This window comes from Roseovarius tolerans, assembly GCF_900109855.1.
GTDB classification, from domain to species: domain Bacteria; phylum Pseudomonadota; class Alphaproteobacteria; order Rhodobacterales; family Rhodobacteraceae; genus Roseovarius; species Roseovarius tolerans.
Genome location: NZ_FOBO01000002.1, coordinates 167,311 through 282,653 on the forward strand (window position 1 = coordinate 167,311; position 115,343 = coordinate 282,653).

A 115,343-nucleotide genomic window follows, 5' to 3' on the forward strand; every position below is an offset into this window, starting at 1 on the left:
CCGACAGGAAGGTCGTCGGCAGGATGATCCACAGGTAGCCATAGGCCATCTCCGCCGCGGCTCCGGAGGCCCCGAGGAGCGCCAGAAGCACATCGAGAAACGGCAGCATCATAAGCGGCAGAAAAAGCCCCGTCGCCACCGCGATCACCGCCGTGCTGGTGGCGTATTCGCGGGCATCTGTGCGATTGCGCTCACCCTCGGCCCGCGCCACGAGCGCGCCCGCCGCAATCGAGAGCCCGATATTGACGGCGCTGGCAAAGAACATCAGCGCGCTGGCATAGCCCGCCGCCGCTGCCAGCTCCTCGCGTCCCAGCATGGAAATGAACACGATATCAATGAGATCGACGGCGAAGATCGCCATCAAGCCGATGCTCGAGGTGAAGGACATCACCGACACATGCCGGAAAAGATTGCCTTGGGTGAAACTGCCGCCGCTCTCGGTCAGGGCCATTGTCATATTCCTTTTACACAACGTGTAAGGCACATAACCGGCTTTGCCGCCCGCTCAATGCCCGGCCCCTCAACACTCTGTGTGCGAATTTGCTCAGCCGCGCGCGGCGATCAGGTGCATCATCCGTGCGCCGGTCTCGTAATAGAGGGTGCGCAGTCCCGCGAAAGCCTCGCGATGGGCGTCAATCACCGGCACCGGCAGATCGTCCTCTTGCCCGCTCAGGAGCGCCCGCGCGGCGGCTCGGCCAAACACCGTGCCCGGCGCGATGCCCCGTCCGGAATAGCCATAGATCGCATAGCCGCCCTGCCCGATGCGCTGAATGCGTGGCAGGTGATTGCCGGTCATCGCGATGCGCCCCGCCCAGGCATGGCTGATTTCGGTGCCGCGCAGGTGGGGGAAAAGCTGCGTGAGCTTGCGTTCCGCCCAGTTGGCATGTGCGCTCGCGTCGCCGCCCATGCCGCCGAGGATGATCCGCCCCGCCGCATCGCGCCGCAGTGAGGTCATCACCAGACCGGTATCCCAGCACCCCTCGCCGCCCGCCAGGATATCGCGTGCGAGGTTGTCGCCGAGGGGTTCGGTTGCCAGTTGGTAGAACTGCACCACCGGCATCTCGGGCAGGCGCACGGGGGGCGCGGGGATATGATAGGCGTTGGTCGCCATCAGCAGATGTTTCGCGCGCAGCTTGCCGCCGGGCGTGTGGATCACCCATTGCCCGCCGTGGCGCGTGGCCGCCGTGACCGGGCTTTGCTCATGCAGGCGCGCGCCCTGCCCTGCGGCCGCGCGCGCCAACCCACGCGCATAGGCCAGCGGCTGAATGGTGCCCGCGCGCGGATCATGCAGCGCGCCGTGAAACCGCTCAGTTCCGGTGCGTGTGGCGACCTCCGTGGCCTCCAGCAGCCGCACCGGTGCGCCGCGCGCCTGCATCTGCGCCAGCCGTCCGCGCAGTTGCGCCATGCCCTTGGGCGCATGGGCCAGATGCAGCGTGCCGTGACGCACGGGTTCGCAGGCGATGTTGTGAGTTTCGATCAGGTCAAAGACGATATCTGGCGCACCGGCCAGCACGGTGTTGAGGTGCTCGCCCGCCGCCTGACCGAGCGTCTTGCAGACCGCATCGGGGGGCAGCCAGAGCCCGGCATTGACCAGCCCGACATTGCGGCCCGAACCGCCATGCCCGACGGTCTCGGCCTCGAGCAGGGTGGCGTCGGCGCCCTGCCCCGCAGCCTCGAGCGCCGCCGAGAGGCCGGTGTACCCGCCGCCGACGATGGCGAGGTCGACGCTGCGTTCGCCCTGCAAGGGCGGTGCTGCGAAATCCTCCGCTGCGCTCGCCTGCCAGAGTGAGGTGAGCGGGCCGCTCATACGCGGCGGCCCTTGGAGTGGTTACGTATTGATATCAGAGACCTGCGCCCCATTCCTCACCTTAGAAAAACGCCTGCAACCCGGTCTGCGCGCGGCCCAAAATCAACGCATGCACGTCATGCGTCCCCTCGTAGGTGTTGACCGTCTCCAGATTGACCATATGGCGAATGACCTGAAATTCCTCGGAAATCCCGTTGCCACCATGCATGTCGCGGGCGTGGCGTGCAATCTCCAATGCCTTGCCGCAATTGTTACGCTTGATCAGGCTGATCATCTCGGGCGCGGCATTGGCCTCGTCCATCAGCCGCCCGACGCGCAGCGCCGCCTGCAGGCCAAGCGCGATCTCGGTCTGCATGTTGGCCAGCTTGAGCTGAAAGAGCTGCGTCTGCGCCAGAGGGCGGTTGAACTGCTTGCGGTCGAGACCGTATTGCCGCGAGGCGTGCCAGCAGAACTCCGCCGCGCCCATGACGCCCCAGGCGATGCCGTAGCGGGCCCGGTTCAAACATCCAAAAGGCCCTTTAAGCCCCTGAACATTGGGCAAAAGCGCCGATTCCGGAACTTCGACGCCGTCCATCACGATCTCGCCGGTGACCGAGGCGCGAAGGCTCAGCTTGCCACCCACCTTGGGCGCGCTCAGGCCTGTCATGCCTTTTTCCAGCACGAAGCCGCGGATCTTGCCGTCATGCGCTTCGGACTTCGCCCAGATGACGAAGACATCGGCAATCGGGCTGTTGGAAATCCACATCTTGGAGCCGGTCAGGCAATAGCCCGTGTCGGTGCGCACCGCGCGTGTCTTCATGCCCGCCGGGTCGCTGCCCGCATCGGGCTCGGTCAGGCCGAAACAGCCGATCAACTCGCCGCTCGCCAGCCCCGGAAGGTACTTGCGGCGCTGCTCTTCGCTGCCGTAGGCGTAGATCGGGTACATCACCAAAGAGCTTTGCACGCTCATCATCGAGCGATAGCCCGAATCGACCCGCTCGATCTCGCGCGCAACGAGACCATAGCTCACATAGCTCGATCCCAGCCCGCCATATTCCTCGGGGATGGTGGTGCCCAAGAGGCCCATCTGCCCCATTTCCCTGAAGACTTCCGGCTCCACCCGCTCTTCGCGATAGGCGTCGATGACGCGGGGTTGCAGGCTCTCCTGCGCGAAAGTGCGGGCGCTTTCGGCGATCATCCGCTCCTCTTCCGAAAGTTGATCGCTCAGGCGGAACGGGTCGCTCCACTCGAAAGAATTAAGATCCGGTGCATCCTTGGCACGCAGCGTGGGGGTATTGGCATTCATGGCGCAATCCTCATGCAATTCTTGGGTTAGAGGCACTTTACACTGGCCAAACCGGCCTGAATAACGATAAATCCACATGAACCTATGAGTTTTTCGCAAGCATGACCCTGCCCCGCCGCTTCCTGCCTTCGATCTCCTCGCTGCGTGCGCTCGAGGCGCTCGACCGTCTCGGGAGCGCCACTGCCGCCGCCGAGGAGCTGTCACAAACGCAAAGTGCGGTCAGCAGGCAGTTGAAAACACTTGAAAATCAGCTTGGCGTGACGCTCTTCCTGCGGCAGGGGCGAAGCATGCGTCTGACGCCCGACGCGGCGGTTTATGCCGACAAGGTGCGCGGGGCCCTGCAGCAGATCGCGCAAGCCTCGGTCAACATGACGGTAAACCCGGTCGGCGGCAGCCTGAGCCTTGCGATCCTGCCAACCTTCGGCATGCGCTGGCTGGTGCCGCGCCTTGCCGATTTCGCGCGCCGTCACCCCGAGGTGACGATCAACCTCTCGACTCGTCTCAAGCCGTTCAACTTCGCCTCCGAACCCTTTGACGCAGCGATACATTTCGGGAATGCGGACTGGCCTGGAACGGATGCGCTGCGGCTGAAAACCGAGGCAGTTCTGCCGGTTGCAGCCCCCGACCTTCTGTCGGCCCATCCCCCGGTCACCTCTGCGCGGGACCTACTGCGTCTGCCGCTCTTGCATATCGAGACGCGCCCCAATGCCTGGGACGATTGGTTTGGCGCGCATGGCATCAAGGATCCGCGCATCACCGGCACGGTCTATGATCAATTCTCAACCATCACGCAGGCGGCGCTGCACGGGTTGGGCGTGGCGCTGCTGCCCGATTACCTCGCGGAGCAGGATTTGGCGACCGGGCGGCTGGCCCGCGTCTGGGGCGCGCGCACGGAGATGTCGGGCGCCTATTACCTCGTCTGGCCGGAAAGCCGCGCGCGCGATCCCGCGCTGCTGACGTTCCGCGACTGGCTGGCGGGACAGACCGAGGATGAGGACACGCTGCCGCGCTAGGCGTTATCCTGCCGCGCGCGTTGCCTCGTCATCTTCATCATCGCGCCCGCCCTTGGCATTGGTCACCACGCCGAGCGATTTCAGCTTGCGGTGCAAGGCGCTGCGCTCCATCCCGACGAATTCCGCCGTGCGGCTTATATTGCCGCCGAACCGGTTGATTTGCGTCATCAGGTATTCGCGTTCGAACGCCTCGCGGGCGTCGCGCAGGGGCATGGTCGCGACGGCCCCCGACAGCACGACGCGCCCCTCTTCCACCGGGCCGCTGCTCTCGCCCGGCAGTTCGGCGACGCCGATCGGCCCGCCCCCTTCGCCAAGGATCAGCACCCGCTCGATCACGTTGCGCAGCTGGCGCACGTTGCCGGGCCAGTGCATGGTCTGCAACAGGGCCGCGGCCTCCTCGGACATCTCGCGCAGCGGCAACCCTTGCGTTTTGTGCAGCATGTCGATGAAATGCGCGGCCAGCGCCGGGATATCCTCGCGCCGCTCTTCCAGACTTGGCACGCTGATCGGCACCACGTTGAGCCGGTGAAAGAGTTCACGTCGAAACCGGTCGGCGGCGATTTCGGCCTCGAGATCGCGGCTGGTCGAGGAAATCACCCGCAGATCGACCTTGATCTTGTCGCTGCCACCGACGCGCAGAAAGGTCTGATCGACCAGAACCCGCAGAATCTTGGACTGCGTGCCGGGCGGCATGTCGGCCACCTCGTCGAAATAGATCACCCCGCCATTGGCCTCTTCCAGCAGGCCCGGTGTCACGCCGGTCTCGGTGTTTTCACGGCCAAAGAGCACCTCTTCCATCCGGTCGGCCGCGATCGAGGCGCAGCCCACGGTCACGAACGGGCCGGTGGCCCGGTGCGAATTTGCATGGATATAACGCGCGGCGAGTTCCTTGCCCGAACCGGCCGGGCCGCTGAGCATCACCCGCCCGTTCGATTTTGTGACCTTGTCCAACTGCCCGGTCAGCGCACGAAACGCGGGCGCATCGCCGAGCATTTCCGACGGGGCCGTCTCGCGCCGCTTCAGCGCCTGATTCTCTCGCCGCAAGCGGCTGGTTTCCATGCCGCGCCGGATCACCACCATCAACTGGTCGATGTTGAATGGTTTCTCGATGAAGTCATAGGCGCCTTGCTTGATCGCCGCGACCGCGATTTCGATATTGCCATGTCCCGAGATGATCACCACCGGCACATCCGGGTAATCGCGTTTCACGGTCTTGAGGATGTCGATGCCGTCCATCTGGCTGTCCTTGAGCCAGATATCGAGGATCAGAAGGCCGGGCTGTTCAGCGGCGATTGCTGTCATCGCCTCGTCGGAATTGCCCGCCCGCCGGGTGGTATAGCCCTCATCCTCGAGAATATCGGAGATCAGTTCGCGGATATCGCGTTCGTCATCGACAATCAGAATGTCACTCATTGGTCCCTCACATGGCCGCCCTGGCCTCTACAATCTCGTTTTGTGCCGTCAAAAGCGGCAGGCGCACCACCGCACAGGCACCGGCATGCGCGCCCGGCGCAAACGGCACGGCGTCCTCCAGCGTGAGCGTGCCGCCATGCTCTTCGATGATCTTCTTGACGATGGGCAGGCCGAGGCCGGTGCCCTTGTCGCGTGTCGTCACGTAAGGCTCGAAGAGGCGCGCGCGATCCTCGGGCAGGCCGATGCCGTTGTCGGAAATGCGGATCACCGCGCTGTCGCCGTCTTCGGCGCTTTCGATGCGGATCATCGGCTGATGCCCCTCGGGCGCGCCTTTTTCGGTCAGGCTCTCGATGGCCTCGCCCGCGTTCTTGATCAGGTTGGTCAGCGCCTGTCCGATCATCGACGGGTCGATTTCGGCGCGCAGGGGCGCGTCAGTCATATCGAGATCGAACCGCACGTCCGGCTGGCCGCTCTCTTGCAGGAGTGCCGCCTCGCGGAGCACCTGGCTCAGGCTCAGCGGCTCGGTCTGCGGCTCGGGCATGCGGGCGAATTTCGAAAATTCATCGACGATCCGGCGCAGGTCATTGGTCTGGCGCACCACCACGTCGGTCAATTGCTCCAGGCTCTCGGCCTGATCCGGCTCCAGCTGCCGGGCGAACTTGCGCTTGATGCGCTCGGCGCTCAGTTGGATGGGCGTCAGCGGGTTCTTGATCTCATGCGCGATGCGCCGCGCCACGTCGCCCCAGGCGGCCATGCGCTGCGCCGTCACAAGATCTGTCACGTCGTCGAACGCCACCACATAGCCCTCGCGCCGTCCGCCCTCGCCCATCCGGGTGGACATGCGCACCAGCAGGTTTTCCTGCCGCGTGCCGCGGCTGACCTTGATCTCTTCCTGCACAAAGCCGCTCGGAACCACGCGCAGCCGGTCAAAGAGCGGGCCGAATTCGGGCACCGCCACCGACAGCGCCATGGATTGTTGATCCTCCTGCCAGTCGAGCAGGCGTTCGGCGGCGCGGTTCACGAAGGTCACACGCCCCTTGGCATCGAGCCCGACCACCCCCGACGAGACCGACCCCAGCACCGAATCAAAGAGGCGGCGGCGGCGCTCGATCTGTTGGGTATTGGCCAGCAGGCGTTCGCGCTGACCCTTCAGCTGCCGGGTCATCTGGTTGAAATAGGTGCTGAGTTGCGCGATCTCGTCGTCGCCCTCTTCCTCGCGCACCTGCGTATCGAGATCGCCCTCGCCGACCCGCTGCGCGGCAGAGGTGAGCCGTCCGACGGGCCGCGACAGACGCTCGGCGAACCACATGCCAAGCCAGATCGCGGCGAGGATCAGAATGACCGCGAAGCCCAGGTAGAGCAGCCCGAACTCGAATAGAAGCCGCCCGCGCTCGCTCTCGCGTTGCTTGTAGAAACGTGCGGTTTCCTGGGTGTCGTCGAGCAGGTTGAGGATCGCGCCATCGACATTGCGGCTGATGTAGAGCAGCCGGTCGGAAAATGCATCGAGCGGCATCAGCGCGCGAAACTCGTTATTGTCCCAATCGCGGATCACCGTGACGCCCTGCTCTCGGGCCTCGGCGATTTGCTCGGGCGTCGGCTCTTCGTAGTCGAAGAGATAGGAGCGCTCGCCGCGGGCCCGCAGCTCGCCGGTGCCGTCGATCACGAAGGCCTCGCGCAGCCCGCGCTGAATCTCGCGCTGCCCAGATGAGAGGACCTGCCGGATGTCGCCATCGCTCATGAAGACCGTCGCGCGCTTGGTGGTATTGATCACCTGCGCCAGCACCCGTGCATCGGTTACCAGATCGCGGCGGTGCTCGTCCTCATAGGCTTGCGCGGCGGCCACGGAACTGTCGACCACGCGCCCGACGCGGTCGGAAAACCATGCCTCCAGCCCCATGTTGACCGATAAAGTGGCAAAGACCGCCACCGTGATTGTCGGCAAGAGCGCCATCAGCGCGAATACGCCGGTCAGCCGCAAGTGCAGCCGCGAGCCCGCCGAGCGCGACCGACGCGCCGCGATCATCCGGGCCACCCGTTGCAGCACCAGCCCCGCGACCATGAGCACATAGATCATGTCCGCCAAAAGCACGAGCCGAAGACCGTTGGAGGATGTGCCCTGATCGAGAGGGCCGAGCAGCAGGTAAGTGGCGAAGGCTAGAACAGGGCCAAGGATAACAAGGCCCAGCGTGGCGTAGCTCCGCAACTGACGCAGCCGTCTCAGGCGGGTGATCCCCTCCCATGACAGGCGCCTGCCGCGCATTTTGCGTGTCCGCGTTGCCACGCATGCCCCCCATCGGTTAGTGGGGCGGCCGCGCCTGCCCCGCAACATCTGGCCCTGCGGCGCGCGAAACGCCGGTCAGGTCACAGTCCTGTTGCAGTTTTACATCAACTTGCGGCGGCGTGTCACGTGAATATCAAGATCGGTGATTTTCTTGCGCAGCGTATTGCGGTTGATCCCGAGCAGTTCGGCGCACTTCATCTGGTTGCCGCCGGTGGCATCGAGCGCGATCTCGATCAGCGGTGTTTCGACCTCGCGCAGGATTCGCCCATAGAGCCCCGCAGGCGGCAGGTCCGCACCGTGGAGATCGAAATAGCGTTGCAGATGCCCCGCCACCGAGGCCGACAGGCTCTCGCCGCGCACCTGCCCCATCACCGGCTCGGCGCGCGGCTGATTTCCCAGCACCGCCTCGACCTCGGAGCGGGTGATTTCCTGCGCCAATGCGGTGAGGCCGATCCGGCGCACTGCGTTCTCCAGCTGTCGCACGTTGCCGGGCCAGCTATAGGCGCGCATCAGCTCCACCGCGCCGTCCGACAGGTGACGCGCGGGCTGTCCCTCGCGTTCGTCCCGGGCGAGGAAATGTGCCGCCAGCAGCGGGATATCCTCGATCCGTTCGCGCAGGGACGGCACGTCGATCACGGCCCCGCTCAGCCGGTAATAGAGATCCTCGCGCAGCGTGCCGTCCTCCAGCGCCTGTGCCGGCGGCACCCGGCTGGTGGCCATGAAGCGCGGCACGTGATCGCCCGGCGCGTCCATCATCCGCACCACGCGGCCCTGCGCCTCGAGCGGCAGATCGCTCGCCTCGTCCAGCACCAGCGTGCCGCCCTTGACCCGCGCCATCACCCGCGACGGGCCGTCAAGTTCGCTCAGATCGCTTGCCGTCACCGTCACGAAGGGCAGCGTGCGCCGGTCCGAGAAATCGTGCAGCGCCTTGGCGATGAGCGACTTGCCGGTGCCCGATTCGCCGCAGATCATCACCGGCAGATCGCTGTGCATGACCCGCGCTACCACGCGGTAGAGGGTCTGCATTGCGGGCGTGCGCCCGATCAGCGGCAATTCCTCGGGTCGGTCCTCTTCGGGGGCCACCACGCTGCGCCGGGCGCGGGCCTCGAGCGCGCGCGCGGTGCGTTTCATCAGGTCGGGCAGATCGAAGGGCTTGGGCAGGTAGTCATAGGCCTCGGCCTCGGCGGCCTTGATCGCCGTCATGATCGTGTTCTGCGCCGAGATCACGATCACCGGCAGGCCGGGCCGGTCCTGCGCGATCTTGGGCAGCATCTCCAACCCATTGCCATCGGGCATCATCACGTCCGAGATCACCACGTCGCCCTTGCCTTCGCCGACCCACCGCATAAGCGTGGTCAGGCTCGACGTGGCATGCACCCGGCACCCCGCCCGTGTCAGCGCCTGTGTTAGAACCGTCCTGATCGTGCGGTCATCATCGGCGACCAATACCGTGCCGTCCATGTTCTAGCCTCCCTGGCCTGTCGTCGTCTGTGCGCGTTGCAATGAAATGCGGAACACCGTGCGCCCGGGCACCGAACTTACCGAGATCCAGCCGTCGTGATCCGAAATGATCTTGGCCGCGAGCGCGAGGCCAAGCCCCGTGCCATTTTCGCGGCCCGACACGAAGGGATCGAACACCTCTTCGGCGATCTCGGGCGGCAGGCCCGGCCCGTCGTCGATGATCTCGATTTGAAGCGGCAGCGCCTTGCCCTTGCCCTCGCCACGCCGCACCCGCAGCGATTGCTCGTAATAGCTGTGCAGGCGGATCGTGCCGGGCCGTCCCTTTGCTGCTTCCGCTGCGTTCTTCAGCAGGTTCAGCACCACCTGCAACAACTGATCCGCATCGCCAAGCGCCAGTGGCAGCGACGGGTCGTAATCCTCGATCATCGTCATATGCGCGGCAAAGCCCAGCATCGCCGAGCGGCGCGCGCGATCCAGCACATCATGCAGGTTCACGGGCTTCAGATCCGGGGCGCTGATATTGCCGAACTGCTCCACCCGCTCGAGCAGGCCCACGATGCGGCGGCTTTCGCTGACGATCAGATCGGTCAGTTCGAGATCGTCCTGCCCCAGCGTCATCGACAGAAGCTGCGCCGCGCCCGTAATGCCCGCGAGCGGATTTTTGATCTCATGCGCCAGCATCTCGGCCATGCCGATGGCCGATTTCGCCGCCGATTTCACGTTGCTGTTCTGCACCATGCGGCCGGCCAGCTCTCGCGGGCTGATCAGCATGATCATATGACCGGGGCTGCCCGCCAATGGGGCCACCTGAAGATTGCACTGCATCGGCGCACGCTCTCCGGTGCCGACGTCCACATCATTGACGAAAAGCGGGGCGTCGTTCTCGCGGGCCCGTTCGAACGCCTCTTCCAATGGCGCATTCACCGCCAGCTTGTCCCAGAGCGGCTGACCGGTCAGCGCGCGCTCGGAACTCATCATGAAGCCCTCGGCGGCGGGGTTGATCCGCGTGATGCGATCCTCGGCGTCGATCACCAGCGCGGGCACTGGCAATGACGTCCAGATCCCCTCCTCGGTGCTCATGCCGCGTGCCTTTCGCAGACGGTGTCCTGCATGGCATCCGGCAAGAGGTGCAGCACCGTGTCCGGCGCCGCCGTCAGCACCCGGCGGCGCAGATCGGCCCCGGTGCCCGCGTGATCCATGTACCAGCCCAGATGCTTGCGCGCGGCGCGCCCGCCGAGATCGCGCCCGTAAAAGCCCAGCATCGCCTCGTAATGCCCGGCCACCAGATCGGCCAGTTCCGCACCTTGCGGGATTACGGGCGCGGGTGTGCCGTAAATCTCTGCCGCCACCTGCGCCAGCAGCCAGGGGCGGCCTTGCGCGCCCCGTCCGATCATCACGCCGTCGGCACCGGATTGTTCCAGCGCGCGGCGTGCGCTCGGCCCGTCCACGATGTCGCCATTGGCCAGCACCGGCACGCGCACGGCGTCCTTGACCGCGCGAATGGCCGCCCAATCGGCGCGCCCCTTGTAGAATTGACAGCGCGTGCGCCCGTGGATGGTGATCATCTGCACGCCTGCCGCCTCGGCACGGCGCGCGATCTCGGGGGCGTTGAGGCAATCGTCATCCCAACCCAGCCGGGTCTTGAGCGTGACCGGCACACGGACCGCGCCGACCACCGCCTCGATCAGCCGCAGCGCATGATCCGGCGTGCGCATCAAGGCCGAGCCAGACGCCCCTGCCCCGCTCGCGCTCGTCACCTTCTTGGCGGGGCAGCCCATGTTGATGTCGATGGCCTTCGCGCCGCGATCCTCGACCATGCGCGCGGCCTCGGCGATCCAGCGGGTGTCACAGCCGGCAAGCTGCACGACCGTGTTCGCAATCCCCAGCCCAAGTTCGGCCTTTTCGCGCACGCCGGGTTTGGCCTGCACCATTTCCTGGCTCGCGACCATTTCGCTCACCACCAGCCCCGCGCCAAAACGCGACACCAGGGACCGAAACGGCAGGTCGGTGATTCCCGCCATCGGGGCGAGCGCCACGGGCGGATTGAACCACCTATCGGCAAGTGAGAGCATGTGTGTGCCTAATCCTTGTGCAACATCGCCTTTGTAGCCCTGACGCGGGCGAGAAACAACGCTGCAAGGTATAATTCACAGCGCCCTCACTAGCACTCGCCTATTTATTAAGCACATGCTCAGCCATTGCGCTCGCCCCGGACGCGCCGTAATCAGGACCACATGACGAACGCCGCTCTCATCGTCGCCGCAGGTCGCGGCACCCGTGCTGGCGGGGACTTGCCAAAGCAATGGCAGCCCCTCGCCGGTCGTCGCGTGATCGACTGGACGGTCGATGCGTTTCTCGCGGTGCCGGGGATCACCTCGATCACCGTTGTCCTGCATGCCGACGATATTGACCGTCTTGTTCCGCACCCGCGGATTCGCGTGGCCGAGGGTGGTGCCACACGGGCGATCTCGGTGCGCAACGGGCTGGACTCGATGGCAGGCGACCCGCCTGATCATGTTCTGATCCACGATGTCGCGCGCTGCTGCATCACCCCCGAACAGATCAGCGCCGTGCTCGATATGTTGCACGCGGGGGCTGTTGCCGCCGCCCCCGCCCTGCCCGTCACCGATGCGCTCTGGACCGGCGCGGGTGGCCATGTCACCGGCACCCGCGACCGCGCGGACCTTTACCGTGCGCAGACGCCGCAGGGGTTTGAATTTGCCACGATCCTCGCCGCGCACCGGGCCCATGCGGGGGATGCGGCGGACGATGTCGCCGTCGCGCGCGCCGCCGGACTCTCCGTGGCCATCGTCGAGGGCGATGAGGATAACCTCAAGATCACCCACCCACAGGACTTTGGCCGCGCTTCTAAGCTATTGGAACATAAGATGGATATACGTATCGGCACCGGGTTCGACGTGCACCGTTTCGGCCCCGGCGATCACTGCATGCTCTGTGGCGTCGCGGTGCCGCATGATCGCGGGTTGCAGGGCCATTCCGATGCCGATGTGGGCATGCACGCGCTGACCGATGCGATTTACGGAGCCATGGCCGAGGGCGATATTGGTCGGCATTTTCCGCCCTCCGATCCGCAGTGGAAAGGGGCCGAAAGCCATGTCTTCCTGCGCCACGCGGTCGATCTGGCATCGCAAAAAGGGTTCACGATCAATAATATGGACGTCACTCTTGTCTGCGAGCGCCCGAAGATCGGGCCGCATGCGCAGGCCATGCAGGAGGCGCTGAGCAGGGTCACCGGTCTCGCCCCTGACCGGATCTCGGTCAAGGCCACCACGTCCGAACGGCTCGGCTTTACCGGGCGAGAGGAAGGCATCGCAGCGCAAGCCGCCGTGACACTGGTGAAGACATGCGCGTAACTCATTTGATAGCCACGTTTTTCCATGTCGGCCACTTGCGCCCGGCCCCCGGCACATGGGGGTCGCTTGCGGCGTTGCCCTGCGCCTGGGCGCTGCATGTGGCGGGCGGTCCGCTCCTGCTGAGCCTTGGCGTGGTCGTGGCGTTCACATTAGGTATGTGGGCCACAGGACGGGAAACGAAAGGAAAAGACGATCACGATCCGTCCGAGATCGTGATCGACGAGGTCGCCGGTCAGTGGCTTGCCTTTTTACCGGTGTCCATCGGCGCGACGCATGCCGGGGTGGCGCTGACCGCGCTCTGGCCCGGCTGGATCACGGCATTCCTTGCCTTTCGCCTGTTCGACATCTGGAAGCCCGGCCCGATCGGCTGGGCGGACCGGCGCGGCGATGCGCTTGGTGTGATGCTGGATGACATCCTCGCGGGACTGGCCGCCGCGCTCTGCGTCATGGCGGGGGCGGCGATTTCGCACGGGGTGCTGGGCCTGTGAGCGTCGCCGATATCCTCGACAGCGCCCGTGCGCAGGGCGTGATGATCGCGACCGCCGAAAGCTGCACGGGGGGCATGGTTGCCGTTGCGCTGACTGATGTTTCCGGCTCCAGCGCGGTGGTTGAACGTGGCTTCGTAACCTATTCGAATCAGGCGAAAATCGAGATGCTTGGCGTGTCGCCCGAGACGCTTGCCGCGTTTGGTGCCGTTTCCGAGGAGACCGCGCGCGAGATGGCCGACGGGGCGTTGCGTCACAGCCGTGCCAATCTTGCCGTGTCGATCACCGGCATCGCCGGTCCCGGCGGGTCAGAGCACAAGCCCGAGGGGCGTGTCTGTTTCGGCCTCGCCCATACCGGCCATCCTACTGTCAGCGAAACGCAAGACTTTGGCGCGCAGGGCCGGGACGCGGTGCGCCGTCTTTCGCGGGATCACGCGCTCGAACTGCTGCAAGCTGCGGTGTCACGCGGTCCCGTATAGGGCCTCCGCGCGCTCCTCGAAGGCACGCACCACCCGCTTCATCGCCTCGTAAAAGAAGAACTCCGCCGCCGATTGCAGCAATCGGTTCTTGAACGCGAAATCGACGTCGAACGCCACCTCACAACCGCCCTCTACATCGCGAAACGCCCAATTGGAGCGCATATGCTTGAACGGCCCGTCAAGGTATTCGGTCGCGATGCGCCGCTCTTGCGGGAAGAGTTCCACGCGGCTGCCGAAGCGTTCGCGGAACACCTTGAAACTGATCACGAGATCCGCCTCCATCAGTTCTGAACCATCCTCGCGCGGGGTGACCTTGCGCACCCGGGCCGCCGCCGTCCAGGGCAGGAACTCGGGGTAGCGCGCCACATCCGCGACCAGCGCATACATCTGATCCGCCGTGTAGCGCAGCGTTCGCGTTTCTGAATGTGATGGCATGGTAGCCCCGGTTTGCACGTGACAGAGGCGCGCTTTTTCATAGACTGGGGCGGAAAGTTCAAGGGGGTCACATGCCGCAACGCGCCTATGTCATCGACAAATTGATTTCCGCCAAGAGCATCGCCGCCCGTATCGAGACCCTCTCGCATGAAATCGAGGCCGAATTTGCGGGCACCAGCAAGCTGGTTGTCGTGGGGCTGCTGCGCGGCTCTTTCATCTTCATCGCCGATCTGGTGCGCGAGTTGGACCTGCCCGTCGAGGTCGATTTCGTCGAAACCTCGTCTTACGGTAACGCGATGGAGAGTAGCCGGGAAGTGCGTATTCTCAAGGACTTGCGCGGCGATATTGAAGGGCGCGACGTGCTGGTGGTCGAGGATATCGTCGATACTGGCCACACCCTCGCGCATGTGCTGCACCTGCTGAATAGCCGCCGCCCCGCGCGCCTGCGCACCATCGCGCTGCTCGACAAGCCGTCGCGCCGCGAGACAGATATCAGCGCCGACTGGATCGGCTTTGAAATCCCCGATGAATTCGTCGTCGGCTACGGCATCGACTACGCGCAACGCAACCGCAACCTGCCCTATATCGGCACGGTCCGGTTCATTGATCCCGCGTGATCGGCGCGGTGGCGGACGCAGCGGGAGTTGGTGCTGAGACCTCCGCCGTTTGAATGCGGCGGCGCAGCAAAAGAAAAAGAGGGGGCACAAGGCCCCCTCAGGTTCGCGGATCGGGATGTTTATTTACCGCCCGATTATGGTTGTTGCCTGTCTCCGATCCGCGTCCAGGGCGAGCGCACCCGCCCCTGAACTCTTCAGCTACACCCGCTCGTCCCGCCGCAGGTGTTGCACTTCATGCAGGTGCCGTTGCGCACCAGCGTGTAGTTGCCGCATTCGCCGCAGGCCTCGCCTTCGTAGCCCTGCATCCGGGCCTTGGTGCGGGCGTCCATCGACATCGTGGTCGACGTGGCCGACACCGATGTCACGTTGGCCTGCACCGTCTCGGGCACGAGGGTTTGCAGCGCTACCTCGGCGTCGCTGCCGCGAAAGCCGGTGGTGCCGGTGCCCTGCCCGCCCTGGAACACCACGAGTTCCTGTGGCAGGCGCTTGCGCAGGTAGCCGGTGGAGCTGATCTGCTTGAGCACCTCCAGCGAGCGTGACGCAGCTTCGCCCGACATCTCCTTGATATTGCTGACACCTTCCTCTTCACCGCGGCCCAGATCATCGAAGGACGCGCCGGAGGGTTTGACATGCGCCAGATCGGTGCGGTCGAGATAGCTGACCGCCAGTTCGCGGAAGATATAGTCGAGGATCGAGGTGGCGTTCTTGATGCTGTCATTGCCCTGCACCATGCCCGAGGGCTCGAACTTGGTGAAGGTGAAGGCATCGACGAATTCCTCAAGCGGCACGCCGTATTGCAAGCCCACCGAGACGGCGATGGCGAAATTGTTCATCATCGCGCGGAACCCGGCACCTTCCTTGTGCATGTCGATGAAGATCTCGCCAAGCTGGCCGTCCTCGTATTCGCCGGTGCGCAAGTACACCTTGTGCCCGCCGACGATGGCCTTTTGGGTATAGCCTTTGCGACGCTCGGGCATCTTCTCGCGGTTGGAGCGGACGATTTCCTTGATCACCACCTTCTCGACGATCTTCTCTGCCAGAACGGCGGCCTTTTCCTGCGCGCTGCCTGATTCGAGGATCTCGGCGGCCTCGTCGTCATCCTCGACCAGCGCCGATGCCAGCGGCTGGCTGAGCTTGGAGCCGTCGCGGTAGAGCGCGTTGGCCTTGACGCCGAGGGACCACGAGAGCTCATACGCCTTCTGGCAATCCTCGATGGTGGCGTCGTTGGGCATGTTGATCGTCTTTGAGATCGCCCCCGAGATGAAGGACTGCGCCGCTGCCATCATGGTGATGTGGCTCTCCACGCCGAGATACCGCTTGCCGGTCTTGCCGCAGGGATTGGCGCAATCGAAGATGTGGTAGTGCTCTTGCTTCAGATGCGGCGCGCCTTCCAGCGTCATGGTCCCGCAGACGTGATCGTTCGCGGCGTCGATATCGCGCTTGGAATAGCCCAGATGCGCGAGCAGGTCGAAGGTCGGATCGTTCAGCTTTTCGGTGGGAATGCCCAGCACCTGCGTGCAGAACTCCGCGCCGAGTGTCCACTGGTTGAAGACGAAACGGATATCAAAAGCTGAGCCAAGTGCGGCATCGACCTTGGCCAGTTCGTTCTCGCCAAAGCCGTGACCGATGAGCGAGGTGTGGTTGATGCCGGGCGCATTGCCGATGGTGCCGTGGCCCACGGCATAGCCGATGATTTCCTCGATTTGCGCGGGGCCATAGCCCAGCTTTTCAAGGGCGGCTGGCACCGACTGGTTGATGATCTTGAAATAGCCGCCTCCGGCCAGTTTCTTGAACTTCACCAGCGCGAAATCGGGCTCGATCCCGGTGGTGTCGCAATCCATCACCAGCCCGATCGTGCCGGTGGGCGCGATCACCGATGTCTGCGCGTTGCGGTAGCCGTGCTTTTCGCCGAGTTTGAGCGCCTCGTCCCAGCTGGCCATCGCGAGGTCGATCAATCGCGCATCGGGGCAGCTCTTGTGGTCGAGCGGTACCGGTTTGACGGCGAGCGCCTCGTAACCCTCGGTCGCGCCATAGGCGGCGTTGCGATGGTTGCGGATCACGCGCAGCATGTGCTTGGAGTTGGATTTGTAGCCTGCGAAGGCGCCCAGTTCGCCCGCCATTTCGGCGGAGGTCGCGTAGGAGACACCGGTCATGATCGCGGTCAGCGCCCCGCAAAGTGCGCGGCCCTCGTCGCTGTCATAGCCGTAGCCCATGTTCATCAAGAGGCCGCCGATATTGGCATAGCCAAGGCCAAGCGTGCGGAAGTCATAGCTGCGCTGCGCGATCTCTTTCGACGGGAACTGCGCCATGGTCACCGAGATTTCCAGCGTCACCGTCCAGAGCCGGGTGGCGTGCATGTAGGCATCGGCGTCGAACTGCCCGTCGACATAGAACTTGAGCAGGTTCATCGAGGCGAGGTTGCAGGCGGTGTCGTCGAGGAACATGTATTCCGAGCACGGGTTGGAGCCGCGGATTTCGCCATCTTCGGGGCAGGTATGCCACGCGTTGACGGTGTCGTGATACTGAATGCCCGGATCGGCGCAGGCCCAGGCCGCGTGGCCCACATCCTCCCAAAGATCGCGCGCCTTGATGGTCTTGGAGACCGAGCCGTCGGTGCGGTTGATCAGCGCCCAATCTTCGTCATTTTCGACGGCCTTGAGAAAGGCGTCGGTGACGCGGATCGAGTTGTTGGAGTTCTGGCCGGAGACGGATGCATAGGCCTCGGAATCCCAGTCGGTGTCATAGGTCGGGAATTCGATGCTGTCATAGCCCTGCTTGGCATAATCGAGCACGCGCTTGACGTAGGTTTCGGGGATCTGCACCTGCTTGGCACCGCGAATGGCGGCTTTCAGCTGCGGGTTGGTCTTGGGGTCGACCGCATCCTCGGTGCTACCGTCCCAGGCGCGGATCGCGGCAAAGATCTCGTTCAGTTTCAGCTCGTGCATCTTCGATCCGGCGACGATGCTGGCGACCTTTTGCTCTTCCTTGACCTTCCAGTTGATGAATTCCTGGATGTCGGGGTGATCGGCGTCGCAGATCACCATCTTGGCGGCGCGGCGCGTGGTGCCGCCCGACTTGATGGCACCCGCCGCGCGGTCGCCGATCTTGAGAAAGCCCATGAGGCCCGAGGACTTGCCACCGCCCGAGAGCGGCTCGTTGGCGGCGCGCAGGCTGCTGAAATTGGTGCCGGTGCCGGAGCCGTACTTGAAGAGCCGCGCCTCGCGCACCCAGAGATCCATGATGCCGCCATCGCCAACCAGATCGTCCTTGACCGACTGGATGAAGCAGGCATGCGGCTGCGGATGCTCGTAGGCGGAGGCGGATTTGGTCAGCTCACCAGTCTCGAAATCGACGTAGTAATGGCCCTGGCCGGGGCCGTCGATGCCGTAAGCCCAATGCAGGCCGGTGTTGAACCACTGCGGCGAGTTCGGGGCAGCCATCTGGCGGGCCAACATGTAGCGCATTTCGTCGAAATAGGCGCGGGCGTCGGCCTCCTTGGTGAAGTAGCCGCCCTTCCAGCCCCAATAGCACCACGCACCCGCCAACCGGTCGAAGACCTGCTTGGCGGAAATCTCACCGCCGAACCCGTCATTGTCCGCCGCGGGGCGGCCGCGCCACAGGAATTCCGGCACGCCGTCCTCGGCAATCTTCTCGAGTTTGTTGGGCACGCCCGCCTTGCGGAAATATTTCTGGGCGATCACGTCGCTGGCGACCTGGCTCCAGCCTGCGGGGACCTCGATCTCATCGAGTTTGAAGACCGTCGTGCCATCGGGATTGCGGATCTCGGAACTCGTGGTCACGAACTCCAGCGCGGCGTATGCGTCCTGTCCGGCGGTGGTGAATTTACGTTCGATCTTCATGTGGCTGCCCCATAGCAAATTGGTTCGTGGACCGCTGTGGCCCGGTGTGAGTGACCGTCGCCCGACCGAAGGCAAAGCTGTCCTGTGTGCCGCGTGACTGATCAGCGGCGCAAGCTGTACCCGGTGGTGATCCGGCTATGTCGAAGTTTGGGTCGTATGTCCCTGCCCGGGCCGATCACTATATCTTGTGGTCTTGCCGCCCGTTCACACAAACTGACGTATGTTGCCCTATCTGGTCAACGAAAAATTTAGCGATTTTTCGACAAAAAGGATTTGACTATTCGGCGGTGTGGCATTGCCGTTCACGGAACAGTGATTCATCCACAGGCCGTCATGCAGGTGCAGCGAAAACGGCTAGCGGCAAAGAAGCCCTGCGATCATCGGGCATTAGCGCGTAAAGCTGTCAAATGGGTTGAACTCGGGGGCTGCGCGATGCCAGCGCGACGGGCAGAGCGATGCTGCATCCGCAACATCTAGCAGACCGATGCGCCATGTCTACATCTTGTGCAGGAAAGTGGTCGGGGCGGCGAGATTCGAACTCACGACCCCCTGTACCCAAAACAGGTGCGCTACCAGACTGCGCCACGCCCCGGACCACGGGGCCGTGTCTAGCGCCGAAGCGTGCGGTTGAAAAGCGTAAAACGCCGGATGGCGCCGTCTTATTGACCTTCGCCACAGGGCCAGGCCGCCGCGTCCTGATCAATCGCCGGATGGCGAAGTTGCCAGCCCTCCGCGATGCCGATCTTGCGCGACAGGCCGCCATTGATTTCGAGCACGCTCTGAATCTCGTTGCCGCCGAAGATCGGCGTCTCGTCCAGCGGCGTGGCCTCGTGATGCACCTTTTGCACGGTGCCGCTGGCATCGAGAAAGATCATGTCGAGCGGAATGAGGGTGTTCTTCATCCAGAACGCCACGCGCTTGGGCTTCGGGTAAACGAACAGCATGCCCGCGCTCGAGGAGAGGGTTTCACGGTCCATCAGGCCCTGCGCGCGCTCGGCCTCATCATCGGCCAGTTCGACGCGAAACCTGACCATTCCGGCGTCGCTGCGCAGGATGACCGCGTCCTCGCGACAGGGTTCCGCCACCGCCGTTCCCGCCCACAGGGCGAGCACGGCAATTTTCATAAGCCCGAAGACTTGGCTGCCGCTTCCCATCCACACACCTCAGTTGCCATTCGCCCTCTTTTACCATCAATCACGCGAATAGCCAGCGCTTCTCCGGGCTGGACATCCGCCAGACCCGAACGGCGCAACACCTCTATGTGAACGAACACGTCCTCCTCGGAGCCGAAGGTATTGGCAAAGCCGAATCCCTTGCCCTTGTCGAACCATTTGACGCGCGCAGGCTGTAGCGGGGCCGAGCGTATCTCGTCGAGGTCGATCTCTTGCAGGTCGCTCAGACCGGTCAGTTCCAGATGGTCCGGTGCCTCGATTGCATGCACCTCGACGGCCTGATGGCCGCGTTCCGTCTGTTGCACGTCCAACTCAACCCCTGCGCGATCAGCTACAGAGCTTTGGCCAAAGTTGCGAAGCACGTTGGCATGGAGCAGAATGTCAGGACCACCCTCATCAGCAACCACAAACCCGAATCCCTTTACGGGATCAAACCATTTAACACGTCCTTTTACTCGGCGAATATCGTCATCGTTTCTTGTCACAGTGTCCTACCTAACAGCCTTCATCCCCAAGACCGTACCTAGACTTGCGCTATACTCACCCCCGCATGCAAGTCCAAAATATCACTTATATTCAATTGCTTGCATTTCACGTGACGTGAAATTCATGGGTTCAGGCGTTGAATATTCCAGCTTTCATCGTCAATTTCGCGGCGCCAGACGAAACGGTCATGCAGACGGAATGCCCCGTCTGCCCAGAACTCAATCTCAACGGGGGCGATTCTGAAACCTCCCCAAAAGGGGGGGCGCGGCGGATTGGGCCCCTTGCGCGCGGTCACTTTCGCGACTTCGGCCATCAGCGTCGCGCGCGAGTCGAGCGGCCTGGACTGCTCGGACGCCCATGCGCCAAGACGACTTTTGAGCGAGCGCGACGCGTAATACGCATCCGCCTTCGGCCCTTCCTCGCGGGTGACATTCCCGCGCAGCCGGATTTGTCGTCGCAGCGATTTCCAGTGCAGGACCATCGCCGCCTGCGGGTTCGCGTCGAGTTCCTGTCCCTTGGCCGACCCGTAGTTCGTATAGAAAACAAAGCCATTCTCGGCGATTTCCTTGAGCAGGACCATTCGCACGTTTGGCAGGCCGTCGGCGTCCGCCGTGGCGAGCGCAACCGCGTTGGGATCATTGATTTCGCTGGCTTCGGCCTCGGTCAGCCATTGCCGCGCGATCTCGAACGGATCGTCGCCTGCGAATATTCCGTCTCGTTCCATGTAGGGGCCGTCCTGTCTGTCAAATAGCATGAACCGAGCAGTTTAGCTCATTTCACGAATTTTGACAGGCCTGACGTGATGGCGACCAGCCCTTGATGCAATCCCCCCGATCGCCTAAAGGTCAAAAAAATCGTTGTGGCGGGGGCTGGGAATGTCGAACACTTTGATGGCGGGAAAACGCGGGCTGATCATGGGCCTCGCCAATGACAAGTCGATTGCATGGGGCATAGCGCGGGCCTGTGCGGAGGCCGGTGCAGAGCTGGCGTTCAGCTATCAAGGCGATGCGCTCAAGAAACGGGTGGCCCCACTGGCGGCGCAGCTTGGATCAGACATCGTGCTGCCCTGTGACGTGGCCGACATGAATTCCATCGATCAGCTGTTCACCGGCCTGGGCGAGCATTGGGACGGGCTCGATTTCGTGGTCCATGCCATCGGCTTTTCCGACAAGAGCGAATTGCGCGGCCGCTACGTCGATACCAGCCGCGACAATTTCCTGATGACCATGGACATCTCGGTCTATTCGTTCACTGCCGTGATGCAGCGCGCCGAGAAGATGATGGGTCCAGACAGCGCGGCCCTGACGCTCACCTATTACGGGGCTGAGCAGGTGATGCCGCATTACAACGTGATGGGCGTGGCCAAGGCGGCGCTGGAGGCGTCGGTGAAATACATGGCCGAGGATCTGGGCAAGGACGGTATTCGCGTCAACGCGATCAGCGCCGGCCCGATCCGGACACTGGCAGCCAGCGGCATCGGCGATTTCCGTTATATCCTGAAATGGAACGAGCTGAATTCGCCGCTGCGCCGCAATGTGACGATCGACGATGTGGGCCGCTCGGCGCTCTACCTGCTGAGCGATCTCGGCTCTGGCGTCACCGGCGAGACGCTGCATGTCGATGCGGGCTATCACGTTGTGGGCATGAAAGCCGTCGACGCCCCCGACATCGACGCGACCTGAGCGCGCGGACCGATGACCGCGCTGGACCTTGTCGCCTTCAACGCGGTGCTGGCCGCCGCGATTCTGAGCCCCGGCCCGGCGCTATTGTTTGCGCTGCGCACGGCGCTGGCGGATGGGCGCGGGGCGGGCATTGCGGCGGGTCTGGGCCTTGGTCTGGTCGCCGCCCTCTGGACGCTGGCGGCACTTCTGGGGCTGGAGGCGCTGTTCACGTTCTTCCCTTGGGCCTACACCACGCTCAAGGTCGGCGGCGCGCTCTATCTGCTTTATATCGCATGGGGCACATGGCGTGCGGCGCGCGCGCCGGTGTCCGATGCCCCGCAAAAGCCGCGCGGGCGCGCATTTCTCGACGGGGCGCTGATCAACCTCGGCAATCCCAAATCGGTGCTTTTCGCCGCCTCGGTGCTGGTGGTGATCTTTCCCAAGGGGCTCACGGCCACGGAAATCGCGCTGATCACGCTCAACCACATGGTTGTGGAATGGCTGTTTTACGCGGGCTTTGCCACGTTGCTGAGCGGGGCCCCTGCCCGCCGCGCCTATCTGGGCGCGAAACCATGGATCGACCGGGCGGCGGCGCTGATGCTGGGCGCGCTCGGGCTCAAACTCTTGACTGACAGGTGATCGCCATGACCGACCGTCTTCCGCATGAAAAAGGCTTTCACGTCAGCTGGGACCAGTTGCACCGCGATGCGCGGGCCTTGGCGTGGCGGTTGCAGGGCGAGGCCCCCGAGGGCGGCTGGCGCGCGGTGGTGGCGATCACAAGGGGTGGCATGGCGCCCGCGATGATCGTCGCGCGTGAACTGGATATCCGGACGGTCGATACGATCAGCGTCAAATCCTACAATCACCAGACCCAAAACGAGCCGGTGGTGATCAAATCGCCGGACATGGAGATCATGGGCGACGGCGCGGGCGTGCTGATCGTCGATGATCTGGTTGATACCGGCCGCACGCTCGAGGTGGTGCGGCGGCACCTGCCCCACGCGCATGTCGCGACGGTCTATGCCAAGCCGATGGGTCGCGCGCAGGTCGAGACCTTCATCACCGAGGTGAGCCAGGATACATGGATATTCTTTCCCTGGGACATGGCGCTGCAATATGTGGAGCCGTACCGGGGCGTGTGACGGCGGTGCCTGGGCCGGGGCCTTGCCCCGTCCCGGTTCAACGCGTAGACAACCGCAACGAAAAGCGTTTCAACACGGGCTGACAGGGGGCCGAGATGGCAGGCAAGGGCATATCCAAGGGTGCGATGTGGGTGCTGATGGGGCTTCTCATCGTCGGGCTGGGGGGCTTTGGCGTCACCAACCTTTCGGGCAATGTGCGCAGCGTCGGTTCGGTCGGTGATGCGGAGATTGACGTCAACACATACGCCCGCGCGCTGCAGAACGAGATCCGGGCGCTGGAGGCGCAGCGCGGCGAGAGCGTCAGCTTTGCGCAGGCGCGCGCCGCCGGGGTCGATCAGCAGGTGTTGGGGCAGCTGGTGTCGCGCGCGGCGCTTGAACATGAAACCGCCCGGCTGGGGATTTCGGTGGGTGACGCCACCCTGCGCGACGAGATCCTGGCCATGTCCGCCTTCAGCGGCCTCGATGGCAGCTTTGACCGCGAATCCTATGCCTTCGCCTTGCAACAGGCCGGGCTGAACGAGGCGGAGTTCGAGGAAAACATCCGCGCCGAGACAGCCGCGACCCTGCTTCAGGCGGCTGCCGTGGCCGGTATGCAGGTGCCGCCGGCCTATATGGACGCGATGATGACTTATCTGGGCGAGCGCCGCAGCCTGGCCTTTGCCACGCTCGACCGCAGCGACCTGCAATCCGGTCTGCCGGTGCCGTCCGAGGAGGACCTGCGCAGCTATCATCAGAGCCACCTGCCCGATTTCACCACGCCCGAGACCAAATCGATCACCTATGCCTGGGTCACGCCCGAAATGATCGTCGACACAGTCGAGGTGCCCGAAGACGCCCTGCGCCGCGCCTATGACGAACGCTCTGCGGAGTTTAATCAGCCGGAACGTCGTCTGGTGGAGCGGCTGGTTTATTCCGATCCCGAGCGCGCCAAGCGCGCCATGACGCGGCTGGACGATGGTGTGCTCTTCGAGATGCTGGTCGCCGAACGCGGGCTGGAGATGGCGGATGTCGACATGGGCGACGTCAGCGCCGATGATCTTGGCCCGGCGGCAGAGGCGGTCTTTGCCGCTGATTCCGGTGAGATCGTGGGCCCGATCGAGACCAGCCTGGGCCCTGCCCTCTTTCGGATCAACGGTGTGCTTGCAGCGCAGGTCACCTCGTTTGAAGAGGCCAAGGCGCAACTGCGCGAGACCTTGGCCCGTGATCGTGCCGGGCGCGTGATCGACACGATGAGCGAGCGGGTCGATGATTTGCTGGCCGGTGGGGCCACGCTTGAAGATGTGGTGCGCGAAACCGAACTGGAACTCGGTGAAATCGACTGGCATCCCGATCTTGCCGAGGGGATCGCGGGCTATGCGGCCTTTCGCAGCGCCGCGGAGGCGGTGCAGGACGGCGATTACCCGGCAGTCGAGCGCACCGAGGATGACGGCATCTTTGCCCTGCGGCTCGACGGGATAGAGGAGCCGCGCATTCAGCCACTCGAAGATGTGCGCGAGGCGGTGCGACAGGGCTGGCGGGAAGAGGCCACGGTCGAGGCGCTCACCGAACAGGTCGCGCCGCAACTGACGGAATTGCGCGACGGGGCCAGCTTTGACGATCTTGGCCTCGAGGCCAGCGAGATCACCGACATGACGCGCCGCGATTACCGCGCCGATGCGCCGCCCGAATTCATAGAGCAGGTCTTTGCGATGGAGGAAGGCGAGGTGCAGGTGATCGAGGGTGTTGGCCGTATTTTCGTGTTGCGGCTGAACGCGGTCGCCCCGCCCGCCGAAGATGACGAGGATATGACTCGCCTGCGCACCGCGCTGCGCGATCAGGTGGCCGGTGATTTCGGCCAGGACATTTTCCAGATCCTCGCCAATGACATCCGCGAGCGGGCCGGGGTCGAGCTGGATCAATCGGCGCTCAACGCCGTGCATGCCAATTTCAACTGAGGACGGCACAGCGTGGACCTGACCCCATCGTTCGACGACTTCGCCCGCGCCTATGAGGCGGGACAGAACCAGGTGGTGCATACCCGCCTTGCCGCTGATCTGGATACGCCGGTGTCCTTGATGCTCAAGCTGACGGGGGCCGCGCGCGATGCCTTCATGCTCGAATCGGTCACCGGGGGCGAGGTGCGCGGGCGCTATTCGATCATCGGCATGAAGCCCGATCTGATCTGGCAGTGTCACGGGCATACGAGCCGCATCAACCGCGCGGCACGGTTCGACAGCGATGCCTATGAGGATCAGGACGGCGATCCGCTGAGCAACCTGCGCGCGCTTATCGCCGAGAGCCGCATCGACCTGCCCGAGGATCTGCCGGCGGCGAGCGCGGGGCTGTTCGGATATCTCGGCTATGACATGATCCGGCTGGTCGAGCATCTGCCCGATGTGCCGACCGACACGCTGAACCTGCCCGATGCCGTGATGCAGCGCCCCTCGGTGGTGGCGGTGCTCGACGGGGTCAAGGGCGAGGTTATCGTGGTCGCCCCCGCCTGGGTCAGCAGCGGCCAATCGGCACGCGCCGCCTATGCGCAGGCCGCTGAGCGGGTGATGGATGCGGTGCGCGATCTCGAACGCGCGCTGCCGCAGGCGAGCCGCAATCTGGGCGAGGCGCATGAAGATGCAGCCCCGGTGTCGAACTTTACCCGCGATGGCTACAAGTCGGCGGTGGAAAAGGCCAAGGAATACATCCGCGCGGGAGATATCTTTCAGGTGGTGCCGTCGCAGCGCTGGTCGCAGCCGTTCCGGCAGCCGCCATTCGCGCTATACCGCTCGTTGCGCCGCACAAACCCGTCGCCATTCATGTTCTACTTTAACTTCGGCAACTTTCAGGTGGTCGGAGCCTCGCCCGAGATATTGGTGCGGGTATTCGGCAACGAGGTCACGATCCGCCCGATTGCGGGCACCCGGCCGCGCGGCGCCACGCCCGAGGAAGACCGCGCACTGGAGGCCGATCTGCTGGGCGATCAGAAGGAACTGGCCGAACATCTCATGCTGCTCGATCTGGGCCGTAACGACGCGGGCCGCGTGAGCCGCATCGGCACCGTGCGCCCGACCGAGGAATTCATCATCGAGCGCTACAGCCACGTGATGCATATCGTGTCGAACGTGGTGGGAGAACTGGCCGAGGATCAGGATGCGCTGTCGGCGCTGCTGGCGGGGCTGCCTGCGGGCACGGTCTCGGGCGCGCCCAAGGTGCGCGCGATGGAAATCATCGACGAATTGGAGCCCGAGAAGCGCGGCGTCTATGGCGGCGGTGTCGGCTATTTCAGCGCCGGTGGCGACATGGATGTCTGCATCGCCCTGCGCACGGCGGTGGTCAAGGACGAGACGCTCTATATTCAGGCCGGGGGTGGTGTCGTGCATGACAGTGACCCCGAGGCGGAATACATGGAGACGGTGCATAAATCCAACGCCATCCGGCGGGCGGCGGCGGATGCGGCACGGTTCGGCGGCGACGGAAACCTCTGAGCCACGTTTGATTCAAGTCAATGCGGACAAGGCATTGCAGGCGTAACCCTCGATTATCATATTCCGGCTTTGGAATATATCAATCAGGAGGAACCGCAATGCGCTATTTTACCCGCCTCACCGCCCCGGCCCTTTTGGCATTGAGCCTCGCGCTCGCCCCGCACTCGGGTGTGGCCGAAACGCTCGACCTGCAAGATCCGGTCGCCGTCGAGACCCTGAGCAAGAGCAAGCAGACCGAAGCGGGTCTTTACATCACCGCCGCCGAGGCGGGGCGTGTGCTGGCCGAAAAGGACAATGTTGCACTCATCGACGTGCGCACCCCCTCGGAGACCATGCTGATCGGCTATCCGGTGCCCGCCGCCGCCAATATCCCGTCGAAACTGGTCGATCCGGATCTTGCCTTCGATGCCAAGAACGGCGTCTACAAGATGGTGGATAACCCGACATACGTGGAGGAAATGCAGGCCTGGCTGGCCAGCGATGCCGCCGAAGGCGTGGATACATTGATGATCATGTGCCGGTCGGGCTCGCGCAGTGCGGCGGCCATTGGAAAGCTGGTCGAGGCCGGTGTCGATGTGACGCTCTACAACGTCGTGGACGGGTTCGAGGGCGACAAGAACGAGGATGGCGTGCGCGCCGTGAATGGCTGGCGCAACGCGGGCCTGCCCTGGACCTACAAGCTGCGCGAGGGTCTGTGGCCGGGCCATAACTGAGGCTTGCGGCGGGGCTGCCTCTTGGGGCATCAGGGGCCATGGCGCGCCTGATCCTCTTCAACAAACCTTGCGGGGTGCTGTCGCAATTCACCGACAAGGGCACTGGTGACAGCCCCCGTGCGACGTTGTCGGATCATGTCGCTGTGCCCGGCGTCTACCCCGCCGGGCGGCTGGATCGTGACAGCGAAGGGCTGCTCTTGCTGACCGATGACGGCAAGCTGCAGGCGCGCATTGCCTCGCCCCGGTTCAAGACCGAGAAGACCTATCTCGTGCAGGTGGAGGGCGCGCCCGAGGACGCCGCGCTCGAGGCGCTGCGAGAGGGCATCACGCTCAAGGACGGGCCGACGCGGCCCGCGCGGGTGCGCCGCATCGACCCGCCCGAATTGTGGCCGCGCACCCCGCCGGTACGCTATCGCAAATCGGTGCCCGATTGCTGGCTGGAAATCACCATATCGGAGGGGCGCAATCGTCAGGTGCGGCGCATGACCGCCCATGTCGGGCACCCTACCCTACGCCTCGTGCGCTGGCGCATCGGCGAGTGGACGCTCGACGGCCTCGAACCCGGCGCATGGCGTGATGCGTGAGCACAAGAGATCGCCGGGTCAGTATTTGCCGATGTCGACCGTCTTGACCTCTGCGAGCACCTTGCCGGCCTTGTCTATCGCCCGCAGATCCACCGTGTAGCGATTTCCGCGCCCGCCCGAACAGGGCGGCAGGTATCCCGGGCTGGCGTAATCACCGCGAGAGCGGGCCGGGTGGATCACCCGCGCCCCCCCGGCAGGCTGGCCGTCATGCCGGGCACTGCAGGCAGGCGCGCCGTGCTGCCCTTAACTGGAAATCCGATGGTGCCATGGCCTCCGTTGCGCGACAGCGGCGTGTAGGACTTGTCATTGAAATAGGCGATGACCCAGACCGCGCCCGACGGGATGCCTGACACCGTCACTGGCGGCGTCGCGCCCTTTCCACCATGCAGCGCGCATTGCTGTCCTGCGGGCACCTTTTGACCATCCCAACCTCCACCGAGTTGAACCTGCATCTCGGCAGAGGCGGCCGCGCCTGCCAGTATCAAAGCCGCTGTCAGTGAAAGTGTCTTAAGCATGGTCTAATCCTGGAAATGCGATTTTCGTATTCGACGCTAGCCCGCTAAAGGTGACACGTCAATTTCAATGCTTGCGGTCGCGTGCTGCGCCAGGTCGTCGGATCGGCATTGTTTCATTGAAGGCGTCCTCATGCAGAAAGTGCCCCGGCTATGTCCGCCTGCGCCAGGATAGGATGCCGTAGAATAGTGGCTCCTGTCGTCTCAAGATGCGCGGCAAGTGCGCCGTCAAGGCCGCCGATCCGGTCAGTCCAACGGCTTACAGGTATCGCATTCAGGGTTTCGGTCAGTTCGCCCAATGCGGGCAATGATTCCGTTCACACCTGCAGCTCTGCAAACGACTTCCGTTTGATGAAAGGCTTTCGCCAGTTGCGCGACTAGAAACTTTTTCGAAACGATCCAGAACTTCCATGTCAGTTCAAGCCGGGCAGCGAATGCTCGGCCTTGTCGAGTTCCCGCAAAAGCTGATCCGGGTTCGAACCAGCCAAAGGCACCGTCAATCGCAATGTTCTTTGCGGGTCGATAGCCGATTACGACATCGACTCCCTGTCCCAAGGCTCCGCCAGAAACTGGATCCGCGCGCAGAGCTGCGCCGCGCAATCCGTGCTCGCTATTGTCTAGCCTGTAGTCGCGCCAATAGACATCCGCCGAAAGTTTTTCATCGAACGTCATGCCCGCCCCGATGGTTAGAACCGTCAAATTGGCCAATTCCGGGCGCAGGACCTCGCCATAGTAGAACGTTTCTATATCTTGGCCGAGCGAACCTTCGTTACTGTGCAGGTCGGGCTGGCGGAAATTGCCGCTGCCCTGTACCAAGCCGAGGGTCAGGCGCGGTTTTAGCGGGTGATCGAATTGCCATTTCCCGCCCAGGTCGACCCCGCGCCCGCGCTGCTTGCGGCCGTTCCGCGCTGTTTCGGTCCAAGAGACATCCGCCCAGTAGCTCAGTTGATCCAGCGCCTCACCCTGCGCGCGCGCCCCAAGCAGGCGCAGGCGATCACGGTTTCCGTCGGTTTCCTGCTGCCAGATGGCATGCGCGCCCAATTCGATCTGCGTGTTGATCTCGTATCTGAACAACCCGGCGATGTAGTCCGTGTCACCATCGCGGGACTCCCGGTCAAGAAGATCCTCGCGAAACTGGTTTTCGCGCGCGGCCAGGATATCAGCCTCAATCCGCTCGCCGCGATAGCGCATCCAGATCCCGTCAAGTCGGGCATCTATCAGCCAGCGGCGTGTGTCTTCGTAGTCCCAACGCCCGATGCGCAGGTCAAGGTTCGGGGCGAGAACATCCTCTAACTCAAGGTAGGCCTCTCGCAGACGCAATTCTGTCCCGGTCTCACGAGGTCTAGCCTGACGGTCGTCAATGTCGCGGCGCAGCTCGAACTCGACAAAGCCGGTCAACGGTCCGTCAGGGTCGAATTCGGCCGAAAACCGAAGCTTTGCGGCGATCCTGTCCTGACGATCGCGCGGGCGGGTGTCTGCGCTCGGGCGCAAGCTCATGTTTTTCTCATGCAGAACATCGAGGTGCAGACTGTGCTCGAATGTCAAAATCTCCCCTGACGCTGCCGTCTTGGGCGCTATCAGGCTGGCCGCGACAAACAGGCAGAAGGTGATGCGGGCGGACCGGGTCATTGTATCAGGTTCCGCCCAGGTATTTGCGATCAACCGCTCTCTGCGTGACCGGCCTTGCCTTTTTCATGGTCTGTCCTCCTGAGATGAAACCGGGATTTCAGGCCCTGCGCGCCGGGCTCAGCAGGTCGAGCCGCCGCAATGCGGGCAAAAAGTGATTGCGCCGGGTCACCTGTTCGGTCGCGGCCATGCCGATGCAGTATTTCGAACAACGCTTCGTGGGATGCATATGCATTGATCGCAGGATCTTGTCGGCAATGCCGTTGCCGCGCGCTGACTTGGTCTCAACGATGAACATGTCGGGCCGCACGATGCGGGTGATATTCGCAGCCTCGAACCGCAGGGCGGTGTCGATTGTCATGCGCTCTCCGCCCGCCTTGGCGACAAGCGTGATGCGCTCATACTGCATGCCGATCATAGCAGAGAGAGGCTTGGCAAAGGGTCTGGCGTAAAGGCTTCTGTGGCAGTCTTCCACGAAATTCAGAGCGCCACGATCCAATCCGACACTAGGGGCCGTCAGCTTCAGTCACTTCTTGATGGTAACCTGGCGCTTGTCCTTGAGCTTGACTTCCAGATAGCTCAGACCGGCGTCGAGATAGTTGCGCATCCGCACCTTGCACCGCTTGCGCCGCCCTTGATGATGATCAAAATAGCCGCGCAGGTCCGGATCGTCGAAATAGGTCGTGGCATAGCCAAACGCGCGCTTGCCGCCGATTTCCAAGACATCGAAATGCGTGGCAAAGACCTCCAGTGCGGGGCGCAAGCTGTGAGCAGGCAAGATGTATTTGTTGTCCAGCCGCTCCAGCATCGCTGCCTTGGCATTCAGCTCGTCCAGTGAGATGGGCACAAAGCCATGCAGTGTGTTGTTGATGATCGGGTCCATGACTTGGGCTCCTTATGCGCGGGGCTTGAGAAAAAACACATTGAGCCGCGCCATGTCGTTGATGTAGTCAAGCGCCGTGATCTGGTAGGACATGACGTCGACACCAAGTCGGGCGGACAGGTCCGCGCGCATTTTGACCGGGTTCGACAGGGCATCATGGTCGATCTTGTCCAGCGTGATCTTGACGCCATCGCTGGAGGCCAGGATTGCCGGGTGGTCGAAGACCCAAGCTCCGATCAGAACCAGCGCGGCAACCGCGCTCGCCAGCACGAGGTCGGTGCCTGGTATGGCGCAGATGACCGCGATAGAGACTGACCCGAAGAAATAGGTAATTTCGACCTTGCTGATCTGCTCTGATCGCAGGGTGAAGAGGGCAAGGATTGCAAAAAGGCCGAACCCCGCCGCCAACGAGAATTCCACCGCCGACAGTATGGACAAAACACCAAATGCGAAGATGTTGAACAGGGACGCGGCTGTTACCAGTTCCTTGTCACGGTAGCGGCGGTAATAGAGACCAAATACCAAAGCCACCATCGCCGACACATTGATACCAAAGCGCAAGGGGGTTTCGCTCAGAAGCAACATTTCAATCATGTTTCACCTGTTTTTGAAAGGCAGCCATCAGTGTGACTGACACAGGTAAAACGCGGGCGTTTGGTGTTTATTCCCAGAAATGTAAAATTTTTCTAAATTATTTGTGACGGTCCTCTCGGAGGCCACGCCGCGCGCGAGATTGAGTTTCCGAAACGCTGCAAGGTTACGTTCCCGAAAGCCGAAAAACGAAGAAAGAGGGATGGTGCAGGCCAGAAGAGATATTTGGAGGACGGTAAAAGTTCGAATTAGAGACTTTCAGCGCGCCAGTTCGGCTAGGCTCATCGTTCCTCTTCCGGTCGGTGATCCGTTGTCATGCAACCGCAGCGCGCCGGGTGCTATTCCGCCGAGGCCGGTGTGAAAACGGCCTGGCCCGGGCAGTTGCCGCCAAGGTTGAGAACCCCGTGCCCGTATATCTCGTCGAGCCCGTTCGGGCCCAAGTCACCCGCCGAGGCGGTCAGCCGCGCGCGGATCTCCTCGGGCGTCATCAGAGGGTCGTGTTGCAGCCAGAGCGCCACCGCCGCCGTGACGTAGGGCGCGGCGAAGGAGGTGCCGGTCTTCCAGCGCGCTCCCTTGACCGAAGCCGCTGTCCAGACCTCAACGCCGGGGGCGGCAAGCTCGACATGCGCGCCGCGAATGGCGCGGCGATAGATGGTGCCGCTGCGATCCACCGCTGTCACGGCGATCACGCTGTCATAGGCCGCCGGATAGGCAGGTTCGGCGCGGGGGCCGTCATTGCCCGCCGCCGCGATCACCGGGATCCTGCGTTGCTCGGTCAGTTGCAAAAGCGTGTCTTCGAGCACCGTATTGGGCGGCCCGGCGAGGCTGAGATTGATCACCTGCACGCCGCGCTCCGAGAGATGATCAAGCGCGCGCACCAGCGTGAAGGCGTCGGTCCGCTCGTCGCCCGAGGCCCGGTGAAACGCATCCACCGCCACCAGCGGCAGGCCCGGAAGCAGGCCGGGCACGCGGGTCACGGGGTCGCCGACGAGAATGGCAGCGACCGCCGTGCCGTGGATCGCGGCGGAGGCGGAATACTCCTCTGGGGCGATGCGCGTGAGGTCGATATCGGCCCCGGCCAGCGCCTCGTGATCAGCGTTCAGCCCGGTATCGACCATGCCGATCGTCACCGGCGCACCGCATCCTTCGGGACCAAGCGCCTGCGGCCAGCCGATCAGGGCGCGGGCCGGACAGTGCAGGCCGTCACAGGCGGGCGCGGTTGCGGCGATCGGGATCACCGCCGCGCTGTCCTGTCCGGCGCGGTAGTAATGATTGAAATCCGCCGCCTCGGCCCCCGGCAGGGCGCGAATGGTGTCGCGTGCTGCGTCGAGCGTTGTGCCCTCGGGCACCTGAAAGCGGCGCACGGTGGTGGCGAGGCTGACGAGATCGGCGCGTTCGAGAACCACGTAGCCCTGTGTCACGAGGGCCGTCGTCTGGTCGTCGGTCAGGCCGCGCGCGACGATCTCGGCGGGCGCACGCTCGGGCCGGGGGACCGGTTGCGGGACGGGCCGACGGCGGGCGCGTTGCGGCTCCACGGGCTGTCCGCGAAAGAGACGGCGCAGACCGCGGATGATCTCCCGGGGATCATCGACTTCTCCCGAGTTGATGCCGCCGCGCGACGCGCCGCCGCCTGTGCTGGAGGAGCTACCGCTGCCGCCATCATCATCACCGTCATCTCCGTCGCCACCATCGCCGTCGCCGCCATCGCCATCGTCGGCCCAGGCGGGCGCGGCGATCATGCTGGCGGTCAGGGTCGAAACCGCGCCAAGCGCGCAGAGCCAGGCCGTCAAGACCAACACAGTCCCTCCGAATACGCGCATCCCGGAAATCTCCTTTTGCTTATTGGGAAAATGATGCCATCTAATGCTCAACGTTAGAAGCCGGGATTTATTCCAAGGCGAAGTTTTGAAATTGGTAAGCGTGGGTCATGCAGGATTCTTTTGTCGAGGAAGTCGTGGCCCTCCTGCCCAACCTCAAGCGTTTCGCGCTGTCGCTGTGCCGCAGGCCGGATGTGGCCGACGACCTTGTGCAGATCACCGCCGAGCGCGCCTTTCGCGCGCGCCATCAGTTCGATCCTGCGACACGGCTGGAGGCGTGGCTGTTCCGCATCCTGCGCAACGCCTGGATTGATATGCTCCGGCGCGACAGGACGCGGGGCGAGACGGTGGACATTCATGACAGCCCGCAGGCCGATCCGGTGGACAGCGCCGCGCAGACCGATGATCGGATTATGCTGCAATCGGTGCAGGCGGCGATGGCAACCCTGCCCGAGGATCAGCGCGCGGTGCTGCATCTGGTCTGCGTCGAGGGGCTGAGCTATGCCGAGACGGCGCAGACGCTGGACATCCCCCAGGGCACGGTGATGAGCCGGTTGAGCCGGGCCCGGCGCGCCCTTGGCGAAAAAGTGGGAATAAAGGGCGGGACGGGCCGTTGACGCCGTGCAACGCAAAGGATCGTGACGATGGATATCGACGATGACACATTGATGGCGCTCGCTGATGGCGAGATCGACGGCGACGAGGCCGCGCGGCTGCACGCGCAGATTGCCGCCGATCCGGCGCTGGCGGATCGCTACGCGCTCTTCACGCAGAGCGCGGACTGGGTGAAGGCGGCGGCGCTGGCCAATCCGGAGGCCACGGTGTCGCCCGATCTGGAGGCGCGCATTCGCGAGATGGCGGCGACCACGTCTCCCGAGGCGGAGAACGTGGTGCCACTGCATCGTCCTGCCCCCCGGTGGCAGCCGATGGCGATGGCCGCCTCGCTGGCGCTGGCGGTCGGCCTGTCGGCGGGGCTGTTGCTTGCGCCCGGCGCTCCGGAGACGGGTGCGACACTGCTAAGCTCAGCCGTGCAGGAGCGGCTGGGCACCCTGCCCTCGGGCGCGGAAGACCGGTTGCCGGACGGGCGGCGCATGAGCGTCGTTGCGTCCTTTACCGATAGCGCGGGCGCGTTCTGCCGTGAATACGAGACGGACGCAGAGGGCGGGACCGGCCACGTCGGCGTCGCGTGTCGGAACGGAGCGGAGTGGTCCCTGCGCATTGCCATCGCGACGCATTCGGCAGGCGATGGCTATGCCCCCGCCTCGTCCCTTGAAACGCTTGACGCATTTTACGCGGCAAGCGGCGCCTCGCAGCCGCTGTCCGCAGAGGCCGAGCGCGAACGACTGGAATAGATCATGCCACTGAATGATCGCCAGGTAGTGCCTGCGCCGTTGGGATGCGGGCTTGTCCGGTATTCGAGCAACAGGAAGGTCGGCGCGGCTCTTATGGACGACAATCAAGCGGACCAAACACCGCCGTCAGCGCGGAAACGCCGAATTCGACGCTACTGTCAGGTCGTTACGAGATAGCGGTTTTTAGGAAAATGGCGGAGACGAAGGGATTCGAACCCTCGAGACCCTTCCGGGCCTACTCCCTTAGCAGGGGAGCGCCTTCGACCACTCGGCCACGTCTCCGCCGACGCGTATAGCCGTGGCGCGTGACGGGTTACAAGACCAAATTTGAAACTTTGCGGCAAAAGCCTCGGACCTCAGGGTGCGGGTGTTCGGAGCGGGGCATCCGCCACCGCCAGATCTCGGGACCATGGGTTGACACAAAACAAGAACATGCGTAGAACAAAACAAACGCCAAGCGCAGGGAACATGGCCGATGCTTACCAAAAAACAGCTCGATCTGCTTGAATTCATCCACAAACGCGTGCAGCGCGACGGTGTGCCACCCAGCTTTGACGAGATGAAGGAGGCGCTGGATTTGCGCTCCAAATCGGGCATCCACCGCCTGATCACGGCGCTCGAGGAACGCGGGTTCATCCGGCGGCTTGCTCACCGGGCGCGCGCGCTTGAAATCGTCAAGTTGCCGCAAAGCCTTGGCGGCGAGGCGACGCATGGCTTTACCCCGCGCGTCATCGAGGGTGACCGCCCCACCGCCGCGCAACCTGCCAACGCGCAACCGGTCGACACGGCATTGGCGTTCGAGGTGCCGTTGATGGGGCGGATCGCCGCCGGTGTGCCGATCGAGGCGATCGCACATGCCAGCCGCAACGTGTCGGTGCCGGGCGGCATGATTTCGGGCAAGGGCGAGCATTATGCGCTGGAAGTCAAGGGTGACTCGATGATCGAGGCGGGGATCAACGACGGGGACGTCGTGATCATCCGCGAGACCCGGACTGCCGATAATGGCGATATCGTCGTGGCGCTGATCGAGGATGAAGAGGCCACGCTCAAGCGGTTTTTCCGCAAGGGCAACGCCATTGCGCTGGAAGCCGCCAACCCGGCCTATGAAACCCGCGTTTTTCCAGATGACCAGGTCAAGGTGCAGGGGCGGCTTGTGGGCCTTATCCGCACTTACTGAGCAGACCACAGGCGGGTGCCGGTCACCGATCGCGCGGTGACGACGCGCAGACCGGATGTCTCGTCGAAGATGGCAAGCGAGCCGGTTCTGCTCAGGGTCTTGGGCGTGATGCTCTGACAAGTGTCGGTGTCCGGAAAGGTGTCGGGTTCGGCGCTGAAGACAACGAGAGAGGCGCCACCGCAATCGACCGTTTCGCGGGCCGCACGTGCACCGATCACCACCTGCAACGGCATCGGCAGGCTTGAGTTCTCGGGCCAGCGCAGATGCGCGTCTTCCTGAGTTGCGGCATCGCCATCATTCTCCAGCCAGTTGAGGGCGACGAAGCCACCGCCGCGCGGTTTGCTGAGGGCACGGCCCTCGGAGGTGAGCACACCGACAAGCGCGCCATTGTCCGAAACCAGAATGGCGGGCCGGTCGGCTTCGGACCAGAGCCAAAATCCAAGCATCGCGGGCGCCAGCCCAATGACGCGCGCCCGCCCTTGCCACAGCACGAGAACAAGCGCACCGAAGGCGATGAGCGGCAGAACCTCGGGCCCCGGAGAGACGACGAGGCCGCGCGCGCCCTCCCACGTCGACACGCGCGTCGCCACGCCGAGGATCCAATCGAGCCCCTGCCCCATCACCCAGAGCGGCACCCAGTCGAGACCGAACGGCAAGAGGAGCGCCGCGACCACGGCTGCGGGCATCACCAGGACGCCCATCAAGGGCACGCTCATCAGGTTTGCGAGCAGGCCATATTGCGCGATCTGGTTGAAATGCGCCGCGGCGACGGGTGCCGTTGCCGCCCCCGCTACCGCCGAGGAGATCACCACCGCCAGTACGGGACGCAGCCAGCGCGGCCCGAGCGGCACCTGCGCGTCGCGCAACCAGCCAAAGACGGCGACCAGCGCCACCGTGGCGGAAAATGACATCTGGAACCCGGGACCGAGCAGCGCCTCGGGTTGCAGGCAAAGCACGATGACCGCCGCCACCGCCACCGCCCGCAGGCTGAGCGCGCGCCGGTCGAGCATCACAGCAAACAGCATCACCGCCACCATGACAAAGGCGCGTTCGGTCGCGACATTGCCGCCCGAGAGGCCGAGATACCCCGCCCCTGCGAGGATTGCGACACCCGCCGCGATCTTCTTGATCGGCCAGCGCAGCCCGATCCCCGGAAGGGCCGCGAGGCCTAGGCGGCAGGCGGCGAAGACGAACCCGGCCAAGAGCCCCATATGCAACCCCGATATGGCCAGAAGATGCGCAAGATTGGAGATACGCATGGCCTGCAACGTCTCTTGCGACAGGCCCGAGCGGTCGCCGGTCATGATGGCGGCGGCAAAGGCCCCGCCCTGCCCCGGCAGCCGGTCCTGAACATGGCCCGAAAGCGCCATGCGCGCCCGGAAGAGGGCCTGCGCGCCGTGTGCCTCGCCCGCCGTCAGGACGGGCGTGCGTGTGTAGCCAACCGCACCGATCCCCAGGAACCAGGCGTGACGCTGAAAGTCGAAGCCGCCGGGCTCGACCGGTCCGGAGGGCGGGCCGAGATGCGCGGTCATCATCACCCGCAATCCGGGGCGCGGGGTGGTGAAGCCCTGATCGCCGTGCAGCGAGACGCGCACACGGTCGGGCACCTTGTCAGGGCGCATGCGCTCCAGCACCACGCGGTCGAGCGTCAGGCGCAGCGCGTCCGAGGCCGAGCGGTCGATCACGACAATCCGCCCCTCGACGGGGCCGTAATAGCGCCAGCCGAGAACCGGCCCGGCGACCAGATGCGCCCGCGCACCCGCGATCGCCACGCCCGCCAGCACCAAAGCGCAAAGCAGCAAGAACGGCCCGGCCCATTCGCGCCCGCGCAGGGCCAGCAGCCCGAGCAAAAGAGCCCCCGCGCAGCACGCCCAGAGCGCGGCCGCCGGCGGTTCGACCCGCAGCGCGAAATAGAGGCCGACGCCGCAGCCGAACCAAACCGGGACCCACGGGAACAGCGATCCGCGCTGCGACAGCCATCCGTGTTCGATCAGATGCCAGACGCGCGCCACTTGTGTCCCTCCCGGCGGACCGATAGACAGTGGCAGATCCTAGCCCCTGCATCGTTACCGAAAGGTTAATCCGCTCCATGGCAAGCCCAGTCGTGACCCGTTTTGCCCCCTCGCCCACCGGCTTTCTGCATATCGGCGGGGCGCGGACGGCGCTGTTCAACTGGCTTTATGCCCGGGGCCGGGGCGGCAAGTTCCTGTTGCGGATCGAGGATACGGATCGGGCGCGCTCCACCCCAGAGGCCACGCAGGCGATTCTCGACGGGATGGCCTGGCTGGGGCTCGATCATGACGGCGAGGCCGTGAGCCAGTTTGCGCGCGCCGAGCGGCACCGCGAGGTCGCGCATCAGCTGCTCGCCGAGGGCCATGCCTACAAGTGCTTTTCCACCCAGGACGAGATCGAGACCTTTCGCGATACCGCCCGCTCCGAGGGGCGCTCCACGCTGTTTCGAAGCCCTTGGCGCGAGGCCACGCCCGACCAGCACCCCGGCGACAGCGCCTATGTGATCCGCATCAAGGCCCCGCGCGAAGGTGTGACGGTGATCCGTGACGTGGTGCAAGGCGACATCACCATCCGCAACGACCAGCTCGATGATATGGTGCTGTTACGCGGCGATGGCACACCGGTCTACATGCTGGCGGTTGCGGTGGATGACCATGACATGGGCGTGACGCATGTGGTCCGGGGCGACGATCACCTCAACAACGCGGCGCGCCAGATGCTGATCTATCAGGCCATGGGCTGGCCCCTGCCCACGTACGCCCATATCCCGCTTATCCACGGCCCCGATGGCAAGAAGCTGTCGAAACGCCATGGCGCGCTTGGCGTCGAGGAATACCACAAGATGGGCTATCCGGCGGCGGGCATGCGCAATTACCTCGCGCGTCTGGGCTGGAGCCATGGCGATGACGAGTTCTTCTCGGACGCGCAGGCGGTGGAGTGGTTCGACATCACCGGCATCGGCAAATCGCCCGCGCGGCTCGATTTCAAGAAGCTGGAGAATCTCTGCGGTCAGCATATCGCGGCGATGGACGATGCTGCACTGCTGCATGAATTGCAGGGATTCTTGGCTGTGACCGGTCAGGCCCCGCTATCTGACGCAAAGGTGACGCTGATGGAACGGGGTATTTACTGCCTCAAGGAACGCGCGAAGACATTCCCGGAACTACTTGATAAGGCAGAGTTTATAATTACCGAACGGCCTATCGTTCCGGAGGAGAAGGCGGCTGCGCAGCTGGATAATGTATCCCGTGGTATACTGAGTGAATTGACGCCGCAGTTGCAAAATGCTACGTGGACGCGAGACGGTATCGAGGCTCTCGCGACCCAATTCGCCGAAACCCACGGCATGAAATTCGGCAAGCTGGCCGGTCCATTGCGGGCCGCGCTTGCAGGCCGCAGCGCAACACCGAGCGTGTTCGACATGATGCTGGTTCTCGGGCGTGATGAAAGCATCGCCCGACTGACCGACGCCGCCCGCGGCGGGGCCTGACGCCTTGCCCGGGTTTACGTTTATCCAGCCCGGGGCGCTATGGCCATGCGGGCGTTGAGAGGGAGGACCCCTGATGTCAGAGAACAAAAGAGCCGCCAAGCTGGAAATCGACGGCAAGACCTATGATCTGCCGATCTTTTCGCCCACGGTGGGCCCCGATGTGGTGGACATCCGCAAGCTCTATGGCACGGCGGGCGTGTTCACCTATGATCCCGGCTTTACCTCGACGGCAAGCTGCGACAGCACCATCACCTTCATCGACGGTGACAAGGGTGAGTTGCTACACCGGGGGTATCCGATCGACCAACTGGCCGAGAAATCCCATTTTCTCGAGGTTTGCTACCTGCTGCTCTATGGCGAGTTGCCCTCGCCCGCCGAGTTGGAGGATTTCGAGAGCCGGGTGACCAACCACACCATGCTGCACGAGCAGATGGTCTATTTCTTCCGTGGCTTCCGGCGTGACGCGCATCCGATGGCGATCATGGTCGGTGTTGTCGGAGCGATGTCGGCATTCTATCACGACAGCACCGATATCAGCGACGAGTGGCAGCGCGAAGTGGCCTCGATCCGGCTGATCGCCAAGATGCCGACGATTGCCGCCTGGGCGTACAAGTATTCGATCGGGCAGCCCTTCGTCTATCCGCGCAACGATCTTGATTACGCGTCGAACTTCTTGCGCATGTGCTTTGCCGTTCCGGCCGAGGATTACGAGGTCAACCCGATCCTGAGCCGCGCGATGGACCGGATTTTCACGCTGCATGCGGATCATGAACAGAACGCCTCAACCTCGACCGTGCGTCTGGCGTCGTCGTCGGGGGCCAATCCGTTTGCCTGTATCGCGGCGGGCATTGCCTGTCTCTGGGGGCCTGCGCATGGCGGGGCCAACCAGGCCTGCCTCGAGATGCTGCGCGAGATTGGTACGCCCGACCGCATCCCCGAATTCATCGCACGGGCCAAGGACAAGGACGACCCGTTCCGCCTGATGGGCTTTGGTCACCGGGTCTACAAGAACTTCGATCCGCGCGCCAAGGTGATGAAGCAATCCGCCGACGAGGTGCTGGAACTACTGGGGGTCGAGAACAACCCGACCCTGCAGGTCGCCAAGGAGCTGGAGAAGCAAGCGCTTGCGGATGACTATTTCACCGACAAGAAACTCTTCCCGAACGTGGATTTCTATTCGGGCATCATCCTCGAGGCGATGGGCTTGCCGACCTCGATGTTCACGCCGGTGTTCGCGGTCTCGCGCACCATCGGCTGGATCTCGCAGTGGAAAGAGATGATCAGCGATCCGCAGATGAAGATCGGACGTCCCCGGCAGCTCTATCAGGGCGAGACACTGCGCGATTACGTCGATATCGAAAAGCGCTGACTGCGCGACGCGGAGCCCGGCCAATGGCCGGGCTTTTCGTATCTGCAACGGCCCGGCGGATTGTAGCGGGTTCAGAGACAATCGCTGATCAACTTAGCCGTTGTCCCGACAAGACAAACCTTCGAACACAAATTTGACTTTATTTATAATTGCATAGCGCACGAAAGTGCGTAAGGCTAACGTATGTTGCGGTGTGTCTGCCACGCCAAACAAAGTGTTGTACCAGTATCCGGGGGATTTCAAATGGGTGCGTTCTTGTTTCTGGGGCTTTTGGCCAGTGCCGGGCTTGCTGCGTTCGTGATCGACGAGCTTGATGATGATGACAACGATGACGATGTCGCTTCCGGTGATGACGGAATGACCGGCGATGATCTTCTGAACGGCGGAGACGATACGCCGGGGGATGACGATCTGCTGGGGGATGACCTCAACGTGATCGACGGGACCGACCTGGCCGACAGCATCGACGGGTCGCTGGTGGGCGATCAGATCACCGGGCGAGAGGGGGATGACACGATCTCTGCCTCTGGCGGGCGCGACGAGGTGTTCGCGCAGGACGGCAATGACCTTCTGCTGGGGGGAAATTCCTCGGATGTGCTCTGGGGCGGTGCCGGTGACGACACGGTGATCGGCGGCGCGGGTGATGATCTCATTCAGGGTAATGCGGGTGACGATGTGCTCTTCGGGGTCGATATCGACCTCAACAGTCAGAGCGCGACGGAACTTGCCGCTGCTGCTACCGAGGGCGGCACGGCCGCGCTGCCGGGCGCGGGCGACGATCAGCATGGCGCGGATACGCTGCTGGGTGGCAGCGGTGATGACGACCTGTTAGCGGGGAGCGGCGATACCGCGACCGGCGGGCTGGGCATTGACAGCTTTGTCCTCGGGGACTGGATCGAGCCCGGCACGGTCGCCACGATCACCGATTTCCACGCCGCCACCGAGGCGCTGAGCTTTGTTTATACCGATTTGGGCGGTGTCACCCCGGAGGTGACCGTCGCGCCAGATGCAGATGGCAACGCGGTGGTGAGCGTGGGCGGAGAGCCAGTTGCGCTGGTCGAAGGTGCCGGAGCGACGCTGACCGCAGCCGATGTGCAATTGTTGCCGCGCAGCGGCGGTGACGACAGTGCGGGCGGGCCCGGCTCTTTGCTGGGTGACGATCTGAACGTCATCGAGGGCACCGACGGGGCCGATTCTATCGACGGTGCGGAAGTCGGCGATCAAATCAACGGGCGCGAGGGCGATGATGCGATCTCGGCCCTGGGTGGCCGCGACGAGGTGTTTGGCCGCGAGGGCGATGATACCATCCTTGGCGGCAATTCCAGCGACGTGCTCTGGGGCGGCACCGAGAACGACGTCGTGGTGGGCGGGTTTGGCAGCGACCTGATCCAGGGCAATTCCGGGGATGATGTTCTCTTTGGCCTTGATGTTGGCCTGAACAGCCAGAGTGCTGCGGACCTCGCTGCAATCGACCTGAGCGGTGTGACCGATCCGCTGACGGGCCCGGGCATCACCGCCCCGGCACCGGGCAGCGACACGCATGGCACTGACACGCTGCTGGGGGGCAGCGGCGACGATGTGATCCTGATGGGCGGGGCCGATATCGCCACGGGTGGCCTTGGCATCGACAGTTTCACGATCGGTGACTGGTCAGCCCCCGGCGAGGTGGCGACGATCACCGATTTCGACCCCGAGTCGGAACTGGTCGCCTATAACTACATCGCCGATGGCGGGGCGGTGCCTGCCGTGACGGTCGCCCCGGATGCGGATGGCAATGCGGTCGTCAGCGTGGACGGCGCGGCGGTTGCGTTGGTCAGTGGCGCGGGGGCGACCATGACGGTGGATGATGTCATCCTCGTCGAGCGCCCGTCGCTGGCGGTGGCAAGCTGATGACAGGGGGCATGGGCTGCCCCCTGAAGAGGCGGTTCAGCGCCCCTCGAATTGCGCGGGGCGCTTTTCGAGGAAAGCCATCACGCCCTCCTGAAAATCGCGGCTCTGGCCGCAGCTGCCTTGCAGCTTGGCCTCGAGATCCAGTTGCTGTTCCATCGTGTTATCCCAGGTGCCACGGATCGCCTGCTTGACGGCATTGTAGGTCTGCGTCGGGCCCTTGGCGAGGTGGGCGGCGCGCGCCTGCCAATGCGCCTCGAAGCCTTCGTCGCTGACGCACTCCCAGATCATCCCCCAATCGCTGGCCTGCCGGGCGCTGATCGGCTCTGCAAAGAGGGCGGCGCCCATCGCCTTGGCCATGCCCATCTGGCGCGGCAGCGCCCATGTGCCGCCTGCGTCGGGGATAAGCCCGATCCGGGTGAAAGCCTGCAGGAAATAGGCGGCCTCGGTGGCGATCACAACATCCGCCGAGAGCGCCAGATTGGCCCCTGCTCCCGCTGCGGGCCCGTTGACGGCGCTGATCGTCGGCACCGGGCAATTGGTGATGGCGCGCAGCATCGGCACGTATTCCTCGCGCAGGACCCGTTCCAGATCCAGGGTCGTCGCGTTGCCGCCATCGCTCAGATCCTGGCCCGAGCAGAACGCCTTGCCCTTGCCGGTGAGCACGATCACGCGCGCCTCGCGTGCCGCATGGGTCATCGCATCGGTGATTTCGGCGCGCATCTGCGTGTTGAGCGCGTTCATCTTGTCGGCCCGGTTGAGGCAAAGGACGGCGACGCCCTCGATCATTTCGAGCGTGATGGTCTGGTAATCTTTCACGGGAATCGGCCCTCCTGACGTGGTCTCGGGGATCAAACCCTATCGCTGTCCCCGGGCCAAGGGCAACGGCGCGTCAGTCGTCGAGAATCTCGCGCAGGCGACGTTCTTCGGCCTCGCTGAGGCGGGCGACTTCGCGCTCAGGTGTTCGCGCCCGGCCGCGCAGATAAACCCCTGCCATCACCAGCCCCGCACCGAGCATAATCGGCCCCGCCATCCACAACAGCAGGTTGGAGCCACCGCTACGCGGCTTGAGAAGCACGTATTCGCCGTAGCGGTCTACGACGAAGTCCACGACCTCTTCGTTACTGTCGCCCGCCACCAGCCGCTCGCGGACCAGAAGGCGCAGATCGCGGGCGAGTTCGGCGTTGGAATCGTCGATGCTCTCGTTGCGGCAGACCAGACAGCGCAGGCCCGCGGAGATGTCACGCGCGCGCTCTTCCAGGGCGGGATCGTCGAGGATTTCGTCAGGCTGCACCGCGAAGACGGGCGCCGCGATCACGCAGAGCGCAAGGATCAGGCGTTTCATTCTGCGGGCACCCCTTGCGGCAGTTTGCGCGCACCTGCGGCCACGCGGTAGCGACGGTCGCTGAGCGACAGTGCCCCACCGAGGGCCATAAGGATCGTGCCGCCCCAGATCCAGTTGGCCAGCGGCTTGTAATAGCTGCGCACGGCCCAGCCGCCACCTTCTTGCGGGTCACCGATGACGACGTAGATGTCACGCAGGAAGCCGTTATCGAGCGCGGCCTCGGTGGTGGGCATCTCCGCCACCGGGTAGACACGCTTCTCAGGGTGCATTTCGGAAATCTCGCGGCCGTTCTGGCTGAGGGTGAAGGTCGCCTTGGTGGCCATGTAATTCGGCCCCTGCTCCTGATGCACCTCGTCGAGGCGCAGACCGTAGCCCGCGATTTCCAGATCCTCGCCGACTTGCAGCACGCGGATATCCTCGGCCTCCCAGGCCATCATCGCGGCGATGCCGGCCATGGTCACGCCCAGACCACCATGCGCGACCGCCTTGCCCCAATCTGCACGCGGCAAACGGGTGAGGCGTGCGAGACGCCCGCTGCCACGCCCGGTGCGCGACCAGATATCGACCATCGCACCGGCCACCAGCCATGCCCCGAGGAACAGGCCCACGGGTCCGAGCGCCGAACGCCCGGATTGGATCGCCCAGGCCAGCGCGCCGATCGCTACGGCGAGGACGAAAGCGGGGATCAGTTGTCGCACCACCCGGCCCACCGTGGCACGTTTCCACGCCATCATCGCGCCGACCGGCAGGACGAGGCCAAGCAGCACCATGAAGGGGGTAAATGCTGCGTTGAAGAAAGGCGCTCCGACCGAGAGTTTGCGATCAAACGCCATCTCGGCAATGAGCGGCCACATCGTGCCGATAAAGACCACGAAACAGGCCACTGCCAGAAGGATGTTGTTGAGCACCAGCACCGATTCCCGGCTGACCATGCTGAACACGCCCCGCGCCTGCATCACATTGGCGCGCGCGGCAAAGAGCGTGAGCGCGCCCATCATGAAGGCGGCGGTGATGCCCAGCAGGAACACGCCACGCTCGGGGTCCGTCGCGAAGGCATGGACGCTCGTCAGCACGCCGGAGCGGGTGATGAAGGCACCGACCATGGAAAAGCCGAAGGCGATGATTGCCAGAAGGATGGTCCAGCTTTTCAAAGACTCACGCTTTTCCACCACGATGGCGGAATGCAGGAGTGCTGCGGCAATGAGCCAGGGCATGAAGCTGGCGTTCTCCACCGGGTCCCAGAACCAGAAGCCACCCCAACCAAGCTCGTAATAGGCCCACCAGGAGCCTAGCCCGATGCCAATGGTCAGGAAAATCCACGCCGCCAGCGTGTAGGGCCGCACCCAACGGCCCCAGGCCGCATCGACACGCCCCTCGATCAGGGCGGCCACGGCAAAAGAGAAGGTCATCGAAAGACCGACATAGCCGAGATAGAGGAAGGGCGGGTGAAACGCGAGGCCCGGATCCTGCAGGAGCGGGTTGAGGTCCTGCCCGTTGAAGGGCGGTGTCGCCATGCGCAGGAACGGGTTCGAGGTGAGCAGGATGAAGGCGAAGAACGCGGCCCCGATCATCGCTTGCACGCTCAGAACGCGGGCCTTGAGCGAGGGCGGCAGGTTCGCACCGAACCACGCCACCGCCCCACCAAAGAGCGTGACGATCAGCACCCAGAGCAGCATCGAGCCCTCGTGATTGCCCCAGACGCCGGTGATCTTGTAGAGCATCGGCTTGTCGGTATGGCTGTTGAGAGTGACCAGCCGCAGCGAGAAATCAGAGGTCACGAAGGCCCATGTAAGAGCCGCGAAGGATGCCGCCGTCAACAGGAACTGGATCGTCGCCGCCGGTTCCGCGAAGGCCATCCAGCCGGGCCAGCGTTTATGGGCGCCGACCAGTGGGATGACCGCCTGCGCGCAGGCGACGAGGAATGCCAGGATGAGGGCGAAGTGACCGAGTTCTGTAATCATGCGTCAAAGATAACGCAGGCGCGGCCCCGCGCCAATCGCAATCGGCACCGGGCGCGGTTCACATTGTCGCGGGGGTCAGGCCATTGCGCGCCATTCTGCAAGCGCCGGGTTACCCGAGGGGGTGAGCACGCGCAGCGCGGTGTCGGCATCGGGGCCGGGATCGGCGGCACCGGGGCTGTCGGCGCGCAGGGCGCGCAGTTGCGCCACGCTCTCGACCACCTGCGGCGCGCGCGCCAGCGTGGCGGCAATGGAGCGTTGAAATTCCTGCCCCTTCACCTGATAGCGCGCGCCGAAATAGAAACTGACGATCGCACCCAACAGCCACCAGAGCGGATCGGGCACAAGCGCCAGCCCCGCCATCCGCTCACCGAACCACAGCGGATCGACCATCGCCGCGACAAACAGCGCCAGCGTCCCGAGCGCCATGGCCGGGCGCGGAATGCGGTTGAGCCCGTCGATGATCCGGTCGAACAGGCCGCGCCCTTCGCCCCGAAACTCCGCCGCCATCTGATCAAGCGCAGCGCGCTGCGTCTCGACCCGGCGCTGATCGGCGGCCTCGGCATTGACGCGAAACACCTCGGCAGTCTCGCGCACCACGTTGCCGCCCGTCCCGAAAAGCGCGCGCAGGATATCGATTACCATGCCGCCACCCTCTCCTGAAAGGCCTGATCGCTCAGATGAAAGCGCGGCGCGATGAACTCTTCCGCGCGCCTGATCCAGCCGCCCTTGCCGCCCGAACGCGTCCGCGCGAATTTGCGGCTGGCGGGGCGGGCATCGGCGAGGGCCAGGTAGTAATTGCGCCGCGCGATCCCGTAGGCGTCGGCGATATGATCCGGGGCCGCCTGCGCCGCGCGCGCCGCCGCGGCTTGCGTCTGCGGGCCGATGACACCGTCCACATCCACCGCCTCGCCCATCTCGCGCAAGAGGCGCTGCAATATCTTCACCGCATTGGCCCCGGCATTGACATACATGTCAAAGACGCTGGCGCGCAGTGCCTCGGGCAAGCCCGCGATGCCGGGGCGCTGATAGTAGTGGTCGATGAAGATCGCCACCGCCTGCCCCCGACTGAGCGATCGCACATCGCCCACATCCACGTCGCCGTCACGGTCGAGATCGAGCCCCAAGCGCCGCATCGTGTGGATCGTCACCCCGAAATTCGTGGCCCCGCCGGGATCGTCGGGGTCGTTCACGAAGCCGCCTTCGCGTGCGACGATCTCTTCGGCTATCTGTTCAATGCTTTGCATCCGCCTGCCCCATCTTGCCTATGCAACATGGGCGCGAGGATGGGATCGAAAACATTAACGCGCGCCTGAACCAGCGCGCGCTCTCATCTCATCACCATGGTTTCTTTATGGCGAAAATACTCGAAACCCGACGGCAGCACCCTTAACTGCCGTCCGCCTCCTTGTAGACGCCTTGCTCTTTGAGCGCGTCGACGACTTCCTTGGGCATGTAATCCTCGTCATGCTTGGCGAGGATTTCGCTGGCTTCAAACACCCCGCCGCGATAGCTGCCGGTGCCGACCATGCCCTGATTTTCCTCGAAAAGATCGGGCAGAACCCCCTTGTAGGTCACAGGCACCACGCCGCCGCCATCGGTCACGTTGAAGTGGATCACCTCGCCCTGACCGCGTTTCAGGCTGCCTTCCTCGACCAGACCGCCGATGCGAAAAATCTCGGTCTCGCTTGGCGGTTCGGCCAGTACTTGGGTGGGCGAGCGGAAGAAATTGATCCCGTCGCGCATCCCGTAGCCGATGAGCGCGGTCGCCATTACCAACGCCACGGCGGCAATCGCGATCACCTGCACGCGGCGCTTCTTCTTCAGCGATTTCATGGGCGTCGTCCCTTTTTACGGAAAGACCGGGGCCAGCATGAGGCCCGTCGTCTCGTCCAGAGATAACATCAGATTGGCATTTTGCAACGCCTGCCCGCTGCTACCTTTTGTCAGGTTATCGAGCGCCGCAATGACGGTGCAACGCCCCGCCTGCCGGTCGGCGACAACACCGATATGGCAGAAATTGCTGCCCCGGATGTGGCGCGTGCTGGGGGCTTCGCCCAAGGGGAGAACCTCGATGAAGGGCTCGGACGCATAGGCCGCGTTCAGCGTGTCATGCACCGCCTGTGCGGAGCCCCGCAGATAGGCCGTCGCCAGAATGCCGCGATTGGCGGGGATCAGATGGGGCGTGAACTGGATCTCCACGGGCCGCCCGGCGATGGCCGAGAACTCCTGATCGAACTCGCCCAGATGCCGGTGCGTACTGCCCAGGGCATAGGCGTGATAGCCCTCGGACAATTCCGCATGCAGCAGATTTTCCTTGAGGCTGCGGCCCGCCCCAGAGACGGCGCATTTCAGGTCGAGGATGATCTCATCGAGGTCGATCACCCCGGCGGAAATCAGCGGCCGCAGGATATACTGCCCGGTCGCCGCGTTGCAGCCGGTGCCCGCCACCAGCCGCGCGCCCACGATCTCGTCGCGGTAGAACTCGGTCAACCCGTAGACCGCCTCTTTCTGCAACTCGGGTGCGGCATGGGGATTGCCATACCACTTTTCATAGGCTGCCGGGTCGCGCAGCCGGAAATCTGCGGAGAGATCGATGATCTTCAGGTCGCGCGGCAGCGCGGCGATCACCTCCTGGCTGGTCTTGTGCGGCAGGGCACAGAAACACAGATCGATATCTGCGAAGTCGATCTCTTCAATCGTAACCAGATCGGGCAGATCGAGATGGCGCAGATGCGGAAAGACGGTGCCCATCCCCTGCCCGGCCTTGGAATTGGCAGCAAGCGCCGCAATCTCAAGGTCGGGATGGGTGGCAATCAGCCGGACAAGTTCGGCGCCGGTATAGCCGGACGCGCCCAGGATGGCGATTTTATGGGTCATGGTGACCTCTCATAGCGAAATTCAAACAGGGGATAGTGCGTATCGCGGCTCAGTGCAACGCGCGCTCAGACGGGACGAAAGCTGATCTCTCGTCGCAGGAACTGCGTCGCGCGGGAAGACACGCGCTTGGGATCGCCCGTGGTCAGAAAAACCGACTCTGGGCCGGGTCCGATCTTGTCGGGGTGGCGACCGAGGTAATCGCTCAGGCTCGCCGCGACCAGCGTGGGCTGCGAATAGACCGCAACGTCGGGACCCAAAGCATCGCGAAACACGTCCTCAACCAACGGGTAATGCGTGCAGCCCAGAACGGCGGCCTCCGGGTGCGGCATCTTGCGCCTGAGCGCGTCCACATGGGAGCGCACCAGCGCCTCGGCAAGGATCATGTCACCCTCTTCGATGGCGTCCACGACACCGCCACAGGCCTGCGCCTCGACATCGACGCCGATGGCGCGAAACGCCAGTTCGCGCTGAAACGCGCGGCTTGCGACCGTCGCAGGCGTCGCGAAAAGCGCGACGTTCTTCACGGCCACCTCGCGCGGCGGAGAGTTGTCGCCCCACTCCCGTTCGGTCAGCGCCTCGATCAGCGGCACGAAGACGCCCAGCACGCGCTTGCCCTCGGGCACCCAGGCCTCCTGCATGCGGCGCAGGGCGGCGGCGGAGGCGGTGTTGCAGGCCAGAATTACCAGATCGCAGCCGGCATCGAACAGCCGTGCGACGTTGGTCGTGGTCAGATCATAGATATCATCGGGATCGCGCACACCGTAGGGCGTGTGGGCGTTGTCGCCGAGATAGACAAACGGCACCTCGGGGAGACGCTTGCTCACCGCGTCCCAAACCGTCAGGCCGCCCAGCCCGCTGTCGAAAATCCCTACCGCCATGTTCCGCGCCCAATGTCGTTACTCGTATTCGAACCCGATTTCCGAGGCGATAACCGGGCTTGGCGATAATTCATAGGTCTTTGCGCGCAGAAATGCCATCAGGGATTTCGTGTCGCCGGTATATTGCGCGAGCGTGCTGCGCGGGATCGGATCACCCACCACGACCTTGACGGGCGTGTCCACCCGTTTGCGGAATTCCTTGATCAAGAGCCCCATGCGCAGCGTGTAATGCAGGTGGCTCGCCAACTGAAAGAGGCGGCTGGTGTGACCGTCGAAATAGACGGGCACAACGGTGGCCTCGCTCTTGGCGATCATCTTGGCCGTGAATCCGCGCCAGCCCGGGTCCATCGGGCGCGAAAACGGCTTGGCCGCCGTGCTGACCGTGCCGCCGGGAAAGACGCCAATCGCCCCGCCCTGCCCCAGGTAATCGAGCGACGCCTTGCGTGTGGCGAGATTGAGCGCGACCGCCTCTTTGGTGCCGTCGAAACTGATCGGCAGGATCACCTTGTTGAGATCTTCGGCCTTGCGGAACACCTGGTGCGCCAGAATGCGAAAGTCGCCCCGGGTCTGGCTGAGGATGTGGCCCATCATCAGCCCGTCGAGGATGCCGTAAGGGTGATTGGCGATCAGCACCAAAGGCCCCTCGCGCGGGATGTTCATCAGGCTGCCGCCCACTACGTCTAGCGTCAGCCCGTAGCGCTCCACGATCACTTCCCAGAAATCGCGCCCGCGCGAGACCTCGGTCTCGTATCCCGCCGCACGTTTGATCAGGGCGATGCGCCCGGTCAGGTTCTCCATCGTGCGGATCATGGCCCGCCCGCCCTTGGTCTGGGCGGAATAGGCATAGGAAATGTCACGGGCGATCTGGCGATCAGGGCGCATGGGCGGCGGTCCTTGGCTGGCTTGCGGCCTGTTAAGATTATGCGACGCTTTTGACCAGATCACGTGACAGTTTCGTGACGCCTACTCCGCCGCCTGTGCCATTTCCGTCCCACCTGCGCGGATCACCGCCAAAAGCTCCTCGCGCCGTTTCGCAGCCTTTTGCTCGTTGGCCTGCTTGACCGGGCCAAAGCCACGGATCGAGAGCGGCAATTCGGCGAGCGCGAGGATCGCGTCGCGGGTGCGGGTGTCGAGTTTCGGCAGCGCCTCGGCCATGTCGGCCTCGTATTGCCTGATCAGCGCGCGTTCCATCTTGCGCTCTTCAGTGCGGCCAAAAGGATCGAGCGGGGTGCCGCGCAGCATCTTGAGCTTGGCCAGAAGACCGAAGCTGCGCAGGATGCCGGGGCCGAATTCACGCTTCTTCGGACGTCCGTCATAGCCCATCTTCGACAGGATCGGCGGGGCGAGGTGGAACTTCATCTTGAATTCGCCGCCGAATTCGGCGCACGCCTTTGCGGCCGTTTCCAGATGCAGCCGGGCGACCTCGTACTCATCCTTGTAAGCCAGCAGCTTGTGATAGCCCTTGGCCACCGCCTCTTTTACGCCCGCATCCTCGATGTCACTGAGCATCCGATGATACCGCTTCACCAACCGCTTGCCCTGATAGGCGCGCAGGTGATCGGCGCGGTAGTCGATCTTTTCATCGAGCGTTTTCGGCTTGGCCACCACGTTAGGGCTCAGAACCTTCTCCACCTCCGCCGGGTAGAGCGCCGCCCAACGGCCCACCTCGAAGGCGCGCAGATTGGCCTCGACCGCCGCGCCGTTGAGGGTGATGGCCTGCGTGATCGCATCATGGCTCAGCGGCAGTAGGCCGCGCTGCCAGGCCGCGCCGAAGATCATCATGTTGGAATAGATCGAATCGCCCATAACGGTTTTCGCCAGTTCCGAGGCGTCGAACAACTGCACGCCCTCGCGCAGTCGCGCCTCGAGTGCCAGTTGCAGCCGGTCGGCGGGCAGGTGAAATTCCGGATCGCGGGTGAAATCGCCGGTGATGATCTCGTGCCTGTTGACCACCGCGCCCGTGCGGCCCTGACGCGTCAGGGCAAGCGTCTTGGCCCCCGCACTGACCACGAGATCGCCGCCGATCAGGGTATGCGCCTCGCCAGTTGCGACCCGGATCGCGTTGATATCACCGGGTTTCTCGGCGATGCGGCAATGGATATGCACAGCACCACCCTTTTGCGCGAGACCGGCCATTTCCATCATGCCCGCGCCCTTGCCGTCGATTTGCGCGGCCTGCGCCATGACCGCGCCGATGGTGACGACGCCGGTGCCGCCCACGCCGGTGATCACCACGTTATGCGTGCCGTCGATTGCGGGTAGCGCGGGGTCCGGCATGTCGGGCAGTTGCAATTCCGTCGTGCTCTCCTTGCGCGGCGTCGCTCCTTCGAGCGTGACGAAGGACGGACAAAACCCCTTGAGGCAAGAGAAATCCTTGTTGCAGCTTGACTGGTCGATGGCCCGCTTGCGGCCCAGTTCCGTCTCGACCGGCACGATGGCGACGCAGTTCGATTGCACCCCGCAATCGCCGCAGCCCTCGCAGACATCGGTGTTGATGAAAACGCGGCGGTCGGGGTCTGGGAATTTACCGCGCTTGCGGCGGCGGCGCTTTTCGGCGGCGCAGGTCTGGATGTAGAGAATGACGCTTACACCCTCGACCTCAGCCAGCCGATCCTGCACCGCCATCAAATCTGATCGTTTTGAAAATTCAACGTCTTGCGGGAAGGACTTCAGGTCGATTTCTTCCTTCTCGTCATAGACCACCGACAAGTGCTTCACGCCCATCGCGCGTAGCTCGGCGGCGATCTGCGGCGCATCCAGCCCGCCGTCATTGCCCTGCCCGCCGGTCATCGCCACGGCGTCGTTGTAAAGGATCTTGTAGGTCATCGTCGTGCCAGCGGCGAGCGCCGCGCGAATGGCCTGCACGCCGGAATGGTTGTAGGTGCCGTCACCGAGGTTCTGGAACACGTGACCGCGCTTGGAAAACGGGGCCTCGCCGATCCAATTCGCGCCCTCGCCGCCCATATGGGTGAAGCCGGTCGTTTCGCGGTCCATCCACTGCACCATGTAGTGACAGCCGATCCCGGCATAGGCGCGGCTGCCTTCGGGTAGCTTGGTCGAGGAATTATGCGGGCACCCGGCGCAGAAATACGGCAGGCGCGTCGCGATTTCCTCGGCATTGTCACCGGCGCGCACCTCCGAGAGCGCGGCCAACCCCGCCTTGATGCGGTCGGTGCCGCGCCCCTCTTCGATGAGGATGTCGCCCAGTTTTTCAGCGATCCATATGGGGTCGAGCGCGCCGCGCGTCGGAAAGAGTTCGTCACGATGCATGCCGCCCGCGCCGCCCTTGTACCAGCCATAGACACGCCGCCCGCGCCGGTCGTCGAAAATGGCCTCCTTGATCTGCACCTCGATCAGCTTGCGCTTTTCCTCGACCACGACGATCAGGTCGAGCCCTTCGGCCCAGTCGTGGAACCCGTGCATGTCGAGCGGAAAGACCTGCCCGACCTTGTAGGTGGTGATGCCGAGACGCTCGGCCTCGTCGGCGTCTATGCCCAAAAGCTCCAGCGCGTGCACCAGATCGAGCCAGTTCTTGCCCGCCGCGACAAAGCCAATCTTGGCCCCCGGCTTGCCCCACATCCGCTTGTCCATGCGGTTGGCACGGGAAAACGCCTCGGCGGCAAAGCGTTTGTAGTCGATCATGCGGGTTTCCTGCGCATGCGGCGTGTCGATCAGGCGGATGTTCAGCCCGCCCTCGGGCATCGGGAAATCGGGCGTCACCAACTGCACGCGATCCGGGTTGCCATCGACCACCGCCGTTGCCTCGACGGTGTCTTTCATGGTCTTGAGGCCGACCCAGACCCCGGCAAATCGGCTGAGCGCGTAGCCGTAGATGCCGTAGTCGATGATCTCCTGCACACCTGCGGGGCTGACCACGGGCATGTAGGCATCCACGAGCGCCCATTCGCTTTGATGAAGCACGGTGGAGGATTCGCCGGTGTGATCGTCGCCCATGGCCATCAGCACACCACCATGCGCGGAGGTGCCCGCCATGTTGGCATGGCGCATCACGTCGCCCGAGCGGTCGACCCCCGGCCCCTTGCCATACCAAAGGCCGAACACGCCGTCATACTTGCCCTCGCCGCGCAGTTCCGCCTGTTGTGCACCCCAGAGCGCGGTCGCTGCCAGATCCTCGTTTAGCCCTTCCTCGAAGCGCACCTGCGCCTCGGTCAGGACCTTTTCAGCGCGGCGCATCTGCATGTCCACCGCGCCCAAGGGAGAACCGCGATACCCGGTGACATAGCCCGCAGTATTCAACCCCGCCGCCCGGTCGCGTGCCGCTTGCGTCAGCATCAGGCGCACCATGGCCTGCGTGCCGTTCAAAAGAACCGGTGATTTTTCCAGATCGAAACGGTCGTTCAGAGATACCTTCTGCGTGGTCATGTGCGTGCCTCCCTTGGTTTGAGGGCCTTGCCTCAGTATAGGGCAATATTAGGTCATAATTTATGACCTACCAAGTGGAATTTCACAAATTTATCGCGCGCTTGCTATCGCACCACGAGGATTTTCTGCTATTACGTCAGACGTGCTGAAGTTTTTCGGAAAGTTAGGGTCATGGACTGGGATAAGCTCAGAATCTTTCACGCGGTGGCGGATGCAGGCAGCCTGACCCATGCGGGCGATCAGCTCCATCTGTCGCAATCGGCGGTCTCTCGCCAAGTGCGCGCGCTTGAGGAATCGCTGAATGCCACCCTGTTTCACCGCCATGCGCGGGGGCTGATTCTCACCGAACAGGGCGAATTGCTGTTTGATGCGACGCGCGCCATGCTCAAGCGTCTCGACGCCGCCACCGCCCGCATCCGCGATAGCGAGGAAGAGGTGTTCGGCGAATTGCGCGTGACCACCACGACCGGCTTTGGCACGCTGTGGCTCGCCCCGCGCCTGCCCAAGCTCTATGCGAAATATCCCGACCTCAAGATCGATCTGATGCTCGAGGAGCGCGTGCTTGACCTGCCGATGCGCGAGGCCGATGTGGCCATCCGGATGAAGGAACCCAGCCAGGCCGACCTGATCCGCAAGCGGCTGATGAGTGTGCATATGTGCCTTTACGCCACACATTCCTACGTGGCGCTGCACGGCAATCCCGAAGCACCCGAGGATCTGCAGGCGCATCGATTGATCTGCCAGAACCCGCGCTCGGCGCAGGTCGGCGCGGCGGCGACGCTGGTGAATGAGTTGATGACGAATGACATCTCGTCTCTGCTGACGGTGAACAACTATTTCGGCGTTTTGCAGGGTGTGCTGCACGATCTCGGCGTCGGCGTTCTGCCAGATTACCTGATCCGCGACTTTCCCCAACTCGTGCGCGTCCTGCCCGACGTGTCCTCGAACGAGGTGCCGGTATTCCTCGCTTACCCTGAGGAATTGCGCCACTCCAAGCGCATCTCCGCCTTCCGCGATTTCGTGCAGGATGAGATCATCGCCTACCGGAAAACGATGAAAGAACAGGCGCTTGGCTAAGGGTTTGGACAATGCCTGAATCAGCCATGCAATAATCGCATATCGGCCATGCTGCACATGCGGCATTATTTTCCTTGAACGCGCCGAAGCGCCCCCTTATTTGCCGATTGTGACGGTGATAGCCGCAAGGCGCTCACCATCATACCTCCCTGTTGGACTTTGGCCGAGCTTAGTGCTCGGCCTTTTTTTTCGCTGCACGAAATTTGCGCAAGGCTGTCAGATCACGGGCAGGTCGGGTGTCGCAAAACGCGAGAGCCTGCGCGGCGCGGCGTCGGTGATCACGATGTTTTCCTCATGCACCATGATCCGGTTCGGGGCGAGGTTCACGCCCGGCTCCAGCGTGATGACCATCCCGGGCTGTAACACGGTCTGATCCTTGGCGGTCAGCGACAGCCCTTCGGTCAGTTGCATGCCCAGACCATGTCCCAAACGCCCGGCCCCTTCGCCGCCACCGACAATATCGGCCATCGCCTGCCATAGATCACAGGCCCGTTTGCCCGCGCGCGCCACCTCTTCGCCCGCGAGCGTGGCCTGGATCAGCCGGGCCTGCGCGTCGCGCTGAGCCGGGCTTGATCGCGCGATGGCGAAATTCCGGTCGTAATCGCAGAAATACCCATCCCAGACCGCGCCGGTGTCGAGCATCAGCACATCACCCTCGGCCAACGGCGCATCCGAGGCGGTCGAAATCACATCCGCATACCCATCCGGCCCGGCCCCGCCTGCAAGATAGGGCACCCAATCGGCCCCCTCCTCCAGCAAGAGCCGCTGAAAATCTCGAAAGACGCGGGAAAGCGGCACGCCGGGGGCGGCAATCTCGGCCACCCGGTCAATGGCGCGGCCCGAGATATCGCAGGCCTGAACGATCTTCGCGATCTCGGCCTCTGACTTCACGGTGCGCAATGCGGCCACGATGCCCTCATCGCCGCGCCAGTCCAGACCGCTTGCATGGCGCACCCGCTCGAAATCGCCGAGCGGCATGCGCAGGTGGCTCTCGGGGCCATCGGGCACACCGACAGGGCCGCCAATCTCACGCACGGTATCGGCCAGAAGCGATACCCCGTCATCGTCGGGGTCGGGGGCCGCCCATGTGCGGATATCGCTGATCCATGTCGTCCCCATCAGCGCCGCGCCAATCGAGGGGATCACCGCCACCGGATCGCCCGAGGCGGGCAGGATCAGAAACCAGGGGCGCGACGGGCTTTCCCAAAAGCGTGTCAGGAACCCGGTGAAATAGCGGATTTCAGGCTCAGTCGTGAGCAACAGCGCCCCTAGCCCCACCCGCGCCATTTCTGTCTGCGCGCGACGCACCCGCGCGCGGTATTCCGCAACCGCAAAGCCGCGCGTCACCCCTCGGCCTCTTCGCTGAGGATGCACAGCACGCGCGCATCCCCCGCCAGATCGAGCCCGCGCAGCGCCGCCACGCCGGCCGCGCCCGAGGGGGTTGAGGCAAGTCCGTTGGCCGCCAAATCCGGCAGCACCGCCTCGGCCTCGGCGTCGGAGATCGTGACAAAGGCGTCGGCATCCCGCGCCAACCCCTTGAGCGCGATCAGTGACGGCACCTTGCAATCAAGCCGCCCCATGTTCGACACCTCGCCACTCGTCTCGACCGGGCGCCCCTCACGGATGCTCTCTTGCAGGGCTGGTGCGCGTTCGGGCTCGACCACGATGATTTGCGGGCCGTCGCCCCAGACATGGCGGAACCAGGCCGCTGCCGCCCCGGCCAGCCCGCCGACCCCGGCCTGCAAAAGGATATGGCTGGGCGGCTCGACCATCTGCCGCGTCACCTCTTCGGCCATGGCGAGGTAGCCTTCCATAAGGCGATGCGGCACCTCGAAATAGGCGGGCCATGAACTGTCGGACAGAAGTGTCCAGTCATTGTCGGTCGCAGCCCGCCCGGCGGCCACCATGCTCGCCTCGTAATCGACGCCGTCGCGGATCACCTCGGCGCCCTTGGCGCGCAGCTTGTCGGCGAACCATTCTGGCACCCGTTCCGACAGGTAGATCACCGCCCGCGCGCCGAAGATATGGGCACCCGCCGCCACGGACAGGCCGTGATTTCCCGCGCTCGCCGTCACATAGGTTCGACCCGTGAGCGCGTGGCGCATGTCCTCGGCCGCGGTTTCGGCGGCGTCATGTGCGATGACGTAGGCGGCCCCAAGCGCCTTGAAACTGCCCAGCCCCATGCGCCCGCGCTCGTCCTTGATCCAGAGGTCCGCACCGAACCCTTCGACATGGCGCAACGGCGTCTCTGCCGCCGCCGGACAGCGTGCCAGAAGGTTGCGCACCGCATCTGCATCCACGCTTGGCCACGGCGCACCGGCAAGCAAGGCCTCGTCCATGCCCTTGCCGCGAAACGGATTTTCCACAGTTTTCATGATACCCCCTTGTTTCGCGTATCAGAGCGAAAGCGGTCCGTGGCGTCAATGCCTCAGCTGTGACCAGAGGAAAATTTCACCTGCGCGAAATTTATCAGGAACAAGATTGCGGCCCCTGTCGTTGTCCCACCAAGCGCGTATGAAGCGCGTTGAACTCAACCGCAGGGTGCGCCCTGCGCTAGCAGAAACGGAGGACTGTAATGACATTCCACAAACTCGCGCTCGCAACCGCATTGACCAGTGTCACCGCGATGGCAGCCTATGCCGACGAAGGCACGTACCAGAGCTCCAAGGATGCCGACGAAACGACGGCAGAAGCCACACAGAGCTCTGAAATGGAGGCGACCATGAGCGATGACGGTCAACTCACCGCGCCGAGCAGTGTCGACCTGGCGAACAAGGAGTTCACCAATTCGGACAAGACGCTGATCGAGAACGTGCTCACGCAAGCCGACGATGGCGCGACGCTGAACTCTGTCGATGACGTCATCATTGGTGAGGTCACTTCGCACGCGGGCAACCGCGACGCCGAGCATCTGGTCTATGTCGATATTCGCGATGATGCCGACCTTGCTGCGGACAAGATCGCGTTCGAGGCTGGCACGCTCAGCGCCGAGGAATCCGGTGGGTTGGAATATGCCTACTCGATGGAGCAATTGCGCACTGCAGTGGCCGCCAAGGTCGCCGCAATGAAGCAATAAGACAGGCAAATCGGATCCGCCTGTGGCCCGGCCCTTTGGCCGGGCCCTTCTTTTTTCAAGGCTCAGGATTCTGACTGTCCGGCGTGAGCGGCCCCTTTCCCCGGCCTGCGCAATGGCCTAAAGAGACGCGCAATCGGACCACCTTGGGGGATTCCAGTCAAATGCAGGAACCGGCACTCACGCCCGAACTGATCGAGGCCCATGGGCTCAAGCCCGACGAGTACGATCGCATCCTCGAAATCATCGGACGCGAACCGACATTCACCGAGCTTGGCATCTTCTCGGCGATGTGGAACGAGCACTGTTCCTACAAATCCTCCAAGAAATGGCTGCGCACCCTGCCCACCACCGGGCCACAGGTGATCTGCGGTCCGGGCGAAAACGCGGGCGTGGTCGATATCGGCGACGGGCAGGCCGTGGTCTTCAAGATGGAGAGCCACAATCACCCCTCCTATATCGAGCCCTATCAGGGCGCGGCGACCGGCGTGGGGGGTATCCTGCGCGATGTCTTTACGATGGGCGCGCGCCCGATTGCGGCGATGAATTCGCTCAGCTTCGGCGAGGTGTCGCACCCCAAGACCCGCCAGCTTGTGCATGGCGTGGTCGCGGGCGTCGGCGGCTATGGCAACTGTTTCGGCGTGCCCTGCGTGGGCGGCGAGGTGCGGTTCGATCCGGCCTATAACGGCAATTGCCTCGTCAACGCCTTCGCGGCAGGGCTGGCCGACGCTGACAAGATCTTCTACTCCGCCGCCTCGGGCGTCGGCATGCCGGTGGTTTACCTCGGGGCCAAGACAGGCCGCGACGGTGTCGGCGGGGCCACGATGGCATCGGCCGAGTTCGACGAGACCATCGAGGAAAAGCGCCCCACCGTGCAGGTCGGCGACCCGTTCACCGAAAAGCGCCTGATGGAGGCCACGCTGGAGCTGATGCAGACCGGCGCGGTGATTTCGATTCAGGACATGGGGGCAGCGGGCCTCACGTGTTCCGCCGTGGAGATGGGCGACAAGGGCGGGCTGGGCGTCAGGCTGCAACTCGATGCGGTGCCGCAGCGCGAGACGGGCATGACGGCCTATGAGATGATGCTGTCGGAGAGCCAGGAGCGCATGCTGATGGTTCTGCGCCCGGAAAAAGAGGCCGAGGCGCGGGCTGTGTTCGAGAAATGGGATCTCGATTTCGCCATCGTCGGTGAAACCATCGCCGAGGACCGCTTTCTCATCCTGCATGGCAACGACGTGAAGGCCGATCTGCCGCTGGCTACCCTGTCGGGCAGCGCGCCGGTATATGACCGGCCCTGGGTGGAGCCTACCCTGCCAGAGGCGCTTGATCCCGCCTCGGTGCCCGGTGTGGACCCCATCGACGGGCTGCGCGCGCTGATCGCCTCGCCCAATTATTGCTCGCGCCAATGGGTGTATGAGCAATACGACACCATGGTCATGGCCGACAGCGCCCGCACGCCCGGTCAGGGCGCGGGGCTGATCCGCGTGCATGGCACCGAAAAGCTGCTGGCCTTCACCTCGGACGTGACCCCGCGCTATGTGGCGGCGAACCCGGTCGAGGGCGGCAAGCAGGCGGTGGCCGAGGCCTATCGCAACCTCTCGGCGCTCGGGGCGGTGCCGCTCGCCAGCACCGACAACCTCAACTTCGGCAATCCCGAAAAACCCGAGATCATGGGCCAGTTCGTGGGGGCCATCAAGGGCATCGGCGAGGCTGTCGCGGCGCTCGACATGCCGATCGTGTCGGGCAATGTCTCGCTCTATAACGAGACCGACGGCACGGCGATCCTGCCGACACCGACCATCGGGGCGGTGGGCCTGATCCGCGACCCCGAAACGGCGATCACCGGCGAGGCGCGCGAGGGACATGTGGCGCTTGTTCTGGGTGAAACCCATGGCCATCTTGGTCAATCTGCGCTTCTGGCCGAGGTGTTCAACCGCGTCGAGGGTGACGCGCCCCCGGTCGATCTGGACGCCGAGAAGCGGCACGGCGATTTCATCCGCGCCAATCACGCGCTGATCAAGGCCTGCACCGATCTCAGCGATGGCGGTCTGGCGCTTGCGGCCTTCGAGATGGCCGAGGCGGCAGGCGTTGGGCTGTATCTGGACAGCGACGACACCGCGACGCTCTTTGGCGAGGATCAGGGCCGCTATCTGATCGCATGCAATTTCGATCAGGCCGAGGCGTTGATGATCGCCGCCGGTCAGGCCGGGGTGATGCTTGCGTCGGTGGGCCGGTTCACCGGCGATGCGGTGCGCATGGGCCGCTCTGAGGCCCCGCTCAGCGATTTGTCCGAGGTGTTCCGGGGCAGCTTCGGGGCGACATTCGGCTGAATCGAGATGTCGATTTTGGCCTGGAGCAGACGTTAGAGTGCAGCACCAATGCGCGGAATCAAGGTGCCGCAGGCACCGCCGCGCAGCGCCCGACCGCCCCCTCGGGCGGGCGCATTTGCAACGTTTCAAGCCATTGAAAACGCGGGAGTGTTGGCTGGCATAAAGTGCGATCCACATAGGTTGCTGCGCCCACCCGGCGGTCGGGCACTGCACGGCTTGTCTCTGAAACCGCCAACGGCAGTTCCAGACCACCACGCCCCGCTCACATATCTTCGAACTGCTGCTCCTGCCGGGCCGTCCAGCGGACGGTCAGATCAAAGCCGTCCTCGGTCTGACGCTCATCCTCAACCAGGTCCTTCTGAAACAACCACGCGCGCTTGCGGCCCTCGTCGAAGCCCAGGTGCACGTCGCTCAGGTGCCGCACCTCGGCGAGCGCCTGTGACACCGCCGTGACCAGATCGTCGATGCCCTGCCCCGTCACCGCAGACAGCGCCTGAACCCCGTCCTGCCGGGCTGCCTGCGTCATGGCAGCGGCGCGCGCTTCATCCTCCAACCGGTCGATCTTGTTCCATATCTCGATCTGCGGCACCGTGTCCTTGACCCCAAGACTTTCGAGGATCGTCGCCACGTCGCGCGCCTGTGCCGCGCTCTCGGGATGCGAGATGTCGCGCACGTGGCAGATAAGGTCCGCCTCCAGCACTTCTTCCAGCGTGGCGCGGAACGCGGCCACCAGTTCGGTCGGCAGGTCGCTGATGAAACCCACCGTGTCCGACAGGATCACTTCCGCTCCGCCGCCCGGCAGAACGACCCGGCGCATCGTCGGGTCGAGCGTTGCGAAGAGCATGTCCTTGGCCATGACATCTGCGCCGGTCAGGCGATTGAAAAGTGTGGATTTTCCGGCGTTTGTATAGCCGACCAGGGCGACGATCGGGAACGGCACCTTGGCGCGCGCGGCACGGTGCAGGGTGCGGGTTTTGACGACCTTTTCCAACTGCCGCCGCAAGCGCACCAGTTGCTCGTCGATGGCGCGCCGGTCGGCCTCGATCTGCGTCTCGCCGGGGCCGCCGACAAAGCCCAAACCACCACGCTGCCGCTCGAGATGGGTCCACGCCCGCACGAGGCGCGTGCGCTGATAGCTGAGTGCGGCCATCTCGACCTGCAGCACGCCCTCGCGGGTCGCCGCCCGGTCGCTGAAAATCTCCAAAATCAAACCGGTCCGGTCGAGGATCTTGATATCCCACGCCTTTTCCAGATTGCGTTGCTGCACCGGTGTCAGGGGCCCATCGACCAGCACCAGATCAGCCTCGGCGGCGGTGATCGCCTCTTTCAACTCCTCACGCTTGCCCTTGCCAAAGAGCCGCCCAGCATCGGGCTTGCGCAGCCGCACGACCTGTGCGCCAGCGACCTCCAGATCCGGCAGTGCGTGGGCGAGCGATACCGCCTCTTCGAGCGCAAGTTCAGGGTCGCGCGCCCTATCGGCGCCGACAATCTCGGGGTGGATGACCCAGGCCCGGGTGATCGGGCGAGCATGTTCCTTCAATTGGCGTCGTCACCGTCATAGAGGTTCACGGGCTGCGACGGCATGATCGTCGACACGGCATGCTTGTAGACCAGCTGCGATTGACCGTCGCGCCGCAACAGAATGCAGAAATTGTCGAACCAGGTAATCACACCTTGCAGCTTGACCCCGTTGATCAGGAATACCGTGACCGGGATCTTGGTCTTGCGCACCTGATTGAGAAACGCGTCCTGCAAATTTTGCCGATCAGAAGCCATTCAATATCCTGCCTTTTTTCTTGCGCACGCCGCGTATCGGCGCGTCTTTCATCCCTGACACGCAAGCGAGTATGTCCTGCCAGCGCGTGAGTTTCCAGCCCAAAATTGCGCGCCCGGTCAATCCCGCCAGACCGTGGGGTTGAGCAGCGCGATCAGCGCGAGCGTCTCGAGCCGACCCAGCACCATTGCCGTCGCATAGACGAGTTTCGCCCCCTCGCCCAGCTGTGCCAGCCGGATCGGCTCTTCGCTGGCGGCATGGATCAGCGGGCCGGTGGTCGACAGGCCCGACAGGGCGAGGATCAGCGCGGATTCGAAGGTCTGACCAAACAGCGCCAGCACGGCGGTCAGCGCGGTCAGCGTCAGCGCAAACAGCATGAAGAAGATCCACGCGATATAGGCACCCTGCCGCCGGATGCGCCGTCCCGGCCCCGAGGCGCGCCCGACCGAGGAGGGATGGATGAGCCGCTCCACCTCGCGTTGGCCATGCAGGTAGAGGGCATAGACCCGCAGCAGCTTTACCCCGCCCGCCGTGGTGGCCACGCCGCCGCCGACCAGCGCAAGTCCCATCAGGATGAGCCCCGGTGTCTTGAGCCCGGACCAATCGCGGGCCGCCTGCCAGTCGGCGCTCTCGAAGCCGGTGGTCGACAGGAACGACAGCACCGTGAACACCGCCCCCCAGAGCGAGCGCAGCACGCCCTGCCAATCGGCGGGGTCGGACACCTCGAAGGCACCAATCCAGTGCCGCAGAAACAGCAGCATCGGCACCCCCGCCACGATCATCAGGCCCAGCCGGAACTCAGGGTCGTAAAACAGTCCCTGCCGCACCGTCGGCACCGTGTCCGACGAGAATGTGAGCCGCGACAACGAGAAGATCAGGAACAGGAAGATCGCGAATTCCCCGGCAAAACCCGAAACCCCGTTCTGCAGACCACCGATCGAGGAAATACCGCTGGTCGACATCGTCGACATCGCGTGCACGGCGGCCACGAAGGCGCGCTCGCCACCCGCCATGAGAATGATCCAGAGCGCCGCTGTCAGCCCGATATAGACCGGTCCGAGGGTCAGCGTGATCTGCGCCAATCGTCGCGCCGGGCTTGCCCGCTGGAACCGCCCCAACAGGGCGTCATCCTGCCCTGGTTCAGCGCGTACCGTGACCTCGAAGCCCCCGAGGCTCATCGGCGCGAGCACGGCGGAGGCGGAAATCCAGATCAGCAATCCCCCCGACCAGCCGACAATGGCGCGCCACAGGTGCAGGCTGTCCATGATCCGCCCCGGCACACCAAAGAGCGTGGCCCCGGTGGTGGTGAAGCTCGACACCATCTCGAAATAGGCGTTGAGATATGTGGTCGTCTCTACCCCTTCGTAGAACGGCAGCGCCAGATAGACCGGCAGCAGCAGATAGGCCAGCAGCAACGAGGCGAGGTTTTGCGCGTCGGTCATCTCGCGCGCCGCATCGCGCCCCGACATCGCCAGCCCGATCACCACGACCAGCGCCAGCCCCAGGAGCCCCGAATTCCCAAACGCACGCGCCACGCTGCTATCGCCGCGCATCAGCGCATCGACCATCGGCAGGAACATCAACAGACCGGCGACACCGGCGAGAATGAGGATCAGGGGAAATCGCAGGAGACGCGCGGTCATCGGATCAGAAATAGTCGATTGAGACCTGCAGCAGCTTTTCGACCGCTGCCACATCCGCCGCAAGCGCGAAGATCACCACCGCGTCGCCCGCCTCGATCCGCAATCCGCCGCGCGGCTTGTGGATCTTGTCGCCCTTCTTAACGCCGCCGAGCAGCACCCCTTCGGGAAAGTCGATATCGCGCAGCGCCGCCCCGGCGATCGACGAGGTCGACATCACTTCGGCCTCGATCACCTCGGCCTCGGCATCGCCGATGGAATAGACGCCGCGCACCCGCCCGTGCCGGATATGCCTCAGGATCGAACTGACGGTTGTGGCGCGCGGGTTGATATAGGCGTCGATGCCCAGTGGATCGAGCAACGGCACCATCGTGGGATCGTTGATCAGTGAGATCGCAAAGGGGCAACCCTCGGACTTGGCGCGCACGGCGGCAAGCATGTTTGTCTTGTCGTCATCAGTCACCGCCAGCACCGCATCCGCGCGCGCAATGCCTGCCTCGGCCAGCAGCGCCGCGTTGAGCCCGTCGCCATTCAGCACGATGGTCCGTTCCAGCGCATCCGCCGCGCGTTCAGCGCAGGCGCGGTTCTTTTCGATCACCTTGGCGCGGATACGCCCGCCGGGTCGCTTTTCCAGGGCCTGCGCCACCGCAAGGCCGATATTGCCACCGCCGATGATGACCACGCGCTCTTGCTTCTTTTGCGACTTGCCGAAAACCTCAAGCGTGCGCGGAACGTCATCCACCGGCGCGAAGATATAACACTCGTCGCCCTCGAACAGCTGATCGCCGGATTCAGGCGCAAAAAGCCGCCCCTCGCGGCGCACCGCCAGCACCACGACCCGCAGCGTCGAGAACAGATCACTCAACTGCCGCAGCGGTGTGTTGAGCACCGGGCAATCCTCTTCCAGGCGGATGCCCATGAGCTGCGCGCTGTCGTCCATGAAGGTCACGGTGTCGAAGGCGGCAGGGGCTGCCAGACGCTGCAGCGCGGCCTGCGCGACCTCGCGCTCGGGGCTGATCACCACGTCGATGGGCATGTGATCACGGCGGTAGAGATCGGAATAGATCGCGTCGAGATAGGACTGGCTGCGCAACCGGGCGATCTTGCGCCGGATGTCGAACACCGAATGCGCCACCTGGCAGATCACCATGTTGACCTCATCGGAATAGGTGGCGGCGATGATCATGTCGGCATCGCGCGCGCCCGCGCGGTCCAGCACGTCCGGATAAGAGGCAAAGCCGGTGAGCCCCTGCACGTCGAGCGTGTCGGTGGCCCGGCGCACCAGATCGGGATTGTTGTCCACGACCGTGACATCGTTGCGTTCGCCCGACAGATGCCGCGCGATCTGCCAGCCCACCTGACCGGCCCCGCAGATGATGACCTTCATGTCTCTTGCCTCATCCTGTCTGACGCCGTTGCATGACAGAAGGGTCAGATGCGGTCAATTGCTTTGTCCCCGGCGCGCGGCCCGGCTATGATGCGGGCATGACCCGTATCGCTCGCCTTTCTCTCGCCTGCCTCGTGCTGCTTGGTGCCTGCGCACCGCCCGCGCTTTATCACAAGCCCGGGGCCGACCCCGCGCAGATCGAGGCCAACCTGACCGCCTGCCTTGTCTCGGCCCTGAACCAGGTGCCGCGCGACATCCGCACGCGCTACATTCCCGCGCAATACGCGCCCTACCGCTACTGCAATTCGCATGGCCGGTGCTACACGCGCCACCGGTTGATCAGCCCGGCACGCACCGAAAGCTATGATGCCAATGAGGGCCTGCGCGCCCGCGTCACCGAGCAATGCATGGCGCAGGCGGGGTATCGTCCGGTGTCGCTGCCGCAATGCGACCCGGACCGGGTGCGCGCGGCCCAGATCGTGACGGACGCCCCGCAACCGCGCCTGGACGCCACAAGCTGTACGCTGCGCCTGCCGACGGGCGAGTGGCGGATCGTGACGCCGGGCGGCGCGTAAGCGCAACCGGCGCTTTTCCGATACAATCCGTCGCTGTGCCGCAGGCGCCTTGCGCAACCATGCGGTAATCACGTAAATGTGATTTTGTCTTCGTTCCCCGGTGCGACGCTGCATACCGGGTATGCACAGACGCCGCTTGTAGAACGAAGCGCGACCGCCATATGCGGCTCACTTTAACTGTTTCCCAGTTCCGAACAATCTTCACATGAGGTGCCCCAAGGTTTGCCCACAACGTCCTCGCCGCCCCCTTCTTTCGCGCGCATTTACGATGACTTGCGCGTTGTCCTGACCGTTCAGCGTTGCGGGTCAATGACCAATGCCGCAAGCGAGATCGGCACCACCACCTCCACGGTGTCGCGCCAGATCGCGCGGCTACGCGAGACGCTTGGCATCTACCCATTCGTGAAAGCCGATGGCGATTGGCATCTCAACCCCGCACTGCGGGATTTGGTGACGGCGTTCGAACAGGCTGACGGTATGCTTGAAAGCGAACTGGCCCGCCTGCAAAGCTATCAGCCGACCGCGAAACGGGACGTCAAGATCGGTGCGCCCCCCACGGTGCTGTCGCATATGCTGAGCCAGGGCATACGGGAGTTCGTGAAGACCAGCCCCGGCATTCGGCCGGTCCTGGAAAGCCGCGTGCACGAAAGCGGGCTTGGCACCACGGATATCAGCGTGGTCTTCTACCCGCCCGAATCTGGGCGCGTACGGGTCAAGCGCTGCGGCGTGCTGGATTTCGCCCTCTTCGCGCCCAAAGGCTGGCGCAATGGCGATGGATGGGTCAGTTTGGGAGAGCGCGTGGCCGGACCTTATATCGAGGCGCGCCGGCATTTTTTCAACAGCGATCCCACCGTCCTCGTCGACAGTTTCCCACAGGCCATACGCGTCATGCGTGATATCGGTGTGGCGGGCGCATTGCCCGTCATCGTTGCCGCACAGGAACCCGATCTTGAATTGATCGGTCCTGCGGGCCTCGACGTCACGCGCGATCTCTTCGTGATCCATCATGAGACCCGAAGCACCGATCCTGACATCCGCGCAACAGTGAACTGGGTGAGCACGCAATTAATTGAAGCAAAACGAAAAACGCGCGAGTTGCGCGAAATGCAACATCGCTTTTGCGATAGCCTGGCTTGAAGCAAACACGTCTTGGTTGCACAGTTCGCTTAAAAACAAGCAATCGAGGCAGACATGATACAGGCATTCGGCACGGCTGGTCTTCTCAGCCGACTATACCTCGCGGCATTCTTCGCGTCACACGTGACCCATGCCCTGGCCCCCGGCGCGTTGAAGACGTGGACCGGGACCACGACGCAGGCTCTGCACACCGGCGATCCCTGGATGGATATCGCCGTGGCGGCACTACTGAGCCTTGTGGTGATCTGGTTGGCGCTTGGGGTCCATAGCCGGATCGTGGCACTGATCGGCTTCTTGATCTGCACCGCCACGGTTATCTTGCATGGCGACACATGGATAAATTCCGCCCGGGTCGATCTGTGGACATGGCCGCATGTCACCGCGCTGTTGGCGGTCGTGATCCTTGCCATCACCGGCGGCGGGACATGGCGGCTCTATTCCGGGGGCTGGCGGGTTCGCCATTCGATCTGATCGCCCCGACCGGTTGCGCGTCAGCCAAGCGCGTAGCCGGCCCCGCGTACGGTGCGCAAGGGATCATCGCCGCCATGCTGGCACAGCGCCTTGCGCAGCCGCCCGATATGCACGTCCACGGTGCGGGTATCGACATAGATGTCACGCCCCCAGACCCGGTCGAGCAATTGCTCGCGTGACCAGACGCGTCCGGGCTTTTCCATGAAGGTCGAGAGCAGCCGAAACTCGGTCGGGCCCAGCTTCAGCGGCTGGTCGCAGCGGGTCACGCGATGGGTCTCGGCGTCCAGAACGATATCGTCATATTCCAGCCGCTCGCCCACCGTGGCGGGCCGCGTGCGGCGCAGTTGCGCGCGCACCCGCGCCATCAGTTCGACCAATGAATAGGGCTTGATCACGTAGTCATCGGCACCGGTTTCCAGCCCGCGCACCCTGTCCACCTCCTCAGAACGCGCCGAGAGCATGATGATCGGAATAGCACGCGTCTCGGAGCGGGTCTTGAGCTGGCGACACACCTCAATGCCCGACACATTGGGCATCATCCAGTCGAGCACGATGATGTCAGGCGGCATTTCCGACACCATCAACAGCGCCTCCTCGCCATTGCTGGCGGTGACGACGCGGAACCCGTCCGCTTCAAGGTTATAGCCCAGAACCTCGCGCTGCGCGGGCTCATCCTCGACCAGCAGCACTGTGGGTTGATCGGCGGACATCGGCGGTCTCTCCTGTCTCAGACGTTGATATCAGGCGCGATGCCGGGATCGACCGAAGTCGTGTCGCCCTTGGGGCGTGGATCCTCGGGCATCTCGCCGGACACCAGATAGATCACCTGTTCCGCGATCGAGGTCACCAGATCGCCCATCCGCTCGGTGTTCTTGGCGATGAAATGCAGATGCATGCAGGGCGTGATGTTGCGTGGGTCTTCCATCATGAAGGTCAGGAATTCGCGGAAGATCGCATTATACATCTGATCGACGTCCTGATCACGGTGCATCACCTCGAGCGCCAGATCGGCATCGCGCTGAATATAGGCGTCGAGCACGTCCTTGAGCATCTCCTCGACCTCGCGCGCCATCCGGCGCAGCGCGGCGGGAGAGCCGTTGACCGGGGCCATGCTCGACAGGACCGAGGTGCGCTTGGCCATGTTCTTGGCATAGTCGCCGATCCGCTCGAGGCTGGCGGAAATCTTGATCACCGTCAGCACGAGGCGCAGGTCGCGCGCGGTTGGCGCGCGCAGTGCGATGACGCGGGCGGCCTCTTCGTTGATCTGCTCTTCGAGGGCGTCGATGGCCTTGTCGCGGCCGCGCACTTCCTCGGCCAGTTCCTCGTCGCGGGTTTCGAGCGAGCGGGCGGCGTCGGCGATGGCGCGTTCAACCATGCCGCCCATCTTCATGATCTGCGCCTGAATGGTTTCGAGATCGCGGTCGAAGGACGAGACGATATGCTGCTGGTCTGACATTGGAATGATCCTGATCCTGGCCTCAGCCGATGCGCCCGGTGATGTAGCTTTCGGTGCGCTCATCTTCGGGGTTGGTGAAAATGGTGCCGGTGTCGCCGTATTCGACAAGGTTGCCGAGATGGAAGAACGCCGTCTTCTGGCTGACGCGCGCGGCCTGCTGCATGGAGTGGGTGACGATCACCACGGAATAGTCCTGCCGCAACTCGTCAATCAACTCCTCGACCTGCGCGGTGGCAATCGGATCGAGCGCCGAACACGGTTCGTCCATCAAGAGAACCTCGGGCGCGGTGGCCACGGCGCGGGCGATGCAAAGGCGCTGCTGCTGGCCACCCGAAAGGCCCGTGCCGGGCTGATCGAGCCGGTCCTTGGCCTCATTCCACAGCGCGGCGCGGCGCAAGGATTTCTCGACGATCTCGTCGAGATCGGCCTTGGTGCGTGCGAGCCCGTGGATGCGGGGGCCATAGGCCACATTATCGTAGATCGACTTGGGGAACGGATTGGGCTTCTGGAACACCATGCCCACCTTGGCGCGCAGCTGCACCGGGTCCACCCGCTTGTCGTAGATGTCCTGGCCGTCGAGCAGGATATCGCCCTCCACCCGGCAGATGTCGATGGTGTCGTTCATCCGGTTGATGCAACGCAGGAAGGTGGATTTACCGCAGCCCGACGGGCCGATGAAGGCGGTCACGGTGTTGTCGAGGATATCCACATCCACGTCCTTGATGGCGTGGGTGTCGCCATAATAGACCTGCACCTTGCGCGCGGCGATCTTGATTTTGTCTTGGGTCACTTTGTTCTCCGCAAGATTAGGGGCGTCATACATGGTGGGATACCTTTCTTACCAGCGGCGTTCAAACCGGCGACGCAGGATGATCGCGATAATGTTCATGGTCAGCAGGAAGACGAGGAGCACGATGATGCCGCCCCAGGCCTTTTCATAAAAGCTCGGATCGGCGCGCGCGGCCCAGGTGTAGATCTGCGCGGGCATCGCCGAGTTGGGGTCCATGAAGCCCGACACCACGCCGTCCGGATAGCCGCGCGCGACAAAGCCGACCATACCGATCAGCAAAAGCGGCGCGGTTTCACCAAGCGCCTGCGCAAGCCCGATGATGGTGCCGGTCAGGATACCGGGCATGGCGAGCGGCAGCACATGGTGAAAGACCGACTGCATCTTGGACGCGCCGACCCCGAGTGCCGCATCGCGGATCGACGGCGGCACGGCGCGCAGCGAGGCGCGGGTCGAGATGATGATCGTCGGCAGGGTCATCAGCGTCAGCACGAGCCCCCCAACAAGCGGGGCCGATTGCGGCAGATGCGCGAACTGGATGAAGACCGCGAGGCCGAGGATGCCGAACACGATGGAAGGCACCGCCGCGAGGTTTGAGATATTCACCTCGATGAGGTCGGTGAACTTGTTCTGCGGTGCGAATTCCTCGAGGTAGATCGACGCCGCGACGCCGATCGGCAGCGACAGGACCAGCACCACCAGCATCATGAAGAACGACCCCACGACCGACGCCCCGATACCTGCACCGCCGGGATTGTCCACGCCGGAATCGGTCCCGGTGATGAAGGTCCAGTTGAGACTGGAGCGCACGATACCGGCCTCTTGCAAGGCATCGACCAGATCGAGATCGGCAGCCATCAGAAAGCGGCTGTCCTTGACAGAGTCGCGGGTCAGTCGCCCGTTAAGATAGCCATCAACGCGCGAGGACGCAGCCAGCTCGAAACTGACGGGCGTGCCGATCTCACCGGGATTGGCCTGGTAATATTCGCGCAGCGTGCTGCCGACCTTGCCGAGCAGTCGCTCGATCGAATCTTCGTCGAAATCCATCTCCATTCCACGCGCGTCAAGCTGCTGCTTGAGCGCGTCGATGAAGAGGGTCTGATAGGCCTTAGTCTTGAAAAGCTCGCCTTCAGCGGCATCGATTTGCGGTTGCGTGATGGTGAATTCGACCCCGACAATCGTCCGCGTGAAGGCCGGGCTACCGGAACGGATGATCGACACCGCCAGCACCACTAGAAAGAAGATGCCGATCAGGATCGCGGTGAGGCCATAGGCTTTGAACCGGGCCTCGGCGCGGTTGCGGCGCTTGGTGCGCGCATCCTGAGTTGCGAGCGAGCTGCCGGGACGGTCTCCGCCGGTGTTGAGCGTTGCGTCGGTCATTCATACTGCTCCCGGTATTTGCGAACGATGTAGAGGGCAAAAATGTTGAGCCCGAGCGTGATGACAAAGAGCGTCATGCCGAGCGCGAAAGCCACCAGCGCCTCGGGCGAGGCGAAATCGGCGTCACCGGTCAGCTGGCTCACGATCTTGGCGGTGACCGTGGTCATCGCCTCGAACGGATTGAGCGACAGCCGTGCAGCAGCCCCTGCCCCGAGCACCACGATCATGGTCTCCCCGATGGCGCGGCTGGCTGCCAGCAGGATCGCACCCACGATGCCCGGCAGTGCGGCGGGCAGCACCACCTGCCGGATGGTTTCAGACTTGGTGGCCCCCAGCCCGTAAGAGCCGTCACGCATCGCCTGCGGCACCGAGTTGATGATGTCATCGGACAAGGAGCTGACAAAGGGGATGAGCATGATGCCCATCACCAGACCAGCGGTCATCACCGCCGTGCCAGCCTGCATCCAGCCCAGACCGTCCTTGCCGAAGACCGCCATCAGCAGCGGCCCGACAGTCAGCAGCGCGAATAGACCGTAAACGATGGTCGGGATACCCGCGAGCACCTCCAACATCGGCTTGGCGAAGGACCGCACCCGCGGGGTGGCGTATTCCGACAGGTAGATCGCTGCAAATAGCCCGACCGGCACCGCAACCATAAGCGCCACGATGGAGATATAGAACGTGCCCCAGAGAAGCGGCAGAACCCCCAGTTCAGAGCTGCCCCCGCGCCCGGTAAAGGACGGCGACCACGTGGTGCCGAAGAAGAAGTCCCAGGCCGGGTAGAGGCGGAAAAACTCGATGGTGTTGAACACCAGCGACAGCACGATGCCCAGAGTGGTCAGAATCGCCACCGAGGCGGCGGCAACCAGCACGCCACGCACCACGTATTCGACCACGTTGCGGGCGCGAAATTCGGGGCGCATCTCGCGCATACCCCAAGTGGCCCCGGCAAGGGCCACGAGGATCACGAGCGCGCTCAGGATCAGGTTGCCGGTGTCATTCATGATCCGATAACGCTGCGCCGCCTGCAGGATCGGCTGCGTGACCTGCGCGGTCACGATCTGCCCGGCATCCTTTAGCCGCTGAGTGACGTCGTTGAAGTCACTGCGCGCGTTGCGGGCGAAGTCCTCGGTCATCAGCCCCTGCGCCACGGCATTGTCGAGCCCTTCGGAGGTGCGGCGTACCTCTGACATGATCAGACCGCGGCTGGAGCCATCGGGGATCGCGCTTTCGGGAATATCCGCGGCGACGGTACCGTTAACGATCATCGGCTGCGCCAGCAACCAGACCAACAGCAAAAGGAAGGACGGCAGCACAACCTTGAGAGCGACGTTATATCCGTAATAGGAGGGCAGAGAATGCAGGTCGCGGCTGTCGCCGCCAACCCGTGCCATGACACGCGCCCGTCCCAGCACATAGCCTGTGGTCGCAATGGCAAGAACGATCAAAATCAGCCAGAGAAGCGGCATGCGGGCCCCCGTATCATCAATTCATGTTGGCAAAGCAGACAAAACGGGGGGCGGCGTCAAAACCGCCCCCCGAGCATGGCAGGACGGGGCTATCAGGAGCCGCCGCCCATTACCTTTTCATTCGCGACTGCGGACTGAACTTCGGCCAGTTCGGGGTCCGAGACGAGGCCGTAGTTCGACAGCGGGCCGCCGGGGCCTGCGATTTCGTCGGCGACGAAGAACTGTGCGTATTCCTTCAGGCCGGGGATCACGCCGATATGCGCTTTCTTTACGTAGAAGTAGAGCGGACGCGACACCGGGTATTCACCCGAAGCGATAGTCTCGGTCGAGGGAGCAACGCCGCCCATGGTGGCAACCTTGAGCTTGTCGGTATTGTTCTCGTAGAATGCGAGGCCAAACACGCCGATGCCGTTGGTGTTCGCGTCGATGCGTGCCAGCGTCTCGGTGTAGTCGCCGTCGATGTCGACAGACTTGCCGTCGGTGCGCACGTCGAGGCAGGCATCCTCGGCGTCGTCCTCTGACATGCCGCCGTCCATCATCGCCTTCATCGCGCCGGTTTCTTCACAGCCGACCAGCAGAACCTTCTCTTCGAAGACTTCGCGGGTGCCGTGCTTGGTGCCGGGGATGAACATGGCGATTTCAGCGTCGGGCAGATCGCTGTTGAACTCGGCCCAGCTGTTGTGCGGGTTGGCAACGATCTCGCCGTCCTTGAGCACCTGCGCGCCAATGGCGTTGAAGATGTCGGTCGGCTGGAATTCGGTGAAGGCGGGGCCGGACTGCTGGCTGGCGAAAACGATGCCGTCATAGCCGATGCGCACTTCGATGATGTCGGTCACGCCGTTTTCGGCGCAGGCCTTGATCTCTTTTTCGCGGATTGCGCGCGAGGCGTTGGCAACGTCGATGGTGTTTTCGCCGACGCCTTCACAGAAGCGCTTGAGGCCCGAGGACGAGCCGCCCGACTCGACGACCGGTGTCGGGAAATCGGTGTTGTCGCCAAAGAGTTCGGCAACGATCGAGGCGTAGGGCAGAACGGTCGACGAGCCGGCGACCTGTACGTTGTCGCGAGCGGCAGCGCTGCCTGCGGCCAGAGCGGCCAGAGCAGCGGCGGAAACGGTGGTTTTGAGAAGAGACATGGATTGCTCCCTGAGTTCGGTTTCACAGGGCCGCCCGGCAGGGCGACCTTGGGGGCGGTGCTAAGCACTTTCAGCGACGCTTTTGTTACACTTATGTAACCGTTTTATGACAGTCGCCGATTTGCCGGAAATCGTTGGAAAAAAGGGCTCAGGCGATCCAGCGCGGCAGGATCACGGTGAATTCGCTGCCCTCGCCGGGGGTCGAGGAGATTCGCAGCCGCCCCCGGTGGCGGTTGACGATATGTTTGACGATCGCCAGCCCCAGACCGGTGCCCCCCATCTCGCGCGAGCGGTGGGTATCGACCCGGTAAAACCGTTCCGTCAGGCGCGGAATATGCAGCGGATCAATGCCCGGCCCGGTATCGCGCACCCGCGCCACGACGGCGGGCATGCGCAGGGTGGCGTCCTTGGGGTGCCGGTCGAGCGTGATGGTGATCCGATTCTCCGCCCCGCCATATTTGATCGCGTTCTCGATCAGGTTGGTGAAGACCTGCTGCAGCTGATCGGCATTGCCGGGTGCCTGCATGCCCTCGCCGCCCTCGAAGATCAGTTCCGTGCCGCTCTCGCGCGCCAGCGGGCGCAGCATGTAGACGACCGAGCCGATCACCTCGGAGAGATCCACCGCCTCGCGCGGGCGCACGCGTTCCTCGCCCTCGACCCGGCTGAGTGACAGAAGATCGCGCACCAGCCGCTCCATGCGCGCGGCCTCGGTCTGCATGATGCCAAGAAACCGGTCGATCGCCTTCTCGTCGCGGCGTGCAGGCCCCTGCAGCGTCTCGATGAACCCCATGAGCGCGGTGAGCGGCGTGCGCAATTCATGGCTGACATTGGCGACGAAATCGCGGCGCATCTGTGCGGCCTGCTCGCGCTCGGTCATGTCCTCGAACGACACCAGCACACCGCGCGTGCTGTCGGTCTCGACATAGGCCACATGCACCTCGAAACTGCTGTCGCGCCCGGCCTCGGAGATCTGGTAGCCGGTCTTGCGCCGGGCGTGGTCGCGCAGCGTGGCCTCGATCGCCTCCAGCACATCAGGCTGGCGCAGGGCGGTCAGGAAATGCCGCCCGACAATGCCCTGCCCCATCATATCGCAGGCCGCGTCATTGGCCGACGCGATGCGCTCGTCCGGGCCAATGAGCAGCGCCGCGAGCGGCATGCCCGCCAGAACCGAGGCCAGACCCTGCATGGCGCGTCAGACCTCGCTCAGCCCGGCGCGAAACCGTCGCATGTTCTGCTGGTAATGCAGCGCGCTCGCCTTCAAACCCTCGATGGCGGCCTCATCGAGGCTGCGGATCACCTTGCCCGGCGCGCCCATCACGAGGCTGCCATTGGGGATTTCCTTGCCCTCGGTAATGAGCGCCCCGGCCCCGATCAGGCAATCGCGGCCTATCCTTGCTCCATTGAGCACCGTGGCCCCCATCCCGATCAGGGAATTCTCGCCGACGGTGCAGCCATGCAGCATCGCCTTGTGGCCGATGGTGCACCCCGCGCCGATCACCAGCGGATACCACATGTCGGTATGCATCACGGTGTTTTCCTGCACATTCGTGCCAGCACCGATATGGATCACCTCGTTGTCCCCGCGCAGCGTGACGCCGAACCAGACCGAGGCCCCGTCGTCCAGAACGACCTTGCCGATCAGATTGGCATCGGGGGCGACCCAGGTATCCTCGGCGATCTGCGGGCTGTGGCCGTCAAGCGTGTAGATGGTCATAGCGTCTCCTCGAATTCAGCTTGCAAATGGCGGACATGGTCGGTCAGCCAGGGTTGCTGTCCACGGCGCAGGCGGGTGGCCTCGATGATTGTCCGCAGCCGCGCCTCGGTCGCGTCGAGATCGTCATTCACCAGCACGAAATCATAGCCATCCCAATGGCTGATCTCGTCCCAGCTTTTCTGCATGCGGCGCGCGATTACGTCGGGGCTGTCCTGTCCCCGTGTCTCCAGCCGTCGGTGCAATTCGCGGATCGAGGGCGGCAGCAGGAAGATCGACAGCGTATGCGCGCCAAGCGCCGAGTTGCGGATCTGCTGCGCGCCCTGCCAGTCGATGTCAAAGAGCACGTCACGCCCGGCATTGATCGCGGTCTCGACCGGCCCCTTGGGCGAGCCGTAGAAATTGCCGAAGACATGCGCATGCTCCAGCATCTCGCCCGCCGCCACGTCGCGCTTGAACCGCTCCTCGCTCAGGAAATGGTAATCCTGCCCGTCGACCTCGCCCTCGCGCGGGGTGCGCGTGGTGGCGGATACCGAAAAGGAAATCGTCGGGTCCCAGCCCCGCAACCGCCGCGACAAGGTGGATTTGCCCGCGCCCGACGGCGAGGAGAGAATGATCAACAACCCGCGCCGGTCCGTCATCGCGTCGCTTCCCCTGTCTTCATCTTGCCAAAAATATCCAGTCCGCCCTTTGCGGCGCGTCTCTCATTCGACATTCTGCACCTGTTCGCGCATCTGGTCGATCGCCGTCTTGAGCGCGAGGCCGATCTCGGTGAGGCCCGCATGCTGCGCCTTGGAGCACAGCGTATTGGCCTCACGGTTGAATTCCTGCGCCAGGAAATCAAGCTTGCGCCCAATTGGCCCGCCTTCGGCCAGAAGCGTGCGCGCCGCGCCCACATGGGCGCGCAGGCGGTCGATCTCCTCGGTCACGTCGAGCTTCACGGCCAGCATCGACAGTTCCTGCGCGATGCGCGCCGGGTCGGTTTCTGGCGCAGCCTCGCTCACCCGCGCGAGCGCTGCGCGATGCTGGCGGGCGATATCCTCCTGCCGGGTGGCGAGAAGATCGGCGGCAGCCTCGGTCAGCCGCGCGATCTCGTCCAGATGGCCCGCCAGCACGCTGCCAAGCGCGGTCCCCTCATCGGCCCGCATGGCGACAAAGCTTTCCAGCACCGGCTCGAAATCCGCGAGGATCGCCTGCCCGAGAGCGGCCGTATCGGGATCGGGCGGCGCAGTCTCCAGCACCCCGCGCAGCGCCAGAACATCGGCGGCATTCGCGGGCGCCAGCGTGAGGCCCTGCGCCATGGCGCGCGCCTCGACCTCGGCCATGGCCGCTAGAACCGCATCGAGCGCCGCAGAATCAAGCCCGACCGTGGCCGCCTCGACCCCGCCCTGAACCCGCAGGCTGACGGTGACATTGCCCCGGCCAAGCGCCGATGTCAGCCGCGTGCGCAGCCCCGCCTCCAGCCCTTCGATCCAGTCCGGCACCCGCAGGCGCAGGTCGAGCCCCTTGCCGTTGACGCCGCGCAGTTCCCAGGCCCAGGCGTGATCCGCATGGCGTCCCTGGCGGGTGGCGAAGGCGGTCATCGAGTGGATCATGGGCATCGGGCCTCTGGGCAGGAGCAGTGAATGATCCCCTCCTAGAGCGCCCGCGCCGGGCTGGCAAGCCGCTCTGCGGCTGAGCCGCTCTGCACGGCGAGGCCACGAGAGGTTAACCAATCCCCGCAAATTTTAGACACTTGCGAGACAATTTGTGCCAATCTCAACGCACCGCACGCAGCCGCAGAGGCGGCTTAACGCGGCGCATGAAGGCTGTCGCCGGATAGCTTAGGATGCGGCACAGGCCACAAGACACGACAAGAGGATGATGCCATGCTTGATGATGCAAGACCGATGGAGACCGCCGGGCAGGAGCCGCGCGTAGAGGCACATCTGCGGGCATTGCACGCCTATTGGAACGAGGCCCGGCGCGGGCAGGATGTGCCCAAACGCGCCGATATCGACCCGCGCCGGATCGAGCCGCTCTTGTCCAACGCCTTCATCGCCGAACGCATCGCGCCGGGTGTCACCCGGCTGCGGGTGGCGGGGATGCACCTGAGCGAGATCATGGGCATGGAGGTGCGCGGCATGCCGTTGTCGTGCCTCATCGCACCGCCGGCGCGCGACGCGTTCGCGCTGCACCTGGTCGGTCTTTTCGAAGGTTCCGCCACCTTGCGGATGGAGTTGCGCAGCCCCGGCACCCTCGGTCGTCCGGAGATGCGCGCCACGCTGTTGATGCTGCCCCTGCGCAGCGATCTCGGCGATGTATCCCGCACGCTCGTCTGCCTCGTGACGCGGGGAGCCTCGGGCCGCGCACCGCGCCGGTTCGAGATCATGAGCTGCCGAGCAACCTCGCTCGCCGGGATCGAGGATGCGGGCAGCTTTCAGGTCCTTCCCGGCGGGCTCAGCGGCACGGATCGCGGCCGCAGCAAAAAACGCGGCCGCGCATATCTCCAACTGGTGACCTAAACGGGAAGGCCCTTGCAAGGGCCTTCTACCGCGCTTTGAAAAGTGCGGGTCAAGCCGTTTGCAAACGGCTTGGCGCTGCGATCGCGGGTGGCGCGATCAGTCAGACCGCCTGCGCCTGCTTGCGGTCGTCGCGCAATACCTTGAGTTCCTCGGCCACGAGGAACGCAAGCTCCAGCGATTGTGAGGCGTTGAGGCGCGGATCGCAGGCGGTGTGATAGCGGTCGCTGAGGTTTTCGTCCGACAGGGCCCGCATACCGCCGGTGCATTCGGTGACGTCCTGCCCGGTCATCTCGAAATGAACCCCGCCCGGGATCGTGCCCTCGGCGCGGTGAATGCCGAAGAACTCCTGCACCTCGCGCAACACCGCCTCGAACGGCCGGGTCTTGTAGCCGGTGGCCGATTTGATCGTGTTGCCATGCATCGGATCGCAGACCCAGAGCACCTTCGCGCCTTCTTCCTCGACCGTGCGAATGAGGCGCGGCAGATTATCCGCGACCTTGCCCGCCCCGAACCGCGCGATCAGCGTCAGACGCCCGGCCTCGTTGCACGGATTGAGCGTCGCCAGCAGCCGCTTGAGATCGTCGGAGGTCATCGTCGGGCCGCATTTGAGGCCGATGGGGTTCTGCACGCCGCGCAGAAATTCGACATGCGCGCCGTCGGGCTGGCGGGTGCGGTCGCCGATCCACAGCATGTGGCCGGAACCGGCCAGCCATTTGCCGGATGTGGAATCAAGCCGCGTCAGCGCCTCTTCGTATTCCAGCAGGAGGCTCTCATGCGAGGTATAGAAATCCACCGTCTGCAGGGTATGCGCCTGCGCGCTGTCGATCCCCGCCGCCGTCATGAAGTCGAGCGCATCGGCGATATGATTGGCCATTTCACGATATTTCGCGGCCTTCTCGCTCTCGGTGAACCCGAGTGTCCACTGATGCACCTGATGCATGTCGGCATAGCCGCCCTTGGAAAAGGCGCGCAGCAGGTTCAGCGTCGCCGCCGCCTGAGTGTAGGCCTGCAACATCTTTTCGGGGTTCGGGATACGGGCCTCGGGGGTGAAGGCCAGTTCGTTGATGATGTCACCCCGGTAGCTGGGCAGTTCCAGCCCTTCGACCGTCTCTGTCGGCGCGCTGCGCGGCTTGGCAAATTGCCCGGCCATGCGGCCAACCTTCACCACCGGCACCTTGGCCCCGTAGGTCAGCACCATCGCCATCTGCAACATCACCTTGAACGTGTCGCGAATGGCATCAGCCGAAAACTGGTCGAACGCCTCGGCGCAATCGCCGCCCTGCAACAGGAACGCCTCGCCGCGCGAGGCCGCGCCAAGCTGCGATTTCAAACGCCGCGCCTCGCCAGCAAAGACCAGCGGCGGATACTGTGTCAGACGGGCCTCGACCGCCGCGAGGGCGGCGGCATCGGTATAGTCCGGCATCTGCACCCGCGGCTTCGCGCGCCAGCCCGATTTCTGCCAATCCGTCATGTTTCAGTCTCCGCTTTATCGAATGTCAGGCCCGGTCTATACTAAAGCCACGCCCAAGAGGCCATACAGGAGTTGCAGGAATCGCCTGCAATCGCCACCTCATGTCTTGTCAATCGCGACGGTTTCGTGACACAGGCGAATGATGGCCGGACTGTCCGGGGATTCGGAAGAGCTATGAAACCTGAGACCGCGAAAATCGATGTCGATGCGCCGAAAGCGCCCAAGCGCTTTATCTTCGTGCTGCTCGACAATTTCACCCTGCTGAGCTTTGCCTCGGCGGTGGAATGCCTGCGTATCGCCAACCGAATGGCCGAGGCGGAACTTTACAGCTGGGCGCTGACCGGAGATACCGACGACATCATCACCTGTTCCAACGGCGTTCGCTTCCACGTGGACTCCCCGCTTGCGGAACTCGGCCGCGAGGATGTGGTGATCGTCTGCGGCGGGGTCGATATCCAGAAGGCGGCCACCAAGAAAATGCTGAACTGGCTGCGCCGCGAGGCGCGCCGGGGCCTGCGCATGGGCGGGCTTTGCACCGCATCCTATGTCTTGGCCAAGGCCGGTCTGCTTGATGGCAAGCGCGCGACGATCCACTGGGAAAACCACGACGCCTTCCTCGAGGAATTCGACGAAGTGCAACTGACCAAGTCGGTTTTCGTGATTGATGGCAACCGGTTTACCACGGCGGGCGGCACCTCCTCGATCGACCTGATGCTCAACATCATCGCGGACGATCACGGCGAGAAGCTGGCCAATGCGGTGGCCGATCAGCAGATTTATTCCTCGATCCGCACCGATCAGGACACGCAGCGCCTGAGCGTGCCGACCCGGATAGGCGTGCGCCACCCCAAGCTGAGCCAGGTCATCCAGATGATGGAGGCCAATATCGAGGACCCGATCAGCCCCTCGATCCTGGCGCGCGAGGTCGGCATGTCGACCCGACAGCTGGAACGCCTGTTCCGCCGCTACCTCAGCCGGAGCCCCAAGCGATATTACATGGAACTGCGGTTGCAAAAGGCGCGTAACCTGTTGATGCAGACCGACATGACGGTGATCAACGTGGCGCTTGCCTGCGGCTTTGCTTCGCCCTCGCATTTCTCGAAATGCTACCGCGCGCATTACAACACCACGCCCTACCGCGAACGCGGGGCGCATACCTCGCGTCTGTCGGTCTGATCTCGAACAACGCGCCGCTTTCTTGAAAAGAAAGCGTCCCGAAATCTTTTCAAGATTTCGGCCTACCTCAGCGCGTGATCCGATAGGCCGCGCCTTGTCCGACACTCAGGAACCAGATCGCACCATCAGGGGCCTCGACGATATCGCGCACGCGCGATGTCTCGGCAGAGTCCAGTCTCTCCACCTCTGCCAGCGGTGTGCCCTTGAGCCGCGAGATCATGTCGAACTTGAGCGACCCCACGAAGATATCGCCGCGCCAGTCGGGAAACATGTCGCCCTGATAGATCATCATGCCCGAGGGCGCGATCGAGGGATCCCAGTAATGCGCGGGCTGCTTCATGCCCTGCTTGGCCGTGCCCTCGCCGATCTTCGCGCCCGAATAATGCCGCCCGTAGGAAATCACCGGCCAGCCATAGTTTGCGCCCTTCTCGACGCGGTTCACCTCGTCGCCACCGCGTGCGCCATGCTCGACAACCCAGAGAGTGCCCGACCCGTCTAGCGCCGCACCTTGCGAATTGCGGTGCCCGTAGGACCAGATTTCCGGCTGTGCGCCGGGCGTGTCCACGAAAGGGTTGCCGGCGGGCACCGACCCGTCGCGCGCGATGCGGATCACGGAGCCGTTCTCGCGCCCCAGATCCTGCGCCGAGGGGCGGTCGCCGCGCTCGCCTATGGTGGCGTAAAGATAGCCGTCGCGCCCTTCGACCAGACGCGAGCCGAAATGCCGCCCGCCGGACGAGCCAGGCTCCATCTCGAAAATCACCGAGAGGTCACTCAGCCGATCCGCACCCGGGTCAAGCCGCGCCCGGGCGATGGCGGTGCCCTCCCCGCCGGATTGCGGCTTGGAATAGGTGAAATAGACCTCGCGGCTCTGCGCGAAATCGCGCGGGATCAACAGGTCGAGCAAGCCGCCCTGCCCGCGCGCTGCGATGTCCGGCAGGCCGTTGATCGCGCGGCTTTGCCCGTCTGCGATATGCAAAAGCCGCCCGTCGCGCTCGGTAATGAGCATCCCGCCATCCGGCAGAAACTCCAACGCCCAGGGCGCATCAAGGCCATCGACCACCTTTGTCACATTGAGCGGCCCGGCGCTTGAGTCGAGCGCATGGGCGGGGGCTGCGGCGACACCAATAGCGAAGATGAAAGCGGTGAAACGGGTCATGGAAATCTCCTTTCCCGTCTCAAGATAAGCACGTCAGGCGCGTTTGCCACTCACCTGCGCGATATCGAGCAGATCGAGCACCCGCGCCTCGATATCCGACGCGTTGAGCCGCGCCGTGCCATACATATCCGCCGGGCTTGCCTGGTCTATGAAGATATCCGGCAGCACCATGGAACGGAACTTGAACCCGTCATCAAACACTTTAGCTTCGCTCAGAAAGTGGCTGACATGGCTTGCAAATCCACCGATAGCGCCTTCCTCGATGGTGATCATCGCCTCGTGGTTCTCGACCAGATCGAGGATCAGCGCCTCGTCCAGAGGCTTAGCAAAGCGGGCATCCGCCACGGTCGGCGTGATCCCGCGCGCGCGCAATGCCTCACTGGCCTCCATCACCTCCTTGAGCCGCGCGCCATAAGACAGGATCGCAACCCGGCTCCCCTCCTGGATGATCCGCCCCTTACCGATCTCCAGAGGCTCGCCGCGTTCCGGCATGGTCACACCCGACCCCTCGCCGCGCGGGTAGCGGAAGGCAATCGGCCCGTCGTCATGTGCCGCCGCCGTGGCCACCATATGCACAAGCTCCGCCTCATCGGCAGCGGCCATCACGACAAATCCCGGCAAGTTGGCAAGGAAGGCGACATCGAACGCGCCCGCATGGGTCGCCCCATCGGCCCCCACCAGCCCTGCGCGATCAATGGCAAAGCGCACCGGCAGGCGCTGAATGGCCACATCATGCACCACCTGATCGTAACCGCGTTGCAGGAAGGTCGAATAAAGCGCGCAAAACGGCTTCATCCCGCCCGCCGCGAGACCGGCGGAAAACGTCACCGCGTGCTGTTCCGCAATGCCCACATCAAAACAGCGCGACGGGTAGCGTTCGGAAAACAGATCGAGCCCGGTGCCATCCGGCATCGCTGCCGTGATCGCGCAGATCTTGTCGTCCCTTGCGGCCTGATCAAGCAGCGCATTGGCGAACACCTTGGTATAGCTCGGCGCGTTCGAGGGGGCCTTTTTCTGCTCGCCGGTCACCAGATCGAACTTGGCCGTCGCGTGGCCGCCATCGCGGGCGCGCTCGGCGGGTGCATAGCCCTTGCCCTTCTTGGTCAGCGCGTGAATGAGGATCGGCCCCGTGGCCCGCGCCTTGACCGTGCGCAGCACCGGCAAGAGCTGCTCCATGTCGTGCCCGTCGATCGGCCCGACATAGGAAAACCCCAACTCTTCAAACAGCGTGCCGCCAACGGTCATGCCCTTGAGCATGTCCTTCGCGCGTCGCGCACCTTCCTGAAAGGGTGGCGGCAGGAGGGAAATCGCCCCTTTGGCCGCGGCCTTGAATTCCTGAAACGGCTCGCCCGCGTAAAGCCGCGAGAGATAGGACGAGAGCGCACCCACAGGCGGCGCGATGGACATTTCGTTGTCATTCAGGATGACGATCAGCCGCTTGCCCAGATGGCCCGCGTTGTTCATCGCCTCAAACGCCATGCCCGCCGACATTGCGCCGTCGCCAATAATTGCGATGGCGTCGCCATGCCCGGTCGGACAGGCCCCGCCCAGATCACGCGCCACGGCAAAACCGAGCGCGGCACTGATCGAGGTGGAGCTATGCGCGGCTCCGAACGGGTCATAGGGCGATTCAGAGCGCTTGGTGAAGCCCGACAGCCCATCCTTTTGCCGGATGCTGCGCATACGGTCGCGCCGCCCGGTCAGGATCTTGTGCGGATAGCTTTGATGCGACACGTCCCAGATGATCTTGTCACGCGGCGCGTCAAACACGTGATGCAGCGCCACCGTGAGTTCCACCACGCCCAATCCCGCGCCCAAATGCCCGCCGGTCTCAGATACCGCCGCAATGGTCTCGGCGCGCAGTTCATGTGCGAGGGTCTCAAGCTGCCCGTCGCTGAACCGCTTGAGATCGGCCGGGCTTTGCGCCTGATCAAGGAGCGGGGTGGTCGGGCGGTCTGGCATAGGGCCCCTCCTTGGGGGAAGTGTTCAGCTCTGGCGCGAGATAACGAAGCGGGCAAGCTCCCGCAAGCCGTCGGCACGCGCCTCGTATACAGATAGCGCGTCACAGGCGATCTCAACAAGGGTCGCGGCGCGGGTTTTCGCCCCCTCCAGCCCCAGAAGGGACACGAAAGTGGCCTTGCCCGCCGCGGCATCCTTGCCCACGGCCTTGCCGACCTGAGCCGCATCGCCGGTCACGTCGATCACGTCATCCTGGATTTGAAAGGCCAGCCCGAGCGCCCGGGCATAGGCCAAGAGCGGCGCCGGATCGGCGCGGCCCATGCGCGCGCCTGCCGTGGCCGACCATTCGATCAGCGCGCCGGTCTTGCCCTCCTGCAAGGTGATGATCTCATCGAGGGTAAGCGGGGTCTCGGCGCTTTCTGCGGCAATATCGCGGGCCTGCCCCAGCACCATCCCCTGCCCACCAGCGGCCCGCGCGAGCGTGTGGGTCAGCTCGGCGCGCACATCCGCCCCGAGACCCGTCTGCGGATCGCTCACCAGCTCAAACGCCAGCGATTGCAGCGCGTCGCCCACCAGAACAGCCGTGGCCTCGTCCCAACGGACATGCACCGTGGGCTGACCCCGGCGCAGATCATCGTCATCCATCGCGGGCAGGTCGTCATGCACGAGGCTATAGGCGTGCAGCGCCTCGATGGCGCAAGCGGGCCAGAGCGCCGCCGCCGCATCCACCCCGTGCAGCCGCGCGCTCTCCATCACCAGAAACCCGCGAATGCGTTTTCCGCCGCGCGTGGCATAGCCCATGCCCTCGGTCACCGGACCGGGCGGGAACAACCCGAGCACGAGATCAAGCTGCGCCTGAATGGCACCAGCATCGGCGGCGAGCCTGCGCTTCATATGCCTCAATCGTCCGAAACGGGGCGCGTGCCGGTCGGCTGGCCGTCGCTGTCGAGGGTGATCGCGGCGACCTTTTCCTCGGCCTCCTTGAGCTTGGCCTCGCAGCGCTTCTTCAACTCCGCCCCCCGCTCATAGAGCGTGATCGACTCGTCAAGCGCCACATCGCCGCGCTCCAGCCGCCCGACCACCTGCTCAAGCTCTTTCATTGCCTGTTCAAAGCTCATCTCGCTGACGGGGGTATCGGGCATGGGAGATCCTGTTGCTGAATTTGCCAGCATCACCTTAGACGGGCCATGCGGCGGGTGCAATTCGGTTGACGCCGATAGGGGGCTGGGAAAGATTGGGCGACATGTCACAGCCTGCCTATCCCACTGCCTCTCATGTGCCCGACCCCGAGGCGCTGATGGCCGTGCAGGCGCGGCTGGCCGAGGCGCGCGCGACCGAACCGGCGCTGGAGGAGGCCTGCATCGAAGAGGTGCTGCGCATCGTGCCCGGCAAGCGCGCGGTGCTGGCGGGGCTCTGGCAAGAGCGCCCCGCGATCTTTCGCATGGTCGAGCCCACCGAGATCGAGTGGCAGGCGCGCGAATGGCGCGAGGCCAGCCGCATCTGGCCGCATATGCAGGGCGTGCGCTACCGGGTGGCAGAGCCGCTCGCGTATCTGCCCGAGGTCGGCATCATGGTGGTCGAGCGGGTGCCGGGCACGCCGCTGCTGGAGCATCTTTGGTCGGCACCCGCCGAGAGCCGCGCCGCCCTGATGCCGCGTGCCGCGGCGTGGTTGCGCCGCTACACGGATGTGACAGAGGCGTGGCGCGCGACCAACCCGGCGGGCTGGCTGGCGCGGGCCGAACGCGCGGCGGCGGCCCAGCCCTTTGCCCGGCTGCGCGGGATCGAGGCAGACATTCTCATGCAGTTGCAGCGGCTGGCAGCGATGCTTGACGGGGCGGAATGGCGAATCGCCATCTGTCACGGCGATTTCCACCCCAACAACCTCGTCCTTGACGGTGAGCGCCTGACCGGCATCGATCTCGGGGCGTCGTCGCGCATGCCGGTGACCAAGGATATCGCCCGATTTCTTGCCCATATGGGACGGCGCGGCATGCTGCCTTCGGGCCAGCGTTATCTCGGGGTGGACGCGCAGGGCATCGAGGCTTTCGTCGATACCTTTGCCCTGACCGAGATGGAGCGCACCCGTACCCTGCCCTTCTTTCTGGGCATAGAGGCGCTGATCCGCGTCGAGAACCGGCAGATGAAAAACGGGCGTGTCCGCCACGCGCAAGAGATGTATGCCGCCCTGCGTGACGATCTCGCTGCGTTGACAGCCTAGCAGTTACCGCACCATCCAGGTGCCATTCGGCCAGAAGGCGTGAAAGGCGAAGGCGAACATCACGTCATGCGGCACGTCGCGCCCCTGCCCGTCGCGCACCCGCACCGTGCCCACGTCGCGCCCCTTGGCGATGGTGCCGTGATCGAGCGCCGAGGCCTGACCCTTTTGCCATGAAATCGCAACGCCCGCCTCGCGCACACCACCTTCATTGCGGATGCGGGTCAGCGGCCACGCCCGGTCGCCCACCCGCACCACGCGTTCCAGCGGCGGAATGCCGTGCGGTGGGGCCTCTCCGTTATAGAGGAACGGCCGCGCGGAACTGTCATAGCCCTGATAGGGATTGCGCCCGTAAGAGCGGTTGAAATCGGGCTCCGCCATTACCAAACCTTGCGGATGGCGGGCGCGGAACTGATCCCAGCTTTCCATCCAGCTTGGCAATTGCCGCAACTCCGCCCCGGTCATCTGCCCCACGATCCCCTCGCCGATGGCCTGCTGCCACCAGCTCTGGGTTTCGCGGTCATACATCACCATGTCGGAATGGCGCAGCTTGCCCGAGACGCCAAAACTCAGCACCTTGCCCTGCACCCGCCGGTCAAAGGTGATGCCGGAATTGCACAAGGGACAGAAGGTCACCGCCACCGGAATACCGCCGATCTGGTCGTTGACGATCTCGTGCCATGTCAGGTAGCGGATCGGATAGGCGCGCGGGGTCTGGCCGTCGATCTCGACGGTGATCACAGGCTCATTGCCCGCGATGCCCCGCTTGTCGCCAGCGCGCAGGAATTTCGGGTCATCAATCGCCGGGATACCGTCCTTGGGCGGCCCGCCCGACATGATCTCGGACCAGTTGTCTACACTGGTCTTCTGGAAATTCGTCTCCGGCCATTCATGTCGCCACTGGCTCGGGTTTGCAGTGGCCAGACCGGCGATCAGCAGAAGCGATGTCACAAATGCAAGAAAGCGGGTCATGCGGGGCACCTCGGGCAGCGGTGAGCGATACCGCAATCATGCCGCTTACCCGGGATTCGAGCCAGCCACCCCCACGCGATTGTGAGGGGATGTCAGCCTTTGCCCGCCTGTTTCTTCTTGGCGCGGGTCAACTCGCGATCCCACATGCGGTCGCGGAGCAGGCGGCGAAAGGCGCGCTCCAGTTCCGCCACGCCATTGCGATCATAACACCGCCCATGCGCGAGGATGATGCGCTCGGGGGCCCAGCCGATCATCTCCTCGACACTGTCGGCCATGGCGCGCTTGTCGCGGAACATCCAGCGGATGCCGGGCGGCGTCTTACCGTCGCTGTCGTCGATGCCCTTGATCCAGGCGAGCGGGCGAAGATGCGCGGGCAGCTTGGCGGTCTCGATGGCGGTGATCAGATCGGTCAGGATCAGGCTGCGGCTGGCGTGGTGAAAGAACACCGCCTCGTGAAACCGCGTGCTCCCTTGCACGATGCGTTGGTCAAGTTGGCCTGCCCATGGTCCCTCGGCCTCCTCGGCCCGCAACTCGCGGTCAAAGCTGAGGCTCAGCCCATTCTTCGCCGCCCGCTCCACCACCCCCGGCGCGGCCCAGCTTTTTGCCTTGGGCCAGGCGGCCTGCCACTCGGCGATATGGGCAAAATGGAACGGGTTCGGGGCCACGAGGTGGCGTACCTCTCCGAGTCCATCCAACTCTGCACGCAGTCCTTCGGTCAACCGCGTCGGCGAATGCACCCAGAGGTTTCTATTCCTAAGCCTCACCACGGTGGCGCGCGTGGAGAACGAAAAACCATAGCTGCGGATGGCCGGGCCGTCGATCAGCCATATCCCCTCCCCCCAGGGCTTGAGGGTATCGAGCGGCTCGTATCCGGTCCCGGCCATGCGCGTTACTCGGTCACCGTGACCTTTTCCATCACGTCCGGTTGGCCGACAACGGCCCCGTTCGACCCGCGCCCGCGCTTGATCGCATCGACCACGTCCATCCCGTCAGTGACCTTGCCGACGACAGTATATTGCCCGTTCAGGAATTCGCCCGCGTCGAACATGATGAAAAACTGGCTGTTGGCCGAATCCGGGTTCTGGCTGCGTGCCATGCCCACGACCCCGCGCAGGAACCGCTCGTCAGAGAACTCGGCGGCCACATCGGGGCGGTCACTGCCGCCCATGCCCGCGCGGCTCATGTCGCCACCGTCGAGCTTGCCGAACTGCACGTCACCGGTCTGCGCCATGAAACCTTGGATCACCCGGTGAAAGACGACGCCGTCATAGGCGCCCTCTTCGGCCAATGCGGTGATCTGCTCGACGTGGTTCGGGGCGATATCCTCGAAGAGGTCGATGGTGACACTGCCGTCGGCCTCGCCAGCGACTTCGATCTGAAGGCCGGTCGCGAGCGCAGGACTGGCCAGCAGGGAAAAGACAAAGGCTAATTTATGCATCGGCAGCCACCTTGACGCTGATCATCCGGTCGGGGTTCGCAGGCGGCTCGCCCTCGGCGATCGCATCGACATGCTCCATGCCGGAAATCACCCGGCCATAGACGGTGTATTGCCCGTTGAGGAAATGGTTGTCCTTGAAATTGATGAAAAACTGGCTGTTGGCCGAATTCGGATTCTGGCTGCGCGCCGCGCCCAACGTGCCGCGATCATGCGGAATCTTGGAGAACTCGGCCTTGAGATCGGGCAGGTCGCTGCCGCCGGTCCCGGCCCCGCGCGGGTTATAGTCCTTTTCCATATTGGCGTGCTGCACGTCGCCGGTCTGCGCCATGAAACCGTCGATCACCCGGTGAAAGGCCACGTTGTCATACTGCCCGGCGCGCGCCAGTTCCTTCATCCGTTCGCAATGGCCCGGTGCGATATCGGGCAAAAGCTCGATCGTGACGGTGCCGTCCTTGAGCTCTATCAAAATGGTGTTCTCGGGGTCCTTGATCTCGGCCATCGGGCGCTCCTTCATTGAAATCTACCCGATATCTAAGACGAACGCGCGCCCTTGCCAAGCACGCAGGTTGACCTCTTGACCCTGCCGCGCCAATAGGGGCGCGACACGGGAACAACACGGAGGCCGCCGCGCCATGAGCTGGAAAACCCTCGACGACATGGACCTTGCGGGCAAGCGCGTGCTGGTGCGTGTCGATATAAACGTGCCGGTGGACAAGGGCGTGGTGACCGATGCCACACGGATCGAGCGGATCAAGCCGACGATCATCGATATCCTCGATAAGGACGGCAAACCGATGCTGATCGCCCATTTCGGACGACCCAAGGGCAAGGTGGTGCCCGACATGTCGCTGCGCGTCACTGTTCCCGCGCTGGAACAGGCCTTGGGACGCAAGGTGCGGCTGATCGAGACGCTTGAGGGCGCCGAGAACCTCACCGAGGAAGCGCGCGCCGCCGATGTGCAGCTGTTGGAAAACATCCGCTTTCATCCGGGCGAAGAGGGCAACGATCCTGAGTTGGCGCAGCGTCTGGCCGCGCTTGGCGATGTCTATTGCAACGACGCGTTCTCGGCGGCGCACCGCGCGCATGCTTCGACCACGGCGCTCGCCCATCTGCTGCCCGCCTGCGCGGGCCGCCTGATGCAGGCCGAATTGCAGGCGCTCGAGGCGGCGCTCGGAAATCCCGCCCGCCCAGTGATGGCCGTGGTCGGCGGGGCCAAGGTCTCGACCAAGCTCGATCTACTCGGCAATCTCGTGGAAAGGGTCGATTGTCTCGTGATCGGCGGCGGCATGGCCAATACGTTCCTCGCCGCCATGGGGCTCGATGTGGGCAAGTCGCTGTGCGAACACGAAATGGCCACGACCGCCCGCGAGATCATGCTCAAGGCGGGTGCGGCTGGCTGTGAGATCCTGTTGCCCGCCGATGTGGTCGTGGCGCGCGAATTTGCCGAAGGCGCGGCGCATGAAGTGACGGGCGCGCATGCCTGCCCGGCGGATGCGATGATCCTCGATGCCGGACCGCAAGCCGTGGCGCGCATCATTGCTGCGATTGACGCGGCCAAAACGCTGATCTGGAATGGGCCTCTCGGGGCGTTCGAGATCGCGCCCTTTGATACGGCAACCAATGCTGCCGCGAAACACGCCGCCGCGCGCAGCCGCGATGGCGCGCTCATTTCGGTCGCGGGCGGCGGAGATACGGTCGCAGCGCTGAACAAGGCGGGTGCGGCGGAGGACTTCACCTATATCTCCACAGCCGGCGGCGCCTTCCTCGAATGGATGGAAGGCAAGGACCTGCCGGGCGTCGCGGCGCTCAAGGGTGAGGGGTAAGGGGCTGTTGGCCTTGAGGGGACATTGCTGACCCGTAGAAGGTGCCGCGTGATCGCAGGGCCGGGGACTGGCGCTGCAACGGTTGTTGCTCGCACTTTTATGCCAGCCAAGTCATCGTAACTTCGACACGTTGAGCGCCGTATCAAATCGCCAGGCCGCGGGACGGCCCGGCGATCGCGCGGCACCTCCGGTGCGTTTCGCGCGGGTGGTGCGTATGTCCGCTTCAGCCCATAAACACCCCTTCATCGCTGTCCCGGTGTCCAAACCGCCCCGTGCACGCTCTGTTAGCGCCACCACGATTGCAGGGCGCGCGCCCCTCGCCTAAGAGGGCGCAAAACGTATCGTGATTCAGGGGGACCAGCCATGTCGCAGGCCGAGCAAAGACAGAAACTCCGCGAAGGACAGGGCTTTATCGCAGCACTCGATCAATCGGGCGGCTCCACCCCCAAGGCGCTGCGCCTCTACGGTGTCGAGGAGGGCGAATACGCCTCCGATGCCGAGATGTTCGACCTGATCCACGCCATGCGCGCCCGCATCGCACAGGCCCCGGCCTTTACTGGCGACAAAGTGCTGGGTGCGATCCTTTTCGAGATGACGATGGACCGTGAGATCGGTGGCAAACCCGCCCCCGATTTCCTCTGGCAAGAGCGCGGCGTCGTGCCCTTTCTCAAGGTCGACAAGGGACTGGCCGACAGCACCGACGGCGTCAAGCTGATGAAGCCGATGCCCGATCTCGACGCCTTGCTTGCGCGTGGGGCCAAGGCGGGCATTTTCGGCACCAAGATGCGCTCGGTCATCGACGCGGCCAATCCGGCGGGCATCGATGCCGTTGTCGCCCAGCAATTCGAGGTCGGAACCCAGATCCTCGGGCACGACCTCGTGCCGATCATCGAGCCCGAAGTCACGATCTCCATCCACGACAAGGCCGAGGCCGAAGACATCCTGCGCGCCGCGATCCTGGCACAACTCGACGCGCTGCCCGAAGATCACGAGGTGATGCTCAAACTCACCCTTCCCGAAACCGACAATCTCTACGAGGCTCTCGTCAACCACCCGCGCGTGCTGCGTGTCGTGGCGCTCTCGGGCGGTTACAGCCGGGAAGAGGCCAATGCGCGCCTCGCCCGGAACACGGGCGTGATCGCCAGCTTCAGCCGCGCCCTCACCGAAGGTCTCTCGGCACGGCAATCGGATGCCGAGTTCAACGCGACCATCGCCAAGTCGATCGACGATATTCACGCGGCATCGGTCGCAGGCTAACCGCTCGCGCGCTCAGGCATAGCCCATGTCACGCGCCAGCATCGCGGCATGGGTGCGGTTCTTTGCGCCCAGCTTGCGTGACAGCGTCTTGAGATGCAGCTTGACCGTCACCTCCTGAATGTCGAGATCACGGGCGATTTCCTTGTTCGACTTGCCTTCGGACACCCCCACCAGGACATCGCGCTCGCGCGGGGTCAGGCGCGGGCACTCACCTATCGGGGCATCCTCTTCGAGAAAGTCGAGCGGCGCGTAAATCTCGCCCACCAGCATGTGATGCACCGCCGCGATCAGCGAGTGCGGATCCAGTGTCTTGGGCAGGAATCCCGCCGCACCCGCGCGCAGCGCACGCCGCGCCACGTCAGGCGGTGCGGTGCCTGACAGGATCGCCACCGGACAGCGCGCCTGCGCCTTCATCCGTGCAAGCCCGGTCAGGCCGTCCATACCAGGCATCTGGAAATCCAGCAAGACAAGGTCAAACTGCGTCGACTTTCCGACCACCGAAATCGCGGCATCGAATTTATTCGCCACTTCGGTGACAAAGCCGCCCTGAACCCGCAGGAAATCGGCGATGGTCTCTCGCACGAGATCGTGATCATCCGCCAATAAGAGCCTGACCATGTCGTCCTTTTCCATTCAATCACTGCGCGCGGCATCTGTCGCCACCCCGGCGCTTGCATTCTTTATGCCGCACGAACATCGATGACAATCATTGGATCATATTTTGGCATCGCGTCTTTCAGAACCCCGGGTTTCGCAATCGCGCGACACGACCATGGGTTGTGCGGCCTCTCCATCGGCATAGGGGGATGGCCAAACCGGCATAATTGATCAGACTGGCGCAAATTTTTTCCGGAGACAACCATGTTCAAATCAGCTTTTCGCGCGGTGTGTGCCGCGATCTTTACCAGTCTCATAATCGCGATTCCGCCCGAAGCGACACAAGCCCAAACCGAACCGACCCTCACCATCACTGATCCGCAACTTGACGCCCCCGTCATCCTCAGCCGCGCCGACCTGATGGCCCTGCCGCGCACCGAGTATGTCACGACAACGATCTGGACAGAGGGGCCGCAGCGCTTTTCGGGTGTGTCGCTTCACGATCTCATGGATCACCTGAAGATCGAGGCGGTAATACTGGAGTTCATGGCGATAAACGACTATTCCATTACCGTGCCGGTCTCCGAGATCGGGCAGGACAACCCGATGATCGCCTATGCGCGCAACGGCGAGCCAATGAGCCTGCGGGAAAAAGGGCCCTTCTGGCTGGTCTACAACTATGATTCCGATCCGGCCTTTCGGACCGAAACGGTATATTCGCGCAGCATCTGGCAGCTGGACCGAATCACCGCCCGCTGACTCCTGCACGCGCGGCCTGGGATGAAACCGAATGAGTGTCACGACCGCCGCAAGCATGCCCGCCCGCGATCGCCTGGCCCTCGCGATCCTGAGCGCGTTTGTGGCGGGCTGCATGCTCGCCGCTGCGTTGATGACCCTGCAGGTGCTTGGAAAACTCGATGAACACGGCAGCGCCAAGCAGGACAATCTGCAATGGACGATGTCGCAACTCGAAGTGGATCAGTTGCGCTTTCGCTTGTCGCTTGAACGACTGAGTGAATCCGACCCCGCCTCGACGGAGAATGTGCGCCGCCAGTTCGACCTGCTTTACAGCCGGGCCATGACCCTGCAGCGCGGAGAGGTCTATCGCACGGTGATCCGCGATGGCGCGATGGAGGATGATCTCGATCTGATGGTGGCGCTGCTGGCGCAGATGGTGCCGATCATCGACGCCCCGGACGCCGACCTGCACCCCGCGAGCGACCGGCTTGCAGCCTTGGCCGGACGCATGACCGCGCCGATCCGCGCCGTTGCCACGCAGGCGATCACCGTCGATGCGCGCCGCTCGGATGCCGAGCGCGCGGTGCTGACCTCGCAGATCATCACGCTGACCATCCTGATCCTGCTGATGGTGACGGCGCTCTTTACCTTGCTGATCATGCTTTGGCGGCTTTACCGCAGCCATCGCCTACGCGCCGAGGAAAGCCGCCGCACCTCGAACCGGCTGACCACGATCCTCAACACCTCGCAGGATGCGGTGCTGGTGATCGACGCCGACGGTTGCCTGCGCGATACCAATGCCAGTGCGCAGCGTATGTTCGACCTGCCCCGCAATGCCGAGAGCGATGTTTGCCTTGACGCGCTGATCTCGGGCCCCGACGGCGACGCGCCCGGTCTCCGGCTTGACGCAGAGCGTTTGATGGCCGCCTGTCGCGATGGGCCATACCGGTCGGACAGGCTGACCGGGCACAGCCTGACGGGTCGGCATTTCGCGGTGGAACTCTCTGCCGATCTCGCGCCGCGGGGCGATACGGCGGTCTGCATCTGCTTCGTGCGGGACATCTCGGCCCGGCGCGCCGCCGAGGCCGAGATTGCCACATCCCGCGACCGTGCGCTGTCGGGTGAGCGGGCGAAGGCCCGGTTTCTCGGTATGATCAGCCATGAGATGCGCACGCCACTGAACGGCATTCTCGGGGCGCTCGATCTATTGAGCGACACCGGCCTTGACGCCGAACAGGAGCGCTACGCCCGCATCATGCGCTCGTCCGGGCAGTTGTTGCTGACCCAGATCACCGATGCGCTCGACATGACGCAGGCCGAGGCGGGCAAGCTGCGGCTGCGGAGCGGCGCCTTCGATCTGGACCGGCTGCTCGCCGATCTGGTCGAAAGCCAGAACGCCGCCGCCGCCGCGCGCGGCAACCGGCTGCGCCTGCTCACACCCACCCACGGGCTGGGCCCGGTCGAAGGTGACCGCGACCGTGTCCATCAGGTGCTGCTCAATCTCGTCTCGAACGCGATCAAGTTCACACGCAACGGCGATATCACGATCGAGGTGTCGCGCTCTCCTGCGTCCGAAATGGTCGAATTTCAGGTGTCTGACACCGGCGTCGGCATCCCCGAAGCAGACCTGCCGAATGTATTCGACGATTTCGTACGCGTCGAGCCGCGCGACATGGAACAGCCCGAAGGCACCGGGCTCGGGCTTGGGATCGCGCGGCAACTGGCGACGCTGATGGGCGGCAGCGTCGGGGCGGAAAGCGTGCTGGGCGAAGGCAGCCTGTTCTGGGTGCGTCTGCCGCTGCGGCCCACGGACCGTACCGCCCCGCCGTCGGGCCGGATCATCCCGACGCCCGCCCCTGCCCACAAGGCAAAGGTCCTGGTGGTCGAGGACAACCCGACCAACCGGCTGGTGGTCGAGACCATGCTCACCCGTGACGGGCATAAGGTCACGCTCGCGGCGGACGGAATCGAGGGGGTACAGGCGGCACAAGCCGCGGCCTTCGATCTCATCCTGATGGATGTGAACATGCCGCGACTGGACGGAATCGCGGCAACGCAGGCGATACGCGCGGGTGCGGGCCTCAGCGCGCACACGCGCATCGTGGCACTCACCGCCCATGCAGGGGCCGATACCGCCCGAAAGCTGATCGAGGCCGGGGCCAACGAGGTCGAGACCAAACCGCTCAGCCGTGACGCCCTGCGCCGCCTGATGGCGCGCAATGCCACCGGCGTGCCCGCCGCAGAGCCGCTGCTGCACGGGCAAGAAGAAACCACGCCGCCCTGTCTCGACCATGACTATCTTGATCAGCTGGGCCACAGCCTCTCGGCCGATCGCATCGCGGAAATCCTGCGCAGCTTCGAGGCAGAGGGCGCGGCGCTGATGGGCGACCTTGCCAGCGAGCGGACCCTGCCGGACGACGCGCTGATCTCGCGGCTGCACCGGCTGGCGGGCACCGCCGCGACCTGCGGCGCGCGCGCCTTTCAGGCACGTCTTGCGGCGGCCGAGGCGGCGGTGCTCCGGCGCGATCACGCCGCCCGCGCCGCCCGTCTGGCCGAACTGCCGCGCCTCTGGCAGGTGACTCTGGCCGAAATCGACCGCTACCGCGATGCGGCCTGAGCGATTGAAGGGGCCGCACGAAAGCTGCATAGGTCCGCGTCAGGCAAAACCAACGTCGGCCCCACCCTCACGAAGAGTTGCCTTTCCCTAGGCATGCGATAAGTTCGAAAAAGGTCAGGGTCCAACCGACCGCGCGCCAGGCAGACGCCTGCGCCAATAAAACAAGGTGCGAACGCATGTCGATCCTGAAACAACTCATGGTGCTCTGCGTTCTGGGCGCCCTCGCCTATGGCGGATATGAGTATTACCGCACCGAACTGGCCCCTGCTCCGCCTGCCGAAGCGGAGAGCGGCGGGCCACGCCCCGCCACCGTGGAACTCGCGCGCGCCGAAACCCGCACCCTGCGCCGCACCGTCGAGGCCGTGGGCACCACCCGTGCCCTGCGCTCCATCGAGATCGTCCCCGAGGTCGATGGACGCCTCATCGAGCTGACCATATCCCCCGGCACGCGCGTTGAGAAAGGCGATGTGCTAGCGCGGCTCGAAGACACCATCGAGCGCGCCGACCTTTCGGAGGCCGAGGCCGTGCTCACCGAACAGCGCCAGGCGCTCGAGCGTGCGCGACAGCTGCGCACGACAAATGCCGTCTCGCTCGCCACGCTGGAAGAGGCGATCGCCCGCCTGGCCGAGGCCGAAGCAGATGTCGAACGCGCCCGCCGCAGGCTCGAGGATCGCCGCATCACCGCGCCGTTCGGCGGTGTCGTGGGGCTGACCAATTACGATTCGGGCGCGCGCGTCGAAGAGGGGCAGGTGCTGACCCGCCTTGACGATCTGAGCGAGGTCGAGGTCGAGTTCTCGCTGCCCGAGACGGTCTTTGCCCAGGTGCATCACGGCCAGCAGGTGATCGCGCGCAGCGCCGCCTTTCCCGAGCGCGACTTCACCGGCACCATCGACGCGGTGGACAGCCGTATCGACCCGGTCAGCCGCGCCTTTCGCACCCGCGCACTGGTGCCCAACCCCGACAGCACCCTGCCTGCGGGCATGTTTCTGTCGCTCACCCTGATCCTGTCACAGGACGAACGCGTCACCGTGCCGGAAGAGGCGATCATCTTCCAGGCCGCCGAAACCTATGTGTTTGTCGCGCAAGACAACGTCGCGCAGCGCCGCGTGGTCAGGACCGGGCAACGCCAGGACGGGCGCATCGCCATCCTCTCAGGCCTCGACGAGGGCGAGGCCGTGGTGGTGCGCGGCCTGCAACGGGTGCGCGACGGCAGCCCGCTCAAGATCCTCGAAACCGACGATGCCGCCACCGCCTCTGCCGAGGCGGTACCGGAGCAGCCCACATGACGCTGTCGGACATCTCGGTGCGCCGTCCCGTCCTCGCGGCGGTGATGAGCCTGCTGATCGTGATCTTCGGGCTTGCCGCGCTGCGCGGCCTGCCGGTGCGCGAATTGCCCGACGTGGACAATGCGGTTGTCACCGTCACCACCACCTATCGCGGCGCCGCGCCCGAGGTGATCGACACTGATCTCACCGAGACCATCGAGGGCGCCATCGCCACCATCTCGGGCATCCGCACGATCAGTTCCGAGAGCCGTCAGGGCCGCAGCCGCGTGACCATCGAGTTTGATAGCGGCGTCGATATCGACGTCGCCGCCAACGATGTGCGCGATGCCGTGGGGCGCGTGCGCGGCGACCTGCCCGAAGAGGCGGATGAGCCCGAGGTCGTCAAATCCGACGCCGATGCCGACCCGGTGATGCGCATCGCCGTCACCTCGGACCGCATGACCACCGCCGAGATCACCGATTATGTCGACCGCCTGATCGTCGACCGCATCGCCACGCTCGACGGGGTGGCCAATGTCAATCTGGTGGGCGAACGGCCCTTTGCCGTGCGAATCTGGCTCGACCGGCGCGCGCTCGCGGCGCGCAACCTCACCGTCTCGGATGTCGAGGCGGCCCTGCGGCGCAACAATATCGAACTGCCGGCGGGCGAGGTGGAATCGTTCAACCGCCAGCTCTCCGTGCGCCTCAACAGCCGTCTCGACAGCATTGAAGATTTTCGCGCCATCGTGCTCGACCGGGTGGCGGGCTACCCGGTGCGCTTGGGCGATGTGGCGCGGGTGGAGCCAGGCGTGGCGGATGACACCACCGTGGTGCGCACCAACGGCACCGACGCCGTGGGCATGTGGATCCTGCGCCAGAGCCAATCCAACACGCTGGAGATTTCCAAGGCGGTGCGCGCCGAGATGAAGGCGATGGAGCGCAGCCTGCCCGAGGGCATGAAGATCATCGTCGGCTCGGATGACGCGCTCTTTGTCGGAGCCTCGATCCGCGAGGTGGTGACGGCGCTCTTCATCTCACTGGCGCTTGTGGTGGCGGTGATCCTGCTCTTCCTGCGCAGCATCCGCGCCACGCTCATCCCGGCCATCACCATCCCCGTCGCGCTGATCGGCAGTTTCCTCCTGATCGGCCTCTGGGGGTTTTCGCTCAACACGCTGACGCTTCTGGCACTGCTGCTGTCAATCGGGCTGGTGGTCGATGACGCCATCGTCGTGCTGGAGAACATCCAGCGCCGCATCGAAGAGGGCGAAAGCCCGCTGGTCGCGAGCCTCAAGGGCGCGCGGCAGGTGACCTTCGCGGTCATCGCCACCTCTCTGACGTTGATCGCGGTGTTCGTGCCGCTCTCATTCATGCCCGGTCAGGTCGGGCGTCTGTTCGTGGAATTCGGCTGGGTGATGGCCGGCACCGTCGCGATCTCGACCTTCGTGGCGCTCACCGCCTGCCCGGCGCTGGCCTCCAAGGTGCTGCGCGCGCGCAGGGCCCGCAAGGACGGGCGCGCGCACCGCCCACCCCTCGTGCAGCGCGCCTATCGCGTGCTTCTGACCCGCGCAATCGGCATGCCGCTGGTGGTCCTGCCGGTCACTATCGCGATCACCGCAGGCGCGGCGCTTTTCTACGATGGCCTCCCGCGCGAGTTGGCCCCGCGCGAAGATCGCGGCGTGGGCTTCGTGCCGCTCACCGCGCCGCAAGGCTCGACCGTGCCGCATTCCGACATGGCGGCGCGTCAGGTCGAGGAGATCATCCAGCCCTTCGTCGACAGCGGCGAAATCGAGACGGTCTTTACCTTCACCGGATGGGGCGGGCGCGCGTGGCGTTCTTTCGTGGTGTTTCGTCTCGCCCCGTGGGAGGACCGCGACCGACCGGTCTCCGCTCTCGTCGCGGAAATCGCACCGAAAATGGGTGAGGTGACCATCGCACGCGGCTTTCCAGTGACCCCGGCGGGCCTCGGGCTGCGCGGCAATTCGACTCCGGTTCGGGTGGTGATCGGCGGCCCGGATTTCGAGAGTGTCGAAGGCTGGGCGACCGAGTTTCTCAGACGCGCCGAACAGGTCGAGGGGCTGGTGAACCCCGAAATCAACTTCGAGGAAAACCTGCCCCAGCTCGATATCGAGATCGACCGCGAACGTGCCGACGATCTGGGCATCTCGGCGGATGTGATCGCCACCACCCTGCAAACCATGCTGGCCTCGCGCGAGGTCACGACCTTTGTCAGCCGGGGCCGCGAATACCCCGTGCTGGTGCAGGCCGAGGACGAGGACCGCCGCACCCCCACCGATATCGAGAACATCTTCATCCGCGCCTCCGACGGTGAAACACTGGTGCCCCTCGGCGCGCTGGTGACGCTCAAGGAAAACGCCGCCGCGCCCTCGCTGCAACGCTTCGACCGGCTGCCCTCGATCCAGCTTTCGGGCGCGCTTGCCCCCGACGCGGAACTGGGCGACGTGCTGACCCGGCTCGAAACCATCGCCGCCGAGATCCTGCCCGCCGAGGCCAAGCTTGGCTATGACGGGCAGTCGCGCACCTACAAGGACACCTCCGGCGGGCTTGGCGTGGTGTTCGTGCTGGCGCTCGTGATCGTCTACCTCGTGCTTGCCGCGCAGTTCGAGAGCTTCCTGCACCCCGTCGTGATCATGCTCACCGTGCCCACCGGCGTGGCGGGCGCGATCTATGCCATGGTCGTCGGGGGGCTGTCGCTCAATGTCTATAGCCAGATCGGGATCATCCTGCTTATCGGCCTGATCTCCAAGAACGGCATCCTGATCGTCGAATTCGCCAATCAGCTGCGCGACGAAGGCCGCGAGGTGCGTGACGCGGTGATCGAGGCCTCGGTGCTGCGCCTGCGCCCGATCATGATGACGGCGATCTCGACCGTGCTGGGCGCGCTGCCGCTGGTGCTGGCCAGCGGCGCAGGCGCCGAGAGCCGGATTGCCGTGGGCACCGTGATCATCGCCGGGCTCAGCCTCGCTACGTTGCTGATGCTGTTCGTCACGCCGATCCTCTACGATCTTCTCGCGCGGTTCACGCGGCCGAGGGGGGCCATCGAAAAGGCGCTCGAGACCGAACTCGCAGACCGTACCCCACAGCCTGCTGAGTGAATTCCTGCCGGTTTTCCAAGCGTTTCAAAAATTCCCCTCGTCCCGGTCTGGCAATCCGCTACCTGCGATGCGATACCAAAGGGACAAGTGCCGGGGGGTATGCGTGACGTGAAAAAGTTCTGTTTTCCAAAGGCCGCACTGGTGGCGATTGCCCTGGGCTTTGGCACTGCACCGGCCGTGGCACTCGACTTCGGCTTTGCGGCTCCGGGTGCGCCCGACAGCTTTGGGGCGCGCCTGCGCGACGCCTCGCTCAGCCTCTCCACCGCCCAAGCCGAAGGCAGCACCGCCCAGGACCTGCTCGCCGCCGCACAGGCCGATTACGGACGCCTCACCGGCGTGCTCTATGCCGCGGGCTATTACAGCGGCGTGGTGCGTATCCGCGTCAACGGGCAGGAAGCGGCCAGCATCCCGCCGCTGCGCGCGCCCGATCAGATCGACCGGATCGACATCATCGTCGAACGCGGCCCGTCTTTCACCCTCAACCGCGCTCGGGTCGCCCCGCTCGCCCCCGGCACCCAGCTGCCAGAGGGGTTCGCCACCGGCCAACCCGCCAAGGGTCAGCTCATCGGCGACGCCACCCGCACCAGCATCACCGCCTGGCGAGATGCCGGCCATGCCAAGGCTGACGTGGACGCTCAAACCGTCATCGCCGATCACGCGACGCAATCGCTTGATGCCGATATCACCCTCGATCCCGGGCCGCGCCTGCGTTTCGGCACCCTGCGGATCGAAGAGGACGCCCGCCCCTCCCGTGTGCGCGAGCCGCGCATCCGCGAGATCGCGGGCCTACCCACCGGCCGTGTCTACTCGCCCGCCGAACGCGAACGCGCCGCGAACCGCCTGCGCCGCACAGGGGCCTTCCGCTCGGTGGTGATGCGCGATGCCGACACCCCCAACCCCGATGGCACACTCGACATGCGCACGCAGGTCGTCGATGCCAAACCCCGCCGGATCGGCGTAGGCGCGGAACTGTCATCACTCGAAGGCATCACACTCTCGGGGTTCTGGCTGCACCGCAACCTGCTGGGCGGGGCCGAACGGCTGCGTCTCGACGCGATGATCGGCGGGATCGGCGGCGATTCGGGCGGCGAGGATTTCCGCCTCGGCGCGCGGCTTGACCGGCCTGCCACGTTCACCCCCGATACCGGGACCTTTCTGCTGGCCAATATCGAGGACAACAATGAACCCGATTACAGCGAGCGCAAGGCCGAGATCGGCGGCGGCCTGACCCATATCTTTTCCGACCAACTGACCGGTGAGGCGGGCATCACCTACCGCTATTCCGAGATCACAGACGATCTGGGCAACCGCGAATTGCAGCATCTTCTGTTTCCGCTGCGCGCCACATGGGATCGCCGTGACGACCCGCTCAACCCGACATCGGGGCTCTATCTCGACGTCTCGCTGACCCCGTTCATCGGGCTGGACGACGGCGGCGGCGCGGGCACACGTCTTTATGTCGATCTGCGCGAACATGTCTCCTTCGGCGAGAATGACCGTTTTACATTGGCAGGGCGCGCGCAACTGGGCTCGGTCACCGGGGCGGATATCGAGGACGTGCCCGCCGACATGCTGTTCTATTCAGGGGGCGCCGGCACGGTGCGCGGCCAGCGGTATCAATCACTCGGGGTTGATCTGTCGCCCACCGTCACCATCGGCGGGCGCTCCTTTCTCGGCTTCTCCGGCGAGGTGCGCACCATGATCAGCGACAGCATTCAGGCCGTGGTCTTTGCCGATACAGGCTTTATCGGTCAGGACGCCTTCGGTACCGGTCGGGGCGAATGGCACAGCGGCGCGGGCATCGGCGCGCGCTACTTCACCGCCGTGGGCCCCATCCGGGTCGATCTCGCGACCCCCATCGGCGAGAATGCAGGCGAGAACATCGAACTCTATATCGGGATTGGACAGGCATTCTGATGCGCGCGCTACGGCTCATATCGCTGGCTCTCACCCTTCTGGCAGGCCCCCTGCACGCACAGGAAGGCGAGGATGGGCGCGGCTTTCTGCAATCGCTGATCGAGGACAATCTCTCGGGGGTGGGGCGCGAGGTGCGGATCACCGGCTTTGCCGGGGCGCTGTCGTCGCAGGCCACGCTCGAGTCCCTGACCATCGCCGATGACGACAGTGTCTGGCTGCGCCTCGGCGACGTGACGCTCGACTGGACGCGCTCGGCGCTTCTGGCGGGCCGCGTCGAGGTCAACAGCCTGACCGCCGCCGAGATCACGCTCTCGCGCCTGCCGGGCGGCGAGGCCCCGGTCACCCCCGAGGATGCCGAGGCCACGCCCTTCGCCCTGCCCGAACTGCCCGTCTCGGTCAATATCGGCGAGATTTCCGCCGAGACCCTGACCCTCGGCGCGCCCATTCTGGGCGAGGAAATCCGGCTCGAACTGTTTGGCAGCCTGTCAATTGGCAGCGGCGAGGGTTCAGTCGATATCGAGGTCAATCGTCTTGACGGGCGCGGCGAAATCTCGCTGGAGGCAGGCTTTGAAAATGACAACCGCGTGCTCGCGCTCGATCTCACCCTTGATGAGGCCCCGGGCGGGATCGCCTCGACGCTTCTGAACCTGCCTGACAGCCCGGCCATCGCCCTCACCGTTCAGGGCGAGGCCCCACTTGATGACTACGCCGCCGATCTGTGGCTCGCTACAGACGGCACCGACCGGCTGACCGGGCGGCTGACCCTGCAAGGCACCGAGGACGGCATGCGCTTCAACGCCGGGCTCGACGGCGATCTGACCCCGCTCATGGCCGAGGACTATCGTGCCTTTTTCGGCGGGCAAAGCACGCTCAACCTCACCGGGACGCGCGCACCCGATGGCGCACTCGACATCGACCGGCTCAGCCTTTCGGCGGCGCAGCTGGCACTCGACGGCACATTGGCGCTCGATGCCGCAGGCTGGCCCACGCGCTTTGATCTCGACGGCAATATCGGCGATGGCACCGTGCCGGTGCGCCTGCCTGTCGCGGGCCCGCCCGTGACACTTGAAAAGGCCACGCTCAATGCCCGCTACAACGCGGCCCAAGGTGACCGCTGGCGCGCGACCGTGGCGGTGACTGACCTCAATCAACCCGATCTCCGGCTCGACAGCGCCACGCTTTCGGGGCGCGGCACGCTGCGGCGCATGCCGCCGCGCGGTGTGACGGCGCTCGCCGAGTTTGACCTCTCGGGCCTTGATCTCGCCGATCCGGCACTGGCAGAGGCTGCAGGCACCGCGCTCTCCGGTCATGCCAGCCTTGACTGGAGCGAAGGCGCGCCACTGCTGCTGCGCGCGCTGCGCGTGGCCTCGGGGGCCGCAACCCTCGCCGCCAATGGCCGGATCGAGGCGCTGTCCGATGGCTTTCCCGTCTCCGGCACGGCCCGGATCGACGCCCCCAATCTGGCGCGCTTTGCCGCCCTTTCGGGGCAAGATCTGGCCGGGGCAGCCAATGCCACGCTTGCCGGATCCGGCAGCCTTCTGGGCGGCGATTTCGACATCAGCCTCGATGCCTCGACCGACGGCCTTGCCGTTGGCATCCCGCAGGCCGATCCGCTGATCGCGCCCGAAACCATGCTTTCGATCAAGGCCATGCGCGACACGACGGGCACCACGCTCGACCGGTTTGAGCTGGAAAACCGTCACCTCCGCACCCGCGCCTCCGGCAAACTCGACAGCACCTCCGGCAGCCTTGACGTCTCGGCCAACCTGTCCGATCTCAGCCTCGCCGACCGCCGGCTCGACGGCCCCGCCGAAATCCGCGCGCAGGTGACATGGGCCGCAGGTGACGATGTCACCCTCACCGATCTCGTGGCGCAGGCTATGGGCGCGCGCGTCACCGGCACCGCGTCGCTCTCTCCCGAGGCCCCGGGCCTGCCCGCCTCCGCCCAGATCAAGGCCGAGGTGGCCGATCTCTCGCGCTTTGCCGCGATCACCGGCCAACCGCTCGAGGGCCGCATCGACGCCACCTTCGGCGGCGGCGGCACGATCGAGACGCAAACCCTGGACATCACACTCGAGGCCACCACCTCCGGTCTCGCCACCGGCATCGCGCAGCTTGACGGGCTCATTGCCAGCGACGGCACGCTTCTCATCGAGGCGGCACATGACGACGGCACCGTCACCCTGCGCGACCTGCGCCTTGCCTATGACGCCGCACGCATCAACGCCTCGGGCTCAGGCGTCATCGCCGAGCAAAGCGGGCAACTTGTGTTTGACGCCGACCTTTCAGACCTCGCGCTGATCGATGCGCGCCTCAGCGGCCCCGCCGAAGCGCGCGGCATAATCGCGCGCGACGCAGACGGTGCGCTCACTGCCACCGGCCTTGCCGCGCAACTCATGGGGGCCACGCTGGATGCCACCGGCACCGTGCAACCCGACCCCGAGGCGTTCGCGGCCACCGGCAATGTCGCGGCCAAGGTGGCGGACCTCTCGCGCTTTGCCGCCCTTGCAGGCCAACCGCTGCGCGGCAGCCTTGATCTGACCGCCGAGGGCGAGACCAGCGACAGCGGCAACGCGCTCTCGCTCAGCACCACGCTGGAGGGCCGCAATCTCGCCACCGGGATCGCCCAGCTTGACCAGATCATCGCCGGCCGCCTGTCGCTCAGCGCGCAGGCGGGCCGCACGCCCGAGCGGATTGAGATTCGCAACATCGCGCTTGAAACACCGCAGATCAGCCTCACCGCAGCGGGTGACGGCGCGGGCGGCCCGGTCAGCATTGACGCCCGTCTCGCCAATCTGGGGCTCTTCGCGCCCGAGTTTTCCGGACCGCTCTCGGCCAATGGCACGGTCACGCTGGAGGGTCCCGAGGCGCGCCGCGTCAGCCTTAACCTGGACGCGACCGGGCCGGGCGGCACCACCGCCGCCGTCTCGGGCGATGTGATTGATCACGGCGCGCGCCTCGATCTCAGCGCCTCGGGCGCCCTGCCCCTCGCGCTTGCCAACAGCTTCATCCAGCCCAACGCGATCAATGGTACCGCCCGCTACGATCTGCGTGTCAGTGGCGCGCCCGCCCTGGCCTCGGTCTCGGGCACCGTCACCACCCAAGGTACGCGCGTGGCGCTGCCCGAAACCGGGCTTGCCATCGACGATCTGAGCGGTACTGCCAATCTCGGGCAATCGCGCGTGCAGACCGACTTCACCGCCCGCATGCGCGACGGCGGGCAAGTCACGGTCACCGGTCCGGTCTCACTGACGCCCGGCTTTAACGGTGATCTCAGCGTCGGTCTCGCGGGCCTCGTGCTGACCGATCAGCTGATCTACACCACCACCGCCAATGGCGACGTGACGCTGAACGGCCCGCTGACCGGCGGCGCGCGCATCGGCGGCGCAATCACTCTGGAAGAGACCAATATCCGGATTCCCTCCGGGCTAGGCCCGGCCTCGGTCTCGCTGCCCGATCTGCAGCACGTCAACGAACCCGCCGCGGCGCGCGCTTCGCGCCAGCGCGCGGGGCTGATCAAGACCGAGGACAGCGGCGGTTCCTCGCGCCCCTTCGCGCTCGATCTTTCGATCAGTGCCCCCAATCGCATCTTCGTGCGCGGGCGCGGTCTCGACGCCGAACTGGGCGGGCGTCTGCGCATCCGGGGCACCACCGCCGCTGTCGCGCCCGACGGGTTCTTTGAGCTGGTCCGAGGTCGCTTCGACATCCTTGGCAAACGTCTCACACTCACCGAGGGGCGCGTCACCATGCAGGGCTCGCTCGATCCATACCTGCGCTTCGTGGCCGAAACCGAGGTCGAGGACACCGTGCTTCAGGTCATCATCGACGGGCTTGCCAGCGCGCCCGAAGTCACCTTCGCCTCCAACCCCGACCTGCCGCAGGAAGAGGTCGTCTCGCGTCTCATCTTCGGCCGCGGCCTCGACAATATCTCGCCGTTTCAGGCCGCGCAGATGGCCTCGGCCGTGGCCACGCTCACGGGCAGCGGCCAGAACGACGTGGTGGGCCGGTTGCGCGGGGCCGTGGGGCTCGCCGATCTCGACGTCACCCAGACCGAAGAGGGCGATACCCAGGTCAGCGCCGGGGCCTATATCTCCGACAACATCTACACCGAGGTCACCGCCGACAGCGCTGGCAAGCAGCGCATCAACCTCAATCTCGACGTCTCTAACTCTGTGACGGTCAAGGGCGGGGCCTCGAATGATGGCGACACCGGCGTCGGTATCTTCTTCGAAAGAGACTACTGACACATCAGTTGCACGAAATTTGAGCGGAAAAGACTCGCCTCCTTGCAGCCCCATCTGCCAGAGTGAACGGAAAAGAGTTCAGGGAGGGTCTCTTGCGTTATATTCCGCTGCTCATCAGTTTGCTGCTCGTGCCGTTGGGGATTGCACTCGCCCTCTGGCTGCCGTTCTGGGGCGGGGTCCTTGCGGCCCTTGCCGGCCTTGTGGCCGCCATCGGCCTGTACGATGTCTTCCAAACCAAGCGCGCGGTGCTCAAGAATTATCCGATTTCGGCCCGGCTGCGCTTTCTCTTCGAGCATTTCCGCCCCGAGATCCGCCAGTATTTCCTTGAGAGCGACCACGAGGAAACCCCCTATTCCCGCGAACAGCGCGCCCTCGTCTATCGCCGGTCCAAGGGCATCGAGGGTCTGCGCCCCTTCGGCACGCTGCGCAATGTCAACGCCGTGGGGCATGAATGGATCAACCATTCCATGGCCCCCACCCATCTCGACAGCCACGATTTCCGGCTGCGCATCGGTGGCCCGGATTGCACACAACCCTATGACAGCTCCCCGCTCAACATCTCGGGCATGTCCTATGGCGCGCTCTCGCCCAATGCGATCGAGTCGCTCAATTGGGGGGCAAAGACCGGCGGTTTCGCCCATACCACCGGAGAGGGCTCGATCTCGCGGTTTCACCGCAAGCATGGCGGCGATCTGATCTGGCAGATCGGCTCGGGCTATTTCGGATGCCGCACGCCCGAGGGCGCGTTCAACCCCGACATGTTTTCTGAGACCGCAGCCGACGATCAGGTCAAGATGATCGAGATAAAGCTTTCACAGGGGGCCAAGCCCGGCCATGGCGGCATCCTGCCCGGCGCCAAGGTGACCGAGGCCATCGCCGAGGCGCGCGGCGTGCGGGTGGGACAGGATTGCATCAGCCCTCCCGGCCATTCCGAGTTTTCCACCCCCGAGGGGCTCTGTGCGTTCATCGCCCGCCTGCGGTCACTCGCGGGCGGCAAGCCGGTGGGCCTCAAGCTCTGCGTCGGCCACCCGTGGGAGTTTTTCGCCATGGCCAAGGCCTTTCACGAGACTGGCATCACCCCCGATTTCATCACCGTCGACGGGGCTGAAGGCGGCACAGGTGCTGCCCCCGCCGAATTCGCCGACCACAAGGGCGCGCCGATCCGCGAAGGGCTGATGCTGGTGCATAACACGCTGGTGGGCATGGGGCTGCGCGACCGCATCCGCCTCATCGTCTCGGGCAAGCTGATCAGCGCTTTTGACCTTTGCCGCATGTTCGCGCTAGGCGCGGATGGCTGCAACATCGCGCGCGGCTTCATGTTCGCCGTCGGCTGCATTCAGGCGCAGGTCTGCCATTCCGGCAAATGCCCGACGGGGGTGACCACGCAGGACCCGGGCCGCTACCGGGCGCTCGTGGTCACCGAGAAGTACCAGCGCGTCGCCAATTTCCACCGCAACACCATGATTGCCTTGAAAGAGGCGGTGGAATCCTCCGGTCTGCAGACCCCGCAAGAGTTCACGCCACACCACCTGATGATCCGCGTCAACAGCCGCGAAGTGCGCTCGGCGGCCAGCCAGTATCTCTGGCTGGAACCGGGTGAATTGCTCTCGGGCACGGTCGATCACCCCGCCTTCGCCAAATACTGGGACCGCGCCCGCGCCGACACCTTCGCCTTCGCGTGAGTTGGGCGGAGGGTCGGTTCAGGCCTGGGTCGCAGGCAGGGTTGGGCCCGTTGCTGCCGTTGCTGTAAGCCGCGCATCGACGGGCCGCGGTGCGGCGATCCAACATCCGCTGTGTAGCGCTTTATATCAGCCAAGCCCGAAAAACATCCGAACGTAGAGCAGGTTGCAGCCAAATCGCCGTGCCGGGGGGCGGCCCGGCGATGCGCGGCGGTCTACGACCGCGTATCGCGCAGGTGCGTCAATCAAAAGTCCGCTCCAGGCGAAAACCGCCCCTACCCATCCAGCGCCTGCGCCAAATCGGCGATCAGGTCGCCCGCATCCTCGATCCCCACCGACAGCCGGATCAGTGTTTCAGGAATGCCGGTATGCGGCTCGATGGTGTGGCGATGCTCGACAAGGCTCTCGACGCCCCCCAAAGACGTCGCCCGGTGGAACAGCTGCAACCGCCCCACCACGTCCAAGGCCCGCGTCTTGTCGCCCGTGACCAGCGCCGATAGCAGATACCCATAGCCGCCGCGCATCTGCCGCGCCGCGATTGCGTGCCCGGTATGGCCGGTCAGCCCCGGATAATACACCGCCTCGATATCAGCGCGCCCCTCTAGGTACGTCGCAACCGCCATCGCGTTTTCACACATCCGCTCCATCCGCAGAGGTAATGTCCGCATCCCTCGCATCAGGAGCCACGCCTCAAACGGCCCGATGATAGCGCCCGCGTCATGCCGGTCGGTGGCGATCTCCTGCCACATCGCCTGCCCCGGCTCGCGGCACGACAAAACCCCCGCCAGCACATCGGAATGCCCGTTCAAGGCTTTCGTCGCCGAATGCATCACGATATCGGCCCCCAGATCGAGCGCGCGGGTCAGCACCGGCGTCGCCGCCGTACCATCGACCACCAGCACCGCGCCCGCCTTATGCGCCATGCCCGCCGCGGCCGCGATATCCACAGTCTTGAGCCACGGGTTCGACGGTGTCTCGATCCAGACCATGTCCGCCGAGGATCGGCACGCCTCGGCCAACGCGCCCGGGTCCGCCGCGTCGATCTCATCGAGTATGATCGCCCGGCGCACGCAATAGTCACGCACCCATTTCAGCGTGCCCCAGTAGATGCCGTTCTGCATCACCACCCGCGCGCCCGAGGGCAGCGCCCGAAAGACCGCAGCGATGGCCGCCATGCCGCTTGGAAACAGCAGGCTCGCCGCCGCGCCTTCCAATGCGCGCAGCACCTCTTCGCACTGCCGCACCGTGTCGTTCTGATCGCGGCCATAGACATTGTCGGGCCGCATCAGCCCATAATCGGCATCGCGCAAATAGGTCGTGGCCAGGCTGATGCCGGGCACCACGCCGCCTGACTGCGCCTCCGCCGCGCCTGCCGCCTGAGCGGCGATGGTCGCGGGCTTGTGGTCTTTCTCGTTCATTCAGTCTTCTTTCCATTCTTCAAGATCAAACAGCCGCCCCGGCCCCCAGCCGCGCGCGGCAATACCGGCGTGCCGCAACATGTCCCACAAAAGCGCCTGATTGGAGCTGATCACCGGCAAGCCAAGCTCTTGCTCGACCGCCTCGATGATCCCGAACGTGCGCAGATTGGTGCAGCTTGTAAAGACCGCCTGAACACCCGCCGCACGCCCCGCCTGCACCATCGCGGCCCGGGTAGAGCTCTCGGCGATCCGCGCCACCGTCCAATCCTCTTTCTGCTTGAAACTCGCCTCGCTCACTACGGTGATCCCTTGCGCGGCCAGCGCATGGCGCATCGGGCCATTTACCTCTTGTACATAGGGCGTGACCATCGCCACACGCACCACACCAAGCGCCTTGAGCGCGGCAATGACCGCGCTCAACGGGTTGGTGACGGGTGTGCCGGGCTGCGCCAGCTGCATGCGCCGCGCCACCTCGTCAGGGCCGATCACAGCACTGGCAGAGGTGCAGCCATAGCCAAGCGCCGACAGCCCCTGCGGCAAAAGCGCGGCAGTGCGTGTCATCTGCGGTGCCATTGCCTGCAGATCTTCGGGCGTGACATCGGCCTGCGCCGGAATGCGGGTGTGCAACAGATTGACGTCGCGCCCCGCAAGAATGCCGCGCGCCTCGTATTCCAGCGTCTCGTCGGTGCTCAGCACGATCAGGCCAAGCCGCCGCCCGGCCCCCGCGCCCTGATCGAGATCATAGTCCATCACATGCCCTCCGGTCGGCTTATCGTTCCGCCCGACACGGCGGCGCGCACGCCCGTCGTGCCAGCACAGGACGTGGGCAAACCGCGCGCCACCCGCACCGCCAAATGCGCGAAAGCCTGCGCTTCCAGCATGTCGCCGTCAAGCCCCACCGCCTCCACCGGCTCCACCGGGCAATCGAGCGATGCCGCCAGCATGCGCATCATCACCGGATTGTGCCGCCCGCCCCCGGCCACCAGCAAACGCGCGGGCGGTTCCGGACAATGTTCCATGCCGCGCAACACCGCCGCTGCGGCCATGCCGGTCAGCGTCGCGACGGCATCGGCATCGCCCAGTTCCGAGACCAGCCCGATCATCTCGGAAAACGTGTCGCGATCCAGCGATTTGGGCGGCATGCGCAGGAAATACGACTCGTCCAGAAAAAGCTCCAGCGCGCCCCGCGCCACCAGCCCCTGCCGCGCAAGCGCGCCATCCCGATCATAAGGCTCGCCGCACCGCGCCATCATCAGATCGTTGATCGGCGCATTGGCGGGTCCGGTATCAAAGGCCAGCAGCGCGCCCTCGTCCTCAGGCCGCGCGCGGCGCGGATCGACCCAGGTCAGATTGCCCACCCCGCCAAGGTTGAGAAACGCCAGAGGCGCCTCGGCCCCAATCCAGCGCGCGCAGGCGAAATGAAAGAACGGGGCCAGCGGCGCGCCTTCGCCCCCCAGCCGGATATCGGCGCTGCGGAAATCCCAGACCACCGGCAGGCCCAAACCTTGCGCCAGCCGCGCACCATCCCCCAGCTGATGCGTGCCGCGCCCCTGCGGCTCATGCGCCAGCGTTTGTCCGTGAAAGCCGACCAGCGCGGCCCCGTTCAAACTACCCAGCACCTCAAGATGCGCGCGCTCGACCAACGCCTCGGCCTCGGCCAGATCCTCTCCGGGCCATTTTCCAAGGGCGGCGGCCAGCACCGCCTGGTCGCCCGGCAGATAGGCGCGATAGGCGCTCGGGCCAAAGCCAAAGATCACCTCGCCATCGGTCTCGACCATGGCCGCATCCACCCCGTCAAGCGAGGTGCCCGACATCGCCCCCAAAGCCCAAAGCCGCCCAGCCTTCAACATGGCCTTTTCCTTCGCCCAATGACTGCATATACATGCCGCGCAACGACAAGCAGGACAAGCCTTATGACCTACCACCCCAAATCCGATTTCATGCGCGTGATGATCGAGCGCGGCTATCTCGCGGATTGCACCGATTACCAGGGGCTGGACGAGGCGCTGACCGCAGGCACGGTCACCGCCTATATCGGCTATGACGCCACGGCGAAATCACTCCATGTCGGCCACCTCCTGAACATCATGATGCTGCGTTGGCTGCAAAAGACCGGGCACCGGCCGATCACGCTGATGGGCGGCGGCACAACCAAGGTGGGCGACCCCTCGTTCCGCTCGGATGAACGGCCCCTGCTCGGCCCGGATCAGATCGCTGAAAATATCGCCGGCATGAAACGCGTCTTCGCGCGCTACCTCGCCTATGGCGACGGCCCGGGCGAGGCCCTCATGCTCGACAATGCCGAATGGCTCGACGGGCTGAACTATCTCGAATTCCTGCGCGATATCGGGCGGCATTTCTCGGTCAACCGGATGCTGTCGTTTGAATCGGTCAAATCCCGACTCGACCGCGAGCAATCGCTCAGCTTCCTCGAATTCAACTACATGATCCTGCAGGCCTATGATTTCCTCGAACTCAACCGCCGCTATGACTGCGTGCTACAGATGGGCGGCTCGGATCAGTGGGGCAATATCGTCAACGGCATCGACCTCACCCGCCGGGTGATCGACACGCCGGTTTACGGCCTGACCTCGCCGCTTCTGACCACCTCGGACGGGCGCAAGATGGGCAAATCGGCGAGCGGCGCGATGTGGCTCGATGGCGAGATGCTGAGCCCTTACGAATTCTGGCAGTTCTGGCGCAACACGACCGATGCCGATACCGGGCGCTTCCTCAAGCTTTACACCGAACTGCCGGTCGAGGAGTGCGATCGCTTGGGGGCGCTTGCGGGGTCGGAAATCAACGAGGCCAAGATCATCCTAGCCAATGAGGTGACGACGCTGCTGCACGGGGCCGAGGCGGCACAGGCCGCCGAGGCAACCGCGCGCGAAGTGTTCGAAAAGGGTGGCGTGGGCGACGATCTGCCCACGGTCGACCTGACGCCTGCGGAATTGGGCGACGGGATTTCCATCGTGCAATTGATCGTGCGCAGTGGCCTCGCCAAATCCGGCAAGGAGGCGAAACGCCTGATCACCGAGAATGGTGCACGCCTCGACGATGCACCGCTGACCGATGCCGGGCTGATGATCGACGCCGCCGCCCTCGCCTCGCCGATCAAGCTCTCGGCAGGCAAGAAGCGCCACGCGCTGATCAAGCTCGCCACCTGACCGACCCCGCGCCCAAGGGATTTGCAAATCCCTGGGGCAAGCCGCTTTCAAGCGGCTTGCAACGCGGTTTCGAAACCGCGTCGAAAGGCGTTTGAAAAGGCGATGTTATACTTGACGTACCCACTCCGAACCCCTATATTTAAGGGGTAAGGAGAAAAGCCATGTCGATCTTGTCCCGCGCCGAGTTTCACAACGAAGAAAAAGCATACGAGTATGTTGAGGCGCGCATTTGGCCGCATGGCGCAACTTGCCCCAAGTGCGGCGAGCGCGAGCGCGTATCCAAGATGGGCGGCAAGTCCACTCGGACCGGCACCTACAAGTGCTATAAGTGCCGCAAGCCCTTTACCGTGAAGGTCGGCACCATCTTTGAAAGCAGCCATGTGCCCATGCATATTTGGCTGCAAGCTATCTACCTGATGTGCGCTAGCAAGAAGGGCATAAGCAGCAATCAATTGCACCGTACCCTTGGCGTCACCCTCAAAACCGCTTGGTTCATGTCTCATCGCATTCGTGAGGCTATGCGCGACGATAACCATTTTGACTTTGGGTCTGGCGGTGGTGTGGTTGAGGCCGATGAAACTTTTATCGGCAAAGAGCCGGGACAATCTCCGCGCCGTGGTGTGGGTTGGAAGATGAAGGTCATGTCGCTTGTCGATCGCCGCACTGGCAGGCCAAAAGCATTGTCGTTGACGATCTGCGCAAAGATACCATCATGTCGATACTGCGCGAGAATGTGGCGCGTGAGGCTGCTGTTTATAGCGACGAGGCCAGCCACTATCATACCGTGGGTCGCGAGTTTTCCGCCCATGAAGTTGTGAACCATCGCGCCGATGAATACGTTCGCGGCGACGTTCACACCAACACCGTGGAGGGCTTCTATTCGATCTTCAAGCGCGGGATGCGGGGTGTCTACCAGCACTGCGGCAAGAAGCACCTCCACCGCTACACTGCGGAATTCGATTTCCGTTACTCCAACCGTCAGGCGCGCGGCGCTGACGACGCCTTGCGCGCAGACCTTGCGCTGACTGGTATCGTCGGCAAGCGCCTGACCTATGAAACGGCTCGTGTCCAGTGACGAAAAAGCCCAAAAAGGAAAGCCAAAAAGAGCAGTCGGCCCGCTTCGAAAAAGCGGTGCAAGACATGATCGACGCTGGCGAACTAAACCCCACAGAGGCTGAGGAGCGGTTCGAAAGGGCAATGCAGTATGTTTTGAAGGATGAGTGATGTTACATCACCTTTTACAGTAGCGCGCCGCCGCCTCAGATGGGCAAACGAAGCAATTGACGAGTTCGGTACCGACGCTCAAACCTTCCTTCAAGACAACCCCAATGCAGGATTTGTCACGGAGGATGATCCTACAACGGGCCATAAGATTTATAAGTTCGTGTTCACTGACGATATCCCTGACCATATTTTTCGAAAAGCTACTGAGGTTGTGGAACTCTCCAAAAGAGTTTTCGATCAATCCGTCTATGCCGCGTGCGTCGCTGCTGGTGCCAATGTCAGAAGCAAAGACAACACCAACTTCCCGTGGGCCGAAACGCGAGAAGTCGTCATAGAACACCGCTTGTCCGGGAGGGGTCGCGAGAGAATCCCGGAACCGATCAAATCCGCCATAATCGGGTTGAAACCATACGGCGTTGGAGAAGACTGCACTTCGGATGATCGTATTTCGAGCCAGATATCCAGTATATCCAATCGAGGGCACACTGTTGGCCTGTCCATGGCTATTACTGTCAATGGTGGCGCTTACATTGCGAACGCGACAGTCGGACCTGGGGAGGACTTTATGGCTGGTCCGCCTGAGTGGGATCCGGTGAAGAAAGAGGCTGAAATATTCCGGGTTTCCCCGAAGGTGTTTTCTGAAATGCAGGCAAATACATATGTCAAGCTTGACATATGCTTCGACGAAGCTGGCGCTCTCAAAGATTTGCCATTTGTCCACGGAATGCGCGTTTTTACGGCAAAAGCTGAGGCCGTCATTCAGGCTCTGGAAGAAAAAATCTCTGCTATGCGGGGTTAAAATATCAACCATTAGTCACCCATTGACTGCGGGCGAGTGTGGGTACGCAAAGTATAATATCGCCTTTGAAAACGCCTTCCCCGACCGGCACCCGACGCGCCTGACCCTGTGGTGCCACCCGCGATCAGCACTGCGCAGCAGGCCGCGCGAATTGTCGGGCTCAGGTCCGCATGGCCAGTGCGTCCTCCAGCACCGCGCGCACCGTCTCGGGTGGGACATCCGAGGTGATGAACGCCTCGCCGATGCCACGCGCAAGGATGAAACGCAGTTTGCCATCGACGACTTTCTTGTCCTGCCCCATGAGCGAGATAAGCCCATCTGCGTCAGGCAGTTCTCCTTCGATATCAGACAGATCAACCTTCATCTTCATGTCGCGAAGATGGGCACACACACGGCTTGGGTCTTCCTGCGCACACAGCCCGAGACGCGCCGAGAGTTCGAACGCGAGGGCGCAGCCAATCGCCACCCCCTCGCCATGCAGCAGACGCGCCCCGTCATAGTGAGTAGCCGCCTCCAGCGCATGACAAAACGTATGGCCAAGGTTGAGCAACGCCCGGTCGCCCTGTTCAGTCTCATCGCGCATCACGATCTCGGCCTTCATCTCGACCGATCGTTTGACCGCATGAATGCGCGCCGCCATATCACCCGAGGCCGCACGTGAAGCATTGCCTTCAAGCCATTGGAAAAATTCACGATCTACCAGCAGACCATATTTCACCACCTCGCCGTACCCCGCGAGGAAATCGCGCTCCGGCAGGCTGCCCAGGACCTCGGTATCGGCCAGCACGAGGCTCGGCTGATGAAACGCGCCGATCAGGTTCTTGCCCTGCGGCGCGTTTATCCCGGTCTTGCCGCCCACCGAGCTGTCGACCTGCGCGAGCAGGCTGGTCGGCACCTGCACAAACCGCACCCCGCGCCGCAGCACGGCGGCGGCAAACCCCACCAGGTCACCAATCACGCCACCACCCAAGGCGACAACTATATCATTTCGCTCGACTTTCTGCTCCAGCAGCCATTCGACTGCGCGCTCGAAATGCGGCCAGGATTTCGTCGCCTCGCCCGGTGGCAGGCATAGCGCAACCGAAGAAATACCGTGCTCGGTCAATCCCGTGCGGAATGTTTCGAGATGCAGTGCTGCGACGGTCTCGTCGGTGATGATCGCCACGCGCGGCCGCCGCAGCAGCGGGCTGATCAACGCGCCCGCCCGGCCCAGCAGACCCGGGCCGATGTGAATGTCATAGGCCCGCCCTTCCAGGCCCACATGCACGATCTCGCTCATTTCACTGCCTCCAGAACATCCCTGCGAGT

The 115,343-nt window shown here is 64.1% G+C and carries 99 protein-coding genes, 2 tRNA genes and 2 pseudogenes (2 of these 103 only partly in view); 40 read left to right on the forward strand and 63 right to left on the reverse strand.

Going from position 1 to position 115,343, the window contains the following annotated elements; translation table 11 throughout:
• The 3 genes from BMX04_RS02610 to BMX04_RS02620 form a co-directional block, all read right to left on the reverse strand.
• Positions 1-451, reverse strand: the start of a protein-coding gene (locus tag BMX04_RS02610; RefSeq protein ID WP_074784868.1) for an MATE family efflux transporter. The gene continues 953 nt to the left of window position 1, outside the view; only the first 451 of its 1,404 coding nucleotides appear in the window; its start codon is at positions 449-451; its stop codon lies beyond the left edge, outside the window.
• Between the two features lie 93 nt (positions 452-544).
• Positions 545-1,807: an NAD(P)/FAD-dependent oxidoreductase gene (locus BMX04_RS02615; protein ID WP_074784869.1), complete on the reverse strand. Its 1,263-nt coding sequence runs from the start codon at positions 1,805-1,807 to the stop codon at positions 545-547.
• Between the two features lie 61 nt (positions 1,808-1,868).
• A complete protein-coding gene (locus tag BMX04_RS02620; protein ID WP_074784870.1) occupies positions 1,869-3,092 on the reverse strand; it encodes an acyl-CoA dehydrogenase in 1,224 nt (407 codons plus the stop codon).
• Between the two features lie 101 nt (positions 3,093-3,193).
• Between BMX04_RS02620 and BMX04_RS02625 the strand changes: the two genes are divergently transcribed.
• Complete coding sequence (locus BMX04_RS02625) at positions 3,194-4,105, forward strand: LysR substrate-binding domain-containing protein (RefSeq protein ID WP_074784871.1); 912 nt, start codon at positions 3,194-3,196, stop codon at positions 4,103-4,105.
• A 3-nt stretch (positions 4,106-4,108) separates the two neighbouring features.
• Here BMX04_RS02625 and ntrX read toward each other — a convergent pair whose 3' ends face one another.
• The 5 genes from ntrX to dusB form a co-directional block, all read right to left on the reverse strand.
• Positions 4,109-5,518 (reverse strand): nitrogen assimilation response regulator NtrX, encoded by a 1,410-nt coding sequence (ntrX, locus tag BMX04_RS02630; protein ID WP_074784872.1) that lies wholly within the window; start codon positions 5,516-5,518, stop codon positions 4,109-4,111.
• A 7-nt stretch (positions 5,519-5,525) separates the two neighbouring features.
• A complete protein-coding gene (locus BMX04_RS02635) occupies positions 5,526-7,778 on the reverse strand; it encodes a sensor histidine kinase NtrY-like (RefSeq protein ID WP_074784873.1) in 2,253 nt (750 codons plus the stop codon).
• A gap of 120 nt (positions 7,779-7,898) precedes the next feature.
• Positions 7,899-9,260: a response regulator gene (locus BMX04_RS02640; protein WP_074784874.1), complete on the reverse strand. Its 1,362-nt coding sequence runs from the start codon at positions 9,258-9,260 to the stop codon at positions 7,899-7,901.
• 3 nt (positions 9,261-9,263) lie between these two features.
• On the reverse strand, positions 9,264-10,340 hold the full coding sequence (locus BMX04_RS02645) for a two-component system sensor histidine kinase NtrB (RefSeq protein WP_074784875.1): 1,077 nt from the start codon (positions 10,338-10,340) through the stop codon (positions 9,264-9,266).
• Positions 10,337-11,332, reverse strand: coding sequence for a tRNA dihydrouridine synthase DusB (gene dusB / locus BMX04_RS02650; protein ID WP_074784876.1), 996 nt, complete (start codon positions 11,330-11,332; stop codon positions 10,337-10,339). Before dusB ends, BMX04_RS02645 begins: the two co-directional genes overlap by 4 nt.
• A 162-nt stretch (positions 11,333-11,494) precedes the next feature.
• On the opposite strand from dusB, the gene BMX04_RS02655 reads away from it, so the two are divergent.
• From BMX04_RS02655 to BMX04_RS02665, 3 genes are read left to right on the forward strand one after another with little or no spacing between them, the layout of a single operon-like run.
• On the forward strand, positions 11,495-12,634 hold the full coding sequence (locus BMX04_RS02655; RefSeq protein ID WP_074784877.1) for a bifunctional 2-C-methyl-D-erythritol 4-phosphate cytidylyltransferase/2-C-methyl-D-erythritol 2,4-cyclodiphosphate synthase: 1,140 nt from the start codon (positions 11,495-11,497) through the stop codon (positions 12,632-12,634).
• The gene (locus BMX04_RS02660) at positions 12,625-13,122 is read left to right on the forward strand and encodes a phosphatidylglycerophosphatase A family protein (protein ID WP_074784878.1); all 498 of its coding nucleotides are present in this window, start codon (positions 12,625-12,627) and stop codon (positions 13,120-13,122) included. Before BMX04_RS02655 ends, BMX04_RS02660 begins: the two co-directional genes overlap by 10 nt.
• Complete coding sequence (locus tag BMX04_RS02665) at positions 13,119-13,598, forward strand: CinA family protein (protein ID WP_074784879.1); 480 nt, start codon at positions 13,119-13,121, stop codon at positions 13,596-13,598. Before BMX04_RS02660 ends, BMX04_RS02665 begins: the two co-directional genes overlap by 4 nt.
• Here BMX04_RS02665 and BMX04_RS02670 read toward each other — a convergent pair.
• Positions 13,581-14,033: a type II toxin-antitoxin system RatA family toxin gene (locus BMX04_RS02670; RefSeq protein ID WP_074784880.1), complete on the reverse strand. Its 453-nt coding sequence runs from the start codon at positions 14,031-14,033 to the stop codon at positions 13,581-13,583. The two genes, BMX04_RS02665 and BMX04_RS02670, sit on opposite strands and share 18 nt — an antisense overlap.
• A 71-nt stretch (positions 14,034-14,104) precedes the next feature.
• Between BMX04_RS02670 and hpt the strand changes: the two genes are divergently transcribed.
• A complete protein-coding gene (gene hpt / locus BMX04_RS02675) occupies positions 14,105-14,650 on the forward strand; it encodes a hypoxanthine phosphoribosyltransferase (RefSeq protein ID WP_050661554.1) in 546 nt (181 codons plus the stop codon).
• 194 nt (positions 14,651-14,844) lie between these two features.
• Here the strand turns inward: hpt and BMX04_RS02680 are convergent, their stop codons facing one another.
• The 5 genes from BMX04_RS02680 to pdxH all read right to left on the reverse strand — a co-directional run bounded on the left by BMX04_RS02680 (position 14,845) and on the right by pdxH (position 20,892).
• A complete protein-coding gene (locus BMX04_RS02680; protein ID WP_074784881.1) occupies positions 14,845-18,510 on the reverse strand; it encodes a vitamin B12-dependent ribonucleotide reductase in 3,666 nt (1,221 codons plus the stop codon).
• Positions 18,511-19,025: 515 nt separating this feature from the next.
• Positions 19,026-19,102 (reverse strand) — tRNA-Pro (locus BMX04_RS02685).
• 67 nt (positions 19,103-19,169) lie between these two features.
• Positions 19,170-19,634, reverse strand: a complete 465-nt coding sequence (locus BMX04_RS02690) for a DUF192 domain-containing protein (RefSeq protein WP_139194477.1) — start codon at positions 19,632-19,634, stop codon at positions 19,170-19,172.
• Entirely contained in the window at positions 19,631-20,167 is a 537-nt protein-coding gene (locus BMX04_RS02695) for a cold-shock protein (protein ID WP_083398061.1), read from the reverse strand. The genes BMX04_RS02690 and BMX04_RS02695 overlap by 4 nt, the downstream gene beginning before the upstream one ends.
• Positions 20,168-20,289: 122 nt before the next feature.
• A complete protein-coding gene (gene pdxH, locus BMX04_RS02700; protein WP_074784883.1) occupies positions 20,290-20,892 on the reverse strand; it encodes a pyridoxamine 5'-phosphate oxidase in 603 nt (200 codons plus the stop codon).
• Positions 20,893-21,043: 151 nt separating this feature from the next.
• Here pdxH and fabI point away from each other — a divergent pair, with 151 nt between their 5' ends.
• The 7 genes from fabI (at position 21,044) to BMX04_RS02735 (ending at position 27,726) form a co-directional block, all read left to right on the forward strand.
• A complete protein-coding gene (gene fabI / locus BMX04_RS02705; protein ID WP_074784884.1) occupies positions 21,044-21,850 on the forward strand; it encodes an enoyl-ACP reductase FabI in 807 nt (268 codons plus the stop codon).
• A 12-nt stretch (positions 21,851-21,862) separates the two neighbouring features.
• Entirely contained in the window at positions 21,863-22,468 is a 606-nt protein-coding gene (locus BMX04_RS02710; protein ID WP_074784885.1) for a LysE family translocator, read from the forward strand.
• 5 nt (positions 22,469-22,473) lie between these two features.
• On the forward strand, positions 22,474-22,971 hold the full coding sequence (gene gpt, locus BMX04_RS02715; RefSeq protein WP_050661621.1) for a xanthine phosphoribosyltransferase: 498 nt from the start codon (positions 22,474-22,476) through the stop codon (positions 22,969-22,971).
• 95 nt (positions 22,972-23,066) lie between these two features.
• Positions 23,067-24,905, forward strand: a complete 1,839-nt coding sequence (locus tag BMX04_RS02720; RefSeq protein WP_074784886.1) for a peptidyl-prolyl cis-trans isomerase — start codon at positions 23,067-23,069, stop codon at positions 24,903-24,905.
• Between the two features lie 12 nt (positions 24,906-24,917).
• Positions 24,918-26,429 carry an anthranilate synthase component I gene (gene trpE, locus BMX04_RS02725; protein WP_074784887.1) on the forward strand — a complete coding sequence of 504 codons (1,512 nt, stop codon included), beginning with the start codon at positions 24,918-24,920 and terminating at the stop codon, positions 26,427-26,429.
• Positions 26,430-26,527: 98 nt separating this feature from the next.
• On the forward strand, positions 26,528-27,142 hold the full coding sequence (locus tag BMX04_RS02730) for a rhodanese-like domain-containing protein (RefSeq protein ID WP_074784888.1): 615 nt from the start codon (positions 26,528-26,530) through the stop codon (positions 27,140-27,142).
• Between the two features lie 38 nt (positions 27,143-27,180).
• Positions 27,181-27,726: a pseudouridine synthase gene (locus BMX04_RS02735; RefSeq protein WP_074784889.1), complete on the forward strand. Its 546-nt coding sequence runs from the start codon at positions 27,181-27,183 to the stop codon at positions 27,724-27,726.
• Positions 27,727-27,744: 18 nt separating this feature from the next.
• On the opposite strand, the gene BMX04_RS19600 is transcribed toward BMX04_RS02735, so the two are convergent.
• The 6 genes and pseudogenes from BMX04_RS19600 to BMX04_RS02760 all read right to left on the reverse strand — a co-directional run bounded on the left by BMX04_RS19600 (position 27,745) and on the right by BMX04_RS02760 (position 33,158).
• Positions 27,745-27,906: a hypothetical protein gene (locus tag BMX04_RS19600; RefSeq protein ID WP_244888459.1), complete on the reverse strand. Its 162-nt coding sequence runs from the start codon at positions 27,904-27,906 to the stop codon at positions 27,745-27,747.
• Positions 27,903-28,241, reverse strand: a complete 339-nt coding sequence (locus BMX04_RS02740) for a hypothetical protein (RefSeq protein WP_244888460.1) — start codon at positions 28,239-28,241, stop codon at positions 27,903-27,905. The genes BMX04_RS19600 and BMX04_RS02740 overlap by 4 nt, the downstream gene beginning before the upstream one ends.
• Positions 28,242-28,484: 243 nt before the next feature.
• Positions 28,485-29,867, reverse strand: coding sequence for an alginate export family protein (locus tag BMX04_RS02745; RefSeq protein ID WP_074784890.1), 1,383 nt, complete (start codon positions 29,865-29,867; stop codon positions 28,485-28,487).
• Between the two features lie 97 nt (positions 29,868-29,964).
• Positions 29,965-30,747 (reverse strand): annotated as a pseudogene (locus tag BMX04_RS19795) (polyphosphate polymerase domain-containing protein).
• Between the two features lie 12 nt (positions 30,748-30,759).
• Positions 30,760-31,308 (reverse strand): DUF4956 domain-containing protein, encoded by a 549-nt coding sequence (locus BMX04_RS02755; RefSeq protein ID WP_244888461.1) that lies wholly within the window; start codon positions 31,306-31,308, stop codon positions 30,760-30,762.
• Between the two features lie 368 nt (positions 31,309-31,676).
• Complete coding sequence (locus BMX04_RS02760) at positions 31,677-33,158, reverse strand: S8 family serine peptidase (RefSeq protein WP_244888462.1); 1,482 nt, start codon at positions 33,156-33,158, stop codon at positions 31,677-31,679.
• Between the two features lie 107 nt (positions 33,159-33,265).
• On the opposite strand from BMX04_RS02760, the gene BMX04_RS02765 reads away from it, so the two are divergent.
• The gene (locus tag BMX04_RS02765) at positions 33,266-33,772 is read left to right on the forward strand and encodes an RNA polymerase sigma factor (RefSeq protein ID WP_074784891.1); all 507 of its coding nucleotides are present in this window, start codon (positions 33,266-33,268) and stop codon (positions 33,770-33,772) included.
• 27 nt (positions 33,773-33,799) lie between these two features.
• A complete protein-coding gene (locus tag BMX04_RS02770; RefSeq protein ID WP_074784892.1) occupies positions 33,800-34,507 on the forward strand; it encodes an anti-sigma factor family protein in 708 nt (235 codons plus the stop codon).
• Positions 34,508-34,699: 192 nt separating this feature from the next.
• Here the strand turns inward: BMX04_RS02770 and BMX04_RS02775 are convergent.
• Positions 34,700-34,789: transfer RNA gene (locus BMX04_RS02775), tRNA-Ser, on the reverse strand.
• Between the two features lie 193 nt (positions 34,790-34,982).
• Here BMX04_RS02775 and lexA point away from each other — a divergent pair.
• Positions 34,983-35,684, forward strand: coding sequence for a transcriptional repressor LexA (gene lexA, locus BMX04_RS02780; RefSeq protein ID WP_074784893.1), 702 nt, complete (start codon positions 34,983-34,985; stop codon positions 35,682-35,684).
• Here lexA and BMX04_RS02785 read toward each other — a convergent pair.
• Entirely contained in the window at positions 35,678-37,696 is a 2,019-nt protein-coding gene (locus BMX04_RS02785) for a ComEC/Rec2 family competence protein (RefSeq protein WP_074784894.1), read from the reverse strand. The two genes, lexA and BMX04_RS02785, sit on opposite strands and share 7 nt — an antisense overlap.
• Before the next feature lie 77 nt (positions 37,697-37,773).
• Here BMX04_RS02785 and gltX point away from each other — a divergent pair, with 77 nt between their 5' ends.
• From gltX to BMX04_RS19735, 3 genes are all read left to right on the forward strand, one after another.
• Positions 37,774-39,186 (forward strand): glutamate--tRNA ligase, encoded by a 1,413-nt coding sequence (gltX, locus tag BMX04_RS02790; protein ID WP_074784895.1) that lies wholly within the window; start codon positions 37,774-37,776, stop codon positions 39,184-39,186.
• Positions 39,187-39,259: 73 nt separating this feature from the next.
• Positions 39,260-40,555, forward strand: a complete 1,296-nt coding sequence (gltA, locus tag BMX04_RS02795; RefSeq protein ID WP_074784896.1) for a citrate synthase — start codon at positions 39,260-39,262, stop codon at positions 40,553-40,555.
• Positions 40,556-40,798: 243 nt separating this feature from the next.
• Positions 40,799-42,445 carry a calcium-binding protein gene (locus BMX04_RS19735; RefSeq protein ID WP_074784897.1) on the forward strand — a complete coding sequence of 549 codons (1,647 nt, stop codon included), beginning with the start codon at positions 40,799-40,801 and terminating at the stop codon, positions 42,443-42,445.
• 36 nt (positions 42,446-42,481) lie between these two features.
• Here BMX04_RS19735 and BMX04_RS02805 read toward each other — a convergent pair whose 3' ends face one another.
• The 10 genes from BMX04_RS02805 to BMX04_RS02850 form a co-directional block, all read right to left on the reverse strand.
• Complete coding sequence (locus BMX04_RS02805) at positions 42,482-43,231, reverse strand: enoyl-CoA hydratase-related protein (RefSeq protein ID WP_074784979.1); 750 nt, start codon at positions 43,229-43,231, stop codon at positions 42,482-42,484.
• A gap of 103 nt (positions 43,232-43,334) precedes the next feature.
• On the reverse strand, positions 43,335-43,787 hold the full coding sequence (locus tag BMX04_RS02810) for a cytochrome c-type biogenesis protein (protein WP_074784898.1): 453 nt from the start codon (positions 43,785-43,787) through the stop codon (positions 43,335-43,337).
• Entirely contained in the window at positions 43,784-45,748 is a 1,965-nt protein-coding gene (locus BMX04_RS02815) for a heme lyase CcmF/NrfE family subunit (RefSeq protein WP_074784899.1), read from the reverse strand. The genes BMX04_RS02810 and BMX04_RS02815 overlap by 4 nt, the downstream gene beginning before the upstream one ends.
• A 75-nt stretch (positions 45,749-45,823) precedes the next feature.
• Positions 45,824-46,390, reverse strand: coding sequence for a holin family protein (locus BMX04_RS02820; protein ID WP_074784900.1), 567 nt, complete (start codon positions 46,388-46,390; stop codon positions 45,824-45,826).
• On the reverse strand, positions 46,384-46,992 hold the full coding sequence (locus BMX04_RS02825) for a holin-associated N-acetylmuramidase (RefSeq protein WP_074784901.1): 609 nt from the start codon (positions 46,990-46,992) through the stop codon (positions 46,384-46,386). The genes BMX04_RS02820 and BMX04_RS02825 overlap by 7 nt, the downstream gene beginning before the upstream one ends.
• 142 nt (positions 46,993-47,134) lie before the next feature.
• On the reverse strand, positions 47,135-47,581 hold the full coding sequence (ccmE, locus tag BMX04_RS02830) for a cytochrome c maturation protein CcmE (RefSeq protein ID WP_074784902.1): 447 nt from the start codon (positions 47,579-47,581) through the stop codon (positions 47,135-47,137).
• Positions 47,582-47,596: 15 nt separating this feature from the next.
• Positions 47,597-48,625: an N-acetyl-gamma-glutamyl-phosphate reductase gene (gene argC, locus BMX04_RS02835; RefSeq protein WP_074784903.1), complete on the reverse strand. Its 1,029-nt coding sequence runs from the start codon at positions 48,623-48,625 to the stop codon at positions 47,597-47,599.
• A gap of 65 nt (positions 48,626-48,690) precedes the next feature.
• Positions 48,691-49,503, reverse strand: coding sequence for a glutamate racemase (locus BMX04_RS02840; protein WP_074784904.1), 813 nt, complete (start codon positions 49,501-49,503; stop codon positions 48,691-48,693).
• An 18-nt stretch (positions 49,504-49,521) separates the two neighbouring features.
• Positions 49,522-50,385, reverse strand: coding sequence for a lysophospholipid acyltransferase family protein (locus BMX04_RS02845; RefSeq protein ID WP_074784905.1), 864 nt, complete (start codon positions 50,383-50,385; stop codon positions 49,522-49,524).
• 81 nt (positions 50,386-50,466) lie between these two features.
• Positions 50,467-53,886: an indolepyruvate ferredoxin oxidoreductase family protein gene (locus BMX04_RS02850; RefSeq protein ID WP_074784906.1), complete on the reverse strand. Its 3,420-nt coding sequence runs from the start codon at positions 53,884-53,886 to the stop codon at positions 50,467-50,469.
• A 171-nt stretch (positions 53,887-54,057) separates the two neighbouring features.
• On the opposite strand from BMX04_RS02850, the gene BMX04_RS02855 reads away from it, so the two are divergent.
• Positions 54,058-54,963, forward strand: coding sequence for a LysR family transcriptional regulator (locus BMX04_RS02855; RefSeq protein ID WP_050661582.1), 906 nt, complete (start codon positions 54,058-54,060; stop codon positions 54,961-54,963).
• A 216-nt stretch (positions 54,964-55,179) separates the two neighbouring features.
• On the opposite strand, the gene BMX04_RS02860 is transcribed toward BMX04_RS02855, so the two are convergent.
• On the reverse strand, positions 55,180-56,310 hold the full coding sequence (locus tag BMX04_RS02860; RefSeq protein ID WP_074784907.1) for a M24 family metallopeptidase: 1,131 nt from the start codon (positions 56,308-56,310) through the stop codon (positions 55,180-55,182).
• Complete coding sequence (locus BMX04_RS02865) at positions 56,307-57,338, reverse strand: pyridoxal-phosphate dependent enzyme (RefSeq protein WP_074784908.1); 1,032 nt, start codon at positions 57,336-57,338, stop codon at positions 56,307-56,309. The genes BMX04_RS02860 and BMX04_RS02865 overlap by 4 nt, the downstream gene beginning before the upstream one ends.
• Before the next feature lie 200 nt (positions 57,339-57,538).
• Between BMX04_RS02865 and BMX04_RS02870 the strand changes: the two genes are divergently transcribed.
• Together BMX04_RS02870 and purL are read left to right on the forward strand one after the other, a co-directional pair.
• Positions 57,539-58,039, forward strand: a complete 501-nt coding sequence (locus tag BMX04_RS02870) for a phosphoribosylglycinamide synthetase (RefSeq protein ID WP_244888463.1) — start codon at positions 57,539-57,541, stop codon at positions 58,037-58,039.
• A gap of 161 nt (positions 58,040-58,200) precedes the next feature.
• Entirely contained in the window at positions 58,201-60,366 is a 2,166-nt protein-coding gene (gene purL / locus BMX04_RS02875; RefSeq protein ID WP_074784909.1) for a phosphoribosylformylglycinamidine synthase subunit PurL, read from the forward strand.
• Positions 60,367-60,628: 262 nt separating this feature from the next.
• Here purL and hflX read toward each other — a convergent pair whose 3' ends face one another.
• The 4 genes from hflX to trkA all read right to left on the reverse strand — a co-directional run bounded on the left by hflX (position 60,629) and on the right by trkA (position 65,167).
• Positions 60,629-61,906, reverse strand: coding sequence for a GTPase HflX (hflX, locus tag BMX04_RS02880; RefSeq protein WP_074784910.1), 1,278 nt, complete (start codon positions 61,904-61,906; stop codon positions 60,629-60,631).
• Positions 61,903-62,142 carry an RNA chaperone Hfq gene (hfq, locus tag BMX04_RS02885; protein ID WP_008283145.1) on the reverse strand — a complete coding sequence of 80 codons (240 nt, stop codon included), beginning with the start codon at positions 62,140-62,142 and terminating at the stop codon, positions 61,903-61,905. The genes hflX and hfq overlap by 4 nt, the downstream gene beginning before the upstream one ends.
• A 117-nt stretch (positions 62,143-62,259) precedes the next feature.
• Complete coding sequence (locus BMX04_RS02890; RefSeq protein ID WP_050661587.1) at positions 62,260-63,783, reverse strand: TrkH family potassium uptake protein; 1,524 nt, start codon at positions 63,781-63,783, stop codon at positions 62,260-62,262.
• Positions 63,784-63,787: 4 nt separating this feature from the next.
• Positions 63,788-65,167: a Trk system potassium transporter TrkA gene (trkA, locus tag BMX04_RS02895; RefSeq protein WP_074784911.1), complete on the reverse strand. Its 1,380-nt coding sequence runs from the start codon at positions 65,165-65,167 to the stop codon at positions 63,788-63,790.
• A gap of 32 nt (positions 65,168-65,199) precedes the next feature.
• Here trkA and BMX04_RS02900 point away from each other — a divergent pair, with 32 nt between their 5' ends.
• The 3 genes from BMX04_RS02900 to BMX04_RS02910 all read left to right on the forward strand — a co-directional run bounded on the left by BMX04_RS02900 (position 65,200) and on the right by BMX04_RS02910 (position 67,350).
• Complete coding sequence (locus BMX04_RS02900) at positions 65,200-65,742, forward strand: hypothetical protein (protein WP_083398062.1); 543 nt, start codon at positions 65,200-65,202, stop codon at positions 65,740-65,742.
• A 210-nt stretch (positions 65,743-65,952) separates the two neighbouring features.
• The gene (locus BMX04_RS02905; protein WP_276325608.1) at positions 65,953-66,879 is read left to right on the forward strand and encodes a LysR family transcriptional regulator; all 927 of its coding nucleotides are present in this window, start codon (positions 65,953-65,955) and stop codon (positions 66,877-66,879) included.
• Between the two features lie 54 nt (positions 66,880-66,933).
• The gene (locus BMX04_RS02910) at positions 66,934-67,350 is read left to right on the forward strand and encodes a hypothetical protein (RefSeq protein ID WP_074784913.1); all 417 of its coding nucleotides are present in this window, start codon (positions 66,934-66,936) and stop codon (positions 67,348-67,350) included.
• A gap of 20 nt (positions 67,351-67,370) precedes the next feature.
• Here BMX04_RS02910 and phoB read toward each other — a convergent pair whose 3' ends face one another.
• The 10 genes from phoB to BMX04_RS02960 all read right to left on the reverse strand — a co-directional run bounded on the left by phoB (position 67,371) and on the right by BMX04_RS02960 (position 76,881).
• Positions 67,371-68,060 carry a phosphate regulon transcriptional regulator PhoB gene (gene phoB, locus BMX04_RS02915; protein WP_074784914.1) on the reverse strand — a complete coding sequence of 230 codons (690 nt, stop codon included), beginning with the start codon at positions 68,058-68,060 and terminating at the stop codon, positions 67,371-67,373.
• A gap of 17 nt (positions 68,061-68,077) precedes the next feature.
• Positions 68,078-68,806 carry a phosphate signaling complex protein PhoU gene (gene phoU / locus BMX04_RS02920; RefSeq protein WP_074784915.1) on the reverse strand — a complete coding sequence of 243 codons (729 nt, stop codon included), beginning with the start codon at positions 68,804-68,806 and terminating at the stop codon, positions 68,078-68,080.
• Between the two features lie 22 nt (positions 68,807-68,828).
• Positions 68,829-69,629 carry a phosphate ABC transporter ATP-binding protein PstB gene (gene pstB / locus BMX04_RS02925; protein WP_074784916.1) on the reverse strand — a complete coding sequence of 267 codons (801 nt, stop codon included), beginning with the start codon at positions 69,627-69,629 and terminating at the stop codon, positions 68,829-68,831.
• A 15-nt stretch (positions 69,630-69,644) separates the two neighbouring features.
• Positions 69,645-70,973, reverse strand: coding sequence for a phosphate ABC transporter permease PstA (gene pstA / locus BMX04_RS02930; RefSeq protein WP_074784917.1), 1,329 nt, complete (start codon positions 70,971-70,973; stop codon positions 69,645-69,647).
• A complete protein-coding gene (gene pstC / locus BMX04_RS02935) occupies positions 70,970-72,442 on the reverse strand; it encodes a phosphate ABC transporter permease subunit PstC (RefSeq protein WP_074784918.1) in 1,473 nt (490 codons plus the stop codon). The genes pstA and pstC overlap by 4 nt, the downstream gene beginning before the upstream one ends.
• A gap of 92 nt (positions 72,443-72,534) precedes the next feature.
• The gene (locus tag BMX04_RS02940; RefSeq protein WP_074784919.1) at positions 72,535-73,575 is read right to left on the reverse strand and encodes a substrate-binding domain-containing protein; all 1,041 of its coding nucleotides are present in this window, start codon (positions 73,573-73,575) and stop codon (positions 72,535-72,537) included.
• A 148-nt stretch (positions 73,576-73,723) separates the two neighbouring features.
• Positions 73,724-74,761, reverse strand: a complete 1,038-nt coding sequence (locus BMX04_RS02945; RefSeq protein WP_074784920.1) for an ATP-binding protein — start codon at positions 74,759-74,761, stop codon at positions 73,724-73,726.
• A gap of 6 nt (positions 74,762-74,767) precedes the next feature.
• Positions 74,768-75,289, reverse strand: a complete 522-nt coding sequence (locus BMX04_RS02950) for a gamma carbonic anhydrase family protein (RefSeq protein WP_074784921.1) — start codon at positions 75,287-75,289, stop codon at positions 74,768-74,770.
• Positions 75,286-75,927: a guanylate kinase gene (gmk, locus tag BMX04_RS02955; protein ID WP_074784922.1), complete on the reverse strand. Its 642-nt coding sequence runs from the start codon at positions 75,925-75,927 to the stop codon at positions 75,286-75,288. The genes BMX04_RS02950 and gmk overlap by 4 nt, the downstream gene beginning before the upstream one ends.
• Positions 75,928-75,990: 63 nt before the next feature.
• On the reverse strand, positions 75,991-76,881 hold the full coding sequence (locus BMX04_RS02960) for a YicC/YloC family endoribonuclease (protein WP_074784923.1): 891 nt from the start codon (positions 76,879-76,881) through the stop codon (positions 75,991-75,993).
• 273 nt (positions 76,882-77,154) lie between these two features.
• On the opposite strand from BMX04_RS02960, the gene BMX04_RS02965 reads away from it, so the two are divergent.
• On the forward strand, positions 77,155-77,790 hold the full coding sequence (locus tag BMX04_RS02965; protein WP_074784924.1) for a PAS domain-containing protein: 636 nt from the start codon (positions 77,155-77,157) through the stop codon (positions 77,788-77,790).
• 100 nt (positions 77,791-77,890) lie between these two features.
• Here the strand turns inward: BMX04_RS02965 and BMX04_RS02970 are convergent, their stop codons facing one another.
• Positions 77,891-79,261 carry a class II 3-deoxy-7-phosphoheptulonate synthase gene (locus BMX04_RS02970; protein WP_074784925.1) on the reverse strand — a complete coding sequence of 457 codons (1,371 nt, stop codon included), beginning with the start codon at positions 79,259-79,261 and terminating at the stop codon, positions 77,891-77,893.
• 174 nt (positions 79,262-79,435) lie between these two features.
• Between BMX04_RS02970 and BMX04_RS02975 the strand changes: the two genes are divergently transcribed.
• Positions 79,436-80,437 carry a GlxA family transcriptional regulator gene (locus BMX04_RS02975; RefSeq protein WP_050661603.1) on the forward strand — a complete coding sequence of 334 codons (1,002 nt, stop codon included), beginning with the start codon at positions 79,436-79,438 and terminating at the stop codon, positions 80,435-80,437.
• A 67-nt stretch (positions 80,438-80,504) separates the two neighbouring features.
• On the opposite strand, the gene BMX04_RS02980 is transcribed toward BMX04_RS02975, so the two are convergent.
• The 4 genes from BMX04_RS02980 to BMX04_RS02995 are packed head-to-tail and all read right to left on the reverse strand — an operon-like array spanning position 80,505 to position 84,694.
• A complete protein-coding gene (locus BMX04_RS02980; protein ID WP_074784926.1) occupies positions 80,505-81,593 on the reverse strand; it encodes a PQQ-dependent sugar dehydrogenase in 1,089 nt (362 codons plus the stop codon).
• Between the two features lie 33 nt (positions 81,594-81,626).
• The gene (gene dxs / locus BMX04_RS02985) at positions 81,627-83,555 is read right to left on the reverse strand and encodes a 1-deoxy-D-xylulose-5-phosphate synthase (protein WP_074784927.1); all 1,929 of its coding nucleotides are present in this window, start codon (positions 83,553-83,555) and stop codon (positions 81,627-81,629) included.
• 24 nt (positions 83,556-83,579) lie between these two features.
• Entirely contained in the window at positions 83,580-84,446 is an 867-nt protein-coding gene (locus BMX04_RS02990) for a polyprenyl synthetase family protein (protein WP_074784928.1), read from the reverse strand.
• A 5-nt stretch (positions 84,447-84,451) separates the two neighbouring features.
• Positions 84,452-84,694, reverse strand: coding sequence for an exodeoxyribonuclease VII small subunit (locus tag BMX04_RS02995; protein WP_074784929.1), 243 nt, complete (start codon positions 84,692-84,694; stop codon positions 84,452-84,454).
• Positions 84,695-84,795: 101 nt separating this feature from the next.
• Between BMX04_RS02995 and BMX04_RS03000 the strand changes: the two genes are divergently transcribed.
• On the forward strand, positions 84,796-85,770 hold the full coding sequence (locus tag BMX04_RS03000) for a phosphotransferase (protein ID WP_074784930.1): 975 nt from the start codon (positions 84,796-84,798) through the stop codon (positions 85,768-85,770).
• A gap of 3 nt (positions 85,771-85,773) precedes the next feature.
• On the opposite strand, the gene BMX04_RS03005 is transcribed toward BMX04_RS03000, so the two are convergent.
• The 4 genes from BMX04_RS03005 to BMX04_RS03020 all read right to left on the reverse strand — a co-directional run bounded on the left by BMX04_RS03005 (position 85,774) and on the right by BMX04_RS03020 (position 88,676).
• A complete protein-coding gene (locus BMX04_RS03005; RefSeq protein WP_074784981.1) occupies positions 85,774-86,739 on the reverse strand; it encodes a DUF3179 domain-containing protein in 966 nt (321 codons plus the stop codon).
• Positions 86,740-86,831: 92 nt separating this feature from the next.
• The gene (locus BMX04_RS03010; RefSeq protein ID WP_074784931.1) at positions 86,832-87,623 is read right to left on the reverse strand and encodes a DUF4336 domain-containing protein; all 792 of its coding nucleotides are present in this window, start codon (positions 87,621-87,623) and stop codon (positions 86,832-86,834) included.
• A 5-nt stretch (positions 87,624-87,628) separates the two neighbouring features.
• Positions 87,629-88,177 carry a peptidylprolyl isomerase gene (locus tag BMX04_RS03015; protein WP_074784932.1) on the reverse strand — a complete coding sequence of 183 codons (549 nt, stop codon included), beginning with the start codon at positions 88,175-88,177 and terminating at the stop codon, positions 87,629-87,631.
• Positions 88,170-88,676, reverse strand: coding sequence for a peptidylprolyl isomerase (locus BMX04_RS03020; protein WP_074784933.1), 507 nt, complete (start codon positions 88,674-88,676; stop codon positions 88,170-88,172). Before BMX04_RS03020 ends, BMX04_RS03015 begins: the two co-directional genes overlap by 8 nt.
• 133 nt (positions 88,677-88,809) lie before the next feature.
• On the opposite strand from BMX04_RS03020, the gene BMX04_RS03025 reads away from it, so the two are divergent.
• Positions 88,810-90,000 (forward strand): phosphoglycerate kinase, encoded by a 1,191-nt coding sequence (locus tag BMX04_RS03025; protein WP_074784934.1) that lies wholly within the window; start codon positions 88,810-88,812, stop codon positions 89,998-90,000.
• Positions 90,001-90,363: 363 nt separating this feature from the next.
• A complete protein-coding gene (locus BMX04_RS03030; protein ID WP_074784935.1) occupies positions 90,364-91,257 on the forward strand; it encodes a fructose bisphosphate aldolase in 894 nt (297 codons plus the stop codon).
• 12 nt (positions 91,258-91,269) lie between these two features.
• Here the strand turns inward: BMX04_RS03030 and BMX04_RS03035 are convergent, their stop codons facing one another.
• The gene (locus tag BMX04_RS03035) at positions 91,270-91,875 is read right to left on the reverse strand and encodes a response regulator transcription factor (RefSeq protein ID WP_074784982.1); all 606 of its coding nucleotides are present in this window, start codon (positions 91,873-91,875) and stop codon (positions 91,270-91,272) included.
• A 243-nt stretch (positions 91,876-92,118) separates the two neighbouring features.
• Here BMX04_RS03035 and BMX04_RS03040 point away from each other — a divergent pair, with 243 nt between their 5' ends.
• The 7 genes from BMX04_RS03040 (at position 92,119) to BMX04_RS03070 (ending at position 107,430) form a co-directional block, all read left to right on the forward strand.
• Positions 92,119-92,613 (forward strand): putative pterin-binding protein, encoded by a 495-nt coding sequence (locus BMX04_RS03040; protein ID WP_074784936.1) that lies wholly within the window; start codon positions 92,119-92,121, stop codon positions 92,611-92,613.
• Positions 92,614-92,644: 31 nt separating this feature from the next.
• Positions 92,645-95,209 carry a hybrid sensor histidine kinase/response regulator gene (locus tag BMX04_RS03045; RefSeq protein WP_074784937.1) on the forward strand — a complete coding sequence of 855 codons (2,565 nt, stop codon included), beginning with the start codon at positions 92,645-92,647 and terminating at the stop codon, positions 95,207-95,209.
• A gap of 176 nt (positions 95,210-95,385) precedes the next feature.
• Positions 95,386-96,495, forward strand: coding sequence for an efflux RND transporter periplasmic adaptor subunit (locus tag BMX04_RS03050; protein WP_074784938.1), 1,110 nt, complete (start codon positions 95,386-95,388; stop codon positions 96,493-96,495).
• Positions 96,492-99,587, forward strand: coding sequence for an efflux RND transporter permease subunit (locus BMX04_RS03055; RefSeq protein WP_074784939.1), 3,096 nt, complete (start codon positions 96,492-96,494; stop codon positions 99,585-99,587). Before BMX04_RS03050 ends, BMX04_RS03055 begins: the two co-directional genes overlap by 4 nt.
• A 99-nt stretch (positions 99,588-99,686) precedes the next feature.
• The gene (locus BMX04_RS03060; RefSeq protein WP_074784940.1) at positions 99,687-101,504 is read left to right on the forward strand and encodes an autotransporter assembly complex protein TamA; all 1,818 of its coding nucleotides are present in this window, start codon (positions 99,687-99,689) and stop codon (positions 101,502-101,504) included.
• Positions 101,504-105,748 carry a translocation/assembly module TamB domain-containing protein gene (locus BMX04_RS03065; protein ID WP_074784941.1) on the forward strand — a complete coding sequence of 1,415 codons (4,245 nt, stop codon included), beginning with the start codon at positions 101,504-101,506 and terminating at the stop codon, positions 105,746-105,748. Before BMX04_RS03060 ends, BMX04_RS03065 begins: the two co-directional genes overlap by 1 nt.
• Before the next feature lie 92 nt (positions 105,749-105,840).
• Entirely contained in the window at positions 105,841-107,430 is a 1,590-nt protein-coding gene (locus tag BMX04_RS03070; protein WP_083398064.1) for an FMN-binding glutamate synthase family protein, read from the forward strand.
• A 272-nt stretch (positions 107,431-107,702) separates the two neighbouring features.
• On the opposite strand, the gene BMX04_RS03075 is transcribed toward BMX04_RS03070, so the two are convergent.
• From BMX04_RS03075 to BMX04_RS03085, 3 genes are read right to left on the reverse strand one after another with little or no spacing between them, the layout of a single operon-like run.
• Positions 107,703-108,845, reverse strand: coding sequence for a trans-sulfuration enzyme family protein (locus tag BMX04_RS03075; RefSeq protein ID WP_074784943.1), 1,143 nt, complete (start codon positions 108,843-108,845; stop codon positions 107,703-107,705).
• Positions 108,846-109,595 (reverse strand): maleate cis-trans isomerase family protein, encoded by a 750-nt coding sequence (locus BMX04_RS03080; RefSeq protein WP_074784944.1) that lies wholly within the window; start codon positions 109,593-109,595, stop codon positions 108,846-108,848.
• Positions 109,595-110,695: an anhydro-N-acetylmuramic acid kinase gene (locus BMX04_RS03085; protein ID WP_074784945.1), complete on the reverse strand. Its 1,101-nt coding sequence runs from the start codon at positions 110,693-110,695 to the stop codon at positions 109,595-109,597. The genes BMX04_RS03080 and BMX04_RS03085 overlap by 1 nt, the downstream gene beginning before the upstream one ends.
• Positions 110,696-110,758: 63 nt before the next feature.
• On the opposite strand from BMX04_RS03085, the gene tyrS reads away from it, so the two are divergent.
• The 4 genes and pseudogenes from tyrS (at position 110,759) to BMX04_RS03100 (ending at position 114,035) form a co-directional block, all read left to right on the forward strand.
• A complete protein-coding gene (gene tyrS, locus BMX04_RS03090; RefSeq protein WP_074784946.1) occupies positions 110,759-112,012 on the forward strand; it encodes a tyrosine--tRNA ligase in 1,254 nt (417 codons plus the stop codon).
• Between the two features lie 161 nt (positions 112,013-112,173).
• Positions 112,174-113,087, forward strand: a pseudogene (locus tag BMX04_RS03095) (IS1595 family transposase).
• Positions 113,084-113,236, forward strand: a complete 153-nt coding sequence (locus tag BMX04_RS19310) for a hypothetical protein (RefSeq protein ID WP_175477315.1) — start codon at positions 113,084-113,086, stop codon at positions 113,234-113,236. The pseudogene BMX04_RS03095 and the gene BMX04_RS19310 overlap by 4 nt, the downstream one beginning before the upstream one ends.
• Positions 113,229-114,035 carry a hypothetical protein gene (locus BMX04_RS03100; protein ID WP_074784947.1) on the forward strand — a complete coding sequence of 269 codons (807 nt, stop codon included), beginning with the start codon at positions 113,229-113,231 and terminating at the stop codon, positions 114,033-114,035. Before BMX04_RS19310 ends, BMX04_RS03100 begins: the two co-directional genes overlap by 8 nt.
• Positions 114,036-114,195: 160 nt before the next feature.
• Here the strand turns inward: BMX04_RS03100 and aroB are convergent, their stop codons facing one another.
• Positions 114,196-115,314 (reverse strand): 3-dehydroquinate synthase, encoded by a 1,119-nt coding sequence (gene aroB / locus BMX04_RS03105; protein WP_074784948.1) that lies wholly within the window; start codon positions 115,312-115,314, stop codon positions 114,196-114,198.
• Positions 115,311-115,343, reverse strand: partial view of a shikimate kinase gene (locus BMX04_RS03110; protein ID WP_074784949.1) — the end only. It continues 549 nt past the right edge of the window; the window shows 33 of its 582 coding nt (coding positions 550-582); its start codon lies off the right edge, out of view; the stop codon is at positions 115,311-115,313. The genes aroB and BMX04_RS03110 overlap by 4 nt, the downstream gene beginning before the upstream one ends.

Coding starts and splice junctions, on each gene's coding strand:
- BMX04_RS02615 (WP_074784869.1), bottom strand. CDS start 1,807: ATGAGCGGCCCGCTCACCTCACTCTGGCAGGCGAGCGCAGCGGAGGAT.
- BMX04_RS02620 (WP_074784870.1), bottom strand. CDS start 3,092: ATGAATGCCAATACCCCCACGCTGCGTGCCAAGGATGCACCGGATCTT.
- BMX04_RS02625 (WP_074784871.1), top strand. CDS start 3,194: ATGACCCTGCCCCGCCGCTTCCTGCCTTCGATCTCCTCGCTGCGTGCG.
- ntrX (WP_074784872.1), bottom strand. CDS start 5,518: ATGAGTGACATTCTGATTGTCGATGACGAACGCGATATCCGCGAACTG.
- BMX04_RS02635 (WP_074784873.1), bottom strand. CDS start 7,778: ATGCGCGGCAGGCGCCTGTCATGGGAGGGGATCACCCGCCTGAGACGG.
- BMX04_RS02640 (WP_074784874.1), bottom strand. CDS start 9,260: ATGGACGGCACGGTATTGGTCGCCGATGATGACCGCACGATCAGGACG.
- BMX04_RS02645 (WP_074784875.1), bottom strand. CDS start 10,340: ATGAGCACCGAGGAGGGGATCTGGACGTCATTGCCAGTGCCCGCGCTG.
- dusB (WP_074784876.1), bottom strand. CDS start 11,332: ATGCTCTCACTTGCCGATAGGTGGTTCAATCCGCCCGTGGCGCTCGCC.
- BMX04_RS02655 (WP_074784877.1), top strand. CDS start 11,495: ATGACGAACGCCGCTCTCATCGTCGCCGCAGGTCGCGGCACCCGTGCT.
- BMX04_RS02660 (WP_074784878.1), top strand. CDS start 12,625: ATGCGCGTAACTCATTTGATAGCCACGTTTTTCCATGTCGGCCACTTG.
- BMX04_RS02670 (WP_074784880.1), bottom strand. CDS start 14,033: ATGCCATCACATTCAGAAACGCGAACGCTGCGCTACACGGCGGATCAG.
- hpt (WP_050661554.1), top strand. CDS start 14,105: ATGCCGCAACGCGCCTATGTCATCGACAAATTGATTTCCGCCAAGAGC.
- BMX04_RS02680 (WP_074784881.1), bottom strand. CDS start 18,510: ATGAAGATCGAACGTAAATTCACCACCGCCGGACAGGACGCATACGCC.
- BMX04_RS02690 (WP_139194477.1), bottom strand. CDS start 19,634: ATGAAAATTGCCGTGCTCGCCCTGTGGGCGGGAACGGCGGTGGCGGAA.
- pdxH (WP_074784883.1), bottom strand. CDS start 20,892: ATGGAACGAGACGGAATATTCGCAGGCGACGATCCGTTCGAGATCGCG.
- fabI (WP_074784884.1), top strand. CDS start 21,044: ATGTCGAACACTTTGATGGCGGGAAAACGCGGGCTGATCATGGGCCTC.
- BMX04_RS02710 (WP_074784885.1), top strand. CDS start 21,863: ATGACCGCGCTGGACCTTGTCGCCTTCAACGCGGTGCTGGCCGCCGCG.
- gpt (WP_050661621.1), top strand. CDS start 22,474: ATGACCGACCGTCTTCCGCATGAAAAAGGCTTTCACGTCAGCTGGGAC.
- BMX04_RS02720 (WP_074784886.1), top strand. CDS start 23,067: ATGGCAGGCAAGGGCATATCCAAGGGTGCGATGTGGGTGCTGATGGGG.
- BMX04_RS02730 (WP_074784888.1), top strand. CDS start 26,528: ATGCGCTATTTTACCCGCCTCACCGCCCCGGCCCTTTTGGCATTGAGC.
- BMX04_RS02735 (WP_074784889.1), top strand. CDS start 27,181: ATGGCGCGCCTGATCCTCTTCAACAAACCTTGCGGGGTGCTGTCGCAA.
- BMX04_RS02740 (WP_244888460.1), bottom strand. CDS start 28,241: ATGCTTAAGACACTTTCACTGACAGCGGCTTTGATACTGGCAGGCGCG.
- BMX04_RS02745 (WP_074784890.1), bottom strand. CDS start 29,867: ATGACCCGGTCCGCCCGCATCACCTTCTGCCTGTTTGTCGCGGCCAGC.
- BMX04_RS02760 (WP_244888462.1), bottom strand. CDS start 33,158: ATGCGCGTATTCGGAGGGACTGTGTTGGTCTTGACGGCCTGGCTCTGC.
- BMX04_RS02765 (WP_074784891.1), top strand. CDS start 33,266: ATGCAGGATTCTTTTGTCGAGGAAGTCGTGGCCCTCCTGCCCAACCTC.
- BMX04_RS02770 (WP_074784892.1), top strand. CDS start 33,800: ATGGATATCGACGATGACACATTGATGGCGCTCGCTGATGGCGAGATC.
- lexA (WP_074784893.1), top strand. CDS start 34,983: ATGCTTACCAAAAAACAGCTCGATCTGCTTGAATTCATCCACAAACGC.
- gltX (WP_074784895.1), top strand. CDS start 37,774: ATGGCAAGCCCAGTCGTGACCCGTTTTGCCCCCTCGCCCACCGGCTTT.
- gltA (WP_074784896.1), top strand. CDS start 39,260: ATGTCAGAGAACAAAAGAGCCGCCAAGCTGGAAATCGACGGCAAGACC.
- BMX04_RS19735 (WP_074784897.1), top strand. CDS start 40,799: ATGGGTGCGTTCTTGTTTCTGGGGCTTTTGGCCAGTGCCGGGCTTGCT.
- BMX04_RS02805 (WP_074784979.1), bottom strand. CDS start 43,231: ATGATCGAGGGCGTCGCCGTCCTTTGCCTCAACCGGGCCGACAAGATG.
- BMX04_RS02810 (WP_074784898.1), bottom strand. CDS start 43,787: ATGAAACGCCTGATCCTTGCGCTCTGCGTGATCGCGGCGCCCGTCTTC.
- BMX04_RS02815 (WP_074784899.1), bottom strand. CDS start 45,748: ATGATTACAGAACTCGGTCACTTCGCCCTCATCCTGGCATTCCTCGTC.
- BMX04_RS02820 (WP_074784900.1), bottom strand. CDS start 46,390: ATGGTAATCGATATCCTGCGCGCGCTTTTCGGGACGGGCGGCAACGTG.
- BMX04_RS02825 (WP_074784901.1), bottom strand. CDS start 46,992: ATGCAAAGCATTGAACAGATAGCCGAAGAGATCGTCGCACGCGAAGGC.
- ccmE (WP_074784902.1), bottom strand. CDS start 47,581: ATGAAATCGCTGAAGAAGAAGCGCCGCGTGCAGGTGATCGCGATTGCC.
- argC (WP_074784903.1), bottom strand. CDS start 48,625: ATGACCCATAAAATCGCCATCCTGGGCGCGTCCGGCTATACCGGCGCC.
- BMX04_RS02840 (WP_074784904.1), bottom strand. CDS start 49,503: ATGGCGGTAGGGATTTTCGACAGCGGGCTGGGCGGCCTGACGGTTTGG.
- BMX04_RS02845 (WP_074784905.1), bottom strand. CDS start 50,385: ATGCGCCCTGATCGCCAGATCGCCCGTGACATTTCCTATGCCTATTCC.
- BMX04_RS02850 (WP_074784906.1), bottom strand. CDS start 53,886: ATGACCACGCAGAAGGTATCTCTGAACGACCGTTTCGATCTGGAAAAA.
- BMX04_RS02855 (WP_050661582.1), top strand. CDS start 54,058: ATGGACTGGGATAAGCTCAGAATCTTTCACGCGGTGGCGGATGCAGGC.
- BMX04_RS02865 (WP_074784908.1), bottom strand. CDS start 57,338: ATGAAAACTGTGGAAAATCCGTTTCGCGGCAAGGGCATGGACGAGGCC.
- BMX04_RS02870 (WP_244888463.1), top strand. CDS start 57,539: ATGACATTCCACAAACTCGCGCTCGCAACCGCATTGACCAGTGTCACC.
- purL (WP_074784909.1), top strand. CDS start 58,201: ATGCAGGAACCGGCACTCACGCCCGAACTGATCGAGGCCCATGGGCTC.
- hfq (WP_008283145.1), bottom strand. CDS start 62,142: ATGGCTTCTGATCGGCAAAATTTGCAGGACGCGTTTCTCAATCAGGTG.
- BMX04_RS02890 (WP_050661587.1), bottom strand. CDS start 63,783: ATGACCGCGCGTCTCCTGCGATTTCCCCTGATCCTCATTCTCGCCGGT.
- trkA (WP_074784911.1), bottom strand. CDS start 65,167: ATGAAGGTCATCATCTGCGGGGCCGGTCAGGTGGGCTGGCAGATCGCG.
- BMX04_RS02900 (WP_083398062.1), top strand. CDS start 65,200: ATGACAGAAGGGTCAGATGCGGTCAATTGCTTTGTCCCCGGCGCGCGG.
- BMX04_RS02910 (WP_074784913.1), top strand. CDS start 66,934: ATGATACAGGCATTCGGCACGGCTGGTCTTCTCAGCCGACTATACCTC.
- phoB (WP_074784914.1), bottom strand. CDS start 68,060: ATGTCCGCCGATCAACCCACAGTGCTGCTGGTCGAGGATGAGCCCGCG.
- phoU (WP_074784915.1), bottom strand. CDS start 68,806: ATGTCAGACCAGCAGCATATCGTCTCGTCCTTCGACCGCGATCTCGAA.
- pstB (WP_074784916.1), bottom strand. CDS start 69,629: ATGTATGACGCCCCTAATCTTGCGGAGAACAAAGTGACCCAAGACAAA.
- pstA (WP_074784917.1), bottom strand. CDS start 70,973: ATGACCGACGCAACGCTCAACACCGGCGGAGACCGTCCCGGCAGCTCG.
- pstC (WP_074784918.1), bottom strand. CDS start 72,442: ATGCCGCTTCTCTGGCTGATTTTGATCGTTCTTGCCATTGCGACCACA.
- BMX04_RS02940 (WP_074784919.1), bottom strand. CDS start 73,575: ATGTCTCTTCTCAAAACCACCGTTTCCGCCGCTGCTCTGGCCGCTCTG.
- BMX04_RS02945 (WP_074784920.1), bottom strand. CDS start 74,761: ATGCAGGGTCTGGCCTCGGTTCTGGCGGGCATGCCGCTCGCGGCGCTG.
- BMX04_RS02950 (WP_074784921.1), bottom strand. CDS start 75,289: ATGACCATCTACACGCTTGACGGCCACAGCCCGCAGATCGCCGAGGAT.
- gmk (WP_074784922.1), bottom strand. CDS start 75,927: ATGACGGACCGGCGCGGGTTGTTGATCATTCTCTCCTCGCCGTCGGGC.
- BMX04_RS02960 (WP_074784923.1), bottom strand. CDS start 76,881: ATGATCCACTCGATGACCGCCTTCGCCACCCGCCAGGGACGCCATGCG.
- BMX04_RS02965 (WP_074784924.1), top strand. CDS start 77,155: ATGCTTGATGATGCAAGACCGATGGAGACCGCCGGGCAGGAGCCGCGC.
- BMX04_RS02970 (WP_074784925.1), bottom strand. CDS start 79,261: ATGACGGATTGGCAGAAATCGGGCTGGCGCGCGAAGCCGCGGGTGCAG.
- BMX04_RS02975 (WP_050661603.1), top strand. CDS start 79,436: ATGAAACCTGAGACCGCGAAAATCGATGTCGATGCGCCGAAAGCGCCC.
- BMX04_RS02980 (WP_074784926.1), bottom strand. CDS start 81,593: ATGACCCGTTTCACCGCTTTCATCTTCGCTATTGGTGTCGCCGCAGCC.
- dxs (WP_074784927.1), bottom strand. CDS start 83,555: ATGCCAGACCGCCCGACCACCCCGCTCCTTGATCAGGCGCAAAGCCCG.
- BMX04_RS02990 (WP_074784928.1), bottom strand. CDS start 84,446: ATGAAGCGCAGGCTCGCCGCCGATGCTGGTGCCATTCAGGCGCAGCTT.
- BMX04_RS02995 (WP_074784929.1), bottom strand. CDS start 84,694: ATGCCCGATACCCCCGTCAGCGAGATGAGCTTTGAACAGGCAATGAAA.
- BMX04_RS03000 (WP_074784930.1), top strand. CDS start 84,796: ATGTCACAGCCTGCCTATCCCACTGCCTCTCATGTGCCCGACCCCGAG.
- BMX04_RS03005 (WP_074784981.1), bottom strand. CDS start 86,739: ATGACCCGCTTTCTTGCATTTGTGACATCGCTTCTGCTGATCGCCGGT.
- BMX04_RS03010 (WP_074784931.1), bottom strand. CDS start 87,623: ATGGCCGGGACCGGATACGAGCCGCTCGATACCCTCAAGCCCTGGGGG.
- BMX04_RS03015 (WP_074784932.1), bottom strand. CDS start 88,177: ATGCATAAATTAGCCTTTGTCTTTTCCCTGCTGGCCAGTCCTGCGCTC.
- BMX04_RS03020 (WP_074784933.1), bottom strand. CDS start 88,676: ATGGCCGAGATCAAGGACCCCGAGAACACCATTTTGATAGAGCTCAAG.
- BMX04_RS03025 (WP_074784934.1), top strand. CDS start 88,810: ATGAGCTGGAAAACCCTCGACGACATGGACCTTGCGGGCAAGCGCGTG.
- BMX04_RS03030 (WP_074784935.1), top strand. CDS start 90,364: ATGTCGCAGGCCGAGCAAAGACAGAAACTCCGCGAAGGACAGGGCTTT.
- BMX04_RS03035 (WP_074784982.1), bottom strand. CDS start 91,875: ATGGTCAGGCTCTTATTGGCGGATGATCACGATCTCGTGCGAGAGACC.
- BMX04_RS03040 (WP_074784936.1), top strand. CDS start 92,119: ATGTTCAAATCAGCTTTTCGCGCGGTGTGTGCCGCGATCTTTACCAGT.
- BMX04_RS03045 (WP_074784937.1), top strand. CDS start 92,645: ATGAGTGTCACGACCGCCGCAAGCATGCCCGCCCGCGATCGCCTGGCC.
- BMX04_RS03050 (WP_074784938.1), top strand. CDS start 95,386: ATGTCGATCCTGAAACAACTCATGGTGCTCTGCGTTCTGGGCGCCCTC.
- BMX04_RS03055 (WP_074784939.1), top strand. CDS start 96,492: ATGACGCTGTCGGACATCTCGGTGCGCCGTCCCGTCCTCGCGGCGGTG.
- BMX04_RS03060 (WP_074784940.1), top strand. CDS start 99,687: ATGCGTGACGTGAAAAAGTTCTGTTTTCCAAAGGCCGCACTGGTGGCG.
- BMX04_RS03065 (WP_074784941.1), top strand. CDS start 101,504: ATGCGCGCGCTACGGCTCATATCGCTGGCTCTCACCCTTCTGGCAGGC.
- BMX04_RS03075 (WP_074784943.1), bottom strand. CDS start 108,845: ATGAACGAGAAAGACCACAAGCCCGCGACCATCGCCGCTCAGGCGGCA.
- BMX04_RS03080 (WP_074784944.1), bottom strand. CDS start 109,595: ATGGACTATGATCTCGATCAGGGCGCGGGGGCCGGGCGGCGGCTTGGC.
- BMX04_RS03085 (WP_074784945.1), bottom strand. CDS start 110,695: ATGTTGAAGGCTGGGCGGCTTTGGGCTTTGGGGGCGATGTCGGGCACC.
- tyrS (WP_074784946.1), top strand. CDS start 110,759: ATGACCTACCACCCCAAATCCGATTTCATGCGCGTGATGATCGAGCGC.
- BMX04_RS03100 (WP_074784947.1), top strand. CDS start 113,229: ATGAGTGATGTTACATCACCTTTTACAGTAGCGCGCCGCCGCCTCAGA.
- aroB (WP_074784948.1), bottom strand. CDS start 115,314: ATGAGCGAGATCGTGCATGTGGGCCTGGAAGGGCGGGCCTATGACATT.